Source organism: Blastococcus sp. VKM Ac-2987 (assembly GCF_026967805.1).
In the GTDB taxonomy this organism is placed as follows: Bacteria; Actinomycetota; Actinomycetes; order Mycobacteriales; family Geodermatophilaceae; genus Blastococcus.
Genome location: NZ_JAPVBG010000003.1, coordinates 736,537 through 851,879, shown reverse-complemented (window position 1 = coordinate 851,879; position 115,343 = coordinate 736,537). Strand labels below are relative to the sequence as shown.

The 115,343-nt window shown below is 75.2% G+C and carries 95 protein-coding genes and 1 pseudogene (2 of these 96 only partly in view); 41 read left to right on the top strand and 55 right to left on the bottom strand.

Annotated features, from left to right (window positions below; translation table 11 throughout):
- From O2W17_RS19245 to O2W17_RS19235, 3 genes are all read right to left on the bottom strand, one after another.
- Positions 1-419, bottom strand: partial view of an NAD(P)/FAD-dependent oxidoreductase gene (locus O2W17_RS19245; RefSeq protein WP_269194064.1) — the start only. Its footprint begins 649 nt before the window's first position; only the first 419 of its 1,068 coding nucleotides appear in the window; it begins with the start codon at positions 417-419; the stop codon falls past the left edge of the window.
- Positions 412-2,730: a hypothetical protein gene (locus O2W17_RS19240; RefSeq protein ID WP_269194063.1), complete on the bottom strand. Its 2,319-nt coding sequence runs from the start codon at positions 2,728-2,730 to the stop codon at positions 412-414. Before O2W17_RS19240 ends, O2W17_RS19245 begins: the two co-directional genes overlap by 8 nt.
- A 196-nt stretch (positions 2,731-2,926) precedes the next feature.
- On the bottom strand, positions 2,927-3,835 hold the full coding sequence (locus O2W17_RS19235; protein WP_269194062.1) for an NAD-dependent epimerase/dehydratase family protein: 909 nt from the start codon (positions 3,833-3,835) through the stop codon (positions 2,927-2,929).
- 257 nt (positions 3,836-4,092) lie between these two features.
- Here O2W17_RS19235 and O2W17_RS19230 point away from each other — a divergent pair, with 257 nt between their 5' ends.
- The 4 genes from O2W17_RS19230 to O2W17_RS19215 all read left to right on the top strand — a co-directional run bounded on the left by O2W17_RS19230 (position 4,093) and on the right by O2W17_RS19215 (position 10,765).
- Positions 4,093-5,118 carry a 3-oxoacyl-ACP synthase III gene (locus tag O2W17_RS19230; protein ID WP_269194061.1) on the top strand — a complete coding sequence of 342 codons (1,026 nt, stop codon included), beginning with the start codon at positions 4,093-4,095 and terminating at the stop codon, positions 5,116-5,118.
- Complete coding sequence (locus O2W17_RS19225; protein ID WP_269194060.1) at positions 5,115-7,721, top strand: alpha/beta fold hydrolase; 2,607 nt, start codon at positions 5,115-5,117, stop codon at positions 7,719-7,721. The genes O2W17_RS19230 and O2W17_RS19225 overlap by 4 nt, the downstream gene beginning before the upstream one ends.
- Positions 7,718-8,740 (top strand): NAD-dependent epimerase/dehydratase family protein, encoded by a 1,023-nt coding sequence (locus O2W17_RS19220; RefSeq protein ID WP_269194059.1) that lies wholly within the window; start codon positions 7,718-7,720, stop codon positions 8,738-8,740. Before O2W17_RS19225 ends, O2W17_RS19220 begins: the two co-directional genes overlap by 4 nt.
- Before the next feature lie 282 nt (positions 8,741-9,022).
- A complete protein-coding gene (locus O2W17_RS19215; RefSeq protein ID WP_269194058.1) occupies positions 9,023-10,765 on the top strand; it encodes a PHA/PHB synthase family protein in 1,743 nt (580 codons plus the stop codon).
- 54 nt (positions 10,766-10,819) lie between these two features.
- On the opposite strand, the gene O2W17_RS19210 is transcribed toward O2W17_RS19215, so the two are convergent.
- The 3 genes from O2W17_RS19210 to O2W17_RS19200 all read right to left on the bottom strand — a co-directional run bounded on the left by O2W17_RS19210 (position 10,820) and on the right by O2W17_RS19200 (position 19,184).
- Positions 10,820-12,778 carry a 3-oxoacyl-ACP synthase III family protein gene (locus tag O2W17_RS19210; RefSeq protein WP_269194057.1) on the bottom strand — a complete coding sequence of 653 codons (1,959 nt, stop codon included), beginning with the start codon at positions 12,776-12,778 and terminating at the stop codon, positions 10,820-10,822.
- Positions 12,779-12,801: 23 nt separating this feature from the next.
- Positions 12,802-18,306 carry an ATP-binding protein gene (locus O2W17_RS19205; RefSeq protein WP_269194056.1) on the bottom strand — a complete coding sequence of 1,835 codons (5,505 nt, stop codon included), beginning with the start codon at positions 18,304-18,306 and terminating at the stop codon, positions 12,802-12,804.
- A gap of 62 nt (positions 18,307-18,368) precedes the next feature.
- Complete coding sequence (locus O2W17_RS19200) at positions 18,369-19,184, bottom strand: beta-ketoacyl-ACP reductase (protein WP_269194055.1); 816 nt, start codon at positions 19,182-19,184, stop codon at positions 18,369-18,371.
- Between the two features lie 252 nt (positions 19,185-19,436).
- Between O2W17_RS19200 and glsA the strand changes: the two genes are divergently transcribed.
- On the top strand, positions 19,437-20,384 hold the full coding sequence (gene glsA, locus O2W17_RS19195; protein ID WP_269194054.1) for a glutaminase A: 948 nt from the start codon (positions 19,437-19,439) through the stop codon (positions 20,382-20,384).
- On the opposite strand, the gene O2W17_RS19190 is transcribed toward glsA, so the two are convergent.
- From O2W17_RS19190 to O2W17_RS19165, 7 genes and pseudogenes are all read right to left on the bottom strand, one after another.
- The gene (locus O2W17_RS19190; RefSeq protein ID WP_269194053.1) at positions 20,373-20,618 is read right to left on the bottom strand and encodes a hypothetical protein; all 246 of its coding nucleotides are present in this window, start codon (positions 20,616-20,618) and stop codon (positions 20,373-20,375) included. The two genes, glsA and O2W17_RS19190, sit on opposite strands and share 12 nt — an antisense overlap.
- Positions 20,615-21,148, bottom strand: a complete 534-nt coding sequence (locus O2W17_RS19185) for a hypothetical protein (protein ID WP_269194052.1) — start codon at positions 21,146-21,148, stop codon at positions 20,615-20,617. Before O2W17_RS19185 ends, O2W17_RS19190 begins: the two co-directional genes overlap by 4 nt.
- Positions 21,149-21,415: 267 nt before the next feature.
- Positions 21,416-22,357 carry a sugar phosphate isomerase/epimerase family protein gene (locus tag O2W17_RS19180; protein ID WP_269194051.1) on the bottom strand — a complete coding sequence of 314 codons (942 nt, stop codon included), beginning with the start codon at positions 22,355-22,357 and terminating at the stop codon, positions 21,416-21,418.
- A gap of 367 nt (positions 22,358-22,724) precedes the next feature.
- Positions 22,725-22,817: pseudogene (locus tag O2W17_RS22320) on the bottom strand (putative quinol monooxygenase); the annotation flags it as partial.
- A 162-nt stretch (positions 22,818-22,979) separates the two neighbouring features.
- Positions 22,980-24,005 carry an NAD(P)-dependent alcohol dehydrogenase gene (locus O2W17_RS19175; RefSeq protein ID WP_269194050.1) on the bottom strand — a complete coding sequence of 342 codons (1,026 nt, stop codon included), beginning with the start codon at positions 24,003-24,005 and terminating at the stop codon, positions 22,980-22,982.
- A complete protein-coding gene (locus O2W17_RS19170) occupies positions 24,002-24,760 on the bottom strand; it encodes an iron-sulfur cluster assembly protein (protein WP_269194049.1) in 759 nt (252 codons plus the stop codon). The genes O2W17_RS19175 and O2W17_RS19170 overlap by 4 nt, the downstream gene beginning before the upstream one ends.
- A 10-nt stretch (positions 24,761-24,770) precedes the next feature.
- The gene (locus tag O2W17_RS19165) at positions 24,771-25,814 is read right to left on the bottom strand and encodes an amidohydrolase family protein (RefSeq protein WP_269194048.1); all 1,044 of its coding nucleotides are present in this window, start codon (positions 25,812-25,814) and stop codon (positions 24,771-24,773) included.
- A 208-nt stretch (positions 25,815-26,022) separates the two neighbouring features.
- Between O2W17_RS19165 and O2W17_RS19160 the strand changes: the two genes are divergently transcribed.
- Entirely contained in the window at positions 26,023-27,507 is a 1,485-nt protein-coding gene (locus O2W17_RS19160) for a GAF domain-containing protein (RefSeq protein ID WP_269194047.1), read from the top strand.
- 18 nt (positions 27,508-27,525) lie between these two features.
- Here O2W17_RS19160 and O2W17_RS19155 read toward each other — a convergent pair whose 3' ends face one another.
- Positions 27,526-28,692, bottom strand: a complete 1,167-nt coding sequence (locus tag O2W17_RS19155) for a DUF3500 domain-containing protein (RefSeq protein WP_269194046.1) — start codon at positions 28,690-28,692, stop codon at positions 27,526-27,528.
- Between the two features lie 87 nt (positions 28,693-28,779).
- Positions 28,780-29,397 carry a hypothetical protein gene (locus O2W17_RS19150; protein WP_269194045.1) on the bottom strand — a complete coding sequence of 206 codons (618 nt, stop codon included), beginning with the start codon at positions 29,395-29,397 and terminating at the stop codon, positions 28,780-28,782.
- A gap of 263 nt (positions 29,398-29,660) precedes the next feature.
- On the opposite strand from O2W17_RS19150, the gene O2W17_RS19145 reads away from it, so the two are divergent.
- Positions 29,661-30,509 carry an NAD(P)H-binding protein gene (locus O2W17_RS19145; protein WP_269194044.1) on the top strand — a complete coding sequence of 283 codons (849 nt, stop codon included), beginning with the start codon at positions 29,661-29,663 and terminating at the stop codon, positions 30,507-30,509.
- Positions 30,510-30,581: 72 nt separating this feature from the next.
- On the opposite strand, the gene O2W17_RS19140 is transcribed toward O2W17_RS19145, so the two are convergent.
- Positions 30,582-31,625, bottom strand: a complete 1,044-nt coding sequence (locus O2W17_RS19140; protein WP_269194043.1) for an SMP-30/gluconolactonase/LRE family protein — start codon at positions 31,623-31,625, stop codon at positions 30,582-30,584.
- Positions 31,626-31,826: 201 nt separating this feature from the next.
- On the opposite strand from O2W17_RS19140, the gene O2W17_RS19135 reads away from it, so the two are divergent.
- Both O2W17_RS19135 and O2W17_RS19130 read left to right on the top strand, forming a co-directional pair.
- On the top strand, positions 31,827-33,791 hold the full coding sequence (locus tag O2W17_RS19135) for a cation:proton antiporter (RefSeq protein WP_269194042.1): 1,965 nt from the start codon (positions 31,827-31,829) through the stop codon (positions 33,789-33,791).
- Between the two features lie 153 nt (positions 33,792-33,944).
- Positions 33,945-34,985, top strand: a complete 1,041-nt coding sequence (locus O2W17_RS19130) for a sulfite exporter TauE/SafE family protein (protein ID WP_269194041.1) — start codon at positions 33,945-33,947, stop codon at positions 34,983-34,985.
- Here O2W17_RS19130 and O2W17_RS19125 read toward each other — a convergent pair.
- A complete protein-coding gene (locus tag O2W17_RS19125) occupies positions 34,931-35,143 on the bottom strand; it encodes a hypothetical protein (RefSeq protein WP_269194040.1) in 213 nt (70 codons plus the stop codon). The two genes, O2W17_RS19130 and O2W17_RS19125, sit on opposite strands and share 55 nt — an antisense overlap.
- 174 nt (positions 35,144-35,317) lie before the next feature.
- Complete coding sequence (locus tag O2W17_RS19120) at positions 35,318-36,973, bottom strand: acyl-CoA dehydrogenase family protein (protein ID WP_269194039.1); 1,656 nt, start codon at positions 36,971-36,973, stop codon at positions 35,318-35,320.
- Between the two features lie 145 nt (positions 36,974-37,118).
- Between O2W17_RS19120 and O2W17_RS19115 the strand changes: the two genes are divergently transcribed.
- Positions 37,119-37,841 (top strand): hypothetical protein, encoded by a 723-nt coding sequence (locus O2W17_RS19115; RefSeq protein ID WP_269194038.1) that lies wholly within the window; start codon positions 37,119-37,121, stop codon positions 37,839-37,841.
- Between the two features lie 84 nt (positions 37,842-37,925).
- On the opposite strand, the gene O2W17_RS19110 is transcribed toward O2W17_RS19115, so the two are convergent.
- From O2W17_RS19110 to O2W17_RS19080, 7 genes are all read right to left on the bottom strand, one after another.
- Positions 37,926-39,086 carry a hypothetical protein gene (locus O2W17_RS19110; RefSeq protein WP_269194037.1) on the bottom strand — a complete coding sequence of 387 codons (1,161 nt, stop codon included), beginning with the start codon at positions 39,084-39,086 and terminating at the stop codon, positions 37,926-37,928.
- 85 nt (positions 39,087-39,171) lie between these two features.
- A complete protein-coding gene (locus O2W17_RS19105; RefSeq protein ID WP_269194036.1) occupies positions 39,172-39,381 on the bottom strand; it encodes a hypothetical protein in 210 nt (69 codons plus the stop codon).
- Positions 39,382-39,524: 143 nt separating this feature from the next.
- Positions 39,525-40,916 (bottom strand): hypothetical protein, encoded by a 1,392-nt coding sequence (locus O2W17_RS19100; RefSeq protein WP_269194035.1) that lies wholly within the window; start codon positions 40,914-40,916, stop codon positions 39,525-39,527.
- A gap of 44 nt (positions 40,917-40,960) precedes the next feature.
- Positions 40,961-42,568 (bottom strand): S8 family peptidase, encoded by a 1,608-nt coding sequence (locus O2W17_RS19095; protein WP_269194034.1) that lies wholly within the window; start codon positions 42,566-42,568, stop codon positions 40,961-40,963.
- Positions 42,569-42,659: 91 nt separating this feature from the next.
- Positions 42,660-43,445, bottom strand: coding sequence for an AfsR/SARP family transcriptional regulator (locus O2W17_RS19090; protein WP_269194033.1), 786 nt, complete (start codon positions 43,443-43,445; stop codon positions 42,660-42,662).
- Between the two features lie 237 nt (positions 43,446-43,682).
- Positions 43,683-45,461, bottom strand: coding sequence for a peroxidase family protein (locus O2W17_RS19085; RefSeq protein WP_269194032.1), 1,779 nt, complete (start codon positions 45,459-45,461; stop codon positions 43,683-43,685).
- A gap of 140 nt (positions 45,462-45,601) precedes the next feature.
- Positions 45,602-45,859, bottom strand: a complete 258-nt coding sequence (locus O2W17_RS19080; protein ID WP_269194031.1) for a hypothetical protein — start codon at positions 45,857-45,859, stop codon at positions 45,602-45,604.
- 224 nt (positions 45,860-46,083) lie between these two features.
- On the opposite strand from O2W17_RS19080, the gene O2W17_RS19075 reads away from it, so the two are divergent.
- The 3 genes from O2W17_RS19075 (at position 46,084) to O2W17_RS19065 (ending at position 49,345) form a co-directional block, all read left to right on the top strand.
- Positions 46,084-46,575, top strand: coding sequence for a Gmad2 immunoglobulin-like domain-containing protein (locus O2W17_RS19075; RefSeq protein ID WP_269194030.1), 492 nt, complete (start codon positions 46,084-46,086; stop codon positions 46,573-46,575).
- Between the two features lie 190 nt (positions 46,576-46,765).
- Positions 46,766-48,346, top strand: coding sequence for a hypothetical protein (locus O2W17_RS19070; RefSeq protein WP_269194029.1), 1,581 nt, complete (start codon positions 46,766-46,768; stop codon positions 48,344-48,346).
- A 3-nt stretch (positions 48,347-48,349) separates the two neighbouring features.
- Entirely contained in the window at positions 48,350-49,345 is a 996-nt protein-coding gene (locus tag O2W17_RS19065; protein WP_269194028.1) for a hypothetical protein, read from the top strand.
- Here O2W17_RS19065 and O2W17_RS19060 read toward each other — a convergent pair whose 3' ends face one another.
- Complete coding sequence (locus O2W17_RS19060; RefSeq protein ID WP_269194027.1) at positions 49,346-50,209, bottom strand: AfsR/SARP family transcriptional regulator; 864 nt, start codon at positions 50,207-50,209, stop codon at positions 49,346-49,348. It abuts the gene before it with no gap.
- A 198-nt stretch (positions 50,210-50,407) separates the two neighbouring features.
- Here O2W17_RS19060 and O2W17_RS19055 point away from each other — a divergent pair, with 198 nt between their 5' ends.
- The gene (locus O2W17_RS19055) at positions 50,408-50,980 is read left to right on the top strand and encodes an RNA polymerase sigma factor (protein WP_269194026.1); all 573 of its coding nucleotides are present in this window, start codon (positions 50,408-50,410) and stop codon (positions 50,978-50,980) included.
- Between the two features lie 13 nt (positions 50,981-50,993).
- Here the strand turns inward: O2W17_RS19055 and O2W17_RS19050 are convergent, their stop codons facing one another.
- Entirely contained in the window at positions 50,994-53,666 is a 2,673-nt protein-coding gene (locus O2W17_RS19050; RefSeq protein WP_269194025.1) for a CHAT domain-containing protein, read from the bottom strand.
- 123 nt (positions 53,667-53,789) lie between these two features.
- Here O2W17_RS19050 and O2W17_RS19045 point away from each other — a divergent pair, with 123 nt between their 5' ends.
- Positions 53,790-55,025: a S8 family peptidase gene (locus O2W17_RS19045; RefSeq protein ID WP_269194024.1), complete on the top strand. Its 1,236-nt coding sequence runs from the start codon at positions 53,790-53,792 to the stop codon at positions 55,023-55,025.
- An 18-nt stretch (positions 55,026-55,043) separates the two neighbouring features.
- On the opposite strand, the gene O2W17_RS19040 is transcribed toward O2W17_RS19045, so the two are convergent.
- Positions 55,044-55,496, bottom strand: coding sequence for a hypothetical protein (locus tag O2W17_RS19040; protein WP_269194023.1), 453 nt, complete (start codon positions 55,494-55,496; stop codon positions 55,044-55,046).
- A 114-nt stretch (positions 55,497-55,610) separates the two neighbouring features.
- Complete coding sequence (locus O2W17_RS19035; protein ID WP_269194022.1) at positions 55,611-56,468, bottom strand: esterase/lipase family protein; 858 nt, start codon at positions 56,466-56,468, stop codon at positions 55,611-55,613.
- Positions 56,469-56,694: 226 nt separating this feature from the next.
- Between O2W17_RS19035 and O2W17_RS19030 the strand changes: the two genes are divergently transcribed.
- Positions 56,695-57,240 (top strand): DoxX family protein, encoded by a 546-nt coding sequence (locus O2W17_RS19030; RefSeq protein ID WP_269194021.1) that lies wholly within the window; start codon positions 56,695-56,697, stop codon positions 57,238-57,240.
- 101 nt (positions 57,241-57,341) lie between these two features.
- Here the strand turns inward: O2W17_RS19030 and O2W17_RS19025 are convergent, their stop codons facing one another.
- Entirely contained in the window at positions 57,342-57,647 is a 306-nt protein-coding gene (locus O2W17_RS19025) for a muconolactone Delta-isomerase family protein (RefSeq protein ID WP_269194020.1), read from the bottom strand.
- A gap of 128 nt (positions 57,648-57,775) precedes the next feature.
- Between O2W17_RS19025 and O2W17_RS19020 the strand changes: the two genes are divergently transcribed.
- The 3 genes from O2W17_RS19020 to O2W17_RS19010 all read left to right on the top strand — a co-directional run bounded on the left by O2W17_RS19020 (position 57,776) and on the right by O2W17_RS19010 (position 60,753).
- Positions 57,776-58,231: a hypothetical protein gene (locus tag O2W17_RS19020; RefSeq protein WP_269194019.1), complete on the top strand. Its 456-nt coding sequence runs from the start codon at positions 57,776-57,778 to the stop codon at positions 58,229-58,231.
- Positions 58,232-58,341: 110 nt separating this feature from the next.
- Positions 58,342-59,856: a flavin-containing monooxygenase gene (locus tag O2W17_RS19015; RefSeq protein WP_269194018.1), complete on the top strand. Its 1,515-nt coding sequence runs from the start codon at positions 58,342-58,344 to the stop codon at positions 59,854-59,856.
- 75 nt (positions 59,857-59,931) lie between these two features.
- On the top strand, positions 59,932-60,753 hold the full coding sequence (locus O2W17_RS19010) for an alpha/beta fold hydrolase (protein WP_269194017.1): 822 nt from the start codon (positions 59,932-59,934) through the stop codon (positions 60,751-60,753).
- Between the two features lie 73 nt (positions 60,754-60,826).
- Here the strand turns inward: O2W17_RS19010 and O2W17_RS19005 are convergent, their stop codons facing one another.
- Entirely contained in the window at positions 60,827-61,642 is an 816-nt protein-coding gene (locus O2W17_RS19005) for an SRPBCC family protein (protein ID WP_269194016.1), read from the bottom strand.
- 273 nt (positions 61,643-61,915) lie between these two features.
- On the opposite strand from O2W17_RS19005, the gene O2W17_RS19000 reads away from it, so the two are divergent.
- The gene (locus O2W17_RS19000; RefSeq protein WP_269194015.1) at positions 61,916-63,367 is read left to right on the top strand and encodes an NAD-dependent succinate-semialdehyde dehydrogenase; all 1,452 of its coding nucleotides are present in this window, start codon (positions 61,916-61,918) and stop codon (positions 63,365-63,367) included.
- A 76-nt stretch (positions 63,368-63,443) separates the two neighbouring features.
- Here the strand turns inward: O2W17_RS19000 and O2W17_RS18995 are convergent, their stop codons facing one another.
- From O2W17_RS18995 to O2W17_RS18985, 3 genes are read right to left on the bottom strand one after another with little or no spacing between them, the layout of a single operon-like run.
- The gene (locus O2W17_RS18995; RefSeq protein WP_269194014.1) at positions 63,444-63,821 is read right to left on the bottom strand and encodes a DUF4267 domain-containing protein; all 378 of its coding nucleotides are present in this window, start codon (positions 63,819-63,821) and stop codon (positions 63,444-63,446) included.
- Between the two features lie 6 nt (positions 63,822-63,827).
- Positions 63,828-64,397 carry a hypothetical protein gene (locus O2W17_RS18990; protein ID WP_269194013.1) on the bottom strand — a complete coding sequence of 190 codons (570 nt, stop codon included), beginning with the start codon at positions 64,395-64,397 and terminating at the stop codon, positions 63,828-63,830.
- The gene (locus O2W17_RS18985; protein WP_269194012.1) at positions 64,394-65,020 is read right to left on the bottom strand and encodes a class I SAM-dependent methyltransferase; all 627 of its coding nucleotides are present in this window, start codon (positions 65,018-65,020) and stop codon (positions 64,394-64,396) included. The genes O2W17_RS18990 and O2W17_RS18985 overlap by 4 nt, the downstream gene beginning before the upstream one ends.
- Positions 65,021-65,060: 40 nt before the next feature.
- Here O2W17_RS18985 and O2W17_RS18980 point away from each other — a divergent pair, with 40 nt between their 5' ends.
- On the top strand, positions 65,061-65,906 hold the full coding sequence (locus O2W17_RS18980; protein ID WP_269194011.1) for an SDR family oxidoreductase: 846 nt from the start codon (positions 65,061-65,063) through the stop codon (positions 65,904-65,906).
- Here O2W17_RS18980 and O2W17_RS18975 read toward each other — a convergent pair.
- Positions 65,872-66,846 (bottom strand): beta-carotene 15,15'-dioxygenase, Brp/Blh family, encoded by a 975-nt coding sequence (locus tag O2W17_RS18975; RefSeq protein WP_269194010.1) that lies wholly within the window; start codon positions 66,844-66,846, stop codon positions 65,872-65,874. The genes O2W17_RS18980 and O2W17_RS18975 overlap by 35 nt on opposite strands.
- 39 nt (positions 66,847-66,885) lie before the next feature.
- The gene (locus tag O2W17_RS18970; protein WP_269194009.1) at positions 66,886-67,725 is read right to left on the bottom strand and encodes a bacteriorhodopsin; all 840 of its coding nucleotides are present in this window, start codon (positions 67,723-67,725) and stop codon (positions 66,886-66,888) included.
- A 311-nt stretch (positions 67,726-68,036) separates the two neighbouring features.
- Here O2W17_RS18970 and O2W17_RS18965 point away from each other — a divergent pair, with 311 nt between their 5' ends.
- Positions 68,037-68,753 carry a hypothetical protein gene (locus O2W17_RS18965; RefSeq protein WP_269194008.1) on the top strand — a complete coding sequence of 239 codons (717 nt, stop codon included), beginning with the start codon at positions 68,037-68,039 and terminating at the stop codon, positions 68,751-68,753.
- Positions 68,754-68,790: 37 nt separating this feature from the next.
- Here O2W17_RS18965 and O2W17_RS18960 read toward each other — a convergent pair whose 3' ends face one another.
- The 5 genes from O2W17_RS18960 to O2W17_RS18940 all read right to left on the bottom strand — a co-directional run bounded on the left by O2W17_RS18960 (position 68,791) and on the right by O2W17_RS18940 (position 73,850).
- Positions 68,791-69,768, bottom strand: coding sequence for a patatin-like phospholipase family protein (locus tag O2W17_RS18960; RefSeq protein ID WP_269194007.1), 978 nt, complete (start codon positions 69,766-69,768; stop codon positions 68,791-68,793).
- A 368-nt stretch (positions 69,769-70,136) separates the two neighbouring features.
- Positions 70,137-70,661, bottom strand: coding sequence for a DUF4234 domain-containing protein (locus O2W17_RS18955; protein ID WP_269194006.1), 525 nt, complete (start codon positions 70,659-70,661; stop codon positions 70,137-70,139).
- A gap of 112 nt (positions 70,662-70,773) precedes the next feature.
- On the bottom strand, positions 70,774-71,439 hold the full coding sequence (locus O2W17_RS18950; RefSeq protein WP_269194005.1) for a DUF998 domain-containing protein: 666 nt from the start codon (positions 71,437-71,439) through the stop codon (positions 70,774-70,776).
- 203 nt (positions 71,440-71,642) lie between these two features.
- Positions 71,643-72,656 carry a universal stress protein gene (locus O2W17_RS18945; RefSeq protein WP_269194004.1) on the bottom strand — a complete coding sequence of 338 codons (1,014 nt, stop codon included), beginning with the start codon at positions 72,654-72,656 and terminating at the stop codon, positions 71,643-71,645.
- 651 nt (positions 72,657-73,307) lie between these two features.
- The gene (locus O2W17_RS18940; protein WP_269194003.1) at positions 73,308-73,850 is read right to left on the bottom strand and encodes a potassium channel family protein; all 543 of its coding nucleotides are present in this window, start codon (positions 73,848-73,850) and stop codon (positions 73,308-73,310) included.
- Positions 73,851-74,015: 165 nt separating this feature from the next.
- Here O2W17_RS18940 and O2W17_RS18935 point away from each other — a divergent pair, with 165 nt between their 5' ends.
- The 3 genes from O2W17_RS18935 to O2W17_RS18925 all read left to right on the top strand — a co-directional run bounded on the left by O2W17_RS18935 (position 74,016) and on the right by O2W17_RS18925 (position 77,421).
- Positions 74,016-76,448: a glycoside hydrolase family 65 protein gene (locus O2W17_RS18935; protein ID WP_269194002.1), complete on the top strand. Its 2,433-nt coding sequence runs from the start codon at positions 74,016-74,018 to the stop codon at positions 76,446-76,448.
- Positions 76,449-76,573: 125 nt separating this feature from the next.
- A complete protein-coding gene (locus O2W17_RS18930; RefSeq protein ID WP_269194001.1) occupies positions 76,574-76,951 on the top strand; it encodes a hypothetical protein in 378 nt (125 codons plus the stop codon).
- Between the two features lie 74 nt (positions 76,952-77,025).
- On the top strand, positions 77,026-77,421 hold the full coding sequence (locus tag O2W17_RS18925; RefSeq protein WP_269194000.1) for a DUF5655 domain-containing protein: 396 nt from the start codon (positions 77,026-77,028) through the stop codon (positions 77,419-77,421).
- Between the two features lie 13 nt (positions 77,422-77,434).
- Here the strand turns inward: O2W17_RS18925 and O2W17_RS18920 are convergent, their stop codons facing one another.
- From O2W17_RS18920 to O2W17_RS18900, 5 genes are all read right to left on the bottom strand, one after another.
- A complete protein-coding gene (locus tag O2W17_RS18920) occupies positions 77,435-77,638 on the bottom strand; it encodes a hypothetical protein (protein ID WP_269193999.1) in 204 nt (67 codons plus the stop codon).
- Positions 77,635-78,051 (bottom strand): DUF302 domain-containing protein, encoded by a 417-nt coding sequence (locus O2W17_RS18915; protein ID WP_269193998.1) that lies wholly within the window; start codon positions 78,049-78,051, stop codon positions 77,635-77,637. The genes O2W17_RS18920 and O2W17_RS18915 overlap by 4 nt, the downstream gene beginning before the upstream one ends.
- Positions 78,048-78,275, bottom strand: coding sequence for a hypothetical protein (locus tag O2W17_RS18910; RefSeq protein WP_269193997.1), 228 nt, complete (start codon positions 78,273-78,275; stop codon positions 78,048-78,050). The genes O2W17_RS18915 and O2W17_RS18910 overlap by 4 nt, the downstream gene beginning before the upstream one ends.
- Before the next feature lie 193 nt (positions 78,276-78,468).
- On the bottom strand, positions 78,469-80,007 hold the full coding sequence (locus O2W17_RS18905) for an FAD-dependent monooxygenase (RefSeq protein WP_269193996.1): 1,539 nt from the start codon (positions 80,005-80,007) through the stop codon (positions 78,469-78,471).
- Entirely contained in the window at positions 80,004-80,576 is a 573-nt protein-coding gene (locus tag O2W17_RS18900) for a hypothetical protein (protein ID WP_269193995.1), read from the bottom strand. Before O2W17_RS18900 ends, O2W17_RS18905 begins: the two co-directional genes overlap by 4 nt.
- Positions 80,577-80,828: 252 nt before the next feature.
- Here O2W17_RS18900 and O2W17_RS18895 point away from each other — a divergent pair, with 252 nt between their 5' ends.
- Positions 80,829-81,419 (top strand): Rv1733c family protein, encoded by a 591-nt coding sequence (locus tag O2W17_RS18895; protein ID WP_269193994.1) that lies wholly within the window; start codon positions 80,829-80,831, stop codon positions 81,417-81,419.
- The gene (locus tag O2W17_RS18890; RefSeq protein ID WP_269193993.1) at positions 81,416-81,670 is read left to right on the top strand and encodes a PLDc N-terminal domain-containing protein; all 255 of its coding nucleotides are present in this window, start codon (positions 81,416-81,418) and stop codon (positions 81,668-81,670) included. The genes O2W17_RS18895 and O2W17_RS18890 overlap by 4 nt, the downstream gene beginning before the upstream one ends.
- A gap of 137 nt (positions 81,671-81,807) precedes the next feature.
- Here O2W17_RS18890 and O2W17_RS18885 read toward each other — a convergent pair whose 3' ends face one another.
- On the bottom strand, positions 81,808-83,631 hold the full coding sequence (locus O2W17_RS18885; protein WP_269193992.1) for a flavin-containing monooxygenase: 1,824 nt from the start codon (positions 83,629-83,631) through the stop codon (positions 81,808-81,810).
- A 134-nt stretch (positions 83,632-83,765) separates the two neighbouring features.
- Here O2W17_RS18885 and O2W17_RS18880 point away from each other — a divergent pair, with 134 nt between their 5' ends.
- Positions 83,766-84,980: a GAF domain-containing protein gene (locus tag O2W17_RS18880; RefSeq protein WP_269193991.1), complete on the top strand. Its 1,215-nt coding sequence runs from the start codon at positions 83,766-83,768 to the stop codon at positions 84,978-84,980.
- On the opposite strand, the gene O2W17_RS18875 is transcribed toward O2W17_RS18880, so the two are convergent.
- From O2W17_RS18875 to O2W17_RS18860, 4 genes are all read right to left on the bottom strand, one after another.
- Complete coding sequence (locus O2W17_RS18875; RefSeq protein ID WP_269194403.1) at positions 84,981-86,558, bottom strand: phospholipase D-like domain-containing protein; 1,578 nt, start codon at positions 86,556-86,558, stop codon at positions 84,981-84,983.
- A 149-nt stretch (positions 86,559-86,707) separates the two neighbouring features.
- Positions 86,708-87,544, bottom strand: coding sequence for an ABC transporter permease (locus O2W17_RS18870; protein ID WP_269193990.1), 837 nt, complete (start codon positions 87,542-87,544; stop codon positions 86,708-86,710).
- The gene (locus tag O2W17_RS18865; RefSeq protein WP_269193988.1) at positions 87,541-88,530 is read right to left on the bottom strand and encodes an ATP-binding cassette domain-containing protein; all 990 of its coding nucleotides are present in this window, start codon (positions 88,528-88,530) and stop codon (positions 87,541-87,543) included. The genes O2W17_RS18870 and O2W17_RS18865 overlap by 4 nt, the downstream gene beginning before the upstream one ends.
- A 134-nt stretch (positions 88,531-88,664) precedes the next feature.
- Positions 88,665-88,985, bottom strand: coding sequence for a hypothetical protein (locus tag O2W17_RS18860; RefSeq protein ID WP_269193987.1), 321 nt, complete (start codon positions 88,983-88,985; stop codon positions 88,665-88,667).
- 220 nt (positions 88,986-89,205) lie between these two features.
- Between O2W17_RS18860 and O2W17_RS18855 the strand changes: the two genes are divergently transcribed.
- The 3 genes from O2W17_RS18855 (at position 89,206) to O2W17_RS18845 (ending at position 93,169) form a co-directional block, all read left to right on the top strand.
- A complete protein-coding gene (locus O2W17_RS18855) occupies positions 89,206-90,729 on the top strand; it encodes a long-chain-fatty-acid--CoA ligase (RefSeq protein ID WP_269193986.1) in 1,524 nt (507 codons plus the stop codon).
- An 8-nt stretch (positions 90,730-90,737) separates the two neighbouring features.
- Complete coding sequence (locus tag O2W17_RS18850; protein WP_269193985.1) at positions 90,738-92,147, top strand: WS/DGAT/MGAT family O-acyltransferase; 1,410 nt, start codon at positions 90,738-90,740, stop codon at positions 92,145-92,147.
- Positions 92,148-92,383: 236 nt separating this feature from the next.
- A complete protein-coding gene (locus O2W17_RS18845) occupies positions 92,384-93,169 on the top strand; it encodes a hypothetical protein (protein ID WP_269193984.1) in 786 nt (261 codons plus the stop codon).
- A 120-nt stretch (positions 93,170-93,289) separates the two neighbouring features.
- On the opposite strand, the gene O2W17_RS18840 is transcribed toward O2W17_RS18845, so the two are convergent.
- The 3 genes from O2W17_RS18840 to O2W17_RS18830 form a co-directional block, all read right to left on the bottom strand.
- The gene (locus O2W17_RS18840; protein ID WP_269193983.1) at positions 93,290-95,812 is read right to left on the bottom strand and encodes an HAD-IC family P-type ATPase; all 2,523 of its coding nucleotides are present in this window, start codon (positions 95,810-95,812) and stop codon (positions 93,290-93,292) included.
- Positions 95,809-97,140 (bottom strand): MBL fold metallo-hydrolase, encoded by a 1,332-nt coding sequence (locus tag O2W17_RS18835; RefSeq protein WP_269193982.1) that lies wholly within the window; start codon positions 97,138-97,140, stop codon positions 95,809-95,811. Before O2W17_RS18835 ends, O2W17_RS18840 begins: the two co-directional genes overlap by 4 nt.
- Positions 97,141-97,276: 136 nt before the next feature.
- Positions 97,277-98,953 (bottom strand): hypothetical protein, encoded by a 1,677-nt coding sequence (locus O2W17_RS18830; RefSeq protein WP_269193981.1) that lies wholly within the window; start codon positions 98,951-98,953, stop codon positions 97,277-97,279.
- A gap of 247 nt (positions 98,954-99,200) precedes the next feature.
- On the opposite strand from O2W17_RS18830, the gene O2W17_RS18825 reads away from it, so the two are divergent.
- The 9 genes from O2W17_RS18825 to O2W17_RS18785 all read left to right on the top strand — a co-directional run bounded on the left by O2W17_RS18825 (position 99,201) and on the right by O2W17_RS18785 (position 113,125).
- Complete coding sequence (locus O2W17_RS18825; protein WP_269193980.1) at positions 99,201-99,500, top strand: hypothetical protein; 300 nt, start codon at positions 99,201-99,203, stop codon at positions 99,498-99,500.
- Positions 99,497-101,908, top strand: a complete 2,412-nt coding sequence (locus O2W17_RS18820) for a PEP/pyruvate-binding domain-containing protein (protein WP_269193979.1) — start codon at positions 99,497-99,499, stop codon at positions 101,906-101,908. Before O2W17_RS18825 ends, O2W17_RS18820 begins: the two co-directional genes overlap by 4 nt.
- Positions 101,905-104,754 carry an alkaline phosphatase D family protein gene (locus O2W17_RS18815; protein WP_269193978.1) on the top strand — a complete coding sequence of 950 codons (2,850 nt, stop codon included), beginning with the start codon at positions 101,905-101,907 and terminating at the stop codon, positions 104,752-104,754. Before O2W17_RS18820 ends, O2W17_RS18815 begins: the two co-directional genes overlap by 4 nt.
- Positions 104,755-104,827: 73 nt before the next feature.
- Positions 104,828-107,266, top strand: a complete 2,439-nt coding sequence (locus O2W17_RS18810; RefSeq protein ID WP_269193977.1) for a phosphatase PAP2 family protein — start codon at positions 104,828-104,830, stop codon at positions 107,264-107,266.
- Entirely contained in the window at positions 107,263-108,336 is a 1,074-nt protein-coding gene (locus O2W17_RS18805) for a lysylphosphatidylglycerol synthase transmembrane domain-containing protein (protein WP_269193976.1), read from the top strand. Before O2W17_RS18810 ends, O2W17_RS18805 begins: the two co-directional genes overlap by 4 nt.
- A gap of 2 nt (positions 108,337-108,338) precedes the next feature.
- Entirely contained in the window at positions 108,339-108,965 is a 627-nt protein-coding gene (locus O2W17_RS18800; RefSeq protein WP_269193975.1) for a phosphatase PAP2 family protein, read from the top strand.
- Positions 108,966-109,322: 357 nt separating this feature from the next.
- On the top strand, positions 109,323-109,964 hold the full coding sequence (locus tag O2W17_RS18795; RefSeq protein ID WP_269193974.1) for a polysaccharide deacetylase family protein: 642 nt from the start codon (positions 109,323-109,325) through the stop codon (positions 109,962-109,964).
- 330 nt (positions 109,965-110,294) lie between these two features.
- Positions 110,295-110,540 (top strand): 2TM domain-containing protein, encoded by a 246-nt coding sequence (locus tag O2W17_RS18790; protein ID WP_269193973.1) that lies wholly within the window; start codon positions 110,295-110,297, stop codon positions 110,538-110,540.
- Positions 110,537-113,125, top strand: coding sequence for a cation-translocating P-type ATPase (locus tag O2W17_RS18785; protein ID WP_269193972.1), 2,589 nt, complete (start codon positions 110,537-110,539; stop codon positions 113,123-113,125). The genes O2W17_RS18790 and O2W17_RS18785 overlap by 4 nt, the downstream gene beginning before the upstream one ends.
- A gap of 16 nt (positions 113,126-113,141) precedes the next feature.
- Here the strand turns inward: O2W17_RS18785 and O2W17_RS18780 are convergent, their stop codons facing one another.
- Positions 113,142-114,734 carry a DUF4389 domain-containing protein gene (locus O2W17_RS18780; RefSeq protein ID WP_269193971.1) on the bottom strand — a complete coding sequence of 531 codons (1,593 nt, stop codon included), beginning with the start codon at positions 114,732-114,734 and terminating at the stop codon, positions 113,142-113,144.
- 249 nt (positions 114,735-114,983) lie between these two features.
- Here O2W17_RS18780 and O2W17_RS18775 point away from each other — a divergent pair, with 249 nt between their 5' ends.
- Positions 114,984-115,343, top strand: partial view of a hypothetical protein gene (locus O2W17_RS18775; protein ID WP_269193970.1) — the start only. 513 nt of this gene lie beyond the right edge of the window; 360 of the gene's 873 nt are visible here — the first part of the coding sequence; it begins with the start codon at positions 114,984-114,986; its stop codon lies off the right edge, out of view.

Sequence of the window (115,343 nt, the reverse complement as noted above, 5' to 3'; positions counted from 1 at the left end):
ACCGCGCGGGCGCGCCGTCCGGTGTGCACCTGCACCCCGGCGGCCGACGCCCGTGCGACCAGCAGGGCGTCGAACTCCGCCCGCCGGGCCTGCAGGCCCCGCCACGGCCCGGAGTCGTCGGCGCCGAAGGCCACGAACCGGGGCGTGTCGCCCCAGGCGACCCAGTGCCCCTCGTGCCGCTCGAAGCCGGCTGCCGCGACGGCCTCGGCGACGCCGAGCTCGCGCAGCAGCGGTTCCACGCCCGGGTGCAGGGTCTCCCCCGGGCGGTCCCGCGGGAGGTGTTCGGCCTCGAGCAGGGTGACGCGGAGCCCCCGCTGGACGGCGGTCAGCGCGGCCGCGCAGCCCGCGGGGCCGCCGCCGAGCACGAGCACGTCGGCGTCGTCAGCTCCGTTCCCGGCCGCTCCCGCGCCGTCAGACATGCCGGACGTGCCACGTGGCCCCGGCGCGGACCAGCACCACCGGGGCGCCGCCGACCAGCACCAGCCGACGCTCGGTGACCCGGAAGCGGCGGAGCCGGTGATCCGCCGGCTGCTCCGCGCCGGCCGCCGGCTGGTACATCTCGATGCGCCAGACGTCGGCGCCCAGCTCCTCCCCGGTCGCCTCCTCCGCCGCGCGCAGGTCCGCGTCACCCGCACCGGCCGCGCGGAACGACAGGACGTTCCAGGCCCGCTTGCCGCGGGGGTCACCCGGCGCCACGCCGACCGCCAGGTACGCGCGCGCCATGGCGAGGACGCGCCCCATGTACTCGGCCGTCCCCAGGCGTCCGGTGAGGGCGAGGGTGAACCGCCCCGCGAGCGCGTTGGCCACGTAGTCGACGTGGTCGAAGCTCGCGTACTCGGCCACGTCCGCGCCCCCGACGGGGCGTGGCCCCGGCACCCCGTCCCACGGCAGGTCCCCGGTGCTGCCGATCTCCTCGTCGGTCAGCGGGCTGACGGTCGGGAAGACCTGGGAGAAGCTGCGGCCCGCATCCGGGGCCACCGCCGGCCAGAAGGTGCTCAGCGCGGCGCAGAGCTTGGAGTCCTCCGGGAACGGGCTGCCGAGCCCGTAGGCGGCGAGGTGGGTGACCCCGCCGCTGACGTCGAAGCTGGTGTCCCACCCCGGCGCGAACACCCCCGCGGCACCGTCGGGCAGGGGGTTGTGCCGTTCGCGGTGGGGGTCCCGCAGGGGACGTCGCGCGACGGGCGACCGGCGCGGCAGCGAGACGATCGCGGTGACCGTGTCGTCGGCCTCCCGGAAGCCCGCCGCCGGGACGGCGGGGTCGCCGGCCCGGAAGTCGAGGTTGTTCAGCTTGAGGTTCGGCGCGATCCGCTCGTCGGCCAGGGTGAACGGCGGGGTCTCCCAGAGGGTGGCGCGCAGCGCGCTGGGCACCCGCTGCAGCCACCACTCCATGACGTTCCGCTGCTCGCAGCGGAAGAAGAAGTCGGGCGCGGCGACGAGGGAGTAGGCCGGCACCGTCCGCGGTACCGCCACGCGCAGCTGCGGGCACACCGGCTCGATCCAGCCGTCCGCGGTGAAGTCGACGTAGTGCTGCGCCCGGTAGCCGCCCTCGCGCACCCGGGCCGCGGGGTCGGCCAGGTCGTTGAGGTCGGTGACCGGCTCATCGGGCGCCGTCCGCACGTGCACGTACTCCGGTGCCCGCCGCGGGCCGTCGGCGGTCAGCTCCAGGGTGGGCGAGAAGGTCGTCCGGCTGCGCAGCTCCGCTTCCGGCGGCACCCGGAAGGTCAGGGGCCGCCCCTGGTAGACCGCCTCCGCGACGACCGACGGGTGCGGGACGGGCACCAGCAGGCCGCGGCCGTCGTCGGGACGAGCGGAGAACTCGGCGATGCCGTCGGTGAACCGGAACGGCGGCCGGTCGATGTCGGGAGAGCTCCAGCCGGAGTCCGCACCCCGGCGCCCCATCTCCCGGTGCGCGCGGCGCAGCTTCTCGTTCACGTGGTGGGCGCGGAGGTCGACCCGCAGGTCCATCCCGTGGATGCACTCGGGGCCGTCGAACAACTTGTGCAGCGGCACCCAGAACGTGCGCGCGTCGTCATGGGGGTCGACCGGGTCGTCGGCACCGCGCCGGAAGAGCTCCGGGTGCCGCGCCCGGAAGCTGAAGCGCATCGGCCCGAAGCTCGCCTCGTCGCCCTCGCGCTGCACCGCGATCCAGGCCGAGTACCTCGCCGGGAGCACGCGGAGGGCGTGCGGGTCACCGTCGACGAACGGCGTGAAGCCGCGCCGTGACCCGTCGTACTCCGGGTCGTGGGTGCCCACGCGGGCGATGCCCGTGCGGGCGGCGCACAGCTCTCCGTGCCGGCGGTGCACCGAGTCCACGGCGGACCGGTACTCGGTGGCGAACACGGCGACGGCCAGCAGGTCTCCCCCGGCGCGCCCCGCGAGCTCTGCCAGTGACGGCGGCCGGACCCCGAACACGTAGTTCTCCACCGCCTCGAGCTCGGCCGGGGTCGGGAAGGCCGTCAGGTCGACGCCGCCGACCTGCAGCACGGTGGGCGATGCCAGCGCGTGGTGGAGCAGGCTCCGGTCGGGGTCCCCTGGTTCGATCCCGCGCTCCCCCTCCTGCGCGAAGTCCTCGAACCCGGGGATCGAGCGATCCACCCCGGCCAGTGGTCTGGCCAGCTCGCTCGACAGGTCCGCCGCGGTCAGGTCCAGACCGTGGGCGGCCAACAGCTCCGCCCACCCGTGGGGGGCCAGCCGGGCACAGGCGTCCCGCACCTCGTCGAGCAGCGTCATGGGGGCTCCCTGGGGCGGCGGACGGCGGTCGTCCGGCTCCGGGACGAGGCGGCCGCCCGGTCCCGCCGTCGCACCGCGTCCCGACGGCGGGAGTGTGCTCGGGCCCCTGTCACCGCCGCGTCAACGACCCGTCACACCTGCCCCGCTCCCCGGCTCCACGGGCCGCGCCCGGGAGCAGCAGCGGTGGCGGGGGCCGTCACGGACGGGACGTAAGACCCCGCCGCAGCTCGTCCATGGCCTGCGCGAGGCTCACCCGCGGCGTCCAGCCCCACCGGCGCGCACGGTCGGCGCGCAGCTGCCCGGTCCAGACCGGCTCGTCGGTCCACTCGGGCGCGACGCCCAGCGCGTCGGTCACCGTGCCGAGGTAGTCCCGCCACGTCGCCGGCTCGCCCGCGACGAGAACCGGCGTCGTGCTCCCGGCGACGGGGCCCCGCTCCGGGTCGTCGGCGCTCGCGACGGCGCCCGAGGCGACGTCGGCGATCAGGGCCGCCAGGTCGTCGACGTGCACCCACGCCCAGGTCTGCGCCGGGTTCGCGGTGCGCTCCCCGTCCCGGACCGCTCGCGGGCGCAGCGTGTTCCAGACCGACGTGTCGCCGGCTCCGATGATCGCCGGCGGGCGGACCAGCACGGTCGTCAGCCCGCCGACCTGCGCGAGCGCGACGTCGGTGGCGTTCTTGGTGTCGGGGTAGTCGCCGCTGCCCTCGGGGAGCAGGGCGCCGTCCTCGGCCACGTCCCCGACGCCGGCCGAGCGGTCGTAGACCCCGGCCGTGGAGACGTGCACGAGCCGGGCGACCCCGGCGTCCCGGGCAGCCCGGGCTAGCGCCGGCGTCTGCTCGGCACCCACCCGGTGCTGCACGTCCCGGGGCGAGCCCATCGGGTGCACCGTCGTGACGACCGCGTCGGCGCCCCGGGTCACCTCGCGGGCGAAACCCTCGTCGGCGAACTCGCCGACGTGCTCGGTGACCCCGTCGAGCACGGGCGCGCTGCCGGCGCGGCGGACGACGGCGCGCACCTGAGCCGACCGCTCGACCAGCGCCCGGCACACGGCGGTGCCCACCAGCCCGTTCGCACCGGTCACCACGACGACGGGAGAGGAAGTCACCATGCCGTCCACCCTGCCAGCGACCACCCGGCGGCGCCCGCTGTCGGGACGTCGTCCGCGCCGGGAACGACACTGCCGTGGCGGACGGCGGGCCACGTCCCGGAGGTGCGCCGCCCGGCCGTCCACCCTCCCCGCGGCCGGTCGGTCCGCCTTCGACGGCACAATGGGCCGGTGTACGCGCCGCCCTGGGGGGTAAGCGCGCCGGACGAGGGTGGCGCACGAGGACGGCGGCCGCCCGCCGCACCTCACGAGTGGACCTGATGACCGGCAACGCCACACACCGATTCAGCAACACCGCGATCCTCACCGTGCAGACGGCGGACGCGTCCCAGATCGTCACCTCGGCTGCGCTCGACGAGCAGCTGGGTGACACCTACCAGCGCGTCGGGCTGCGGCCCGGGCTGCTGGAGCGGCTCGCCGGCATCAAGGAACGCCGCTGGTGGGCCGACGGCGTCTCGTTCGCCGACGGCGCCGCCACCGCGGGCGCCAAGGCGATCAGCGAGAGCGGTGTCGACCCCGCGCACATCGGCCTGATGGTGAACACCTCGGTCAGCCGCAAGCACCTCGAGCCGTCCACCGCCGTGGCCGTGCACGACGCCCTCGGGCTGCCGAGCTCCTGCCAGAACTTCGACGTGACGAACGCCTGCCTCGGCTTCATCAACGGCATGGAGCTGGCCGCGGCGATGATCGACGTCGGGATGGTCCGGTACGCCCTCGTCGTCAACGGCGAGGACTCACGACCCGTGCAGGAGCGCACCATCGACCTGCTCAACCGGCCGGACACCGTCGCCAAGGACGTGATGGGGCACTTCGCCACGCTCACCCTGGGCTCCGGGGCCGTGGCGATGGTCCTCGGCCGGGCCGACGAGCACCCCGAGGGCCACCGGCTGGTCGGGTCCGTCAGCCGGGCGGCCACCCGGCACCACGAGCTGTGCACCGGCGACAACGACGGGATGCAGACCGACCTCAAGGGCCTCCTCGACGCCGGCCTCGCCCTGTCCGGTGAGCTCTGGGCGGACGCCGACGCCGAGTTCGACTGGGCGCGGGGCATGGACCGCTACGTCATCCACCAGGTCTCCAAGGTGCACACCGGCGCGCTGTGCGACCGCTTCGGCATCGACCGGGCGCGGGTGCCGACGACCTTCCCGACCCGGGGCAACCTCGGCCCCGCATCGGTGCCGTTCACCCTGGCCGGCGAGGCCGACACCCTCGCCGACGGCGACCGCGTGCTGCTCATGGGGATCGGCTCCGGCCTCAACGCCTGCTGCCTCGAGATCGCCTGGTGACGGCGGGATCGCCGGTCGAGCTGCCGGGGCTGGACCCGTCCTGGTCGCGGTGGATCACCGTCTCCGACGCGGACGGCGAGAAGCACCGCTGGCACGTGCTCGACAACGGTGTCCCCGACCCGGTCGGCACCCTGCTCTGCGTCCACGGCAACCCGACCTGGTCCTACCTGTGGCGCCGCCTCGTCGCCGCCGCCCCGCCGGGGTGGCGCGTCGTCGCCCCGGACCAGCTCGGCATGGGGTGGTCCGACCGCCCGGCCGGACCGCGGACCCTGACCCAGCGGGTGGCCGACCTGGGACGCCTCACCGCCGAGCTGGGCGTCAACGGGCCGGTCGTGACGGTGGCCCACGACTGGGGCGGCATCATCTCCCTCGGCTGGGCCCTCGAGCACCGGCAGGACGTGCGCGGCGTCGTCCTCACGAACACCGCCGTCGCCATGCCCGAGGGCGACCTCGGGCCCGCGCTGATCCGGCTGGCGCACGCGCCCGTCCTGCGCTCCGCCGTCACCCAGGCCAGCTCGGTGTTCGTCCGCGGGGCGACCGCGCTGTCCCGGCCGCCGCTCCCCCGGGAGATCCGCCGGGCGTACGCGCAGCCCTACCGCACGGCCGAGCGGCGCCGGGCCGTGGGCGAGTTCGTCGCCGACATCCCGTTCGCGCCGGGGCACGCCTCCCGCCCGGCGCAGGAGGCGATCGCGGAGGGCATCCGCACGCTGGACGTCCCGGCCCTCCTCCTGTGGGGTCCCCGCGACCCGGTCTTCGGCGAGAAGTACCTGGCCGACCTGCGCGAGCGGCTGCCCCGGGCAGCGGTGCACCGCTACGAGAACGCCTCCCACCTCCTCCCCGAGGACGCTCCGCAGTACGCCGATGCGGTGGCCACGTGGGTGACCGACACGTTCGTGGCGCCGGGCGCCCCGGCGCCGGGCGAGGGTGAGGCCCCGGCCGAGCCTGCCCGGCCGTGGGCGGCCCTGGCCGCTCGCTCCGACGACGACTCCCCGGCCGTCGTGGCGGCGGGCGGGGCCTCGGTCAGCTGGGCGCAGCTGGCGAGCCGGGTCTCCCACCTCGCCGCCGGTCTGGCGGCGGCCGGCGTCCGTCCGGGCGACCGGGTGGCCCTCCTGCTGGAGCCCTCCGCCGACCTGACTGCAGCGGTCTACGCCACCTGGCGCGCCGGAGCCGTCATCGTCGTCGCCGACAAGGGCCTCGGCCTCCGGGGCATGCGGCGCGCGCTGCGCGGCGCGGCGCCGGACCACGTCCTCGGCAGCGCCGCCGGGCTGGCCGCCGCACGGGGAATGGGCCTGCCGGGCACCCGGATCGGAGCCGGGCAGATGACGGCCCGGCTCCGCCGGGCACTGGGCGCCGAGCACGACCTGGCCTCGCTGGAGGCGCTCGGCCGGACGTCGCCCGCGCCGGCGGAGGCCGCGCCGGACGACGACTGCGCGGTCGTCTTCACCTCCGGGGCCACCGGCCCGGCCAAGGGCGTGGTCTACACGTCCCGCCAGGTCGGCGCCCAGCTGGAGCTCGTCCGTGCGGCCTACCGCCTCACGCCGGGCGACTCGCTGGTCGCCGCGTTCGCCCCCTTCTCCATCCTCGGACCGGGTCTCGGGATCGCCTCGGCCGTCCCCGACATCGACGTCACGGCGCCCGGGACGCTCACCGCCGCGAAGCTGGCGGACGCCGCGGCCGCGGTGGACGCCACGGTGGTGTTCGCCGCGCCGGCCGCCCTGCGCCGGGTCGCCGCCACCGCCGCGGACCTGACCGTGGCGCAGCGGTCGGCGCTCGGCCGGATCCGGCTGCTGATGTCCGCCGGGGCGCCCGTGCCGACGTCCCTCCTGCGCGACCTCCGCGGCACCTTCCCGGCGGCCGAGCCGCACACTCCGTACGGCATGACCGAGGCGCTGCCGGTCACCGACGTCTCCCTGGACGACGTCGAGGCCGCCGGGCCGGGGAACGGTGTCTGCGTCGGCCGCCCGGTGCCCGGCGTCGAGGTGCGGATCAGCCCGCTGACCCCCTCGGGCGTCGCCGACGGCCCGCTCACGAGCGCTGCCGGTGTTGCCGGTGAGATCGCCGTGCGCGCGCCGCACGTGAAGGACCGCTACGACGGCCTGTGGGCCACCGAGCGTGCCGCCGGGCGCGACCCGGGCTGGCACCGCACCGGGGACGTCGGCCACCTCGACGGCGAGGGGCGGCTCTGGATCGAGGGCCGCCTCGCGCACGTGCTCACCACCGCGGACGGTCCGGTGACCCCGGTCGGCCCGGAGCAGCGGATCGAGCAGCTCGGCGCCGTCTCCGGCGCCGCGGTGGTCGGGGTCGGCCCGGTGGGCGCCCAGGTCGCCGTGGCCGTCGTCGTGCCCGCCGGTGCCCGGCACCGGCGCCGCCCGCTCCCGGCCCGGCCGGGCGCCGAGCGGCTCGCCGTGGCGCCCGCCGGCCTCGCGGAGCCGGTGCGGGAAGCGGCCGGGATCGACCTCGCCGCCGTGCTCGTGTCCGGCGCGCTGCCGGTCGACATCCGGCACCAGTCGAAGGTGGACCGGGCGGCACTGGCCCGCCGGGCGACCCGGGTGCTCTCCGGCACGCCGGTCCGGTGGGGGGCCCGGCGCGAGAGCACGCCATGAGGGTCCTGGTCACCGGGGCGAGCGGGATGCTGGGGCGGGCCACCGCCCAGCGGCTGCTCACCCGCGGGGACGAGGTGACGGTCCTGCAGCGCCGTCCGTCCGGCCTGCCCTGCGCCGAGGTGCTCGGGGACGTCGCCGAGCCCGCCGTGGTGGCGCGCGCCGCCGCGGGGCAGGACGCCGTCGTCCACCTCGCGGCGAAGGTGGACGTCACCGGCAGGTGGGACGAGTACGCGCGCGCCAACATCCGGGGGACGGAGAACGTCGTCGCCGCCTGCGCCGCCGGGGGCGTCGGGCGGCTCGTGCACGTGTCGTCGCCGTCCGTCTCGCACGCCGGGTCCCCGCTGTTCGGGGCCGGCGCCGGCCCCGCCGACCCGGCGCGGGCCCGCGGCTCCTACTCCCGTTCCAAGGCGGTGGCCGAGCAGGTGGCGCTGGACGCGGACTCGGCCGCCCTGGCGGTGCTCGTCCTGCGCCCGCACCTGGTGTGGGGGCCCGGCGACGAGCAGCTCGTGGCGCGGATCGTGGCGCGGGCCGCCACTGGTCGTCTCCCGCTCATCGGCTCGGGCGCCGCGCTGATCGACACCACCTACGTCGACAACGCCGCAGCCGCCCTCGTGGCCGCGGTCGACGCCTGCGGGCCCGTGCACGGCGAGGCGCTGGTGGTCTCCAACGGTGAGCCCCGCACGGTCGACGAGATCCTGTCGCGGCTGTGCTCGGCGGCCGGCGTGCCCGCGCCACGGGGACGGGTGCCGGCGCACGCGGCCTGGCTCGCGGGCGCCGTGGTGGAGGGCATCTGGTCGGCGACCGGCCGGCGCTCGACCCCCCCGCTGACCCGGTTCCTCACCGAGCAGCTGACGACGGCGCACTGGTTCGACCAGCGGCGGACCCGGACCGCGCTCGGCTGGCGGCCGGAGGTCGGCCTGGACGAGGGGTTCGCCCGCCTGGCCGCCTGGTACGGCGGCGCGGGCCCGGGTGCGGACCTCGCGGTCAGCCGCTGCACACCGGGAGCCGCGTCCGGGTGACGCGGCTCCCACCGGTCGGCGCGGGCCTGTCCGTACCCGGATGACGAGTGGCGGGGGTGGATGCCCTCGCCCACGCCGCCCTCTCCCCGACGAGAACGCCGACCTCGAGGCGGTGCTGGCCGAGGTCGCCGACCGGACACGCCACCTCGCCGAGGAGGGCGAGCCGCGCGGGCGAGGCTCTCGTCGGTGACATCGCCGATGGCCAGGGCGCCAGGAGCCCCTCGGACGGCAGTCGGCCGCTACGGTCACGTCGTGCAGTGATCCGGGTCACAAGGGGGCGTCATGTCGACCACCACCGCAGCGCCGAACCCGACCTCGCCGGATCGCGGGCGCCGGGCTCCTGCGGACCCGGCGCCGACGACCGAGTCCGAAGCCCTCGCCTCCGTCGAGGGCGGCGAGACGGTCGCCCTGCCCACGCCCCGAGGTGTCGTCCGCGGGCTCGTCGCCACGTTCGCCCGCCCCCGGCCGCTGGCGCGGGAGACCGCCCGGCTCGGACGCGACACCGTCCGCATCCTCCGCGGGACCGATGAGTTCGCCCCCTCGCCGAAGGACAAGCGGTTCGCCGACCCCGCCTGGTCGCAGCACCCGGGCTACCGGCGGCTTGCGCAGTCCTACATGGCGCTCTCCGGGTCGCTGCATCGCCTCGTCGACGACTACGAGACCGGTGGCCCCGACTGGCGCGAGGTGGAGCAGGCCCGCTTCGTCCTCAACGCCTTCATCAGCGCCGCGGCCCCCACGAACACGCTGCTCGGCAACCCCGCCGCGCTGAAGCGCGCCTTCGACACCGGCGGGCGCAGCCTCGTCAGAGGCCTCGGCCACATGCTCCACGACATCCGGCACAACGGCGGGATGCCGAGCATGGTCGATCGCAGCGCCTTCACCGTCGGGAAGGACCTCGGGGTCAGCCCCGGGGCCGTGGTCCACCGCGACGAGGTCATCGAGGTCATCCAGTACGCACCGTCGACGGCGGGGGTGCGGCACCGGCCGCTGGTGATCGTGCCGCCACCGATCGGACGCTTCTACTTCCTGGACCTGAGCCCGGGACGCAGCTTCGTCGAGTACGCGGTCGGCCAGGGCTTCCAGGTGTTCATGGTCAGCTGGCGGAACCCGACCAAGGAGGAGGCCGACTGGGACCTGGACACGTACTCCGGCGGCGTCCTGACCGCCGTCGACGTCGCGCGGGAGATCACCGGCTCCCCCGACGTCACCACCCTCGGGTTCTGCGCCGGCGGCCAGGTGATGACGACTGCGCTCAACCACCTCGCCGCCACCGGCGACGACCGCGTGCACGCCGCCGGCTACGCGGTGACCCTGCTCGACTTCTCGAGCCGGGCACCGCTGGGCGCGTTCTCCGCCCCGCGCGTGATCGACCTGGCGCGGCGGAACTCGCGTCGCGGCGGGGTCATCACCGCGCGGCAGATGGGCTCGGCGTTCACCTGGATGCGACCCGACGACCTGATCTTCAACTACCTGGTCAGCGAATGGCTCATGGGTGAGGACCCGCCCGCCTTCGACATCCTCGCGTGGAACGCCGACGGCACCAACCTGCCGGCGCGCCTGCACGAGCAGTTCCTGGACATCTTCGGGAAGAACGCCCTGGTGCGACCCGGAGCGATGCGCGTGCTCGGCACACCGGTCCACCTGAGCCGGATCACCGTGCCCACGTTCGTCACCGGCGCGCTCACCGACCACCTGACGCCGTGGCACGGGTGCTACCGGACGACGCAGCTGCTCTCCGGGCCGACGACGTTCGTGCTCAGTTCGAGCGGCCACATCCAGAGCCTGGTCAACCCACCCGGGAACCCCAGGGCCAGCTACTGGACGGGCGGCGATCCCGGCCCGGACCCGCACGCCTGGCGCGCGGCCGCGACGAAGCACACCGGCAGCTGGTGGGAGCCCTGGGCCGAGTGGATGCTCGACCGTTCCGGCGACGAGATCCCCGCACCCACCACGCTCGGCAGCGCGACCCATCCCGCCCGGGAGCCGGCACCCGGCACGTACGTCGTGGAGCGCCGCTCGGGCTGAGCCCGTCCCTCCCCACCCCGAGGGCTCAGGGGTGGGGAGGGACGGGGCACTTCCTCAGCCGAACGCCGTCTGCATCTCCTCCGACGCCGTGGCGCGCTCGGGGTGCGCGGGCACCTCCGCGTGAGCCTGTCCGGTCCCCCGCTCCCCCGGGCGCTGGACCGCGACCACCGCCGGGTCGACCCGCATCACCGCGTACCCGGCCACGGCGCCCGCGCCGAACCCCGGTGCGAAGACCCGCAGCGGTTCGGTGATCACACCGTCGCGCACCGCGTCGTGGATGGCCAGCGGGATGCTCGCCGACGACGTGTTGCCCACCTTCTCGATGTTGAAGTAGAGCTGGTCGGCGGTCAGCCCGGCACGCTCCGCCAGCTGGATCACCATCGTCTTGTTCGCCTGGTGCGGCACGATCAGGTCGATGGCGTCCAGCAGCGAGCCGTCCCGTCCCTCCGGCGCGGGCAGCTTCCCGAGCTCGTCGATCATCTGGGCCAGGTAGCGGCCGGCCAGCGCCTTCACCTGCGGGCCGAACACCGTGATGTTGTTGTCGAACTCGGGATTGGGCCAGAGGATCGAGTTCACCTCGCTGGCCGGGCCGCTGGCGTAGGTCTTCATGTACTCGATGTCGCCGTCGGCGCCGTCCGCGGCCGGGCCCACGATCAGCGCGGCCGCGCCGTCCCCGAAGATCATCCGCGAGGTGCGGACGTTGCCGATCTTGTCGGAGAACTTCTCGACGCACACCACCAGGACCGGTCGCTCGACCTCCTGGAGCATCCGGACGGCGTCCGCGACGCCGTAGGGCATGCCCGCGCAGGCGGCGATGATGTCGTAGGCGGCATAGACCTGGTGCATCCCGAGCTGCCCGCACAGGTACGTGGCCAGCGACGGGATGAGCCGCGAGCTGGTGCAGGTGCAGACCAGGACGCCGCCGATCTCCTCCGGCTGCCGCCCGGCCTTGTCCAGCGCCGCCTCGGCGGCCTGCAGGGCGAGCTCCTCCAGCGGCAGCGAGCTGTACTCGCGCTGCTCGATGCCGGTCTTGGCGGCGATCTCCTCGGCGCTCATCGGCGACCAGTTGTAGGCCGTGTTGCGGATCAGGTCGTCGTTGCTGCACACCTGGTCGCCGTGGACGGCTGCCAGCGCCTCGATCCGCGGCCGCACCGCGAACCGCCGCCGCACGTCGAGCTCCGGGTACGGCCGCACCGGCGGGCGGGACTCCCGGGGCCCGCCGACGTGCCGGGGCTCGGCTCCGGCCCGCAGGCGGCGCAGGAAGGCCCGCACCTCCTTGTCGCGCGGGTGGAAGGCGACCACGTAGTCGTCGTCCCGGAGGTCGCCGGCCTCGGCCAGCTCCACCTGCGACCGCTCCCAGGGGTACTGGTTGTGCAGCACCATGGCCCAGCGGTGCAGCGCCTCGAGCTCGGGGACGTCCTCGGAGACGTCGAGGATGTCGGTGTAGTCGTACACCGGGTAGTCGGGGTCGTAGCTCGGCAGCCGGAAGGTCAGGTTCCCCGGCTGCTGCAGGAACTCCGCGACGGTGGGCTTGAGGGCCGGCAGCGTCGACGCGTGGTGCCGGCGGTTGGCGAAGACGTCGAACAGGATGTCGAAGATGCGGTCCTCGCAGCCCTCGCTCCACTTCGCCGGCAGCTGCGGGAAGGCCTGCTGGACCCCGGTGACCTTGGCGTCGCCGTCCTCCCACGGCTGCAGGACCGGGAGGAAGACGTCCGGCCGGTTGCGCGGGACGTCGGCCCAGCGGGTCGGCCGCTTGTCGTACATCGTGATGGAGAAGCGGTTGGCCCAGAAGAGGTTCAGCGCGAGGTCTCGCATCAGGTCGTAACGGGTCCCGTAGGCGCCGGTCCGGACCCGCTCGAGGATCTCGGTGCCGCTCGGCGCCTTGGTCTCGAAGTCCCGGCGCACGACGCTGTCGAGCTGCTCCAGCGTCTCCATGGTGGAGAAGTCCAGCTCGGGCATGATGTTCGAGGGGAACACCATGCGGCCGTGCCGGTTCATGACGAAGGCGTTCATCGACGGGCCTCTCTCTCCTGGGATCAACGTCCGGCCGCGCGCTCCATCCCCCGCTCGACGGCGGCGATGAGACGCGGCCTCAGCTCGGCGGCCGGGATGATGTCGTGCACCGATCCGACACGGCGGGCTCGTTCGATGTCGTGGACCGCCTCGAAGCCGGCGCCCACCTCGCCCAGCTTCTCCGAGCGGACGGCGGCCCTCAGGGTGGCGAGCTCGACCCGCAGATGCGCCTGCTCGACGCCCTCGGCCGCGTTCATCGCGGCCTCCAGCTCCCGGACCCGCGGATCGGCAGCCGTCCGCTTGTCGACCTCCCGGGTGAACACCACGGCGGCCGCGGGAGCGCCACCGATCACCGAGGCGTACGAGCCCTCGACCGCCAGCACCTCCATGTTGTCGTTGAGGACGCCGGAGAAGACGACGAAGGCACCGCCGTGGTACCGGGAGACGACGCAGAAGACGATCGGGCCGTCGAAGTTGGTGATGGCGCGGCCGATCTCGGCGCCGTACTCCAGCTGCAGCTTGCGCAGCGACTCCGGTGACCCGTCGAAGCCGGAGAGGTTGGCCAGCACGACCAGCGGCCGGTTGCCGCTGGCCGCGTTGATCGCGCGGGCGGTCTTCCTCGACGAGTGCGGGAACAGGGTCCCCGACGTCCACTGGTCCGGGCCGTCCGCGGGGAAACTGCCGCGTCGCGGCATCGGCCGCGACTCGATGCCCAGGACCGAGACCGGGTGCCCGCCGAGGTGCGCGTCGTACACCACGACGGTGTCGGCGTCGGCCATGCCCGCCCACCGCTCGAGCACCGGGTGGTCCTGGTCGGTGACCGCGCGCATGACCGTGCGGATGTCGAACGGCTTCTTGCGCTCGGCGTTGGTCGCCGCGGAGAAGATGTCGCCCACGGTCGTGAACTCGCTGCCCGGGTGCCGGTGCGGGAAGGAGCGCACGTCCCGGTCGGCGGGGTCGTCGGTGTCGGCAGGACGAGGCCAGCGCTCACCCGGCGCGACGTAGGTGTGCTCGTAGTGCCGCATCAGCAGCTCGCCCGCGGCGGTCAGGTTCGGCGCCCAGTACTGCGCCTGCCCGTTGGGGCCCATGACCCGGTCGTAGCCGCCGATGCCGAAGTTGTCCTCGGCCGACACGCCTCCGGAGTAGTCCAGCGAGTGCTTGCCGGTGAGCACCATCGCGCTGTCGGGGGTCATGACCAGGATGCCCTTGGTGTGCATGAGCATCGTGGCCTCGGCGTTCCAGTACGGCTGGGCCCCGACGTTGATCCCCGCGACGACGACGTTGATCTCGCCGCCGCGCTGCGTGAACTCGATGATCCGGCGCAGGGCCCGGGCGACCCAGTCCATGTTCTCCGTGCCGCTGTCCATCGAGATGCGTGCGCCGGAGGACAGCGCGAACCACTCGACGGGGATGCCGCGCTCCTCGGCCAGGTCCAGCGCGGCGTTCACGCGGGCGCACTCGGGCTCGGCGACGGTGCCCAGCTGCTTGGTCGGGTCGCCGAACAGGGCCACCCGGGTCACACCCTCGGGGTAGCGCGTCGTCGGCGTGCTCACCACGCCGACGACGATGCCGGCGCGGTTCTGCCCGGCCGGCCGCTCCACGGGGACGAGCCGGCCGTCGTCGTCCAGGTCGTGCTCGACGAACGAGCCGCCGGGCCCGGCCAGCTGGGTGCTGAGCTCGTAGGGGTAGACGGCGCCCCGGGCACGGGAGCTGAGCACCTTCTCGGTGTAGTCGTCCAGCGGGCGCATGGGTTCGGTCGGCCGGTCCGTCAGCTGCATCTGGACGCCGGTGCCGGGCCGGTAGGAGAACCGCAGCGCCACCTCGCGGGGCGGCGCGCCCTCCTCCTCCTGCAGGCGGGCCAGCAGCACGATCTGCTCGATGCCGGCCCCCACCGTCAGCGGCGCGGCCGTCCGGGCGAAGGCCGCCACCTCCGCCAACGGCACCTCGATCGACGGCCAGGCGTAGAGGAACACCCGGTTGTGCTCGAGCGGCCGGCGCGACCGTCGGCGGGACTGCGCCCGGCGCAGGCTGTCGAGGCAGGCGGTGAGCTGCCGTTCCACCGTCGGGAACGCGACGATCTCGCCGGCGTCGTCCCGGAGGGGGGTCAGGTCGCGAACTGCGGCCATGGCGATGAACCGCTCGTCGTCCGGGTTCTCCTTCGAAGTGACGTGGAAGACGTAGGTGTCCTCGGCCGAGGGCACGCGCTCCCCGTCGAAGTTCTTCAGCCGCCACAGGTTGAGCCGCTGTCCCGTGAGCGGGTGCAGACCCCGGATGACCCGCTCCTCCGCCAGCCCGTCCCGGTCCGCCCCGTCCTGGGACGGCCGGAAGGTCACGGTCTCCACGTCGCCGTCCGGGGTGGAGACGGTGACCGTCACGCGGCGGACGGTCCGGAACACGGCGGTGCCGGCGATGACCTCCCGCAACTCGGCCGCCATGGCGTCGGCGTCGGCCGGGCGGTCCGGCCAGGAGAGGTAGAGGTCCACGAGGACGTGCGACGGGTCGGGGACGTCCGCGATCCGCTCCGCCACGGACCCGAGGGCCGTCGGCAGACCCGTCGCCTGCACCATCACCGAGATCAGCTGCAGCTGCGTCCCGTTCAGCTCGAAGCCGGCGGAGACGGCGGAGCGTCCGTCGAGCAGGAAGGACCGGACGTCCTGCAGGTCGCGACTGCGGTAGTAGCGGCGGGTCAGGACCTCGAGGACGGGATCGGGCTCGGCGGTGTCCCTCTCGAAGCGCTGCGCCAGGAGGCGGATCAGCGGCTCGGGGCTCGCGACGAGCGCCTCGATGCGCGCCATGTCGTCGCGGTCCTCGTCCCGCGCACCGGCGTCCACCTCGTCCAGCAGCCGTCGTGCCTCGTCGAGGACCTGCTGCCGCGCCTGGAGGACCACGGGCTCCTCGAAGTAGCGGTACCGGACGGCGCGGGCCAGATCGCCCACCGAGGGATAGCGCAGCTGCGTCGCGACCACGAGCCGGTCGAGCACCTCCCCCACCTGTGCCCGCGCCGGGCCGCTCGGCGGTTGCCCGGCCGTCAGCCAGCGGTCCAGCAGCGCCAGGACGGCGGGCAGCTGGTCGGCCGCCCGCTGCTGGGCGAGGAAGATCCGCTCGACCGCCTCCTCGAGCCGGGGGCCGGGCTCGAGGTCCCCGACCCCGTAGTGGAGCAGCGCCCGGGAGAGCCGGCTCCGGAAGCTCTCCGGGAGCGCCTCGCGCTCGACGTCGAGCGAGTGCAGGTAGGCATGGAAGTGCTCCCGCGGGCTGTGGACCTGTGCGTCGGCCTCCTCCTCCTCGCTGGCCGGCCGGTTCCGGGACAGTTCTGAGATGTCGGCGAAGGTGGTGAGGACGGCGAGCTCGCCGTCCAGCAGCTCGGCGTCGTCCACGGGGACTCCGGCACGGGCGCTGCCGTACTCGGCGACCAGCTGCTGGGCGTACCGGGCGCTGACGTCGTACCCGGTGATGAGCGCCTGCAGGGCCGCGAGCAGGGACAGGGCCGTGTCCCGGGGGCTGCGTGCCGGTGCGCCGTTCCCGGGGAACACCACGCGTTCCCCCGTCGCCTCCCCGGCGTCGTCGCCGGCCCGCTCGAGACTGAGCAGTGCTGCGCCCGCATCCACCTGCGAGTTGGCTGCCGTCAGCAGCTCGCGTACGCGGCCGGCGAACGGCGCCCGCACCGCGGTCTCCATCTTCATGCTCTCGAGGACGGCGACCGTCTGGCCCGCCTCGACCGCCTGTCCCGGCTGCACGCGCAGCGCGACGACCACCGAGGGTGCCGGGGCGCGCACCACTCCTCCGGCGTCCCGCGTGACGCGGTGCGAGACGCCGTCGACCTCGACCAGGTGCGAGCCGGGCGCCTCGACGGCCACGACCGAGAACCGCTGGTCGCCGACGGTCACCCGGCTCTCGAGCGCGCCGAGCCGGTCCACGTCCACGTCCACGTACCGGCCGTCCAGCTCGACGCGGTACCGGTCCTGGCTGATCTTCGCGACGGTGACCCGGTAGACCTGACCGCGGTACCCGAGCTCCAGCGTGCGGGCGACCTCGTGCCGGGAACGCGGGCGACCGCCCCGGGCCGAGGCGACGAATGCCGCCCGCTCGCGCTGCTCCTCGGCATCTGAGGCGTCGATCGCCACCTGTGCCAGGGCCACGTGCGCCGACGGCATGGCATCGGCCGCACCGGCGATCCCGGTGCGATCCAGCCAGCCGGTGTCCGCCGTCCCGGCGACGACCTCCGGCCGGTCCAGCAGATCGAGCAGGAACGACTTGGTCGTGGTTCCCCCTCGGAGCACCACGGTGGTCTCCCTGAGCGCGACGCGCAGGCGGGCCAGGGCTTCGGGGCGGTCCCGTCCCCACGCGATCACCTTGGCGATCATCGAGTCGTACTGCGGCGGGATCACGTCGCCGACCCCGATGCCGGTGTCCACCCGCACGCCCGGGCCCGTGGGCAGGCGCATCAACTCCACCCGGCCGGGCGCGGGGGCGAAGCCCTGCTCGGCGTCTTCGGCGTTGAGTCTGACCTCGACGGCGTGGCCGGACTCCGGAGGTGGCTCCGCCCCCAGCCGACCGCCGCCGGCCACGTGCAGCTGCAGCTTCACCAGGTCGAGCCCGGTGGTCTCCTCGGTCACGGGGTGCTCGACCTGCAACCGGGTGTTGACCTCGAGGAAGGTGAACAGCTCCTCGTCGGGCTGGTACAGGAACTCGACCGTGCCGGCACCGACGTAGCCGGCGGCCCGCACCAGGGCGGTCGCCGAGTCGCGCAGCGACCTGTCCTGCTCGGGCGTCAGGGCCGGCGAGCTCGACTCCTCCAGGACCTTCTGGTTGCGCCGTTGCACCGAGCAGTCGCGCACGCCTGGGGCCCACACCGTCCCGTGCTGGTCGGCGATGACCTGGACCTCGACGTGCCGGCCGCCCTCGACGAGGCGTTCCAGGAAGACGACGGGGTCACCGAAGGTGCGCTCCGCCTCCGCCTGCGTACGGCTGAGCGCCTCCCCCAGCTCGGTGGCGGACCGCACGATCCGGATGCCCCGCCCCCCACCACCGCTCCGGGACTTGACGATGAGCGGGTAGCCGATCGCGTCCGCGTGCCGGTGCCCGTCCTCGACGCCGTGCACGGGGCCGCCGCTCCAGGCCGCCACCGGCACGCCGGTCCGCTCCGCGAGCACCTTCGCCTCGATCTTGGCGCCGAGGAGCCGCATCGCCTCCGGCGGCGGCCCGATGAACACCACGCCGAGCTCGGCGCACAGCTCGGCGAATGCCGGATCCTCCGCGACGAAGCCCCAGCCGACCCAGGCGGCATCGGCGCGGGTCGTGCGCAGCGCGCGGGCCAGCTCGGCGTGGTCGAGGTACGCGTTCCCCGAACCGGTCTCGCGGAGCAGGACCGCCTCGTCGGCGGCGCGCACGAACGTCGCCCGGCGCTCGGCCTCGGTGTGGAGTGCGATGACACGGGTGGCGGTCCCGTGCTCCGCGTCGAGCTCGCGGACGGCGCGGATGAGCCGGACCGCCGGCTCACCCCGGTTGATCACGGCGATACGGCTGAACACCGGCGCTCCTCCTCCTCGCGATCGGTCCACGCCGACGGTCGTGTTCTCGCCACCTGCCCCCGCTACATGTCCAGACCGCCGTTGACGCCCCACACCTGGCCGGTGATGTACCCGGAGTCGTCCGCGGCGAGGAAGTGCACGACGCGGGCGACCTCCTCCGGCTCCCCGAGCCGGCCGAGCGGGATCTTCGCCTTGAGGCCGTCGAGCACCTTCTCGGGCACGGCATCGAGCATCTCGGTGGCGGTGTACCCGGGCGTCACGGCGTTGACGGTGATGCCCGGCCCGTCGGTCTTGCCCGAGCGCTTCAGCTGCATCGCCGCCTCGAGCGCCAGCGTCTTGGTCAGGCCCAGCAGTCCCGACTTGGCCGAGGCGTAGTTCGACTGCCCGATGCCGCCCGTCTCCCCGATCACCGAGGAGATCATCACGATCCGCCCGCTGCCCCGTTCGTGCATGTGCCGGAGCGCGGCCTGGGAGAGGTAGAAGGCACCCGACAGGTTGACGTCGATCACCCGGCGCCAGTCGTCGTCGTTCATCTTGAGGACCGTGCGGTCCACGGTGATGCCGGCGTTGTTGACCAGGATGTCGAGCCGGCCGTGCTGCTCGATGACCTCGGCGACGGTCCGGCGGCAGTCGTCGGGATTCGCGATGTCGCCCCGGTGCACGCTCATCTTGCTCTCCGGGTACGCGCCGGCGAAGTCCTGCGCGAACATCTCGGCCCGTTCCTGGTTACCGCTGTATCCGGCCGCGACGTCGGCACCCTGCTTGGCCAGGCTCCGGCAGATGGCCGCGCCGATCCCGCGGGTGCCGCCCGTCACGAAGGCCACCCTGCCGAGCAGCTTCTCCCCGGGCCTCGTCGAACGTTCCTGCGTAGCTGTCATGGCGTCCTCCCTGGGCGCGGCGCGCCTCACCGTGGCCCGCGGGGCTGGAGCAACGGCGGTTTGCCGCCTGGTGCCCCGACGCCGGGCACGCGCGCAGCATCCTGGGCGCGGCCGCCGACGTCAACGGAACCGCACCTGATCCGCGACGCCACCGTCCCGGTTCGCGACGAACGGTGACGCGTCCCCGGGTAGTACGTGTCACACCGGTCGGCGCGGGCGTGTCCGCACCCGGACGACGGGTAGCGGGGGTGGATGCCCTCGCCCACGCCGCCCTCCCCCGACGAGACCGCCGACCTCGAGGCGGTGCTCGCCGAGGTCGCCGACCGGACGCGGCACCTCGCCGAGGAGGGCGAGGTCGAGGAGCAGCCCGAGGAGCTGCCCTCGGCCGAGTCCGCGCGCTTCGGCCTGGCGCTCGCGGAGCTGGACGGGACCGAGCACGTGACCGGCGACGCCGACGTCGGATTCGCGGTCCAGAGCGTGGTGAAGGTCTTCGCGCTGACGGCCGCCCTCCAGCTGGTGGGCGAGGTCGTGTTCGACCGGGTGGGCCGTGAACCCTCCGGGGACCCGTTCAACTCGCTGATCCAGCTCGAGCACGAGAAGGGCGTGCCGCGGAACCCGTTCATCAACGCCGGGGCACTGGTCGTCTGCGACGTCCTGCTCGACGCGGCGGACGACCCGTTCGGTGCCGTCGCCGGCCTCCTCGCCGACCTGACCGGCGAGGAGGCGGCCGTGAACCGGACCGCGCTGGACGCCGAGCGGGAGGGCAGTTCCCTCAACCGCGCCATGGGCCACCTGATGAGCTCGTTCGGGAACGTGCACCACCCGGTCGACGAGGTCGTGGAGCTCTACGTCCGCCTCTGCTCCGTCACGGTGACCACGCGCACCCTCGCCCGCGCCGCCCGCTTCCTCGCCAACGACGGCGTCAACCCCCGGACCGGCGCGGCGGTGCTGTCCGAGCCCCTCGCCCGGCGGGTCAACGCCCTGATGCTGACCTGCGGCACCTACGACGCGGCCGGCCAGTTCGCCTACGACCTCGGGTTCCCGTGCAAGAGCGGGGTCGCGGGAGCGGTCATGGGTGACGTGACCGGGCGCTTCGGCGTCTGCGCGTGGTCGCCGCCGCTGGACGAGAAAGGCAACTCGCGAGCCGGACGGGCCGCGCTGCACCTGCTGTCGGAGCGGCTCGACCTGTCATTGCTGTGACCACCCCCGGTCGTCGGCGTGCCCGCCCGGGCCGTCCACCGCCGATCCGGCGCCGCGCTCGGCGGCGCTGACCCCGGCCACCGCGGCCCAGAGGGCGGTCAGCACCTGCAGGAGTGCCACGGGCCAGCGCTCCTCCCCCGCCGAGAGGCCTGCGTTGACCAGGAACACCGTGGCGGCCGTCCACCAGAACAGCGGCCGGTCGACGGCCGGGACGCGGGCGCGTGGGCTGTTCATGACCCGCTGCACGCGCCGGCGTACGTCCAGTCGTACCGGCCGCCGCAGGTCGCGCCGTAGTCCTCGTACACCGAGCCGAACGGCGAGAGCCAGTACAGGGCGTCGCAGCTGAGCGGGTCGCCGAGGTGGCACTCGTCGACCAGCCGATCCATCAGCGCCGTGCAGGCGTCGACCGACCCGGCGGCGCAGTCGCCGACCAGCGCGTCGATCTCGTCGCCGACGCTCACCCCGCCCAGCTGCCCCGCCACCCGGTCCGGGTCGGCCTGGACGGTGCCCACAGGGGCGGGCGCGGCGTCCTGGCCGAGCCCGCCGGAGGTGTTCCCGGAACCCTGGGCGAGGTAGATGCCCAGTCCGCCGCTCAGCGCGGTGATGACGGCCGCCACCGCGGTCAGGATGCCCGGCAGCGTCGTCAGGAACCCGCCGTGGTGGGCCGCCGGCGCCTCCTCGGCGGGAGCGCCGTAGCCGGGAGCGCCGTAGCCGGGAGCGCTGTAGCCGCGGGCGCCGTAGCCGGGCGGTGCATCGGATGTCATGTCGGTCCTCCGTCGGAGCCGCAGATCCCCGGGCGGCGGCCCGTGCGGCCGTGCCCGACGAGGTCCGATGTCCGGGCCTCGTCGGGAGGAGGCCGGGAGGAGGGCGCTGATACGTCGGCGGCGGGAGCAGCCGGCCCCGGCGTCCCGGTGCCGTCCTCCTGGCTCCGGACGGGGCGCGGCCGCGCAGGAGGGCAGGAGGGCAGCACGCACGAGGAGGCGGCCCCGGGGTCCGGGACCGCCTCCTACGGAGCGGGGTCGTGCTGCGGGTCAGTGCGACGTGCAGGTCAGGTAGGCGAACCCTTCACGCGCCGCCTGGAAGGGGTCGAACGACGGGTCACCGAAGCGCGGGTCGTGCTCGACCACGAAGTAGCGGGTGCTGCCGCCGGCCGCCCGGAAGATCGACGAGAAGTCGATGTCCCCGCGTCCGACGATCTCGATCCGCCGGTCCAGCTCCTCGTTGAGGTCCTTGACGTGGAACAGCCGGATCCGGTTGCCGTACTCCTGGATGACGTCGATCGGGTCGGCGCCCGCGAAGACGGCCCAGTACAGGTCGAGCTGCGACACGACGTGCCGCCGCTCGGTGTGCTGCATCAGGATGTCGAAGGCGGTGCGGTCACCGAAGGTGGTCTCGAACTCCCAGTTGTGGTTGTGGACCATCAGCCACTGCCCGGCCTTCCGGGCCTGCTCCCCGACGGTGTCGAGGTACTCGGCGTAGGCGATCCACTCCGCCTCGGTGGTGAACTGCGGGGTGCCACCGGAGCCGAAGTACTTCACGCCCAGGACCCGGTTCTCCTCGAGGATCTGCCCGATGTCGGCCGGCTCGGCGGGCATGCCGACGTCGACGTGCCGTCCCGAGGCCTTGAGCCGGTACTCGCGCAGCAGCGCCGCGTACTCCTCCGCCGTCATCCCGCTCAGGGTGAACGGCTCGACGTTCCGGTACCCCATCTCGCTGAGCCGGCGGAGTACCTCCTCGTGGCGGGCCTGGGTGGCCTCGTCGGTGCCGAAGCCGATGAACTCGGCGAAGGTCCACAGCTGGATGGAGACCGCCCTCGCCGGTACGGGCCGGTCGACGCAGTCGGAGCTGCCTCGCGCGTCGGCGGAGGGCGGAGCAGCGCTCGCCGTGCCGACGAGCCCGAGGAACAGGAGCGCGGACAGGGCAGCGACCAGGACGGCCCTCGGCGTGTGGCGCAGGTTTCTCGTCACCTTCATGGATCCCTCTCGAACGGAGACACGGCGCCCGTCGTCGATCGCCGATCGCCTCGCCCGTGCCGCCGCTGACGGCGGCCGCACGGGTGCCCGACCGCCGTGGGCGGATCCGCGTCTGTGCTGGCGGGTGTGAGCTGCGCCACGAAGCTAGCAAGACTTGCGCTCGCCTGGAAGCGGAAGTCCGCGACCCCGCGGCAGCTGTCCCACCGTTCCGGGGCGGGGGCTCCCACCCCGGGAACCGTCCTCAGGCGATCCGGCGCAGCCGGTCGATCCGCAGCCCGTCGTCGTCGAGCAGGTCGCCGATCATGCCGGCGAAGCGGGTCAGGTGCGGCATGGCCAGGTGCGCGTCGAGCGCCTCGCCCGACTCCCGGTTCTCGTAGAGGTAGCAGGTCCCGGGCTGCTCGACGGACTCGTGCAGGTCGTAGTTGACGAACCCCTCCTCCTGGCTGGTGGGCTCGACCAGTGCCGTGAGCTCGCGCCGCAGCTCGTCCTCCTTCCCGGCCGGGCGCGCATGTGCGCGATGACGGTCAGCAGGTCGGGGCGGTCGTCGGTCGGGGTGCTCACGCCGTCTCCTTCGTCGGCTCGGCGCACGGGTGGGCGGAGCGGTCGGACGGGGTCGGCCCGGTCACGGCACGAGGATGGCCCGGCCGCGGACCTTCCCGGCGTCGAGGTCGCGGATCGCGTCGACGGCCCGGTCGAGCGGGTACTGCTGGGTGTGCAGGGTGACCTTCCCCGCCTGCGCGAGCACCATCAGCTCGGCCAGGTCGGTGTAGGTGCCGACGATGTTGCCGACGATGTTCTTCTCGCCGGCGACGAACTCCAGCGTCGGGATCCGGAGCTCGCCGCCGTACCCGATGACGTAGAGCGACCCGGCCGGGCCGGTCATGCGCCAGCCGTCCATCTCCGCGCCCTGCTCGGCGACGAAGTCGAAGACGACGTCCGCGCCGCCGCCGGTCAGCTCCTGGACGGCCTGCACCTGGCTTCCGTCGGCGACCACGGTCTCGTCCGCGCCGATCTGCCGGGCCAGCTCCAGGGCGTCGGGGTTGCGGTCGACGACGACGATCCGGGTGCCCGACAGCGCGGCGAGGCACTGGACGCCGATGTGGCCGAGCCCGCCGGCGCCCTGGACGACGGCGGTGGTGCCCGGGTGCAGCAGCGGCAGGGCCTTGCGCACGGCGTGGTAGGCGGTGATGCCGGCGTCGGCCAGCGCGGCGACGTCGGCCGGGTCGGTGGACGGGTCGAGCTTCACGCAGGCGCGGGCGGTGGTGCGCAGGTACTCGGCCATGCCGCCGTCGTCGTTCGACAGGCCGGGGAAGAAGGCGTTCTCGCACTGCATGTCCCGGCCGGCACGGCAGGCCATGCACAGGCCGCAGCTGGGCTGGGGGTGCAGGATCACCGTGTCGCCGACCGCGACGTTCGTGACGCCCTCCCCGACCGCGTGCACCCAGCCGGCGTTCTCGTGCCCGATGACGTAGGGCAGGTCGGGGTTCTGCAGGTCGGCCCACTGTCCCTCGAGGATGTGCAGGTCGGTCCGGCAGACCCCGGCGCCACCGACCCGGACGATGACGTCGAGCGGACCCCGGAGCTGAGGTTCGGGGATGTCGTCGATCGTCGGGTCGGCGTGGTACTCGTGCACGCGGACGGCTCTCACGGGCGGGTTCCTTCCGGGACGGTGAGCGGGATGAGGGGGCGGTCCTCGGGGCGGGGTGCCTGATCGGCCCCCGACCCCGGGTAGCGGGTGCGGAGCAGGCCGCGGCAGAAGTGCGCGTTGCCGTCGACCGAGATGCGGACGGAGCGGGCCCGGCGCAGGACCACGGGCGCCTCCGCGGGGCTGGGGCGGGTGCCGTCGGGGTGCAGGAGCACCGGGGCGCCGTCGTCCACCGGCAGGCCGAGGGCCGCCCGGCGCCGCAGCAGCGCGTCGGTGGTCCGCTCCCCCGCCGGCAGGTCCCCGACGGTGAGCGCGGCGACGTCCACCGCGGGATCGGTGCGCAGCACGGCGGTGACCGCCCGCTCCATCGCCGCGGTGTGGGCCTTGCGGGAGAAGACCGCGCGGAGCTCGTCCAGCGAGTCCTCCGCCTCGTGCCCGAAGGTCCCGCGGTAGCCGGCCCCGGCGGCCAGTCCCCGGTTGATCAGGTCGGAGTCGTGGTGGTCGTCGAGCTGCACCACCACCCGCTCGACACCGGGGACGGCGGCCGCCGCGTCGTGGGCGTCCGACGCCATGAGGTAGGCGAAGTTGGGCGCGCAGAACGACGTCGGCAGCCTCAGGTGCACCTCGACGCGCGCCCCGTCCAGCGTCAGCGAGCGGACGAACCCGAGATCGGTGATCGGTTCGTCCAGCTCGGGATCGACGACGGTGGCCAGCGCCGCGCGGACCGCGGCGGTGAGGTCCGGGAGGACGGCTGTCACGGGTGCCTCCTCAGACCGTCGCGAGGTCGGCGGCGTCGGGCTGGCGCGGGCCGGTGGCCGTCTCGTCGGCGTCGGGCAGCCGCAGGTGCTCGGGCACCGGGATGTCGTAGAGCTTGGCGGCGTTGAGCCCCAGCACCTTCTTCTTCACCTCGGTGGTCAGCGGGGCGTACTCGGCCAGGTCCTCGGGGATCTGGAAGTCGACGAACTTCTCGACCAGCCACTGCGGCGTCCACAACGCGTAGTCGCTGGAGAAGAGGATGCGGTCCTCGCCGATCCAGTACAGGAGCTCGCCCATGATCTGGGCGAAGTAGCGGGGCCGGGTGTGGATGAACGGGATGGCCACGGCCAGGCCCGCGACCACGTTGGGCTCCTGGGTGGCGATCCAGCAGAAGTCCTCGAGGCGCGGCAGGCCGCAGTGCTCGACGACGAAGGTCAGGTCGGTGAAGTCGGTGGCCACGTGGTCGACGTCGGCGACGTCGAAGGCGTCCCGGTCCAGCGGCCGGATGGTCGGGCCCTTGTGGATGTGGATGTTCCCGATGCCGAGCTCGCGGCACAGCTCGAGGTACCGGTAGGCCATCGGGTCGGTGAGCTTCCAGCCGCGTGACTCGCCGTGCCAGTCGGCGGTGTAGAGCTTCACGCCCTTGAGCCCCATGCGCTCGGCGGCCGCCCGCAGCGCGTCCAGGCCGTTCTCGCCGTCGCGCGGGTCCCAGTAGTGGTTGTAGGTGAGCTTGTCGGGGTGCGCCTGCGCGAGCGCGAACGCCTCCTCGGTCTGGCCGAAGCCCCGGTGGTAGAACTCGGCGAGCCGGGCCGGCTGGAAGATGGCGTGGTCGACCATGCCGTCGCCGAACACGTCGCGCATCAGCCGCTCGCCGCCCTGGTAGAGGTACTCCTCGTAGGGCCAGACCTCGGACTCGGGGCTGAGGTTGCGGTGGTAGTCGTAGAAGCAGTCGATGAACTGCCGGCCGTGCACGTTGCGCTGGTTCTCCGGGCGCGCGTCCCACAGCGCGATGTGCGCGTCCACGATGAAGTAGTCGTCGCCGTCCTTGTGGTACATGCCGGCCTCCAGCTCGGGAAGTGACAGCGGTCACGCTGCTCGGGGACCACGCTAGGAACACCGCGGACGACCGGGAAGACGTGACCTGTCTCACTTTGAGACGCCGTCCTGCCCGGCCCGGCGGAACGCGGCGGCGTACCGTGCCGGGGATCCGGCAACGAGCTGCGGCCGCGCCCCGGCGCCCCGCACCCTCCGGGGAGGTGTTCGCGTGGCGGCAGGACCGACCGCTCCCCCGCCCCCGCCTCGCGCGCCCGACCCGCGGCCGGACGGGCGGCTGGCCGCGCCACGGCTGCGTGCCTCGTGGCGGCGCAGCCAGTTGTACGGCGTCCCGCCGGAGCAGGTGCTCCCGTGCTTCACCGGCTCGGTCGACACCGGGTCGCTGCTCTACGAGTGCGGGTCGGAGGTGCTCACCGGGCTGCACGCGACGATCGCCAACGAGCCGGTCAGCCTGATGATCGCCGACCGCGAGGGCCTGGTGCTGACCCGGCTGTGCAGCGACGCGGACATGCGGCGCTCGCTCGACGCGGTGCACCTGGCACCGGGGTTCTACTACTCCGAGCAGCAGGCCGGCACGAACGGCCTCGGCCTGTCCCTCGCCGACCGGGCGCCCTCGCTCGTCCGGGCCGGGGACCACTACTGCGCCGAGCTGCGCGGCTACACCTGCGCGGCCGTCCCGGTCCTGGACCCGGTCACCGGCGAGCTGGCGGGGTCGATCAACCTCACCACCTGGTCGGACTCGTCGTCCGAGCTGCTGCTGGCCCTGGCCCAGGCGGCGGCCGGCGCCACCAGCGGGCTCATGCTGCACCGCGCCACCGGCCGCCCGGCGCGGTCCGCGCCCCGCGGCGAGGTCTTCCGGGTGGTCGCCCCGGCCACCGAGGGGCAGGACGCCTGCGCCTCCACCGGATGGCGCGCGGCCCTCGCCGCGGCGACGGCCGCGGACGCCGCCGGCCGGGTGACCGCGGTCGTCGGGGAGCCCGGCGTCGGCAAGTCGACGCTGGCCGTCCGGGCCCGGCGCCGCGCGGGGCCGCGGCGGCGCGTCCTGCGCGTCCGCTCCCCCGGCGACGAGGGCGCCGCCGCGTGGCTGGACCTGTGGGTGCCGGAGCTGCGCGACCCGGAGGTGCACGTCGTGGTGTCGGGCACGCACCAGCTGCCGGCGTGGGCGGTCGAGGAGCTGGCCGCCGCCCTGACCGCGGCCCGCCGGACCGACGGCCGTCCGCAGCCCTTCGTCCTGACCAGCCCCGAGTACGCCGCCCTCCCCCCGCCGCTGGCCCGGCTGGTCGACACGGTCGTCGAGGTGCCACCGCTGCGCCTGCGTCCCGACGACGTCATGGCGGTGGCGCACGCCGTCGCCGCCGCCGAGCGCCACCGTCCGGTCGAGTTCTCCGCCCGGGCCGCCGGTGCGCTGACCAGCTGCTCGTGGCCGGGCAACACCCGCCAGCTGCACCGGGTGGTGCGCGAGGCCGTCGCCCGGGCCGACGTCGTCGACGTCCACCACCTGGCTCCGGAGGTCCTCGACGGCGGCACCCGGGCACTGAGCCGGCTGGAGCGGCTCGAGCGCGACGAGATCGTCCGCTGCCTCACCGAACCGGGCACCACGGTGACCCGGGCCGCGCAGACCCTCGGCATCGCCCGCGCGACGCTCTACCGCAAGATCACCCACTACGGGCTCACCCTGCCCGCCGCCCCCTACTGAGCGGGATCCGACCGCCGGTCAGCCGTGCGCGGCCGCGCGGTGCCGGGCCAGCACGTCCAGCCCGAAGTCGGCGACCGGGTCGCGCCACACCGAGTGCGCGTGGTTGGCGCCGCGCTGGGTGTTGTCCCACTCGATCAGCAGCCGAGGGCCCTGCACCCGGTAGTAGTGCGGGGCTCCCGGCTCCGTCGAGCCCGCCCAGGCGATGTGCACGGATGCGAGAGCGGCGTCGTCGTCGTACCGGCGGAGCGGGGACACCTCGGCGGGCACCCGGTCCAGGTAGGTGCCCAGCAGCGCGCGCAGCACGCCCCGCTGCCCGGCGTCGAACTCGGCCGCAGCGACGCCCCTCGGCTCGGCGCTGTACGCCACGGCCGAGTGCTCCTCCTCCCCGAACCCGGCTGCCTCGTCGATCGCGTCGCTCATCGCCTGCAGCTTCGTCTGCTCGGCGGCGTCGGGAAAACGCTCGTCGCGCCAGATGCCGGCCAGCGGGATCACCCGGTCCCCCGGGGCGACGGTCGTGCGGTTGGCGGTCACCAGGTCCGACGGCGCCCGGTCCAGCAGCACGGCCCGGGCGGCCAGGTCGCGGGGCAGGGAGCGGACGAGGTCGCGGGCGAGGTCCTCCACGCGGCCCAGCGGCCGGTCCACCGCGCCCCCGAGGAACGGCGACGCGGCGGGATCGGCACCGAGGAAGCACGGGGTGGTCGCGACCACGGCGCCGTCGACGACGAGGTTGTTCAGGGAGACGTGGTGGCCGCCGAACCGCCAGCCCCACGTCGACCGCTCCCCCGGCTCGCCGAAGACCCGGAGGTAGTAGAGACCGGGATCCCGGCCGCGCTCCCGGTCGAAGCGGGTGACGAAGCCCTCCGTCTGGTCGAGGACGTTCTCCAGCCCGATGATCGTCGCGACGGTGACGTAGGCGGGCGTGGACAGACCCGAGGCGACCAGCCGCATGGCGGCCCGCTGCTGCGCCGGCCGCTGGTCGTGGAGGGTCAGGCCGCCGTGGTCGGTGGGCGGGTAGAACCAGCGCCGTCGCTCGGCGTCGGACGATCCGTCGCCGGGCCCCGGGCCGGTGGCCGCCCGTCGCTGCTCGGCGTCCAGCCCGTCGAGCCACAGCGCCGCCGCCTCGGCCATCCGGCGCGCCACCGCACGGGCAGGATCGCCGTCGGTCGGCAGCTCGCTCCCGGGCATGCCGGCATGCTCCTCCAGCTCCGGACGCCGCGCCCCCCGGCGTCGAGGAGGTGCGACTGCCCACCGGGTGCGGCCGTCCGTCCGGTGCTACGGGCGGACCCCCGTGACCGGGCGGCCGGCGAGGGAGGTGACCACTTCGACGGCGGCGTCCCAGTACCGCTCGTAGTGGTACGGATCGGCGTTGCGCTGGGTGCGGTGCGCAGCGATGGTCGGCGGGAGCGACTGCCAGTCGGGCACCTCCTGGAGCGCCCGGAAGAAGTTGGTCGCGCTCGTCGTGGGGTCCATCCGGTCGGCGTAGGAGCCCCAGGCCCCGTTGGCCCGCTGCTGGAACAGCCCGCGCGAGTCCGGACCGACGGCATCCCCCCGGTCGAGGACCCGCAGCGAGGACTCCCCCATCGCGGTCATGACGCCGATCGTCTGGGCGCAGGTGTCCAGGCCCAGCGCCTGACCGGCGTTCACGATCGCGGCCGCATTGGCCAGCTGGTCCCCGCGGTAACCCGCGACCGGGCCGTCCGGCACGGCGCCGGCGTCCACCCGCACCCCCGCCTCGGCCACGGCGCACTCCGCCGACCGCGGCGCCTCCGCGCCGCTCTGGCGCGTCAGCACCACCAGCGCGACCGCCAGGAGGCCGGCGACCAGCAGGACCGGCAGCCACCCGCCGAGCGCCGACGGCGGTCGCCGTCCCCCACCTGGTCCGGACGGCATCGTGCTCCCTCGGTCGTCCCGCTGTGACACCTCCCCAACGAGCGGGGTGCCGACGAGGTCCCCGAGCCCGTCGGAGCCGCGATGCGGCGCGACGAGAATCGGGGTCGCGCGCAGCCAGGCCGGCGACGCCCGGTGACCCACCGACCGTTCGGCGTGGTGGACGGGTTGATCGCTCCACGCGGCCGTGCTGACATGAGCGCGAGGTCCGTCCACCTACCGACCGGGGAGTGCACCGTGCAGCCGCCGAGCACCTGCCAGCTGCCGTGACCCGCGTCCTGGTGACCGGGGTGCGCGGCAAGACGGGCGCCCCGCTCGCGGAGCTGCTCGTCGCCCGACCCGGCGTCGAGGTGCTCGGCGGCAGCAGCAGCCCGGCCAAGGTCGACGTCGACGGCGTCACGCCGACGCACTTCTCGTGGGACCACCCCGCCGGCTGGTCCGCGGCGACCGACGGCGTCGACGCCGTGTACGTCGTCCGACCCGATCGCGCGGACGCGCCGGAGCTGATCGGTGCCCTCCTCGACGCGACGCCGCTCCGGACCCACGTCGTCCTGCTGTCCGAGCGCGACGCCGACCAGGTCGGGCCCGACGGGTGGGCGGTGCGGGCCGAGCGCGCGGTGCGCAGCAGCGGCCGGAGCTGGACGATCCTGCGACCGGGCTGGTTCATGCAGGTCTTCACCGACCCTCGCTTCTACCGCGACCAGCTGGTGGACACCGGCGAGCTGCCCTTCGCCGGCGGTGGCGCGAGCCTGGCCTGGATCGACGCCCGGGACATCGCCGCAGTCGCCGAGCGCGCCCTGCTCGACGAGGGGCACGCCGGTCGGGTCCACGAGCTCACCGGGCCGGAGAGCCTCTCGCTGCCGCGGACGGCGGAGCTGCTCTCCCGTGCCGCGGGGCGCCCGGTGGTCCACCGCGAGGTGACGATCGACGACGCCGTGGCCGGTACCGAGGGCTTCGCACGGGAACTGGACGTCCTCACGTTCGAGCGTGTGCGGGCCGGCGTCTTCGCGGTCGTGACCGACGCGGTCGAGCGCGTGACCGGACGGCCGGCCCGGACGATGGAGGCCTTCCTCGCCGATTCGGGGCCGGCTCTCCGGGCCGGGGCCTGCCGCTAGGTCCCGTGTCCCGGTGGGCGGCCTCGCCCGGCGGCGCTGCTTCGGCGACCGGTGCGGACCCGCGAGCGGGCGTCACGGACCGAACGGCAGGACGACCACCTCCGAGGTGCGGGACGGCGGGTCCTCCTCGAACTGGCTGTCGACCAGGAGCAGCCGCCCGCGGACGACGTCCGCGGTGGTGAGCACCCGGTCGGGGTCGGTGGCGACCTCGGCGATCAGCTCGGCCGACGCAGCATCGCGGTCGAGCTCCAGGTAGGTGAGGACGCGCGGGAAGTTCCGGACGGCGACGAGCGTGCCGCCCTGTACCACCAGCCCGTCGGCCGAGGTGAGGTCGACGTCCCCGGTGTCGACGAGGGTGGGGGTCGCCGTCGCCAGGTCGAAGCGCCACAGCTGGCCGGCGGCGCTGTGGCCGACCACCAGCGACCGGCCGTCGGGTGCCACCTCGATGCCGTTGAGGCCGAAGGTGTCCGGCTCCTGCGGGATGGGCCCGGCCGCGTCGGACCAGAGCGTCGCCGTCCAGTCGCCGTGCTCGCGGGCGATCCGGAAGATCCGCGGGGTGGTCGAGTCGGTGACGTAGGCGGCACCGTCCGGGCCGATCACGACGTCGTTGAGGAAGACCGGGCCGTCCACGGGCACCCGCAGCGCCGCCAGCAGCTCCCGGTCGTCGTCGTAGACCCAGAAGTCGGGGGCGTCGGCAGGCGCGCCGTCCTGCGTGCGGTTGTCGCCCCCCGCGACGTGGACCCGGTCGCCTCGGTCCGTGGCGATGCCGACGGCGGTGCGCCGGCCGTCCTCGAGGGCGTCCTCCTCGTCCAGCCAGACGCGGGTCGCGCGGTGGTCGAGCCGGCCCCGGTGGATCTCCCCGCCGGAGGTCTCCGTGACGTAGAAGGTGCGCCCGTGCTCGACGACGTCGATGCCCTCGAACTGGGAGCCCCCGAGGTCGCCGAACAGCCGGTAGGAGTCCGGCAGACCACGGCCGTCAGGGGGGTGGCCGTCATGCCCGTGGCCGTCCCGGGAGTGGCCGTCGCCGTCGTCCGCGGCGACGGGGGCGGCGAGACCGAGCAGGAGCGGCGGCAGGAGGAGGACCGCCGCGGCGGTGCGGCGGGACGTCGGACGCATGAGGCCTCCGTGCGGAGTCGTGGCTGCTCCCCGTGCGCCCCACACGATGACGCGGACCGTCCGGATCCGCTACCGCCTCGTGCGCGCCACCGGCAGGCGCCGGACGGATGTCGGCGCGGCGCGGGAATGCCGCCACGGCTGTGCGGTGGGACGGTGACCCCGGTGACGTGCCGGACCCGTCCGTGAGATCGAGGAGCGTCGGTGGAGCTGCCGCGCCTGCTGCTGGAGATGTCCGCCCTGCTCACGCTGGCCGTGCTGCTGGGCCTGGTGGCCCGCCGGATCAAGGTGCCGCTGAGCGTCGCCCTCGTGGTGGTCGGCTTCCTCGCCGCCGCGGTGGGTCTGTCGCCGGAGATGGGCCGGCTCGAAGGTGAGGCCTTCGAGGAGGTGGTGGTCTTCCTCTTCCTGCCGGTGCTGGTGTTCGCCGCCGCGCTGGGCATCGACCTGCGCGCCTTTCTCCGCAACCTCGGCGCCATCGTGGCCCTGGCGGTCGTCGCCTTCCTCCTGTCCGCGGTGGTGGTGGGCCTGACCCTGCACTGGGTGCTCGGCACGGCGCTGGCGGCGGCCTTCGTCTTCGGTGCGCTGATCTCGGCCACCGATCCGGTCGCGGTGGTGGCGGTGTTCCGGGAGGTCGGCGTGCCGCGCCGGCTCCTGACGCTGGTAGAGGGGGAGAGCCTGCTCAACGACGGTGTCGCGATCGTGCTCTTCGCGATCCTCGTCGAGGCCGCGACGGGTGGATCGGTGAGCGTCGCCGCCGGCGTCCTCGACTTCGTCGTCGTCTTCGGCGGCGGAGCGGTGATCGGCATCGCCCTGGGCCTGGCCGCTTCCGCGGTGCTGCCCTGGCTCGGCCGGCTGCCGGCCGCCGGGTTGTCCGTAGCGACGGCCTACGGCTCCTTCGTCCTGGCCGACGCCGTCCTCGGGTTCTCCGGGGTGATGGCCACCGCGGCCGCGGGGATGGTGCTGGCCGGCCTCGCGCCGAGCCGGGCCTCCGCGGAGGTGCGGGAGATGTGGGAGCAGCTGTGGGAGGCGCTGGACTACGTCGCCAACGCCCTGCTGTTCCTGATCATCGGCCTGGTCATCGGTCCCGAGCAGCTGCTCGACCACCTCGGTCCGATCGCGCTGGCCGCCGCCGTCGTCCTGCTAGCGCGTGCCCTGGCCGTGGTGCCCCTGGTCTGGCTGCTCGAGCGGGTGGCCCACATCCCCCGGCTGGGCTGGCGCAACGAGGCCGTCCTCGTCTGGGGCGGGCTGCGCGGCGGCGTCGCCCTGGCCCTTGCGCTGGCCCTCCCCGAGGAGCTGGCCGAGCGGGAGCTCCTCGTCGCCCTGACCGGCGGGGTCGTGCTGGCCACGCTGGTGCTCAACGCAACATCCATCCGGTGGCTGGTGTCCCGGCTGGGCCTCGACAGGCCCACCCGGGTCGACCGCTACCTCATGGCGATCGCCCGCGTCTCGGCCATCGAGGCCGCCCGGAAGGAGATGGACGATCTCGGGCTGGACCCTGATCCGCGCACGAGCGCGGACCTGGAGAGCAGCGAGCAGGCGGCGCGCCAGGAGATGGTCGACCTCCACGTGGAGGAAGGGGAGGAGTACCGCATCGTGGTCGGCCGTGGCCTGCACGTCGAGCGCCGCACCTACCAGCAGCTCAGCGACGAGGGGCTCCTCCCTGCGGCGGTGACCCGGACCCTGCTGCACGAGGTGGACGACGAGATCGACGACTTCTCGCTGCACGCCTCGAGCCACCGGCTGGGGGCGGCTCGCCGAGCGCCGTCCGGCCGTCTGGAGCGGGTCAGCCGGCGGCTGGCCGGCCTGCTCCCCGAACCGGCGAGCGACGAACCCGGTGAGCTGGCCTACGCCGAGGCGACCGCGCGCCGGCTGGCGGCCCGGCGGACGGCGGACGCGCTCGAGATCTTCGACGACCTGCCGGCCATCCGGCAGGAGACGGTCGACCAGGCGCGACGCACCTTCGCCGACTGGGAGCAGCGGGCCGTCGCGGAGTTGAGCGAGCTGGACACCCGGTCCGGGGAGGACGCCCGCGCCCTGCGCGTGCGCCAGGTGCACAGCCTCGCCGCGGCGGCCGCCAGCCGGGAGCTCGTCGAACTCGTGGAGACGGGGCTGCTGCCCGAGCAGGTCCTGGGCTCCACCGGGACGGCGCAGGCGGACCATCCCCGCTGACGGCGGACGGACGGGCTCCGTGGCGGATCAAGCAGCCATCCACCTGTTCCTCCCCGCCGGTGAGCCCTAGGGTCGCTTGCCCACGCCGCACGGGGACCGTCCCGGGAGGACGCCTCCCGGGTCGGCGCCCCACCCGACCGCCCGGAGGCCCCGATGGACTGCTGCGATCCAGCGGTCTCGGCCGCCGGGTTGCTCGTGGGAGTCGTGGTGGGCCTGACCGGCATGGGCGGCGGAGCGCTCATGACCCCCGTGCTCATCATGTTCTTCGGGGTTCCTCCGCTGGCCGCGGTGTCCAGCGACGTCGTCGCCAGCCTGTTCATGAAGCCGGTCGGCGGCCTGGTGCACCTGCGGCGCGGCACCGTGCACCTGGGCCTGGTCCGCTGGCTGTGCGTCGGCTCCGTCCCCGGCGCCCTCTGCGGTGTGCTGGTGCTGCGCGCGCTCGGCTCGGGAGAACGGCTCACCGAGATCCTGCTGGTCGTGATGGGCGCCGTCCTGGTCGTGGCGTCGGTCGGCATGGTCGCCAAGGCCTGGCTGCACCTGCTGGACCGCCGGCGCCGGCGGAAGGCGGGCCGGCTGGCCGAGCCGGAGCGGGCGATCGCCACGGTGCCGGTGCGCCCGCTCGCCACCGCGATCGTCGGCGCCGCCGGCGGCCTCGTCGTGGGCCTGACGTCGGTGGGCGCCGGCTCCCTGATGATCGTGGCGCTCCTGCTGCTGTACCCGTCGCTGAAGGCGGGCCAGCTGGTGGGCACCGATCTGGTCCAGGCCGTTCCCCTGGTCGCGTCCGCATCCCTGGGCCACGTCCTGCTCGGGGACTTCGACCTCGGCCTCACCGGGAGCGTCCTGGTGGGCGCGGTCCCGGGCGTCTGGCTGGGCGCGCGGCTGTCCTCCCGGTCACGTGGCGGCCTGGTGCGCAGGGCGCTCGCGGTGGTCCTCTTCGCGTCGGGCCTCAAGCTGCTCGGGGTGCCGACCGGCACGGTGCTCGTCGTCGTCGGTGCGGCAGTGGTCGGGGGGTCGCTCACCTGGGCGTGGTTCCGGACCCGCCTCGGCGAACCACCGCGGAGCTGGCAGCAGCGGCTCCGGCGACCGGCGCGCCCGGTCGTGCGGGGCCGCCGGTCCCCCGGTGAAGCCGGCTCGGCGGATCAGGACCCCGACGCGTCCTCGACGGCGACCAGCCACGCACGGGCCGACTCGTAGTCCCGCGCGACGCCGAGGACCCGGTACCCGCTCCCGGTCCGCTCCAGCAGCAGCCAGGCGTCGTCGAACGCCTCGACGACCGTGTCGTCGCAGCGGTCCGGCAGCCCGTGGGGGTAGCGGGCCGAGCGGATCTCGCGCTGGAAGGGGGGCGGGGTCACGGACATCGGTCCTGCCGGGACGGGAGGGGCGTGCATGGCTCCGCCACCCGGTCGGCGAGCACGAGGTGCCCGCCCGCCGGGGACGGGGGGCGATTGTGACCCCTGGACGTCCTCCGGGTCACCACCCGGCCGCACGGGCGGCCGGATCGGCCGCGCCCGCGACGCGCCGCCCGATCAGCTGAGGCGGGCGTAGTCGATGACTGCCTGGTGGTCGACGCCGCGCAGGGTGCCGTAACCCGGCCCCCAGTCGCTCCCGAGCCGGGAGGAGATGAAGGCTTCGGCGACCACGGTCGGGGCCTCCCGGACCAGGAGGCTCGCCTGGACGGCGAGCGCGAGCTTCGTGACGAGGTAGCGGGCGGTGTCCTCGGGGGCGGTGACGAGCTCCTCGATGTCGGCGACCGCGGCGGCCAGGAGCGGGAACTCGGTGGCGACCGGCCGGATCTCGTCGAGGACGGGCTCGATGGCCTTGGGCTCCCGGGTCAGGACCCGGCCGACGTCCATGACCATCATGTTGGAGGTGCCCTCCCAGATCGCGTTGAGCGGCGCCTCGCGGTAGTAGCGCGGGCAGGGGTGCTCCTCGATGTAGGCGTTCCCGCCGATGGACTGGATGACCTCCTCGGTGACACCGGAGACGCGGCGGCAGTTCCAGAACTTCGCCACGGGGGTGAGCAGGCGGCTGACCAGGGCCTCGGAGACGTCGCCCGGCGCGTCCTCGGCGCGGGCGACGCGGAAGCCGAGGTGCGCGGCGCCGGCCCACTCCAGGGCGAGGTCGGCCAGGACGGCGGCCTGGATGGGCAGCTGGGCGAGCGGGGCGCCGAAGGCGGTCCGGGAGTCGTTGTGGTGCAGCGCCTGGGAGAGCGCGGCGCGCATGAGCCCGGCCGAGCCGACGGCGAAGTCGAGGCGGGTGTACTCGGCCGAGGACAGGATGGTGCGCACGCCCTTCCCCTCCTCGCCGACGAGGTAGGCGACGGCCTCGTGGTACTCGATCTCGGAGGAGGCGTTGGCCCGGTTCCCGAGCTTGTCCTTGAGCCGGTTGATCCTGATGCCGTTCAGCCTGCCGTCGGGCAGCCGTCGCGGGACCAGCAGGCAGGACACCCCGCCCTCGGTCTGCGCGACGGTCAGGTAGGCGTCCGACATCGGCACCGAGGCGAACCACTTGTGGCCGTTGACCAGGTAGGTCTCGCCGGCCCCGCGCCTGCCGACGGGGCGCGCGACGGTCACGTTGGCGCGCAGATCCGACCCGCCGTGCTTCTCGGTCATGAAGTAGCCGATGGTCCCGGCCCGCTTCTGCTCGATCGGGACGTCCGCGGGGTCGTAGGCCTCGGCGGCGATCCTCTCCGCGAACGGCGCGAGCTCCGGCTGGCTGCGCAGCACCGGGATCGAGGCGTAGGCCATGCCGGTGGGGCAGGCTGTCGACCCGTCGATCTGGTTCCACAGGTAGGACAGGACCGCCCGGGCCGAGTGCGCCCCGGGCTCGGCGGTGGTCCACGCGAGGGAGTGGACGCCGGACCCGAACGCCAGCCCCATCAGCTCGTGGTAGCTGGGGTGGAAGTCGACGTCGTGGACCTCGTTGCCGATGCGGTCCAGCGTGCGCAGCTCGGGGGTGAACCGCTGGGCGTCACGTGCGTGCTTGAGGACCCGCGGGTCCCACACCTTGGCGCCGAGCTCGCTCGCCCGCCCGCGGGCCCAGGGTGCGTGCCGGTCGATGACGCCGGCGGCGACCTTGTCCCGGTCGAAGGCGTTGACGTCACCGAGGTCCGGGACGAGGTTGTCCGGAACGGGCCGCTGGCGCGTGAAGTCCCCGGCCGGTGCACCCGCGGTTCCGGTCATCTCCGCATGCTCGTTCGCCCGCGCGCAGCGGTCAAGGGCCGACCCCCGGTCCACGCCGTGCGGTCGGTCGTCGGCCCGGGAACCGCCGGACGGGGTGGGGACGTTCTCCAGGGAGCCGGCACACCGCCCCTGCACGAGGAGCCCCATGACCACCCCGCTGCCGACCGGCCCCGCCGGCGCCCTCGACGTGCGCGCCGACGACGAGCTGTCGTGGCTGCTCGCGCTGGACCCCACGGTGATCGCCGTCCTCGGGGGCGTGCTCGTGGTGCTGATGCTGGTCGCCGCTCTCGCCGGGTGGCTGGTCCTCCGGCGGGTCCGGCGCAGTCCGCTGGTGGCCCGGAGCCGGGAGCTGGCCTCCCGCGGCCGGGAGCTGGGCATGCAGGGCGCCACCGCGGCCGCGGCGCGCCGCCTGCCGCCGGGCCGGCGGCGCACCGCCGCGGAGCTCCAGCTGGAGATCGCCCGCGCCCGTGACCGGCTGCGCCGCCAGGTGGCCGGCGCGCAGGCCGCCGGTGCCCACCTCGGCGACGTCCCGGACGTGCTGCCGTCGCTGGAGGCCCAGGGCGGCCGGCTCGAGCAGCGCCTGCGGCAACGGGCGCTGGTCGCCGACCCCGCCGACCGGGACGACCCGGAACCGGAGGCCCGGGCGTACCTGGACACGCTCGCCGACGTCTGCGACGCCGTGCGGGAGGCGGAGCAGGCGGCCGCGGCGGCCGGCCGCCCGGTCACCGACGTCGCCGACGCGGTCACCGCCCTGCGCGCGCACACCACCGCGTACCAGGAGCTCACCGCTCCGCCGGCGGTGCCCCCGCTGCCCCCGGTCCCCTCCCCCTCGCCGGAGGCCTCGGTCCGGGAGCCGACGCAGCGGTGAACGGGCGGCCGCTGGGTGCGTGCTCGTCCGACACCCGGCGGGGCCTCCGCGGTCCACGGTCGGCGACGCGATCCGGCCCGGGCATCACGGTGCCAGCCTTTGGGCCGTGAACCGGCCGCCGTCGTGCTGGAAGGTGAGGTCGCCCAGGTCCAACGGGGGCGCGGCGCTGCGCGAGTCCGCGACGGCGATGACGCCGACCTGGCTCCCGTCCGGCAGGACGGCCCAGCCGATGCGGGCCGGGGCGCCGTCGACCGGGATCGTCGCCTCGTACACCCCGGCTGGCTCGGTGGCGACGGTGGCCGTGAACGGTGTGTCCACCGAGGCGGTCCGCAGCTCGCCGGAGATGGCGCCGTCCTCGAGGTCGCCCGTCAGGACCGCCCCGCTCGGCGAGCTCAGGTCCAGCCGGCCGTCGACGAACGAGCCCTGCAACCACGCCTCGAACTGCTGCCCGTCGCAGACGTACGCGATCGCCCGGTCCGCGTCGATGACGATCGCCAGGCCGGCACCCCCTTCGCTGGTCCCACCCCCGAAGACGCCTTGCGTGACGTTCCCGGATGGCGAAGGCGTCGGCGCGACGGACGTCTGGGCAGATGGCTGCGCCGGCACGTCCGATGCAGTCGGCGCAGCGCTCGCGCCGTTGCCGGCCGGTTCGACGGCCACGCCTCGGACCAGTCCGACGACGGTGACGGCCAGCAGCACCGCCGCCGTGACCACGACCGCGACCTGCCCTGCCAGGCGGGGCTCACGACCTGCGGACGACGACGTGGTGCCGCCCCGCTCCGGGACGAAAGGGATGCCGGCGAGGATGTTCCGGTACTCCTCGGATGCCTCCTCGACGGCGAGCCGGCCGTACTCCAGCCGCGCCTGCAGCCCGGCGAGCATCGCCCCTGCCGCCTCGGCGGCGCCGACCCGTGCTCGCAGGTCGCTCGTCTTCTCCAGGTGGGCCGACACGGCCGCCGTCATCGACACGACCAGCGCGCCGAAGCACAGCACCTGCCAGACCGTCTCCGACGCGTCGAGCGACAGCCCGCGCCGGACCCTCTCCGCGAAGTCCGGGCCGCCCAGGGCGGGGCCCGCGGTGAGAGCGGCCACGACCGAACTGCTGACGATGCTGACGGTCGACAGCCGCCTGCTCACCGGAGCCTTCGTCCGGACGTAGGCCGCGATGTCGGCTCTCCTGGCCCGGATCGTGTCGAGCAGTCCCGCTCGCAGGTCGGGCGTCTCCGTGGGTGCCAGGGTGATCACCTGCCCTCGGTCCCGTCGAGGGTTCCGAGCCTGCCGGTCCGGCGTCACCGGGGCGTCACGACACGGATGCAGGCGGCGCCCGGGCCTAGGTACCCCGGTGCTCGGCGTCCCGGACGAACTCCGTCAGCCACCGCTCGACCGCGGCGACGACGTCCCGGGGTGAGGCCGCGACCGCCACGGTGCTCTCCCCCGGGGCTCCCGAGCCGCTGATCCCCGACAGCCGGGCGCGGAACGTCCGGTCCTCGCCCTCCAGCCAGACGCGGACGAGCAGGACGGCGCTCGGATCCTCGACCACGGCCACCTCTCGACCCCCCGTCGTCCCGCGGCCCGACGCCACGTCGGGGACCGGGCCGGGTCCGTCGCCCCGGGTCACCGAGGGTTCCCGTGCCGGCGCGTCATCGCACTCCCCTGGACGGATGAAAGCACCGAGAGCGCACGTCACCGCGGTGCCGGGGCGGTCGCGCCCGCGGCGGCGACGACCAGCCACGCGACCTCGGGACGGCGGATGTCGGAGTGCGCGCCCGAGAAGGCGGACTGCCGCCAGTCGTCGATCACCTCCGATCCGTCGACGGCGTAGTAGCAGCCCGCCGAGAAGGGGTACTCCTGCCCGGCGTCGAGGAGGTCCACCGGCTCGAGCGGGTGCACGGCCTGGAAGCCGCCCGCGCCCAGCGCCCCCCACCGGCTGACCGCGGGATCGTCCTGGTTGTCCTGCCGTGCGAGCGCGGACGCCTTCGGGTACCAGCGGCCCACGGCCCAGTCGTGCCTGCTCCAGGTGGCCACCAGGGGACCGTGCACCCGGTCGGCGTACTCCCGCAGCGCTCCCTGCGTGCCGAACGGGTTGCCCTTCGCGGTGGCGAACGCGAAGTGGGAGAAGGCCGCCTGGATCAGCACCAGGGAGGCCACGGGGCTCGCGTCCGCGGACGGGATGCCCGCCAGCGCGAAGGACACCAGGCGCCCGCCGAAGCTGTGCCCGACGAGGTGCACGCGGACGTCGGGCAGCCCGTCCGGCGCGTGCAACCGGACCAGGGCGGCGCCCAGGCCCCGGCGGCCGACGACCCCGGCCCGCGCCTTCATCGTGTAATAGCTGAAGACCCGCAGGCCGTCCTTGGCCCCCTTCCACACCGTCCGGAAGAGGTCGCCCGCCCCCTGGGCCGCGCCGCCCTCCGGCACGCTGCCGAAGGCCCGCGCCAGCTCGACGAACGCCTCGGGGTCGTCGCGGTCGAGGAACCGCTCCTCCCCCGCGTCCTCGGCGGGCGCGTTCCCCGGCGGGAGGAGGTCGGTGAGCAGCCGGTGGAACTCCGCCAGCCGCTCCCGCTGCACGGCCTCGGGCTCCCGGCCGCGGGCTGCGGCCGCCTCACCCTCGTCGATCAGCCTGCCCAGCTCCCCGAGCGCGGCCCGCTGGTCGTCGCGGCGGAAACCGGGTTGCAGGGCCGCGGCCAGCTCGGCGCCCGAGGCATCGAGCACCGCCGCCGGGTCCGGGCCGGCGCCGGAGGTGGCCGCACCGCTGGTCATCGCGTCACCGGCGCGGGCCGCGCCCGGGCCGGTCGCCGGCGCGTCCGGCCACCAGACGGCGGGCCAGTGGACGCCGACGAAGCCGAGCCGTCCGACCCGGGGCGCGTGCCCGACCTGGTCGGCCACCAGCGTCCCGAGGGACGTGTAGAGCGCCGTCGCGTCGTCGGTGCCGGTGTTCCACCCGTGGCTCATGACGACGAGGTCGGTGAGCCCCTCGTCCCGGCCCTCGCGGAGCAGCTCCTCGACCGACCCGGCGACGAGGTCGCCGTCCTCCGAGAAGTGCAGGTCCCAGTACGGAAGCCCGGCCAGCCTCTCCATGTGGTCCTCCCGGTCCCTTCCCCCGGCCGGAGGCCGGGACGGCGTCAGACGCTCGACAGCATCCGCATGAGATCGATCAGGCCCGCGCCCTGCGCGTACCGCTCGCGGCCGAGATCGGTGGCGCACCGCATGAGCAGCTCCTTCACCGCCCGGGGCCGCCCGATGAACTCGGGCCGGGCGGACAGGAAGGCGGCGACGACGCCGGACACGTGGGGCGCCGCCATCGACGTGCCCGACTGCTCGGCGTAGCAGAGGTCGGGATCTGCCGCGGGCTCGTCCGGCGGCGGGAGCCCCGCCGTGGCCCGCACCGATCCCGTGGCGGCCGAGGTGATCCACTCACCGGGCGCGACGACGTCGGGCTTCATCCGGCCATCCAGGGTGGGTCCCTTGCCGGAGGTCCACGTGATGCCGAAGGCGTGCGGGGCCTCGCGGTGCGTCGACCCCACGGCGATGCAGTTCTCGGCGTGCGCCGGCTCGGTGACCGAGCCGAGCGCCCCCACCGGACGGGGCGCCAGCGCGTCGCCGGCGCCTGAGTTGCCGGCCGACACCACGACCACGACCCCGGAGTCGACGAGCTGGTTGACCGCCTGGCACAGCGGCGACTGCCCGGCCGCGTAGTGCCTCGGCTCCCAGGGACACCCCAGGCTCATGTTCACCCCGTGCACCCGCAGCACGTTCGGGTCGACGTTGACCTCCTGCCGCAGGTAGTGCAGCGCGGCGATCAGCGCCGCCGAGGAGGTCACGTACTCCCCCTGCGAGTTCCGCCGCAGCACGCGCAGGCTGATGAGCTCGCACTCCGGCGCCATCCCGGACAGGACGGCGACGCGCCGCCGCTGCACGTAGCCGCCGGCGCTCGGCTCCTCCGAGGAGGCGACGACCGCGCAGCGCCCCGCCGGGGTGCACCCCGAGATGATCCCGGCCACGTGCGTCCCGTGGCCCAGCTCGTCCTCCAGCGGCGCCGGCTCCCCGACCTCGTCGACCCGCTTGAGCACGACCAGGTCGCGGAAGTCGCGGTGCAGGCCCGCGGTGAGCAGCGGCGCGGCCTCCTCGCCGTCTCCGCCCGGGCCCGCCCGTCCGGGGAGCCGCCCCTCCCGGGCCAGCTCCAGGTGGGAGAAGTGACCGTGGCGCTGGTCGATGCCGGAGTCCAGCACCGCCCAGACGACCCCGTGACCCCGTGCGCTGTAGGAGCGCCAGGCGGCGTCGGCCTTGACCGTCGGCGCGGAACGGTCGATCTGCGGCTGCAGCTCGTAGTCCGGCCACACCTTGAAGATGGTCGGAGGCAGCCCCAGCCGCGCGGACGTCTTCCGGTCCCAGTCGACGAGCGCGTGCAGCTGCGGCCGGGTCAGGACGCACTGGTACAGCTTCGGCGTCACCCGGCGGAGCCCCGCGGGGACCCGCGGCTCGGTCACGCTCTGCCGGCTGCCCTCGCTCGCTGCCGGCAGCGGCTCGCGCGCCCACGACTCGTAGTCCTGCTCCCAGAGCACCAGGCAGAAGCGGCTCGCGACCTCGGTGAGCCCGCCCGGGAACATGACGTTGAGCTCGACCACCGCCGGTACGCGCTCCTCCATCAGCTCCGGGTCGTGCTCCCCGGGTGGCAGGTGGAGGTCGCCGATGAGCGGGGAGGTGGTGCGGCGGTCGGGCTCGTAGGACATGTCATCCCCCCGGCAGCAGCGTCGGTGCGCGGGCGACCGCCGGCCGGCGGCCCTCGGCTGGCAACGCTAGGCAGGCGGCGTCACGCGCACGTCACCGCGCGGCCGCACCCACGGCAGCCCGCTCCGGGCACGGCCGCGGGCGCACCGCGGCGTGCCGCTCCGGGCGGAGGCCGACCACGAGCCGGTGCATGTGCTCGCTCGGGCGCACCCCGAGTTCCTCGGCGAGGACGGTCCGGAACTGCTCGTAGGCCCGCAGCGCCTCGGCGGCGTTCCCCTCCGCCAGGTGGACGCGGACGACCGTGCGGTGGGCGCTCTCCCGCAGCGGCTCGGCGCGCACGGCGGCGTAGGCCGCCTGCAGCGCGTCGCCGTACCGCCCGGCGGCGGCGAGCCGCGCGGCGACCTCCTCCAGCGCGTGCATGCGCAGCTGCCGCAGCCGTTCGCGCTCCAGCAGGACCCAGTCGTCGTACCAGCCGGGCAGCAGGTCGCCCAGCAGCCCCGCCTCGGGGACGTCGACGTCCACCGGGCAGCCCGCCGGGTCCCGGACCCGCCGTGCCCAGTCGGCGAGCTCGTGCACGTCCACCCGGACGCCGGGAGCCAGCGAGAGCACGGTGCCGGAGGCGGACAGCAGCCCCGGGGCCACCCGCTGCAGGCGCCACAGGGCCGACCGGAGACTGCCCTGGGCGCACGCCTCGGGCGCGTCGGGCCACAGGTGCCCGGCGATGCTCGCGCGCGGTGGCCGGCCGGAGAGGCAGACGTGGGCCACCAGCCGCTGCACCCCGCGAGGTAGGTCGTCGACCGGCCGCGGCCGGGCGTCGTCCCCCAGCTGGACGGCGAACCCGTCCAGCAGCGATATCCGTGGCGTCGAGGCGGCAGGCACGTCGGCGCACCCCCCTTGGAGCTCCTCGGGCGAAGGGGTGGAGAGGCAGGACCTCGTCGCACGATGCTCCTGGTGCTGCGCGGGTCGTGTCAATGCGTCGACGCTCCGTGAGGCAGGAGCGGTCGGACCGGTTCCCGGTCGACAGCCGCTGCGGTGGAGCTGCCGGCACGGAGCGGGCCCCCTCCGGCGGCGGGCCGCCGGAGGGGGCTCGACCGGGTCACCCGGTGCGCCGGCCGGTCAGGGGTGCATCTTCGCGAACCGCAGGAAGGCGGTGATGCTGTCGACCGGCTGCCCTCCGGCGAGCGTGACGCCCGCGCTCGGGTCCCACGCCGGGGTCCCGTTGAGGAAGGACGTCGGGTCGGCGCGGAGCTGGCCGATGATCGTCTCGGCGACGATCCGGCTGCCCACCGGCCCCAGCCGCTCGCCCTGCCCGAGGACCTCGGCCTCCTTGAGCACGTAGAACCACAGCGGGGTGTCCTCGAGGAAGCCGCCGTCGATCAGCGCGTCGTCCACCGGTGAGGGCGGCACGGGGCGCCCGCCGCCGGCGCCCGGGACGGCGATCAGCTCCTCGCGCCTGAGCGAGGGGATCCCCAGGGACCGCGCGACCGCCTGGCCGGTCGGGATGGCCAGCCGGTACCCGCGCAGCAGATTGCGCACCGCCAGCCGCTTGAGCATCCGCCGGGTGCGGTCGGAGATCTCGCTGGTGCCCTCGTTGGACAGGTCGGCCAGCGGCGAGGCGATGCGGGTGTCGATCTTCCGTGCCACCCGCACCGGCACGTTGTCGGGCGTATCGGCCGGCCGCTCCTCGGCGCCGGTGAGCCGCTCGAACCGGGCGGGCCAGTTGTCCGGCAGCTTCGTGTCGCCGCCGAGACCGCCGTTGCCCGTGAAGAGGAACAGCAGGCCGAAGGGGGAGGACGGCAGCCGGGTCCCCGGCGCGCCGAAGTTCTCGTTCCAGTCGTACGCGCCGCGGATCATGCTGTGCCCGAAGCGGTAGGCGGCGACGGAGAACTCCAGCGGCATGAAGACCTTGCCGGGCGGCGTGGTCTCGTCCAGCGCCAGCCGGGCGGGGATGCTGCCGTCCAACAGCCCGTCCACGACCGCCGGATCCGCGATCCTCTTGAGGAAGTCGTGCACGGTGATCCACTGGTAGTGCCACTGGACCAGCTGCCGCGCCCGGGCGAACGTCCCGTCGCCGGTGACCTCGGAGCCGGGGTGCTCCGCCATCCACGCGAGGACCTCGTTGTGGAACCGCAGGAAGGCCAGGTGCAGCTGGGCCACGATGAGGTTCTCGTCGTTGCGGCCGTCGCCGATCCGCGCCTTGCCGTGCTCGTCGCGCGGGAGGTCCGCACCGGGCACGGCCACGTTGCCGGGCGGCCGCGCCGTCGACAGGTCACCGATCGCCAGCCGGTCCCCGTCGTAGGGCACCTGGCCCTCCTGGCCGGAGGCCTGGGGTCCGTTGCCGTAGACGGAGTCCAGGTTCAACTGGGGTTGCCGCAGGTTGCGCATCTTCCGCACGACCTTCTCCGGCTGCAGCGGCTGCAGCGGCAGGTCGGTGATGCTGATGTCGTCGTCGCGGTCGGTGTTGGCGGTCAGGTCGTGGTCGACGAACTGCCCCCAGTAGGTGTAGATGGCCGGGACGGTGGAGTCCCCGGCCGCCGAGGGCGGCTGCTCGACCATCGCGGCCCCGAGGGCCTTGAGGCACGCGACCACCGCCGCCGAGGACTCGATCGGCAGGTGCGCGCACGGGTAGAGGCCCTGGAGGTCCTCGAACATGTACCCGAACGGCGTGGACCGCTCCTCGACCTCCACCCACCGCATGCCCTCGGCCGACGCGCAGTCGGGGTCGACCGTGGGCACCTCGTCGGCGAGGACGTGCCCGCCGTGGTGCACGTCGGTCAGCACGCGGGGCACCCGGGGCGCCGGCCCCGCCCCGTCTCCCCGGGTCCGGTCCGGGGTCCCGGCGCGCTGTCCGGGGATGCCGTCGCGCACCCGCGGGCGGTTCGGTGTCGTGGTCATGGTTGCCTCGCTGTCCTGTCGGTGGTCGGGATGTCCTCGACGACGGGCGGCCGAGTCGTCGTCGATGCTGCTGAGACGCCGTCACGACCGCGTCACCTCGTCGTCATGGGCGGCGGCGACGCGGCCGCCGGGGGCCGGCGTCAGCGGTGCGCGTTCGGCACGTAGTACGTCAGGCCGGCGGCTCCGCCGAAGGCGACGAGCGCGGACACCGCCGCGGTGAGCCACTGGCCGTCGGTGACGGACCCGAAGCCCGTCTCCGCTCCACCCACCGCGGTGAGCAGCGAGGAGAGGAACGCGAGGACGGCGCTGTAGAGCGCGGCCACCCAGGCCTTCGTCGCCGTCGTCCGGACGGTGCGACCGGGATCCGTGCCCTGCGGTGTCGTGACGGGCGCTGACATGGCCTCTCCTTCTCTCCAGGGGCTTGGCGGAGCCGGGAGCGATGCTCGACGAGCCGGCGTCACGGATCCGTCACCGGACGTCGCGACCCCGGCGACCGAGGAACGGGCGGCTCGCGATCGTCGGGCACCGCCGCCGGTGACGGCCGGGTGACGCCCCGGCCCGAAGCTCTCCGTGTACGAGAACCGCGGGGCCGTCCCCGCGCCGAGAACTGGAGGAGACCGTGGTGCGTCTGATCGAGGTCCGTCAGCCCCGCGAGCACGACCTCGTCGGGAGGAGCTTCACCGTCGCCGGCTTCGCGTCGGGCTTCGAGGCGACGGTGCTGTGGCGCCTGACCGAGACCGACGGCGACGTCCTCGGCCAGGGGCAGATCCACGGCGCCGGGTCGATGGGCGTCGTCCGGGACTTCGGCCACCAGGTCTCCCTGCCCGCGGGGGTGGACGCCCGCGGGGCCCACGTGCTCCTCGAGGTCTTCGGCGACGACGCGTCCGGGGAGAACCCGCCCGGAACGGACCTGAACCAGGTCCGCGTCACCCTCTTCACCGGGTTGAGCGGCTTCCGGCTGCACGAGGTGGTGCGGGGGGACACGCTGTCGGCCATCGCGCGCGACCACGGGCAGGGCACGACGGCCGGCGACGTCTTCGAGGCCAACCGGGACACGGTCATGGACCCCGATCGCATCTTCCCCGGCCAGGTGCTGCGCGTCCCGCTGCTCTGAGCACCGGTGCGTCCGCGGGGACGGGTGCGGGCGAGGACCCCGTCCCCGCGGCGGTGCTCCCCGCCCGGCCGCGGTGACGCGGCGTTGACGGGCCGATGACGCCCGGCGGGGAGCCTGCCTGCAGGCGAAGCCGGGACGGATGCCTCCGGCCCGGCCCGACGGGTTCCGACCGCACCGAGGAGGACAAACCATGGGCTCCCCCGTCATGGACACGACGTGCGCTGCGTTCCGGCGGCTGCCTGCCGACGCCCTGCGGCCGGACGCGGTGCACCGCTTCGTCGTCGGGGAGGACACCCGCCTCCGGGTCCTGGACCGCGACGAGGCCGCCGCGGAGCTCGGGGACCCGTTCGCCACGCTCCTGCTGCTGCGGGGGGTCTTCCCCCGGACCGCGGGCGAGGTCCTCGAGGCGCTGGACCGCGAGTCCCCGGCCGGTGACCCCCTGCGCGACGGGTTCTTCTTCCTGCTGGGCGAGGGCAGCCAGATCGCGCTGACCCCGGAGACGGGGTCGGTGGCCCGCCGGCTGCGGTTCCTGGTGGCCCGGGGCGTCGGCGCGCAGGGCGCCGACGTCCTGCTCAGCGCCTTCTCGCCCGACGAGGGGGACGTCGAGCTCATGGCCTGGGACCGGCGCAGCGGCGGCTTCAACTACTACCAGACCGTGGGCACCAGCTCGGCCTGGGTCTTCGCCGGCAACTCGCGCCACGCGCTGCGCGACCCGACCCAGGGCAAGGGGCCCTTCGAGAGCCACCTGAGCGGCACCTTCGTGATGAAGGAGCTGCGCTTCCCGTGGTTGCACTGGCACTCCAAGGCCGCGCCGATCCTGCCCTCGGTGCTCTCGCAGGACCCCGCGCTCGTCGGGCACCCGTGGGTCACCGGGGACAACCCGCAGGGGGCCGACGTCTGCGAGATCGAGGTCGCCAAGCCGGGCATCGAGCGCTGGGCCCGGCACCGGTTCGACCGGATGCTGGCCGACGGCGGCCGGATCGACGACCCGGCGCGGATCCTGCGCCAGGTGCTCGGGACGCCCAGCGTCAACATCGTGTCCAGCCAGACCGAGAGCCGGGACACCGCTCCCGGACGGCCGGTCGACCTGCCCCAGACCTTCTTCGTCGACTCCGAGGGGCTCACCGAGGTGCTGGGGCTGCTGCCGCCGCCGCCGTTCTCGGTGGACGGGGAGCTCTACCTGACCGCCCTCGCCACCGCCGGGGCCCGGGTCACCGACGGCGCCGGGTTCGTGCAGCCGGGGGACACGCACTTCGCGTTCGCCGTGCCCGAGCGGGCGTTCGAGGACCAGGTCGTGCTCCGGCAGGCGGTGCGCGTCGGCCTGCTGACCCGCCGGCTGGCCGCCTGCCTCCTCATGACCGACTTCCCCAATCCCGTGTTCTCCGACCGCCGGGCCGCGCTGCTGGCGCACGTCCCGCCCACCGCCACCGTCGCCGACGGCGCCGGGGACTTCTCCGAGCGGATGGCGGGGAGCATCACGGCCGCGGCCCCGAACACGCCCGAGGGCAGCCCGGAACGGGAGTTCGCCGCCCGCTGGGCCCGGGGCGAGGACCTCTCGCCCCTCGACGACGAGCTGCGCGCCTACTACACCGCGGTGGGTGCGCGGCTGCGCACCCAGGACGGCGTGGACGCCTACGTCCGGCTCGCGGAGTCCCGCCGCGCGCGCGTGCGCACGATGCCGATCTCCGAGACGCCGCTGCTGTTCGTCACGACCGACGTCCCGCGGGCGCCGCGGGAGATGAGAGCCGACGCGACCGTCACGGAGGTGTGACCAGTGCCCGTCCTGATCCGATTCGACACGCCCGCCCGGCTGCCCGAGCCCGAGGCCGACCGCGACGCCTGGAGCAAGCGGATGGGTGCGGTGGTCGCCCGGCTGGCCGACGAGTTCGACCAGTTCTTCGACCCGACCGCCACCGACCCGGGCCCGGACGCGCTGACGCCGGCGATCACCTGGACCGCCTTCCCGGCCCTGCTGCTGCAGGGTGCCACCTCCCAGGAGCAGCGCTGGGCGACCGCCGACGCGTCGCGGTCGCGCCAGGACGAGTACTGCGAGTGGGGCGTGGAGCGCGACGGCGACGGCGTGGTCACCCGGGTCACCTTCACGTGCGAGACGCCGGAGTACTTCGAGCACCTGGCCGAGCGCGACCCGGACCGGCTGCTCGCGCTGTACGCCGAGCTCGTCGGCCCGCAGGTACGCCTCGAGGACCTGGTCGTCGGCGGCGTCTACCGGCGGGACAACGTGCACAACCGGTCGACCGAGGGGCGGCCGGCCCACCTGATCCAGCGCAACAACAACCTGACCGCCGCGCTGCGCCTGGCCGCCGAGGCCACGGTGCTCCGTCGCAGCGCCGACGGCCGACCGGTGACCTCCCCCCAGGAGCTCACCCGGTGCGGTGGCCTGGGCGAGCCCCTCCGGAACAGCGACCCGCAGATCGCCAGCGCGGTCAACGACGCCGCGGCCCAGGGCGCCGAGATCTCCCTCGCCGACCCTCTGGGCCTCTACATCCACCGGTTCCTCGTGGGCGGGATGGAGACCCCGGACGGGGCGGACCCGGCGTCGTTCTGGACGGTGGAGCGGGGCACCCCCGGTCACGTCCTCCGCGCGAGCTACGCCGTCCCGGCCGAGCGCGGGTACCGGGTCGGGGACGTCAGGGCCGACGGCCGGCCGATCCGCTTCGGGGCGCAGCTGGCCGACCGGGTCAGCGTCCGGCTCACCGCGCTCGTCCGCCCGGCGGACCACCGGCCGGTCCGGCTGCCCTGCGTGGGCTGATCACCGCACCGCCGCCGACCGGCCGGGGGCCGGCACGGACCGGAGCGGGTGCGGAGCCGGGCCGCGCCCCGCGTCGTCCAGGGCGTGCAGGGCCCGCCGGCGCCGGGCGATGCCCGGCACGAGCCGGGTCATCTGCTCGGAGGGCGGCACGCCCAGCTCGTCGTCCAGCAGCTGCCGGAAACGTTCGTACGCGCGGTGCGCCTCCACCACGTTGCCCTCGGCCAGGTGGACCCGGACCACCGTGCGGTGCGCGCTCTCCCGCAGCGGCTCGGCCTGCACCGCCAGGAGGGCGGCCTGCAGCGCCTCGCCGAAGCGACCGGCGCCGGCCAGCCGGGCCGCCGCCGCCTCCAGCGCGTGCAGCCGGAGCTGGCGCAGCCGTTCCCGCTCGAGGAGGACCCAGTCGTCGTACCACCCGGGCAGGAGCTCCCCGTGCAGGTCGCGGTCGGGCACGCTCACCGCCGCGCCGGGGACCCGCGGGTCCACCACGCGACGCGCCCAGTCGCTCAGCTCCCGGACGTCGACGCGGACCCCCGGGACCAGGGACAGCGCGCCCCCGACCCCCTCGATCAACCCCGGGGCGGCCTTGCGCGACCGCCACAGCGCCGACCGCAGGCTGGCGTGGGCCTGCTCCTCGGGCACCTCGGGCCACAGGTCGCCGGCGACCGCGGTCCGCGCCGGCCGCCCGGCGAGGCACAGGTAGACCACGAGCCGCTGCACCGAGTGCGGGAGCTCGTCGCCCCGCGCCTCCGACCCAGGGCGCCCCCACCGCAACGCGAAGCCGTCGAGCAACGTGATCCGCCCGGCCCCGGGGGCCGGCGCGTCCGTCCGCCGGTGCGGGCACCGGGCTTCGTCCAGGATGTCCATCGTGCGATCCCTCCGTCGGGACGACGTCTGTCATCCACCGGAGCGCGGCCGGGCGACGGTGATACGCCGGCAGGCGTCGGCTCGGCGTCCGGGCCGTCGGTGCGACCGCCGGCCGGCCCTATATCGAGGCGCTCCGCCCGGCGCGCGGCACTACGCTGACCCGGGTCGCGCACCTACCGGTGGCGAGGGGGTGACCGCTTGCACGGCGACGACGACGGTCCGGTCGGGGAGCTGGTCGCGGGAGCCGCGGCCGGCGACGTCGAGTGCTGGAACCGCCTCGTCCAGCGGTACACGCCCCTGCTGCTGTCGGTGGTCCGCCGGTTCCGGCTCGACGGCAGCGACGCCGACGACGTCGTGCAGACCGTCTGGCTGAGGCTGGTCGAGCAGCTCGGCCGCATCAGGGAGGCGCAGGCGCTGCCCGGCTGGATCGCCACCACGGCCCGGCACGAGTGCCTGCACGTGCTGGACGGACGGCGTCGCGTCGCGCCCACGGACCTCGCCGACCAGGCCTGGCCGGACGGCGGCGGGGACCCGCCGGTGGACACCGACCTGCTGGCCGCGGAGCGGCACGAGGCGCTGCTCGCGGCCATGGCGGCGCTGCCGGAGCGGCAGCGGGCGTTGCTGCTGCTCCTGCTGCACGACCCGCCGCTCCCCTACGAGGAGATCAGCCGGCGGCTCGGCATCCCGGTGGGGAGCATCGGCCCGACCCGCGCCCGTGCGTTGGACCGCGTCCGGTCCGACCCGACGGTGCAGGCGCTGCTCCGGGCGTGAGGCGGTCGGGCCCTCAGCCGGCGCCGAGGCAGACGAACGCGGCCGCCGCCGCCCACTCGGCCGGATCCGCGGGGCCGAACCGTGCCTGCGCCGCGGCGAGCGCCTCGGCCGGTGGACGCCCGGCCCGCAGCCCGTCGTGGCAGGCCAGCATCAGGGGGACCGTCGCCGCATCGGGGACCGGCACGACCGGTGCCACCAGGGTGGCCGTGCCCCCGCCGATGAGCGCCGCGCCGAACCCGAGCACCTCCTCGCCGGCGACCACCTGCGACCGCCCCGCGTCGCAGGCCGCCAGGACGACGAGGTGCGGCATCCGCTCCAGCCGTTCCAGCTCGTACACCGTCCACGGCCCGTCGGCGAGCACCAGCGCGGAGAACAGCGGGTTGTCCGACCGCATGCTGCCGTGCGCCGCGAGGTGGACGAGGCCGGCGCCGTCCATGCACCGGGCCACGGCGTCCGCGGTCGCCGCCCCGCCCGACACCAGCTCCGAACCGGGGTGGACCCGGGCGACCGCTGCGGCCTCGCTGACCGCCCCGGGCAGCCCCGGTCCGGCGACGACGACGACCCGCGCACCGGGGCCCGGCGGCGGACCGGTGCGGGCCCGCTGCCAGAGCGTCGCCGACGGGGTGACCGCCACCGGCCGACCCCGGCAGGAGGGCAGGACCGACCACGGGACCGACTGCAGCGACGCCGAGGGCGCGAGCACCAGCGGGCGGTCTCCCACCGCGCTGCGGAGCGGGCGCAGGAGCAGGTCGTCGAGGACCGCGGCCGCCCGCTGGAGGACGGCGGCGGCCGCCGCCGTCCGGGAGCCCGCGGCCGCCCGCGGGGTCGCCAGGCGGTGCAGCGCCAGCGGCACGTGCTGCAGCCCCCGGCGGACGTCGTCCACCGGCCCGAGCGCGTGCAGCCGGGTGCGCCCCCCGGACACCGTCACCGCGTGCAGCTCCCCCGCCAGTTCGACGTACTCGACCAGCGCCGCCTCCCCCACGCAGGCGACGAGCTCGTCCACGGACCGCCGTCCGCGCTCGGCCCGCTCCCCTCCGCCGAGCGTCCGGCAGCGGTCGCGGACGCGGCGTTCGAGGGCGACCTGGCGGGACACCAGCGCCTCCACGGACCTCCCGTCGCCGCGGACCTCCTCGATCTCCGCCATCGTCGTCCGCAGATCGGCCAGGGCACGGGCGAGGACCGGGTCGTCGGGCGGCCGGGCGGGCCGGACCAGCAGGGCGCTGGCCCGGCTGCGCTCGGCCCACCACAGCACCCGCCGGGGGTTCCGGTCCTCCAGGGCCATGCGCACCCCCCAGTGGGCGATGGCGCCCCGCTGCACGCTGACGTGGGCCCGGAGCTCGGTGGCCCCCAGCGTCGCCTGGTGGTCCTCGACGATCCGCAGCCCGGCGCGCAGCGCCGACAGCGCGGCCGGCCGGCGACCGTCCGCGCGGCGCAGGAGCGCCTCGGCGAGCCAGGCGCGCGCCCGGGCGTCGGAGGGACCCGCCCGCCGGGCCCGGCTGGCCCGGGACAGGTGCCGGCGGGCGGTCGTGGACCGGCCCCGCTCGAGCGCCATCCGGCCGGCCGTCACCCGCGCCTCGAGCGCCGGGACCGGCCAGCCGGCCGCATCCAGCCGGTCCGCCGCGGCCGCCACCTGGGCTGGGTTCCCCGCCCCGGGTGACGCCGCCACCACGGCCTGGATGCGCGCGAAGCGCGCGAGGGCCAGGGAGCCGGTCCGGCCGAGCCGGCGGAAGCGACGGGCGGCGGCCTCCGCGCTGTGCCGGGCAGCCGTGGTGTCCCCCTGCAGCAGGGCCACCGTCGACAGCAGCAACTCGGCCTCCGGGACGTGCACGTCCCGCTTCTGCTGCCGGTACCCGGCCACCGCCGACTCCGCGGCTGCCCGGGCCTCGCCGAGCAGCCGCACCGAGAGCAGCACCTCTGCGCGGTCGACCAGCAGGGAGGGCTCGACGATCCGCAGCCGGTCGTAGTGCTCCTGGGCTGCGTCGAAGCACCGCAGCGCGCCGGGCACGTCGCCGCGGAGCGCCCGGACGCAGCCGAGGTTCTGCTCGGCGTAGGCCGCCGGCAGGTCGAGGTGGTGCTCCTCGCAGAGCCTGCGGGCGGCGAGCAGGTCCGCCTCGGCGGCGGTGAGGGCCCGGCGGGCGGCGTGGATCAGGCTGCGGTTGGACAGCGCCCGGACGGCCCACTCCGCGTCCCCGCACCGCCGGAGCAGGGGCAGCGTCCGCCGGAGCTCCTCCAGCGCGCCGTCGTACCGCCCCAGCTCCTGCAGGATGGCGGCGCGCTGCACCCGTGCGCGGGCGGCGGCCCGTCCCTGCAGGTCGCCGATCGCCGCGTCGATGGCGTGCACCGCCGCGCCGGGCCGGCCGCGCATCACCAGCGCCGACGCCAGGCTCATCCGCGCCTCGCCCACGTGGCGCCGGCAGCCCGCCCGCCGCCCGGCGGCCTCCGCGGCACGCAGGTGGGCGACGGCCCCGTCGAGGTCGCCGAGGTTCATGTCGGCGACGCCGACCGCCCGCTCGCCGGTGCTCACCACGCACCACGCACCGGCCCGGCGGGCCCGGCGCAGCACCGACCGGCCCAGCGTGCGGGCCTCGGCCGGCTGGATCCCGGCCAGTTGCAACGCCCGCTCGGCTGCGCCGTCCAGGTCCGCGACGGCCGGGTCGCGGACCGGGACGTCACGTACGGAAGTCACACCAGGACGGTGGGCTGCAGATCGGCGCGCGTCAACGGTCCGGCGCGCCACAGGGGTGACCCGCGGTGGTGCGCGCCCCGACACTTCCGGCACCTACCGGAACGCCCCGTCTGGAGACATGCCATGGCCGACGACCCGGGACCGGACACGGCCTTCCAGCCCGCCGACATCATCGTCGCGCTCGAGCACGCCGACACGGTCGCCGGGCGCCTGCACCATCTCGGCGTCCCGATGGAGGAACGCCAGGACGACGCCGACCTGGGGCTGGCGCGGCTGCCGCTGCCCGCGGATGCGGTCGGGCGCGCCGCCACGGCCGTGGTGGAGGCCGGGCACGCGGAGGAGGAGGCCGCGAAGCGGACCTTCGGTGCCGACCTGGACCGCCTGCTCTGGGGGCTGCGGCAGCTCTTCGCGGCCGAGTACGCCGGCTGGACCCCCACGCTCGGGAAGAACCGGCTGGTCGGGAACGTGGTCGGCGGCGGGCGGATCTCCCACGGCGGCGGCAACGACCCGCGACCGGCCGAGGCACCGGCCGAGGCCCGGTTCAGCCAGGACCGGCTGGGGCCGGCCCCCCGCATCGGGGTCCTCGACACGGGGGTGGACCCCCAGGTGGCGCTCGCCGGCGGCTGGGTCGGCGGCGCGCGGGACGTGCTGCCCGTCCGCTCCCGCCACGCGGCGGTGGCCGGCCACGGCACCTTCGTGACCGGCCTGGTCCGGCACGCGGCGCCGGGCTGCCTCGTCCACGTGCGGCAGGTCCTCTCCGACGAGACGGGCGACGCCGACGCGTGGACGGTGGCCCAGCAGATCGTCGCGCTGGGGCGGACCGGTCTGGACGTCCTCAACCTGTCGATCGTCTGCTTCACCGACGACGGCCGACCGCCGCTGGTGCTCGCCACCGCGGTCGACCGGCTGGACCCGGACGTCGTCGTGGTGGCCGCTGCCGGCAACCACGGTGCCGTCGGCGAGGTCGGCTCCCGGATCAGGCGCGCGCCCGCGTGGCCGGCGGCGCTGGACGACGTGGTCGCCGTGGGCGCGGCCGACGACACCGGGGTGGCCGCTCCGATCACCCCCACCAGAGCTCCGTGGATCGACGTCCTCGCACCTGGCATGGACGTGCGCAGCACCTATCTCACCGGGAGGGTGCAGCTGGACCTCTCCGGTGCCCCGGCGACGGAGCGCACGTTCGACGGGTACGCCCGGTGGAACGGCAGCTCGTTCGCCGCCGCGCTGGTGGGCGGGGCCATCGCCGCCCGGACGGTGCCGGGCCGGGTACCGGCGCGCCAGGCGTGGCAGCAGCTGAGGCACACGGCGGTCGCCTCCGAGGACGGCGGACCACCGTTCCTGGACCTGGCCGGTCCCTGACCGCGCCGGGCCCTCCCGCTACAGGCGGAACCACTCCGTGACCACGGCCGCGGACGGCGTCTCGCAGCGCACCCGGACGAGCTCACCGGCGGGGTGGTCGAGGACGAAGCAGCCGAGCTCATCGGCCTCGGCGCGACCGAGCTCGCCCCCGCGCCCGATGAGGGCGACCCGCGCCGGGGTGGGCGGGACGAGCTGCCCGACCAGGCCGCTCCCCGTGCGCTCGAGCTCGACGGACAGCTCTGGTGCGGCGAACTCGAGGACGCGTGGCGCCGTCGAGGTCCCTCGGACCAGGGCCGACTCCGCCGCGGCGGCCTCCTCCGAGAGCACGGCGAGCTCCGCATCGACGGTGCGCCACGCGAACGCGGCCTCGGCGCCCGCCGTCATGCCCGGCGTCGGTGCCCCGGCCTGCCGCACCGCCGCCCGCAGCTCTGCCAGCAGCCGTTCGTCGTCGTCCCACGGTGCTGTCGTCATCGGGATCGGTCTCCTCCGCCGGGCCGGCTGTCGTCCGCATCGTCCTCCGCCTGGTGCCGCGGTGGCCAGGCGGTGCCCCGTCCGCACCCGGCCGCGGCTCCGGACGGGCGGGGGTCAGGCTGCACGAGCGTCGACCGCCTGCCCGCCGCGCCGTCGCCGGTCGGTCGCCGCGGCGGTCGCGCGGTCCCTGTCCCGGTCCCGGTCCCGCAGGAGGCCGACCACCGAGTCGAGGAAGGCGGGCGCCCGGAGCACGCCGAGATGCCCCGCTCCGGGGACCAGGACGTCGCGGGCGCCGGGTACGTCGCCGGCCAGCCGGGCCGATCCCGCCGGCACCACCAGATCGCGGTCGGCGTAGTAGGCGACCCAGCGCAGGTCGCTGCTCCACGTCTGGCGGCACAGCTCCGCCAGGAGAGCGGAGCCCGGGCGCAGCGACGCGGCCACGGTGCCCGGACCCAGCAGGGCCACCCGCGTCCCGCGGTGCGGCGCGGCCACGGTCACCGCCGTCGACAGGCGGGGCGCCAACCCGTGGCGCGCCACCGCGCACCGGAGGACGACGCCCCCGAGGCTGTGCCCGACGACGTCGACCCGCTCGGTCCCCGCCTCTTCCGCGGCTGCCGCGCACCGGGCCGCCAGCGCCCGGGCGATCTCCGGGACCGACCTCGTCAGGACGTCGTACGTGTAGTTGTGGACGTGCCGGAAACCCTCGCGGGCCAGCCTGCGCTCCAGCGGCAGCCAGCCGGCCCGGCCGCCGCCGTAGCCGTGCACGAGCACCACGGGGGTGCGCGGCGCGTCGCTCCCGGCCCGCGGCGCCCGGGCGGTCAGCGGCCGGCGCAGGGCACGGTGGCCCAGCTCGGTGCAGGCCAGCGGGGCCGTCAGCGCCGTCGTCGCGAGCTCCCCCAGCTCGCGGGCGACGGAACCGGGCAGGTCGAGCACGGGGTGCCGGGGCCGCGCCGGCAGCGCTGTCGGGATCACCGGTCCTCCTCGGCGCCCTGGACGGTGGACGCACCAGGAGGAGCACCCGGCGGAGGCTGCTGATACCTGCTGCGGTCGGCCGCCTCGTCCGGGCGCGGGTACCGGCCGGTCCGGATCCGGCGCCCCTCGGGGAGACATCCCGGCGGAAGCCGTATCAGGTGTCGACCCGGCTCCTCTGCTCTCACACGACGCCGCTCCGGCGCCGACCCACACGAGGAGGACGGTCATGCCACCCACCCAGAACCTGTCGGCTCTCCAGGACCGGCCGTGGTCACCGATGCCGCCGGACGAGCAGCCGGCCGGTCTGCGGTCCCGCGTCGACAGCCTCCTGATGGGCCTCACCACCGCGTGCGAGCGCTACGGCCACATCGCACTCCGCCTGTCCCTGGCGCTGGTCTTCGTGTGGTTCGGCGCGCTGAAGCTCACCGGTGACACGCCCGTCGAAGGGCTCATCGCCGCGACGCTGCCGTTCGTGAGCCCGGACGTCGCCGTCCCGGTCCTCGGCCTGGTGGAGATCGCCATCGGCCTGGCCGTGGCCGCCGGGATCGCGCCCCGCGTCGTGCTGCTCGTCCTGGCCGGGCACCTGACCGGGACGTTCCTGTCCTTCGTCACCGCCACCGGGCTCATGGTCACCGACGGCAACCCGTTGCTGCTCACCGCCGACGGCGAGTTCGTCCTGAAGAACCTGGTCCTGATCAGCGCGGCCCTCGTGCTCGTCGGCAGGGAGCTCCGCGGACCGCGGCCCGCCGCGCGGGACGCAGCCGTCGCCTGACCGACCGGCTCCGCTCCGGCGGAGCGACGAGATCGACCACGACCACCGGTCCGGGCCAGCGGCCCGGGCCGGTGGTCGGCTGTCCGGCCCTGCGCCGGGGATCAGGACTGCCAGCGCGCGCGGACGTCGGCGGCGAACGCGGTGTACTCCCGGACGGGGAGTACCTCCTCCAAGGTCAGGTGGTGGCTCATCGGCAGGGCACCCATCACGATCTGGTCGAGCTGGTCGTGCGAGTCGACCTCCACGATGCCGATGACCCGGCGCTGCCCGGCGACCTTGTAGAGGCTCTTGATGACCCCCGCCTCCATGGCGGCGACCGCCGCCTGCGTCTCCCGTTCCCACTCGTCCCAGAACTCGTCGCGGTCCAGCCGGGTGTGCTCGACGCGGAAGCTGAGGTGGAACAGCATCGGGGCGCTCCTGAGGTCCAGGCGGCGCCCGGACCGGCGCCGCTGCTGCCGGGATGGCCGACAGCGTGCCCGCGGCCCGTCCGCGGGACAAGGCGTCGGGCGACGGCGGAGGACGGCAGGATGGCGGCATGCCCACCGGACCGACGCCGCCCCGGACGTTCCCCGCTCTGGTCACCGGGGTGGCGACCACCCTGCACTACGCGTTGCCCGACCTCGTCCCCTCGCGGACGGCTCGCGGCTGGACCAAGGCGGGGATCACCGCTGTCGCGCTCGCCGCCGCGTTCCCGGACCTCCGGGCGACGTGGGCCACCACCCGCGAGCAGCTGCAGGTCGACGGCGAGCCCGTCTTCTCGACGGCGTTCAGCTCGCTGCCCGTCGTCAGGCAGGCCGTCGTCCTCGGGATCGGTGCTGCCGTGCTCGCCGGCTCGGCCGGCGGCGTGCTCGCCGGGGAACGGTGGGCATTCCGCCGCGGTGAGGCGCGGGCGGCCGCCGGCAAGCGGCTGCCGCACACCGGGCCGGCACTGGTCTACGGGGCGCTGGCCGGGGTCCTGTGGCTCCTGCCTCCACCCGAGGACCCGCACTGACCGACGACGTCCCGGCCCGCGCGGACCGCCACGCCGCAATTGCTCCGCCCGCGTCGACACCTCGGTACTGTTCGTGGTCCACGTCACATCCGCACCGTGGAGGTCGGACCATGACCGCGACCGAGCAGCGCACCGCGCCGGAGCACGGCAGCGCCCCGTCCCGCGCCGAGCACGTCGACGTCCTCGTCGTCGGAGCCGGCGTCTCCGGCATCGGCGCCGCCCACCACCTGCAGGAACGCTTTCCCGACAAGTCCTTCGTGCTGCTGGACGCGCAGGACAACCACGGCGGCACGTGGTGGACGCACCGGTACCCGGGCGTGCGGTCCGACAGCGACCTGTTCACCTACGGCTACCGCTTCAAGCCCTGGCGCGGCCCCTCCATCGCGGCGGGCGAGGAGATCCTGAACTACCTGGACGAGGTCATCGCCGAGGACGACCTGGCCCCGCACATCCGCTACCTGCACAAGGTGACCGCGGCGAGCTGGTCGAGCGAGGACCGGCGCTGGACGGTGGAGGTCACCCGGCTCGACACCGGGGAGGAACTGCGGTTCACCACCGGCTTCCTGTGGATGTGCCAGGGCTACTACAACCACACCAAGCCCTACCAGCCGACCTGGGAGGGCATGGACCGGTTCGAGGGCCTGGTCGTGCACCCGCAGCAGTGGCCCGACGACCTGGACCTCACCGGGAAGCGGGTCGTCGTCATCGGTTCCGGCTCCACCGCCGCGACGCTGATCCCCGCCATCGCCTCGCAGGCCGCGCACGTGACCATGCTGCAGCGCTCGCCGTCCTACTTCCTCGCCCCGCCGCTCACCCACGAGCTGGCGGTGACGCTGCGGCAGCTGGACATCCCGGAGGACTGGACCCACGAGATCCTCCGCCGCGCCTACTCCGCCGAGTTCAACGAGCTGGCCAGGCTGGCGCACGAGGCGCCGGACGAGCTGCACACCTTCCTCATGGAGTCCATGAAGCCGCTGCTCCCCGAGGGCTTCGACATCGACAGGCACTTCACCCCGCGCTACCGCCCGTGGCAGCAGCGCATCGCGATCGTCCCGGAGGGCGATCTGTTCGCCGCGCTCCGCGAAGGGAAGGCGTCGATCGTCACGGACACCATCGAGACCTTCACCGAGAAGGGGATCCGGGTCAGCTCCGGGGAGGAGCTCGAGGCGGACGTCGTCGTGAGCGCCACGGGCTTCGACCTGTCGGTCCTCGGGGACGTCGCCTTCGCGGTGGACGGCGAAGCGGTGGACTTCACCGAACGCGTCACGTGGCGCGGCCTGATGATCAGCGGTGTCCCGAACATGGCCTACGTCTTCGGCTACTTCCGGCACAGCTGGACGCTGCGCGTGGATCTCGTCTGCGACCTCGTGATCCGGATGATGGAGACGATGCAGCTCAAGGACGCGACCATGGTCACCCCGACGCTGCGCGAGGAGGACGCCGGCATGCAGCTGCGCCCGTGGTCGGACCCGGAGAACTTCAACGCCGGGTACGTCCTGCGCTCGCAGCACGTGCTGTTCAAGCAGGGCGATCGCGAGCCGTGGGTGCACATGCTGGAGCACGCGGCGGAGGCGGAGATCCTGCCGAAGGCCGATCTCGACGACGGGTCGCTCGTCTACCGGTGACGCCGTCCCGCAGCACCTCTGCTCGCCCGCCGGGTGCCGTGCCCGGCGGGTTCCACCGCTCAGTGAGGAGCCACCATGCCGCAGACGGCCGTCCGGACCGGAGTGACGCTCAACTACGAGATCAGCGGCGAGGGCGACCCGCTGCTGCTCGTCATGGGGACGTCGGGATCGCTGCTGCTCTGGGGCGAGCTGATCCCCCGGCTGGCCGAGCACTACCGGGTGATCGCCTTCGACAACCGCGGGCTGGGCGGGAGCGAGCGCGGGACGGGCGAGATCTCCGTGGCCTCCATGGCCGAGGACGCCTCGGCGCTGCTCGAGGCGCTCGAGATCCCACGGGCGCACCTCATGGGCTGGTCGCTCGGCTCCGCCGTGGTCCAGGAGATGGCGCTGGCGCACCCGGAGCAGGTCGCCACCGCGGTCATGTACGCGACCTGGGGGCGGTGCGACGGCTTCCAGCGCTCCGTGCTCTCGGCGCTGCGGCTCCCCTACGCCACCCGGGACATGGAGGCGGCGCTGGCGTGTGCCGGCATCGCCTTCTCCCCGCAGCTGCTCGACCACCCGGAGTTCGAGAAGATGCTCGAGCCGATGCTGCCGGCGTTCCCGCAGAACGAGGAGCAGATGCAGGTCACGGTCGAGCAGTGGGACGCCGACCTCCTGCACGACACCCTCGACCGGCTCGGCGGCATCACCGCCCCGACCCTGGTGATCGTGGGCGAGCAGGACCTGCTGACCCCGCCCTGGCAGGCGAAGAAGGTCGCCGACGCCGTCCCGGGCGCACGCTTCGAGCTGCTGACCGGCCCGGGGTCGAGCCACGGCGTGCACATCGAGCGACCCGAGGACGTGGTGCGCCTGGTCACCGGCTTCCTGAGCGAGCACACGCTGCTGCAGTCGAGCTGACCACCGGGCCGTCCCCACGTCGCCCGAGCGGCCGGTCGGTGGAGGACGCGTGCGTCCTCCACCGACCGCGCGATCAGCGGCTGCCGCCGCCGATCATGGGGTCGTCGCCCCGGTCGACCGTGCCCTTCTCGACGCCCTCCGTGGACGAGCCCGCGGTGTGACGACCGGGGTCGGACTCCTCGACCACGACGTCGTCCCGGACCTCGACCACGGGGGGCTGCGGGACCACGGCGACCCCCTCGGGCCGGCTTCCCGGCTGCGCCGTCTCCTGCTGGTCACCCTTCGACCCGGCCATCGCAGCGCCGGCGGCCGCGGCGGCAGCTCCGGCGACGGCGACGCCGGCGGCGGCCTTCACCTTGCCCGAGACGCCCGCCTTGCCGCTGTCCCCCCGCGAGGTGAAGGCGGCGTTCGCACCGGGCGTGCCGACGTCCTCCCCCGGGTTGACCGTCCCTCGCCAGCCACCCGTGGCGTAGCCCTCGCTCTCGACCAGGCTCTTGAACCGCTTCAGGTCCGCCTCCACCTGGCGCTCCACGAGGCCGAGCTTGTCGCCGACCTTCTCCACGAGCCCTTCCGGCTCGAACTCCAGCGACAGGTGCACGAGGGTGGACCCGGTGCCCACCGGCTGGAAGCGCACGGCCCCGGCGTTCGTCGCACCGTCCTTGGCCGCCCAGGCGATCTTCTGGTCCGGGATCTGCTCGAGGATGGTGGCTTCCCACTCCCGCCGGACGCCCGCGATCTCGGCCGTCCAGTGCAGGCTCTGGTCGCTGTGCTGGTGCACTTCCTGGACCCCGCCCATGAAGTGCGGGAAGTCCTCGAACTGGGTCCACTGGTTGTAGGCGGTGGTCACCGGTACGTCGACCTGGATCGACTTCTCAGCCTTCGTCGTCATCGCTCAGTCCTCTCGCTCGTCAGCTGCGTGGTACCGAACCTCCCCGCTACCCCCGCAGCCGTCCGCCGACGCCCTCGCGCCGGAATCGGACGAGATCCGTCGGCTGCCGCCGGGATCCCCGGGGCCGGGGCGGGTCACCTGGCCCCGGATGCCACCATCGTCCCGCGGGACGGCGGCTCCCGGCCGGTCCACCGGACCGGTCAGGCCGTGCTCCACCCGCTGCACCCGAGTTCGCCGGACGCCCCACCCGATCAGCCAGTGAGGGAACACGCCATGACCCGAGACGACGGCAGCACGATCTACATCGACGGCGAGTGGCGCCCGGCCGACGGGGGCGCCACCTTCGCCGTCACGGACCCGGCGACGGGTCAGGTCCTCGGGCAGGCGGCGGACGGTGGGCGGGTGGACACCGACGCGGCGATCGCCGCCGCGGACCGCGCGCTGCCGGCCTGGTCCGGCGCCACGGCCTACCAGCGCGCGGCCGTGCTGGCGAAGGCGGACACCCTCATGCGGGAGCGTCGCGCGGAGCTCGCCGCGCTGATGACCCGGGAGCAGGGCAAGCCGCTCAAGGCCGCGATGAACGAGGTCGCGTACGCCGCCGACTTCCTGGCGTGGTTCGCCGAGGAGGCCAAGCGCATCGGCGGCGTCACGATCCCGTCGGCGCGGGCCGACCAGCGGTTCCTGACCATGCGCCAGCCGGTCGGCGTGGTCGCGGCCATCACCCCGTGGAACTACCCCATCTCCATGCTCACCCGGAAGCTCGCGCCCGCCCTCGCGGCCGGGTGCACCTCGGTGCTCAAGCCCGCGGACCAGACCCCGCTCTGCGCGGTGGCGACGGTGCAGCTGCTCGCCGACGCCGGCGTCCCGGCCGGGGTGGTCAACCTGGTCACGACCACGCGCCCGGCGGAGGTCGGCGACGCGCTGCTGGAGTCACCGGTGGTCCGGAAACTGACCTTCACCGGCTCCACCGCGGTCGGCAAGATGCTGGCCGCGAAGGCCGGCGGCACGCTGAAGCGGGTGTCGGTGGAGCTGGGCGGGCACGCACCCTTCCTGGTCTTCCCCGACGCCGACCCGGTGCGCGCGGCCAAGGGCGCGGCGCTGGTGAAATTCCTCAACACCGGTCAGGCGTGCATCAGCCCCAACCGGATCTACGTCCACCGTTCGCTGTACGACACCTTCGTCACGACGCTCGAGCAGCGGATCGCGGCGCTCCGCGTCGGCAGGGGCGACCAGGACGGGGTCACCATCGGTCCGCTCATCGACGAGCGCGCCGTGGCCAAGATGGAGGCCCAGGTCCTCGACGCCCGTACCCGCGGCGCCCGGATCGTGGCCGGCGGCGAGCGGGTCTCCGTCGACGGGCTGGGCGGCACGACCTTCTTCGCGCCGACGCTGCTGGCCGACGTGACGCCGGACATGCTCATCTCCCGCGAGGAGACCTTCGGCCCGATCGCCGCCGTCACCCCGTTCGACGACGAGGACGAGGTCGTCACGCGGGCGAACGACACGGAGTACGGCCTCGCCGCGTACGTCTACACCAACGACCTGTCCACGGCGATCCGCGTGACCGAGAAGCTGCGGTTCGGGATGGTCGGGATCAACGACATCAACCCCACGTCCGCCGCGGCTCCCTTCGGCGGGATCAAGGCCAGCGGCCTGGGCCGCGAGGGCGGGTACGAGGGCATCGACGAGTACCTGGACACCAAGCTCGTCGGCATCTCCGTCTGACGCCGCGCGTCCGGGACGGTCCGTCCCGGACGCGCCGGGAGCGGGACGGGACGACGTCGGCGGCGGGGCGCCCGCGTCAGCGGCGGTGCCAGCGGACGGCGCCGGCCGCCGCGGTGCCGAGCACCGCCAGGGACAGCGCGGCGCTGCGCGGCGCGACGTCCCCGCCCCGGCGCGCCACCAGCACGGCCGCCGCGTCCAGCCCGGTGAGCAGCAGCGTCACCTCGGTGGCGCGGCGCGCCTGCGACGCGGGCGTGATCAGCAGCGCCGCACCCAGCGTGATGTTGCGCGCCGCCATCAGCCGGACCAGCAGCGGGAGCGCGACGTCGGAGTGCGTCGCGGTGTCGCGGACCCCGAGGACCCGGGACAGCCACCGCGGGACGAACAGCGCCGCCGTCCCCAGCCAGATCGACAGCGTCCCGATGCTCTTCCGGGTGATGTCCCACTCCTCGTCCATGACGGCCTACTGCCCGGTCGCGCGGACGGCCAACCGGTGTCCGCCGGCCAGGACCAGGACCAGCGCCAGGAAGGGCAGGGTGACGGCGCTGGCCACCACGTCGCTGACGGCGGCAACGGCGAAGCCGCCCACCGGCGGGTCGTCGAGCGGCCCCAGCACGCTGTCCAGACCGATCGCGGCGACCGACGCCGGCACGGTAAGGAGCGCGGACACCGCACCACCCAGGGCCACACCGGCGGCCACGGTGCCCGGAGCCGTGCGGACGGCGGCCCAGGCCAGGCCGGTCCCCCGGCGCAGCGCACCGGCGACGCGCAACGGACCCCCCTCCGGCATCGCGGCGACCGCCCCGGTGACCCAGAGCTGGGCCACCAGGGCGGTCAGGAACCCGACGACGTCGACCAGGACGGCGGTCCACACCCGCGGGTCGTCCCACACGAGCAGCTGCCGGACGACGTCGGGGACGGTGTTGACCAGCGTCGCCGCGACCGCCGCCAGGTAGGCCGGCCGCCAGTGCCGGCGCAGCAGCACCAGCGCCGTGCGCACCGTGGGCAGCGGCCGCGCCGGTGCCCGGGTCACGGCCGGGTCGCGACGAGCGCCGTCCAGCACCCGGCGAGCCGGGTCTCCTGCGCGACGACGTCCAGCCCCGCGGCCCCGCAGGCGGCGGCCAGCCCGGACGGCGTGGGCCGGTCGGCGTCGGCGGGGTGGAAGGCGACCGCCCGCAACGGGCGGCTGTCGACGAAGCGCTCCGTCATCTCGCAGGAGAAGAACCGGCCGCCCGGTCGCAGCACCCGCGCCGCCTCGCGGACCGCGTCCCGCCAGGCCTCGGCGTGGTGCAGCACGTGGTAGGCGAAGACGGCGTCGTAGGACCCGTCGGCCGCGGCGAGGGCGGTGGCGTCGCCCTCGCGCACGTCGACCCGGTCGCCGAGGTCGGCGACCGCCGTCCGGCACGCCGCCACGCTGGCGGGGTACCGGTCGATGCCCTCGGCACGGGCGGCGCCGAAGACGTCGACGGCGAGCCGCAGCCCGGTGCCCCGCCGCCCGGAGCCCAGTTCCAGGACGGTGCCGCCCGGCACCTCCCCGCCGAGGCGCCGCAGGATGGGCGCCTCTCCCCTGCGCTGCACGAACGCCCGGGGACGCGAGTCCACCCACAGGCGGGTGCCGTCGAGGTAGGTGGGTGGGACGGAGGTCTTGTCACGCACCTCGCGGTTGTGCCCTCCGCGGCCGGGGCACAACCGCGCGATGACAAGCCTGCGGGATCGCGTCGTCCTCGTCACCGGCGGGAGCACGGGCATCGGCCGCGCCGTCGTCCACCGGCTGGCTGCCGACGGCGCCCGCGTCGTGGCCTGTGCCCGCGACCAGGGGCGGCTGTCCGAGGCGCTGGCCGGCATCGACGGCGCGACCGGCGTGCCGGCGGACGTCTCCTCCCCGACCGACCGGGTGGCGCTGGTCGACCGGGTGGTCGCCGAGCACGGGCGCCTGGACGCGGTCGTCCTCAACGCGGCGATCGGCTACGCCGGGCTCGTGGAGGAGACGCCGCAGGACGCCGTCGAGGCGATGATCGCCACCAACCTGACCGGCGTCGTCGACCTCGCGCGCCTCGCCCTGCCGCACCTGCTGGCGGCCGCGGCCGAGCGGGGACGCGCCGACATCCTCGTCACCGCCTCCTCCGCCGCGCTGGCGCAGGTACCGCCGCTGACCGTCTACTCGGCGACCAAGGCCGGCGCGCACGGCTTCGTCAAGGGGCTGCGGCGGGAGGTCACGTCCCGCGGCGTCCGGGTGCACTCGATCACCCCGGGGCCGGTGTCGACCGAGTGGCTGGTCCGTGGCCGGGGTGCGGCCCCGGTCTCCGACGAGGACGCCGAGGGGCGGCTCTCCCCCGGCATCCGGCCCGAGCGGGTGGCCGACCAGGTGGCGCGCAGCCTCGGCTCGTACTGGTCCCGCACGGTGGCGGTGCCCCGGTGGATGGGGCTGGCGCGGCTCGGCGAGGTCCCGCCCGTCGACCGCCTCCTCGACATGACCCTGTCGCGGCAGGCGCACCGCATCCAGCGGATCACCGACCGGATGGTGGCCCGGCGGGGCGGATGACGGCCCGCGGCGCGGCCGGCCCGCCCGCGCGCCGGTCCTGCAGCGCGACCACGGCCATGTGCGGCACGGTGAGTCCCAGGAGGACGGCGAGCGCGCCGGCCGTCCAGTCGGGTCGCTGCGCGGCGAGGACCAGGAGCGCGATGCCGGCGAGAGCCACGCCCGTCGGCGCCCAGGCCGCGGCCGCGTAGCGGAGCAGCGGGGCAGCCAGCCGGCCGGCCGCCAGGTCCGCGCCGTTGCGGGGGTCGAGCGCGAGCAGCCGGCCGATGTGGCGGACGGCGTGCCAGCCACCGAAGTAGGCGCCGAAGGCGGCAGCCGGCGGTACCAGGACGAAGAGCGCGGCCAGCAGGCCGGCCTCGGCCGCCCACCCGGTCCGGCCGGAGGTCAGCGCGCCGAGCACGAGGACGAGCAACGCCCCGCCGACGACTGCGACCAGCGCCTGCCGGACGCCGGGGGTCAGCAGCACCGGCAGCTCCGGGGAGAGTGCCGCCAGCACCCGGTCGGACTCCTCCGGCCACCGGGCGAGCGGCACCGCGACGGGCAGCCCGCCCAGGCCGACCACCGCCGGGAGGTCCCGCGCGCCGGGCCGCCGTGGCCGCCCCGACCGCTCGGCGTCGAACGCGACCTCGCCCAGGCCGAAGTGCACCGCGGAGACGGCGAGCAGCAGGAGCAGGCTGACCGCCGGCGCCGCCATGAGAGCACCCAGCGCCAGGAGGGCGGTGGCGGTGTACCCGGCCAGCACCCCCGGGCGGAGCACCGTCCCCGGCCGCCCGGCGGTCCAGTCCGGGACCAGGTGGTCGACCGCGCCGTGCGGCAGGCCGACCAGCACCCCGGCGGCCAGGATGCCCAGCGCCCACGCCGACACCTGCGCGGGCAGCAGCACGGCCGTTCCGGCGACCGCGCCGACGACCCCGACCGACAGCCGGGTCGTCAGCGCGGTCACCCGCGGTGCTGCGTGTGCCGTCACGACGCCTGCGCGAGGTCAGGTGGTCCGGCCGGGCGGAGCCACCTCGGTGATGCCACCGCGGGGCATGGTGACGTCGGCCGCGACCGCCTCGTCGTGGCCCTCGTGCTTGCTCACCTTGCGGGCGATGACGGCCAGCAGGATGCCGTAGACGACCTTGGAGGTGATGTCGGCGACGGTGTAGGTGATCTGCCGGGCGACCACGCCGTCGGCGGAGTCCCACAGCGCCGGCATGAGGTAGGCGCCGGGGTAGAGCATCCAGGAGACGAGCAGCAGCCACCACACCGCCTTGACCAGCGGGCGGACCTCCTCGGGCAGACGCCCGACGTTGCCGTAGACGGTGCGCCGCACCAGCCAGAGGATGACCAGGAAGAAGACGGTGCTGATCGAGCCCCAGACCCAGAACGGGGCGCTGCGCTCGACCTCGTAGAACTGGCCGGCGTAGCCGGTGTAGATCATCGCCAGCCCGGCGACGGTGAAGGTGATCCAGCCGCGGCGGAACGCGGCGCCGGTGATCCCCAGGACGATGAGCAGCTGGGTGAGCAGCACCGGCACGTCGATCGTCCAGTTCATGTACCGGTAGCCGTTGGAGAACAACGCGCCCGTCGAGCTGAACGCCTCGCCGTCCCAGGTGAAGGCACCGTCCCAGCGCAACGAGATGACCAGCAGCTCCAGGAACGCCGACAGCATCACGACCGCCGACAGCGTCGAGGACAGCTGGTAGCGCGGCAGGGAGTTCTTGCTGGTCAGGATGAAGTAGACCAGGCCGGCCGCCATGGCGGCATAGCCGAGGGTGAAGACGTGCGACACGATCGTGTACTGGAAGAAGTCGTAGGTGAAGGTGTTCTCGACGTTCACATCGCCTCCGCTCAGGTGCTGGACGTGTGCCTTTCGCCCAGCGGCGGCGCGGCGGATGCAGCCGAGCGGGACCGGGCACACATCCGCGGCGGGTGGGAGCGGGGAAGAGGGCAGCCGGCGCCGTGCATCTCCCGCGCCCGGATGGCCGGTCACGGGTCCGGTGAGGACGCCGATCGGATCGGCACCTGCCCGGCGACGCCCCCGCGCAGGACGCGGCCTGCTCCACGAGGAGGCGGAGCAGGGACCTGCGGCCCGGCGAGCGGGTCGCTGTGCCCTGTCCGGCGGGCAGCCGCAACGATTCGCTGGCAGGCATGACCAGGATCCAGGATCAGCCCTCGCCGGTCCCCACCTCCCCGCGCCTGCTCATCGACGAGGTGATGCCGTGGTTCGACGCCAACGTCGTGCAGCACATCGTCGTCAACGCAGACGCCGGCGAGACCTACCGGGCCGTGCTGGACGCCGACCTCATGGACAACCGGATGACCCACCTGATGGTCACCGTGCGGGACCTGCCGAACCGCCTGCGCGCGGGAGCGCATCCCACCGAGGAACCGCCGGACGACACCGAGCCGGGCCGCCCCGCGTTCCGCATGCGAGATGCGGCCCGCGGGAACTCGGGGTGGGTGGTGCTCCGTGACGAGCCTGGAGTCGAACTGCTCGCGGGCCTGGTCGGCCAGTTCTGGCACCGGGACTACGGCATCGTGCCGGTCTCTCCGGAGGAGTTCGTGTCGTTCGACCGCCCCGGCTACGCCAAGACGCTGGCCGGTCTGGCGCTGCACCCGCACGGCGAGGGCCGGACCCTGCTGACCTACGAGAGCCGCAGCGTCTGCACCGATGCTCCCGCCCGTCGCCGGTTCGCCACCTACTGGCTCGTCCTGCGCCCGTTCGTCCGCCTGATGCTGCGTGGCGCGCTGGTGTCGATGAAGCGGCACGCCGAGCACGGCGCCACCGCCCGGCCGACGACGAGCTTCGCCCCGCTGCGGACGGTGGGATCCACTCCGCAGGAGCCCACCCCGACCGACGGCTGACCGGAGCCGGCCCGGCTTCCCTGCCGCCGGCACCAGCTCACGAGGCGACGGGGCGGCTACGGTCCCGGGCACCCGCTCCACCCGAGCCGGTGGACAGCACCGCTGCCGTGGTGCGGCAGGCCGTCGCGAACACCGCTGAGCGACGGGTGGCGTCCATGACGTCGGGCCCGATGACGGCGAGGTCCTCCGCCGTCGGGGCGAACACCCGGACCCGGCTGCCGGCGTCGGTCAGCCGGCCGACCTCCTTCTCGAGACGCCGGGTGGCGTAGCCCCGCAGCGTGCCCTCGAGCCGTGCCCGCGCGCCGCGGCGTGGGTCGTGACCGGCGAGCGCCATGGGCGCGAGCACCACCACCTCGTCGAGGCGGTCGCGGACCAGCACGTCGGCATTGGTGACCGACACCCCGCCGCCGTCGACGTAGCGCCGCCCCCCGACCGGCACCGGGGGGAAGTAGCCGGGGGCCGCGCAGGAGGCCATGACCGCGTCCGGTAGGGGCGTCGAGGGGGTTCCCGGCCGTCCGAAGACGACGCGTCGGCCCGAGTCGAAGTCCATGGCCACCACCCACGTGCGCGGATGCTCCGGCCAGCTCCCGCCGGCCTGGAACTCCGCCACCAGCTCCCCGACCGGCGCAAGGCTGCCGCGCCCGCGCGGGGCGAGGGCGGCCGCGGCCGTCATGAGCGTGTACCGGCCGGGGCATCCCAGACTCCGGGCGGCCAGGGCCAGGTTGCCGGGCAGCGGGATCGGGAACGGCAGGTCACCGACCACCCGGTGCACGTGGTCGTCGACATCGAGGAAGTTGACCGGCTCGGTGCCCTCGACCTCGAGTCTGCCGCCGGAGAGCCGCTGCACCATCTGCTGCAGCGGCACGCCGCAGCCGACCAGTGCGGCGAGCACCGACCCCGCGGAGGTCCCCACCACGACGTCGACCCCGGCGGGATCGAATCCCTCGACCTCGTGGAGGGCCAGGAGCGCACCGAGCGCCCAGGCGCCGCCGAGGGCCGCGCCGGCCCCTATCACCAGGCCGCGTCGCCCGGGGGATTCGGCCGGCCGGGCAGCCGTAGCTCCGGAGTGCTCCCCGAGAGGTCGGACCACGTCGCCCACCTCCTCCTGTCGTGCCCGCACCACCAGGGTGACCTACGCCCGACGGGAGATCCGGAGGACAACGGCCGCCGCTGCGGGCCGAGGGTCCCTGGCCGGACCGGGCCGGTCGGCCGCGGGCGACCGGCGCGGCTCCCGGGGCCGTGGCTCGGGCGGAGAAGTCGGCGGCGGCGGCGACGTCGGAGGTGGGCGGGTCGAGCCAGGCCGGTGCGCCGACCAGGGTGGCGTCAGGTGACATCACGGGCCGCTGCCGCCGTCAGGGGCGTCCGGACCCCGGTCGGACCGCCTCACACGAGAGTCGTCTCGGTGACACCCAGGCCCCTCCAGTACTCGTTGAGCGCGTTGTTGGTCCTGATGAACCAGATGAACGGGCCGACCAGGATGAACAGGCCGGGGAAGAACCACAGCCCGGTCAGCGCGCTCACCGGGCTCTGCTGCCCACGCCGGTCGTAGAGCTGGCCCACCTCGTTGCTCAGCAGGAACGGCGAGACGACGCCGAAGACGATGCTGATGACGAGGGCGAGCACGCCGCCGAGGCCCTGCCCGCTGTGCCGGCGCATCTCGTCGTGGACCTGGTAGTAGTACACGAACGCCCAGATGCCCAGGGTGACGAACACCAGCAGGATGGTCGTGCCCGTCGGTCGCATGCGGCCGGGCTGACCAGTCGGCTGCGGGAACAGGGCGTAGTCCGGCAGGCCCGGCATCTGCGCGTAGGGGGTCTGCTGCGGGGCGCCGCCCGGCCGGTCGGACGCGAGGTCGGGATCCACCTGACCGTGCTGCCGCGGAGGGGGCGGGGTCTGCGGTGTCGTCATGTCGTTCTCCTCTTCCGGAAGTCCCGACGGACCGGACCACGGCCGCTCCGCCCGGGACGCTGGCCGGTGGCCGGGCGGCCACCGGCGACGTGCCAGTGCGTGCCGGGCCCGATCACCCCGTCGAGGTGTCGTCGGGGCGTGCCGTGGCCAGCCCGGCACCGAGCACGACGATCCACAGGACGACGGGGTAGACGACCCAGCGCTCCACGCCGCCCTCGCCGAGCCGGTCGAAGACCGCCAGGTCGCCGAGGAACGTGTAGCCGAGCAGGAAGGCGAGGGCGACGCCCCCGAGGACCGCGTGCACCGGGCGCAGCACCCGGGCCGACAGCCGGGCGGTGACGATCGCCGCGACGCCGCCGCACAGGAAGGTCGCGATCGAGACCAGCTGGTGAACGGCCATCACGGTGTTCCCGGGGAAGACCCCGACGCCGACCATCCCCACGCCCAGGCCGAGCACGGGAACGGTCGCGAGGACGCCCGCGCGCGATCGGTGCAGCATGACCGCGGCGATCGCGATGAGCGCTCCGGAGGCGATCATCGTGGTGTTGAAGATCGCGGCCGAGGGTTGGCGCACGACGTCCCCGGGGCGCATGGCCGCCAGATCGCTCACGGTGTTCCGGTGGACGTCGTAGGCCGCCGGGTACAGGGCCTCGGCGGTCATGATGCCGAGCACGACCGCCGACCCGGCGACGAGCAGGAGCAGGCCTGCCGCGCGGCGGTCGCTGAACCGCACCGGCACACCGACGGCCGGCCCGGGATGATTGCGGGTGGCGGTCATGGCACCGGCTCCTCGAACAGTGGTGGGCTCTGTGCCCGGATCCACCGTGACCCCCCCGGTCCGACCGGGCGCAGGGTCGGACGTCCCGCGTCCTGGGGTCCGTCCGCCCACGGCGGTCAGGACCGCCGGGTGGGGGGGCACGAGCCCGGCCCGGCCCCCGGCGGCGGCTCCCGAGCCGATCACGTGGCCGGGGGAGGTCCCGGTCACGGCGCCGCCGTGACGGCCTCCGACGACGCCGCCCGACCGACCGCGATCTCCTCGTCCCGGCGCCCGTGCACGACCAGGACGGGGCAGCGCACCGTCGACAGGCACCGGAGGGCGACCGATCCCAGCAGCAGTCCCCACACGCCACCCCTCCCCCGGCTACCCAGCACGAGCAGCACCGCTCGCGCCGCCCGGGCGGCCAGGACGTCGGCGGGCGCGCCCTCGACGGTCAGGATGCGGACGGCCGGCCGGCCCGTGCCCTCGGGCAGCGAGCCGAGCACGTCGTCGACCATCCGTGCGGCCCCTCGTGCGACGTCGGCGCGGATGCCCTCGAATGCTGATGCGGAGGCCTGGTCCAGGTCGGTCCAGCGACCGTCGCTCCCGAAGGCGGCGACCACCTCGACCTCGGCCCCGAGCCGGTCGGCCTCCGCGACCGCGGCCCGGAGCGCGGTTCGGGAGCACGCGGACCCGTCGATCCCGACGACCACGACGGATGGCGAGGCGGGCGCGGGGGGTTCGGGGTGCACGACGAGCACCGGACAGGCGGCGCCGGTCACGCAGTGCAGTGCGACCGACCCGAGCAGGGCGTCGCGCGCGGCCCGCCGTCCATGACTCCCCACGACCAGCAGCCCGGCGTGCCGGGAGCGCTCGATCAGCACTGCTCCGGCCGGCCCCTCGGAGACGTACAGCCGGGTCGTGACCCCGTCCACGCCGGGGAGCCGCGACACCGCGGGGCTGTGCCGGACCTCGTCGAGGAACGCCCGTGCCCGGCTCTCGGTCACGTCGTGCAGGGCCTCGGGGTGGGAGAGCATCGGCGCGCCCCCGAACCACGGCAACGGGAGCGGATAGGTCGCCACGACCTCGACCACCGTCCCGCGCCGGGCAGCCTGGGCGAGGGCCTGCACGAGGGCCTCACGGCTGCCCGGCGAACCGTCGACGCCTACGACCACGCGCCCGGTCACGCCGACGGGTGCGGGACGGTCGGCAGCGGGCTGGCAGCTCGGGACGTCCATGGGTCCTCCTCGGCTCCGCCCCGCCGGCGCAGGGCCTCCCGACCGACCTTTCCTCCTCCCCCGGACGCGGGGATCGGGCGAACGGCTCGGCGATGAGGGACCTTGGCCTCCCGCTGCGGCGTCAGGCTCCCGCCCCCTCGCCGGCGAGCCGTTCACCTCGGCTACGACCCGGAGGCACGCCACGACCGCGATGTCGTCGTCCCCGCAGGGTCGGACATCCCGGCCACGCCGCCGCGCACCGCGCGCCGTGTCCCGTCACCGTCGTCGGCTGACCCGATGGGGGTTCCTGCACCGGTGGCCGGGTCCCCTCCGTCGGAGGCGCCCGTGGCGCTGCGACCGAGAGCCACGATCGCGACCAGCTCCAGGAGCAGCACCGACACGATGACGAGAAGCCAGTCCACCGGCACCCCCTGCCGTCGCCCTGGAGCACTGGGAGAAGTGGGCTCCCGTCGCCTCCACGGCCAGTGTCGGCCGTCGCCCCGGTCGTGTCCGGGGTCCTTCGACCTCCGTGCCGGCTCCTGGTGCCCTTCGGCGCCGTCCCGTCCGCCCCGTCCCGCTCCCTGCTGCCGGCGGCCTTCGCCCTCTCGGTGATGGCCGACCCCGGGTCGTCGGTGGCTACGCCGTCGAGGCCGCAGCCGGTGCACCAGCCGGTCAGTCCGGCGCCGGTCCCGGCGTGCCACCCGGTTCGCCCGCCACCAGCGCGCGCCAGAGCACCTGGGCCGCCGACGCCAGCACCGCGACGTCGAAGACCATCTGCAGCGAGACCAGGGCGCGGGCCAGCTGCCCGGCCGCGTGGACGTCACCGAAGCCGACCGTGGCCAGCGTCGCCAGCGCGAAGTACAGCGCGTCCGTCCGGGTCTCCAACCCGACGAACTGCCCCGGCGCGGCCCGGGCCACGGTGAAGTCCGCGAGCGCGAAGACGACGATCCCGAGGAGCAGGGCGAGGTACAGCCGACGGCCCCTGAGGCCGGCTGCGCCGGCCCGGACGCCCCGCATCACCTCACGGCCCACGAACCAGGCGGCCGGCGCCAGCAGGAGGACCGTCAGGCCGGCGCGGAGGAGCATGACGCCGTCCGCGGTCGGCTGGGCCACCGGGACCAGGTAGTAGGCCGCCAGGACCAGGCCGGTGACCGCGAGCAGGCGCACGCGGTGGGTCCGCGGCGGCGACCCGCCTCCGGCTCGCGAATCGGTCACGACGGCTCCTCCCGTCCGACGGCGGAGCGGTCGGCAGGGACCGGGTCAGTCCATCCCGCGCGGGGGCTGCCCACCACGTCCCCATGGCCGCGACGCAGGGGCCGAAGGTCCGTTCCCGGCGCCGCCGCGGCCGGCCACGATGGACGGGAAAGACGGGAGTGCTCGATGCCGGAGGCGCCGACCGGAGGGTGGCTGCTGCGCTACGAGGGCCTCGATCCCGCACGGGAGGCCCTCCGCGAGGTCCTCTGCGCCCTGGGCAACGGTCGGTTCGCCACCCGCGCCTCGGCGCCGGAGTCCCGCGCCGACGACGTGCACTACCCCGGCACCTACGCGGCCGGGGTCTACAACCGGCTCGTCGACGTGGTGGCCGGCCGCGAGGTCGAGAACGAGAGCCTGGTCAACCTCCCCGACTGGCAGTCCCTGACCTTCCGCGTCGACGACGGGAACTGGCTGGAGCCGTCCGCTGCCACCGTCACCGACCACGTCCAGGAACTGGACCTCCGACGCGGGGTGCTGACCCGGCGCTTCCTCGTGGTGGACACCGCCGGGCGGCGCACCCGGGTCGCCCAGCGGCGCCTGGTGTCCATGGCCGACCCCTACCTCGCCGGGCTGGACACCAGCCTGCGGCCGGAGAACTGGTCCGGTCGCCTGTCCGTCCGTTCGGCGCTGGACGGCCGGGTCACCAATCAGGGGGTCGCCCGCTACCGGGGGCTCGGCGGCACCCACCTGCAGCTCGACGACGCCGCCCAGGCCGACGACGGGCCGCTCGTGCTCGGGGCCTGCACCACCGAGTCGCTCATCCGGATCGGCGTGGCCGCCCGGCACCGCGTCCTGGTCGACGGCGAGGACCACGAGGCCGGGCGGACGGCGGCGTCGGTGCCCGGCCGGCCCACCTGCGATCTCACCGTCGAGGTGGCGCAGGGGCGGACGGTGACGGTCGAGAAGGTCGTCGCGCTGTGCACCTCACGCGACCGGGCGATCGGCGAGCCCGTCGCCGAAGCGCGCGACCGGGCGCTGCGGGCGCCGCCCTTCGCAGCCCTGATGGCCGGCCACGAGCTCGCCTGGGACCACCTGTGGAGCCGCTGCGACGTGGCGATCGAGGGCCCCGACCACACCGCCCTGGTGCTGCGGCTGCACGTGTTCCACCTCCTGCAGACCCTTTCCCGGCACAGCATCGAGCTCGACGTCGGCGTCCCCGCCCGAGGACTGCACGGCGAGGCCTACCGCGGCCACGTGTTCTGGGACGAGGTGTTCGTCCTGCCCTTCCTGAACCTGCGACTGCCCGAGATCTCCCGGGCGATGCTGCTCCACCGGTGGCGCCGCCTCCCCCAGGCACGGGAGAACGCCCGGACGGCGGGGCACCGGGGCGCGCTGTACCCCTGGCAGAGCGGCGCCACCGGGCGGGAGGAGACGCAGACCCTGCACCTGAACCCGCGGTCGGGGCACTGGCTGCCGGATTCCTCCGCGCTCCAGCGGCACGTCGGACTCGCCGTCGCCTACAACACCTGGCGGTACTACGAGGCCACCGGGGACCTGGACTTCCTCGCCCGCTACGGCGCCGAGATGATCCTGGAGATCGCCACGCTCTGGGCGGACCTCGCCGACTACGACCCGGTCGAGGACCGCTTCGGCATCCGCGGCGTCATGGGCCCCGACGAGTACCACGACCGCCTGCCGTGGCGGAGCGAGCCGGGACTCGACGACAACGCCTACAGCAACGTCCTGGCGGCCTGGGTGCTCGGCCGGGCGCTGGACTGCCTCGACGTGCTGCCGCCGCGGGGGCGCGGCGAGCTGCTGGACGGCCTCGGCCTGGATCGGACGGACCTCGAGCGCTGGGACCACGTCAGCCGCCGGCTGCGGCTGTGCTGGCACGACGACGGGATCCTCAGCCAGTTCTGCGGCTACGAGCGGCTCGAGGAGTTCGACTGGGCCGGCTACGCACACCGCTACGGCGACATCAGCCGGCTCGACCGGATCCTGGAGGCCGAGGGCGACACCACCAACCGCTACAAGCTCTCCAAGCAGGCCGACGTGCTGATGCTCTTCCACCTGCTCACGGCCGATGAGTACTACGCCGTCCTGGACCGGCTCGGCTATCCGCACGACCGGGAGTCCATCCCGCGCACGGTCGGCTACTACCTGGACCGCACCAGCCACGGCTCGACGCTGTCGAAGATGGTTCACTCCTGGGTCCTGGCCCGCACCGACCGCCGTAAGGCCTGGAGCTACTTCCTCGCCGCGCTGGACAGCGACATCGCCGACGTCCAGGGCGGCACCACCGGGGAGGGCATCCACCTCGGGGCGATGGCCGGGACCGTCGACCTGCTGACCCGTGGCTTCACCGGCCTGGAGACCCGCGGCGACGTCCTCGGCCTCGACCCCGCCCTCCCCGACGCGCTGACCGGGCTCCGGTTCCGGATGCGCTACCGGCGGCACACCGAGATCGAGCTGGCCGTCAGCCACACCTCGCTGACGGTCGGCGCGTCGTCCCGGCAGGCCGCCGTCCTGCCCGTCCGCATCCGGGACGAGGACCACCGGATCGACCCCCGCGCGACGCTGGAGGTACGACTCCCCCACCGCCGGGGCGGCCGGCACTGAGGGCGACGGACCTCGGCCTCCGGCACGACGGGACGTCCGACCGCGTCCGGCGGCGCCGCCGCGGCCCAGGCTAGGTGCACCGCCGAGCGACCGCCGCCGGCGGACACCGGAAGGGGTGCGTCACCATGAAGTTCACCGCCAGGAACGCCGTCGCGACGCTGCTCGTCGCGGCGATCGTCGTCCCGTACGTCGGATACCTGATCTGGGACCAGATGCCCTTCATCCAGGACCCGCGCGGGATGGCCGCCACCGGCCTGGTGCTCGGGATCGCCGCGGCCGTGGTCGCGGGCCGGGACGTGGTCGACCCGGGCCCCCTGCACCGGCTGGCGCAGGCCTGCGGCGTGGTCGCGCTCGGCTTCGGGATCGCGGCCCTGTGGGCCGAGACCAGCGAGGCGCTGCTCGCGGCATTCGTCGTCGCCATCGTGCTCACCTGGGCGACGGCCGAGGTGGCGGCCGCGCGCCAGGAGGGGAGCACCGCACGGCCACTGGCACGCCAGCGCTGAGCACCCGCGCAGGTGCCCGTCCGCGTCCGCCTCGTCGAGGACCCCACCGGTGCTCGTGGACCGGGTCACCCGGGGTGACCGCCGAAGGGGACGCGTCCGGCGCAGCGGCGGAGGAGTTCTTCGCCGGTTCACCGCTCGGACTCGCCGTCCTCGCCCGCGTCCGGGAGGTGGTGGTCACCCTGGGCGGCGCGCAGGAACGCGTGTCGCGCAGCCAGGTCGCCTTCCGGCGGCGCCGCGGTTTCGCATACCTGTGGCTGCCCGGCCGGTATGTGCGGTCCCCGTCGGCCGAGGTCGTCCTCTCGCTGGTCCTCGGCCGGGAGGACCCCTCGCCGCGCTTCCTCGAGGTGGTCCACCCGGCTCCGGCGCACTGGATGCACCACCTGGGGCTGGCCGACACCGCTGAGGTCGACGACGAGGTCGTGGGCTGGCTGGCGGAGGCCGCGGCGCGCGCCGGACCACCGGAGCCCTGACGCGCGATCGCGGTCAGGTCGTGCCCCCGCCGCCGAGCCCGTGGAAGAAGCCGGGGGGGATGTCCGGCGGGCCGGTCTGCCTGCCGCACCGCCGGCAGACGAGCCGGTCGGGGCCCTCGTAGCGCTCGTCCGGCGGGTGCCGCCGCACCCAGGAGTGCAGACCGAGCCGGCAGCGCAGGCCACGCCGGGTCGTCGCCCCGCCGGCGGCCGACGTCACGGCCCGTCGTCCTGGACCTGCGCGGGCAGGCCCTCGACCGCCGCACGGAGCCGGGACCGCGCCTCCTCGGCGACCGCGGCCAGGTCAGCGTTCCCGGTCGTCTCGACCAGCACCCCGGGGTCGATCGCCGACACCCGGGCACGTCCGCCGTCGAGGGCACGGACGACGACGTTGCAGGGCAGCAGCAGGCCGAGGTCGGGCTCCACGGTCAGGCCGCGGTGGGCCAGCGGCGGGTTGCAGGCGCCGAGGATCGCCTGGGGTGGCACCTCGACGTCCAGCTTCGCCCGCATGGTGGCCGCGACGTCGATCTCCGTGAGGATCCCGAACCCCTGCGCGGCCAGCGCCTCACGGGTGCGCGCCACCGCCTCCGCGAACGGCAGGTGCAGCGTGGTCGCGATGCCGTAGCCCCTCATCGCGACCCTCCTGGAGGTGGCAGGGTCGCCGAGCGGACGACGAGCTCGTCGACCTCCAGCCTGGCGATCCGCACCCGCCCGAGGTCCGCCCGGCCGACCGCCAGCCGGCCCACGGCCAGGGCGCCCACGGCCAGGGCGCCGACGGCGAACGATCCCAGGGCGAGGGCGCCGGCGGCCAGCGCGCGCAGGGCCACCGGGCCCCCGGCCACGGGCCCGACCCGCACCGGCCTCCGCTGCACGGTTCCTGCCCGTGCACCCTTCCTACGAGCACTCATGCCCACCCCCACGCCGCCGTCGACCTGCCGGCCCGCTGCCGGACGTCGCTGCCCGGGACGGTGCCCGTCTCGGCCTGGAGCAGGCAGGGCCGGAAGGCCCGCCCACCGGGGACCCCCGGACCACGCGGGGGTGACCTCCGGCTCACCGAGCCGGAACGGCGCCGATCGACCGCAGCCACCGGACGAGCTCGCCGTCGACCGCGCCACTGGTGAAGCCGGCGTGCCCGTCAGGCCGGACGGCGACGACCCCCCGTCCGGGGCTGCTGGTGAGCCGGTGCAGGTGCAGCAGCGGGCCGGGCCCGATGGCCGGGTCGGGCGCGTTCCGGTCCAGCAGCAGGTGCACCCCCGGCCGGGCGAGCAGTTCGTGCAGCCGCACCGCTCGACCGCCGCAGGCGACCGTCCCGTCCCGCACCCGGTCGCCCGGGCGGAGCCGTCCGGCATGCGGGGTGCTGCCGCGACCGCCCACCGCTCCCCCGCGGTACCCCTGGTCGAGCTGGGCGAGCAGGCGGAACCCGCGGCCCACCAGCCGACGGTGCTGCAGCAGCGCGGGCGCCAGCGGTGCCGCCAGCGGCGCGACGACGCCCCGCAGGGTCGAGGCGAGCGGGCCGGTGGCCGACTCGCCCCAGAACAGCAGCCGGGTCATCGACAACAGCTGGGCGGCCACCGGTCGGCGTTCGGCCGAGTAGGAGTCGAGCAGCCTCTCCGGTCCGCTGCTCGCGCCGACCAGCGCCAGCCGCCAGCCGAGGCCGGCGGCGTCCTGCACGCCGGTGTTCATCCCCTGCCCGCCGGCCGGCGACCAGGCGTGCGCGGCGTCCCCGGCCAGGAACAGCCGGCCGGCCCGGAAGCGGTCGGCCAGCCGGTGCTGGAGGGCGATCCGCTCCGACCACGGGGCGGCGGTGAGCCGGACGGGCAGGCCGGCGGCGTCGAGCAGCCCCTGCAGTTCGTCGTCCGGGACCGGCGGGCCGGGCCCCCCGGGGCGCAGCCGGTCGGCGACGACGCGGGTGGCCAGCAACCGCCACGGGGCGCACTCGCCCAGGGCGAAGAGGAACACCAGACCGTGCCGCCCGGCCACCACGTGCGCGACACCGCGTTCCAGCGCCCCCTCCAGGTCCACGTCGGCCAGCACCACCTCCGGCCGCGCCGCGCCGCCCGGCCACCCGATGCCGGCCAGCGAACGCACCGTGCTGTCGACGCCGTCGCACCCGGCCACCGCCGCGGTGTGCACCACCTCCACCGCACCGGCGGAGCGCAGGGTGGCGGCGACGTCCGCCGGCTCCTCGACGGCCGCCACCAGCTCGGTGCCCCGCTCCACGGTGACGCCGCGGGACGCGAGCGCCTCGCCGAGCACGGCTTCGACGTGCGCCTGGCGGACGAAGGTCAGGTGCGGGAAGGCGGTGTCCGGCAGGTCCAGCTCCCCCAGCTCCACGGCCACCTCGTGCCGGCCCAGGTGCAGGCGGGCGCGGGGGGCGGTGTCGGCACCGGCCAGCAGGTCACCGGTGACGCCCAGGGGGCGGAGGACCTCGAGGGTCCGGGCATGCGCGATCAGCGCCCTCGACGGCCGCAGCGCGGCCGGCCGCCGGTCCACCACCCGGACGCGTGCCCCGTGCGCCACCGCCTGCAGCGCGAGGGTCAGGCCGGTCGGACCGGCGCCGACGACGAGGACGTCGAGCGGCGCACTCACGCCACACCGACCAGCCGCCACCAGTCGGCGCCCTCGGCCGGTAGGCCGGTCCCGAGCAGGGCGGGGTCGGCCAGCACGTCGTCCCGGCGGAGCCCCGGGGTGACGTGGAAGGAGATGGAGCCCCGCACGCTGACCAGTGCCAGCACCCGCCACAGGGAGCGCGCGTACGCCTCCGCCCGCGCCGGCCCGTCCCACTCGTACACGCCGCGGTAGACGCCGCGCTCGTCGGCGGCCACCCACAGCTTGGACACCAGACCCGGGAAGCCGGCGAACAACGGCGTGTTCAGCAGGCTCTCCGCACGGAAGAAGGCGTGCCCCCAGCGCCCCCGGACCCCGCGGAGGCGGAACCCCACCACCAGCAGGCAGGGCGCCACCGGCGCCGCCCCGGTCACCCGGGTCTCCCGGTAGACGGTGCCCGCCGTCCCGTCGGCGAAGGTCAGCCGCCGGCCGACGTGGACCCGCGGCAGGTGGAGCCGGCGCTGCCCCAGCAGCACGCAGCAGCGCAGCACGGAGCGGGCGACGCCGGTCCACGCCTGGAGAACGGGGAGCGGGGTCTTCTGCTGGTCCACGGGATCTCCCTTCCGAGACGGCTCGGGGACACGGTGTCGCCCGGGTGCCCCGGCGGCCGGTGCCGAGCGGCACTTCCCGGCAGGGACCTCCGGCACCGGCTCGTCCGCGAGACCGGTCCGGCCGGGGATCCACTCGGGCAGGGACCAGCGCTGCCGGGGTGACCTTCGCCGCCGGGGACGGTGACCTCGGCCCCTCCGTCCCGCCCGGTCCCGGGAGCAGGCTGCCGGGAGGAGCGGCACCGGGAGGACGCCATGCCCGAGCAGATCGACCCCGCCCGCCGGGCGCTGAGCCGCGCCACCCTGGGCTCCGGGCCGCTGAAGCGCGGATCGGACCGCGTGGAGCTGGCGTCCCGCCTGCTGTGCGCCCTCGTCGTCGTGCTCGCCTTCCCGGTGGCCCTGCTCGTGGGCACCGTGGTCGGGATGGACACCGCCGCCCAGGCCCGTGCGCAGGCGGCCAGCCGGACGGAGGTGACCGCCGTCCTCCTCGTCGACGCCCCGGACGCGGGACGTGGGGAGATCGCGACCCTCTCCGTGGCCACCCCGGCGACCTGGCGGGCTCCGGACGGCACCCGCCGGGAAGGCACGGTGCGCGCGCTCCGGACCGCGGCGGCCGGAGACCCGGTGGACATCTGGGTGGACCCGTCAGGAACGTCGGTGGATCGTCCTCTGGGGACCTCCGACGTCGTGCTCGCCGCCCTGTTCACCGGGTTCACCACGCTGCTGGTGATGGTGGGCGCGGCCGTCGGTGGGCACCTGGTGGTGTGCCGGCTGCTGTGGCGTCACCGCTCCCGGCGGTGGGAGCAGGAGTGGCGGGCCGTGGAGCCGCTGTGGGCCGGCCGGTGAGCACGCGCGGTCCCTGGCGCCGCCGGTGGCAGGAACTCACCCCCCGGCAGCGGACGCTCGTCCTGGTCCTGGGCTCGGCGCAGCTCTCCCTGGCCGCGACGGCCTGGGCCGATCTCGCCACCCGGCCGGTCGACGAGGTGAACGGCAGCAAGGTCCGGTGGGCGGCCGTCATCGCGATCAACTGGATCGGCCCGCTCGCCTGGTTCCGATGGGGCCGGCTCTCCGGGCCCACCCACGGCGGCCGGCTGTAGCCGAGCCCGGGGACCTCTCCGCCGGCAGGGACGGCGGCACGCTCGACCGCGCCCGGCTGGAGAGCTCCTCGTCTCCCTCGCCTGACCGGGGGCAGGCGCGCACCTCCTGCCCCCGGCGTCGGCGCCGGCCCGTCCGGTCAGCTCAGGTGGTGCACCTCCTGGAGGCGGTGGACTGGGGTCGGGATCTGCTCGTACCGGGCCTTGAGCTGCAGCGCGAGGTAGAGCGAGTAGTGCCGCGACTGGTGCAGGTTGCCGCCGTGGAACCAGAGCGCCTCCTGCTGGGTGGGCTTCCACATGTTGCGCTGCTCGCCCTCCCACGGCCCCGGGTCCTTGGAGGTGTCCGAGCCGAGGCCCCACACCTTCCCGACCCGGTCGGCCACCTCCTGGCTGATCAGGTCGGCGGCCCACCCGTTCATCGACCCGTAGCCGGTGGCGTAGACGACGAGGTCCGCCGGCAGCTCGGTGCCGTCGTCCAGCACGACGGCGTCCTCGGTGAGCCGGACGACCTGGCCGTGCGCCAGCTTGACCCGGCCGTCGGCGACGAGCTCCGCGGCGCCGACATCGATGTAGTAACCCGAGCCGCGGCGCAGGTACTTCATGAACAGCCCCGAGCCGTCCTCGCCCCAGTCCAGCCAGAAACCGGCCTTCTCCAGCCGGTCGTAGAAGTCGGCGTCCTTCTGCTTCATCTGCTCGTACAGCGGGATCTGGAACTCGTGCAGGATCCGGTACGGCAGCGAGGCGAAGATCAGGTCTGCCTTCTCCGTGGTCACCCCGGCGGCCACCGCCTGCTCCGAGTAGAGCGCGCCCAGCCCGATCTCCATGAGGCTGTCGCTCTTCACGATGTGCGTCGAGGACCGCTGCACCATGGTGACGTCGGCGTCGTGCTCCCAGAGCGCGCCGCAGATGTCGAAGGCGGAGTTGTTGCTGCCGATGACGACGACCTTCTTGCCGGCGTAGGCGTCCGGGCCGGGGTGCGCCGAGGAGTGCTGCTGGTCGCCGCGGAAGACGTCCTGCCCGGGGATCACGGGGATGTTCGGCTTCCCGGACATCCCGGTCGCCAGGACGACGTGCTTCGGCCGCAGGGTGAGCGGCTTGCCCTCGCGCTCGACCTCGACGGTCCACTCGCCCCTCTCCTCGTCGAACGTCGCCGACGTCGCGGTGGTGCTCCCCCAGTAGGGCACCTCCATGACCCTGACGTAGCTCTCGAGCCAGTCGCCGATCTTGTCCTTGGGCGAGAACACCGGCCAGGTGTCGGGGAACTTCAGGTAGGGCAGGTGGTCGTACCAGACCGGGTCGTGCAGGCAGAGGGACTTGTAGCGCCCGCGCCACTGGTCCCCCGGCCGCGGGTGCTTGTCGACGACGAGCGCCGGCACCCCGAGCTGACGCAGCCGCGCGCCGAGCGCGATGCCGCCCTGCCCACCGCCGATGACCAGGACGTAGGGCTGGACGCCGATCCCGAGGTCGGCCTCCTCCTGCTCGCGGCGCTCCAGCCAGGTGCGGCGCTCCTTGTTCGCCCCGTGCTCGGCGCCCATCGGCCGGGCCGGGCCGCGCGGCTCCTCGTGCCCCTTCAGCTCGTGCACCGTGGTGAGGAACGTCCACGCCTTCGGTGCGCCGTCCTCCTCGACCAGCCGCACGAGCCCCCGCCCCCGGCCGACAGCGGTCTCGAAGGTGAACCACGCGGTGGTGACGCCGTCGGCCTCCTCGGGCGGCTCCTCCACCGCGAAGGACGACGGGTCGGTGCGTTCGAGCGTCGCGGTCAGCAGGTCGGTCACCCCGGCCGGGTTCTCGACCGTCGTGATGTTCCAGGTGAAGGCGATCAGGTCGCGCCAGAAGCTGGTGCCGGCGAACATGCCGGCCGCTCGCGCGACATCACGGTCGCGCAGCGCCTCCTCGAAGTCGGCGAGCCAGCGCTCGGCCCGCTGCGCCGGGGCCTGCGTCGTCGTGTCCAGGGTCTGCGTCATGCCGTCTTCCTCCTGCGGACGCCGATCTGCGTGGTGTGATGGGCAGCACACCGCCCTCGGCCCGGCGGCGGAAGCGTTGCAGCGTGTTGCATGCCGCCGGCCGGGGTGAGGTACGCCCGAGGTGGAGGTGCGACGTGACCGGCTACTCCGCGATCGCCCCCGGCACCGACCTGTCGCAGCACGCCCGGGTGCTGGTGCGCGTGCACGACGCGGTGATCGGCGGTGGCCGGCCACCCGTGCGTCCGCGCGCCGTCGTCGCCCGCTCGTGGTCGCGCGTCCTCGGCCTCGGGCTGGACCCGTCGCGCACCAACGCCCGCGAGCCGCTGGTCCCCGCCGAGGTCGAGCGGCGGCGCCGTGGCTCACCGCTGCTGCCGGTGATCGGCGAGCTCCGGCAGGTCCTCGGCAGTGCTGCCGACGCCTCGGCGTTCCTCCTGGTCGTCACCGACGCCGACGGCGTCATCCTCTGGCGCGAGGGATCGGCCCGGGTGCGGCTGCGCGCGGACGCCCTAGGGTTCACCGAGGGCGCCCGGTGGACCGAGGGGACGGTGGGCACCAACGCCATCGGGACGGCGCTGGCCGAGGCCGCGCCGGTGCAGCTGTTCTCGGCCGAGCACTTCGAGCAGGCGCAGCACCCCTGGTACTGCACGGCGGCCCCGATCCACCACCCGGTCAGCGGGGAACTGCTGGGCATCGTCGACGTCAGCGGGCCCGCCCTGACCCTGCACCCGGTCATCGGCGCGCTCGTGGAGACCGCTGTCCGGCTGGCGGAGGCGCAGCTGTGGCGGCACCACGAGCAGCGGCTGGAGCGGTTGCGCCAGTCCGCCAGCAGCGTGCTGGCCACCGTCCCCGGCCCGCTGCTGCTGGTCGACGACCACGGCTGGGTCGCCCACCAGTCGGGCATCGCCGCCCGGGACCGGGTGGCGGTGCCCCGCGGAGGCACGCTGATCGCCGTCCCGGGCCTCGGGCTCTGCGCGCCGGAACGGGTCGGCGAGGGCTGGCTGGTCCGGCCGCGGGAGGCCGGTGCCGAGATCGCCGCCGAGCTGGACCTCACCGGCCCACCCGTGCTCCGGCTCCGGTCCTGCAGCGAGCCGTGGGTGACCCCGCTGACCCGTCGGCACGCCGACCTCCTGGTGCTGCTGCAGCGCGCCGGCCGCACCGGGCTCGGCGCCGCCCGGCTGAGCACCGCGCTGTTCGGTGACGACCAGCACTGCGTCACCGTCCGGGCGGAGATCTCCCGGCTCCGGAAGGTCGTCGGCGGCCTGGTGACCACCAACCCCTACCGGCTGGCTCCCGGCGTCACGCTGACGGTGACCCGCCCCGCGGCCGACAGGTCGCAGGCGATCCGGTGATCAGGGACGCACGAGGGCCCGTGGCCGCCGCCGGCGGGCGAAGAACCGCTCCACCCGGCGCCACCGGTTCGGCGTCTTCTCCGGGTCCATCACCTCGGACTCGGCGAGCGCCCGGTCGGCCGGGCCGAGCTCGGGCGGCTCGAAGGGCACCAGCGAGCGGCCGGTGGGCCGGCGCAGCCGCTCGATGCCCTGGACCAGCGAACCGGTGTCGGCGATCGCGGCGACGACGTCCTCCGGCGTGCACCCGAGGTGCTCGGCGAGCAGCCGGTCCCGGAAGCCGACGATGGTCTCCGCGAGCCGGTCGGCCCCGGGCCGGCCCTCCACCATCTCGATCGCCAGGTCGCACTCGGTGTCCAGGCCCATCGAGCGGTTGTTCACGTTGCTCGATCCGATGCGCAGCAGGCGGTCGTCGACCACGGTCACCTTGGCGTGCACGTAGATGTGCTCGCGCTGCTCCGTCACGGGCGTGTAGAGCCGGAACCGGTCGTGCACGTCGGCCTCGCGGAGCGACTCCAGCACGAGTGCCCGGGCCGTGCCCATCGCCTTCTCCGACAGCCACCCGTCGGCGGTCCACGGGTTGACCACGACCACGTCGGGGCCGTCGGGCTCGCGCAGCCGCTCGGTGATCGCGTCGGCGATCCGCCGGCTGGCGAAGTACTGGCTCTCCACGTAGATCGCCCGGCGAGCTCCGGCGATGACCGCCAGCCACAGCAGCTCGATCTCGTGCACGAGGTCCAGGCCGCCGTGCTCGGGCCGGGTGCGGGAGATCGCGACGTCGACGTCGGTGAGCAGCGGCTCGACGTCCTCGGGCCAGCAGTCCCGCTCCAGGGTGAGCGGCTCGAGCCGCTCGCCGGTGCCGCTCTCCCACCGCTCGAGAGCCAGCTCGGCGACCGCTCGGGCGGCGGGCCCCGCCATGATGCTGGTCGCGTCGTGCCACGGACCGGTCAGCCGGCCCTCGGCCCGGCCGGAGCCCGGACGACGCCGGTGCGGGTTGCCGTCGGCGTGCTCGGAGGTGTCCCAGCGGTCGGCGGTGATGTCGATGCCACCGGCGAAGGCGAGGCAGTCGTCGATGACCACGATCTTCTGGTGGTGCGCGCCGCCGACCGGGTGGTGGGTGTCGACGGCGAAGGTCAGCCGGTCGGGGGTCTGCCGGTCGAGGAGCACGATGGGCTTCAGGCCCCGGCCGAGCGCCCGCAGCATGCCGAGGTCCCACTGCAGGACGCCGATGTGCAGCTGCGGGTTCGCCGTGACCGCCTGGTCCAGCACGGCGCCGAGCCGGTCGTCCTCGGGCCGGCCACCGTCGAGCGGGTCGAGCTGGATCCGCGGGTCGAAGTCCCAGCCGATGAACAGCACCCGCCGCTCGGCGCTCAGCACGGCACGCTTCACCGTGGCGAAGTAGTCGGCCGCGTCGACGAAGATCGCGAAGCGGGTGGCCCGCTCGATCCGCCAGCACGTCTCGCCGGGGATGAGCAGCGGCGCGCCCTGCTCGGGGCGGCCGCCGTCGCCGGTGCGCCCGGAGGAGGGCAGCCCGATACCTGGATCGGTATCGGGCTCCGTCGTGGTCTCGGCGCCGTCCATCACACCGGCAGTGTGCCCGCCACCGCGGACGGAGCCAACGACCGGGCCGCTCCGCGACACGACCGGGCGTACCGGGACGGCGGTGCCCGACCGCGGCACGCCGCAGTCCCCGCCGGTGGCGCCGCACCGCCTGGCGCCACCGGCCTCGCTCAGCGGCTGCGGTACAGCCGCGTGGTCAGCGGGAGGAACACCGCGGCCAGCGCGGCCGCGACCGCCAGGGAGACGAGGATCGCCGCACCGTCGGGCGCGCCGGCCATGAGCGACCGGGAGGCGGTCGCCAGGACGGATATGGGGTTGACGTCGACGAACGCCTGCAGGGGGCCCGGCAGCGTGGCCGGGTCGACGAAGACGTTCGACAGGAACGTCAGCGGGAAGATGGCCATGAAGCCGGCGTTCATCACCGCGTTCGGCGACCGCATCAGCAGCCCGAGGACCGAGAAGACCCAGGACAGGCCGAACGAGAAGGCGACGACGAGCGCCAGGGCCGCCACCGCCCCGGTGACGCCGCCGTCGGGCCGGAAGCCCAGGGCGACGCCGACGACGATGAGCACCGTCCCGGCGATCACGTAGCGGACGCTGTCGCCGAGCAGCGACCCCACCAGCGGCGCCGGGCGCCAGATGGGCAGGGAGCGGAAGCGGTCGACGACGCCCTTCGTCAGGTCGGTGTTCAGCGCGACCCCGGAGTAGACGGTCGTGAACAGCACCGACATGACCAGCAGGCCCGGGAGGGTGTAGTCCAGGTAGGCGCTGGTGGATCCGGCGATCGCGCCACCGAACAGGTACGTGAACATGAGCAGGAACATCACCGGCGTGACGGTGACGTCGAGCAGCTGCTCGGGCACGTGCTTCACCTTGAGCATGCCCCGCCAGCCGAAGGCCAGCGCCGTCGCCAGCGGCCCCGGCCGGGTGGGGCGCGGTGTGGACGAGATGGCCCGCCGCACCGCCGCGGTGTCGGCGGAGCCGGGCGCGCGGGTCGTCGTGGTCATGACCGGTGCTCCTGCAGGGTGTCGGCGGGCGGGGGCGTCTCCTCGGCGGCGTGGCCGGTGAGGGCGAGGAAGACCTCGTCGAGGCTGGGTTGCTGCAGCGAGAAGTGCGCGAGCGGCACCCCCGCGCGGGAGAGCTCGGCGACGGCGACCGCAGCCCGTCCGGCATCCGCCCCGGTGACCGACAGCGCCGTCGGTTCCGGCTCCAGGACGACCGGGCCCACCGTGCGTTCCAGCAACTCGGCGGCGGTGGCGCGCCGGCCGGCGTCGGCCAGCCGGAGGTGCAGGGACCCGGTGCCGACCGACGCCTTGAGGTCCCGCGGCGTCCCTTCGGCGATGACCCGGCCCCGGTCGATGACGGCGATGCCGTCGGCGAGCTGGTCGGCCTCCTCGAGGTACTGGGTGCAGAGCAGGATGGTCGTCCCCTCGGCGACCAGCGCCCGCGCGATCTCCCAGACCTGGTTGCGCGAGCGCGGGTCCAGGCCGGTCGTCGGCTCGTCGAGGAACATCAGCCGGGGGGTGACGACGATGCTCGCCGCGATGTCCAGCCGGCGGCGCATGCCCCCCGAGTAGTGCTTGACCAGCCGGCCGGCGGCCTCGGCGATGTCGAACGCGTCGAGCAGCTCGTCCGCGCGGTCCCTCGCCGCGGCGCGGGAGTACCCGAGGAGGCGGCCGAGCAGCACGAGGTTCTCCCGGCCGGTCAGCTCCTCGTCGACCGAGGCCAGCTGACCGGTGAGGCTCACCAGCTCGCGGACCGTGTCGGCCTCCGACACGACGTCGTGCCCCAGGACGCGGGCGCTGCCCTCGTCCGGCGGGATCAGCGTGGCCAGCATGCGGATGGTGGTGGTCTTCCCGGCGCCGTTGGGGCCGAGCACCCCGTAGATGGTGCCGGCCGGGACGGCGAGGTCCACCCCGGCCACGGCCCGCGTCTGCCCGAAGGACTTCCCGAGCCCGGTCGCGTCGATCGCGAGTGGGTGCTGAGCGGTCATCGGCTTCCTCACGTCAGGGGCGGCACGAGCGTCTCTGCCGGGTCTGACCGAATGTGGGCCGAGGAGTCATCGCACGCCAGCGATTTTCCCTGCGGGACCGCGCTCCGCCGGGCGACGGGGGCTGCCGGCCGGTGCTATCGCCGGCCGAGCAGGCGACGCAGCAGCCCCAGCCGGCGCGGGGGCGTTGCCTCGGGCTCGGGCTCGGGCACGGCGGGCTGCACCGGCACGGGGCGCGCGCGGCCGGGGGCCGGGCGGGGTGCGGCGGCGTGGGAGAGCCGCTCGTGCGCGAGGTAGTGCTGCACGACGTCGGGCGCACCCCGGTGGCCACGGGCGGACACGTCGTGCCGCGCCTCCCACTCGGCCATCCGCTTCTCGGCCTCGGTCATCTGCAGCGGATCGGTGTCCCGCCGCGTGCGACCTCCCGGTGCCTGCGCCGATCGGTCCTCGGTGCTCATCACGCCTCCTCGGGTCTGCCGGTGCTGACCAGCTTTCCCACCTCGATCCCGCGGCGGCAGGGCGCAAGGTCCCCGTCTCGCGGGACCCGCGTCCTCGTGCGTCCCCGGCACCGCGCCCGACCGGGGCCGGAAGTCCCCGGTCCGGCGGCCTTCCGCCCGCTTGGCGTGGTCCACCGCGTCCCGGACAGTCGATGCCACCGTCTCGGCGAGGAGCACCCCGATGACCTTGAACCTGGCCCTCATCCTGCGCGAGGCGGCCCGCACCTCTCCCGGCAAGCCCGCTCTGCTCGTCGATGGCGGGCGGGTCACCTACGGGGATCTCGACGCCGCCTCCGACCGCTTCGCTGCCGGGCTGCAGGCGCGCGGGCTCGGCCCGGGGGACGCCGTGGCCCTCCAGCTGCCCAACGTCCCGCAGTTCGTCATCGCCTACTTCGGCATCCTCAAGGCCGGCTGCGTGGTGGTGCCGGTCAACGTGCTGTTCCGGGCCGGCGAGATCGGCTGGGTCCTGGGCGACTCCGGCGCCCGCATGCTCGTCACCTGGAACGGTTCGGCCGAGGAGGCGGCCAAGGGCGCCGCGGATGCCGGCGTCCAGGACATGGTCGTCCTGGACGTGCCGGGCATGCCGCCCGCCACGGTGGGCCGCCCGTTCGAGCAGCTGCTGGCCACCCCCGTGGCGGGCCGGCCGCCCCTGCACCAGTCCGATCCCGGCGACACCGCGGTCGTCGTCTACACGGCGGGGACGACCGGCCGCCCGAAGGGCGCCGAGCTCACCCACTTCCAGCTGTACGCGAACGCCGACACCCCGGGCCGGGTGTTCGGCATCCGTGACGACGACGTCGTGCTCGTCGCGCTGCCGCTGTTCCACGTCTTCGGCCTGTCCAGCATCCTGAACGTCTGCGTCCGCTTCCGAGCCACCATGTCGTTGATGGCGCGGTTCGACGCCGCGACGGCGCTCGAGGTGATGCAGCGCGACCGGGTGACGGTGTTCGAGGGCGTGCCCACGATGTACATCGCGCTGCTCCTCCACCCGGGACGCTCCCGGTACGACCTGTCGGCCCTGCGGGTGGGCATCTCCGGGGGCGCACCGCTGCCGGCCGAGGTCATCGACGAGTTCGAGAGCGAGTTCGGTGTGGTGCTCCTCGAGGGGTACGGGCTGTCGGAGACGGCCTCGACGACCACCTTCAACGTCAGCGCCGAGGAGCGGCGGGTGTACAGCGTCGGCAAGCCGATCTACGGGGTCGACGTGGAGATCTGGGACGCCCACAACCGGGCGCTGCCGCCGGGACGGGAGCACATCGGCGAGATCGTGGTCCGGGGCGTGAACGTCATGAAGGGCTACCGCGGGCACCCCGAGGCGACCGCGCAGGCGATGGCCGGCGGCTGGTTCCACACCGGCGACCTCGGTTACGTCGACGAGGACGGCTTCTTCTTCGTCGTCGACCGGACCAGGGACCTGATCATCCGCGGCGGCTACAACGTCTACCCGCGCGAGGTGGAGGACGTGCTCTACCTGCACCCGGCCGTCGCCGAGGCGGCGGTCGTCGGCGTCCCTGACGAGCGGCTCGGTCAGGAGGTGAAGGCCTTCGTGAGCCTGCGCCCCGGTCGACGGGCCACCGCGGAGGAGCTCATCGACCACGTGCGCGAACGGGTCGCTCCCTACAAGTACCCCCGGTCCGTCGAGTTCCGCGACCGGCTGCCGGTGAACGCGACCGGGAAGATCCTCAAGCGGGCGCTGACCGCCTGATGGACCGGATGAGCCCGCTCGACGCCGCGTTCCTCCAGGCCGAGGACGAGGAACCGGGTGTCTCCCTGGCGATCGCCTCGATCGCGGTGTTCGAGGGACCGCCGCCGGCGTCAGCCGACTTCGAGGCCATGATCGCCGGCCGGTTGCCGCTCGTCCCCCGCTACCGGCAGAAGGCCCGCGAGGTGCCGCTGGACCTCGGGCCGCCCGTCTGGGTCGACGACCGCGACTTCGACCTGGGCTACCACCTGCGCCGCACCGCGCTCCCCTCCCCCGGCGGGGACGAGGAGCTGGCCACCCTGATGGGCCGGATCATGTCGACCCGCCTGGACCGCGACCGGCCCCTGTGGGAGTACTGGCTGGTGGAGGGGCTCGCCGAGGACCGGTGGGCGCTGATCTCCAAGGTCCACCACTGCATGGTCGACGGCGTCTCCGGGACCGACCTCTACCGGGTCGTCCTGGACGAGACGCCCGAACCGGGTGCCGCCGTCGCCGACGACTGGCACCCCGGAGCCGCTCCGTCCCCGCTCCGGCTCGCCGCCGCGGCGGCCCTCGACGCAGCCCGGCTGCCGCTGCGGCAGGCCCGGGCGGTCACCGGTGCGCTCCGCCGGCCGACGACGCTCCTCCGGCAGACCGTGGCCGCGGCGCAGGGGGTGACCGCGCTCGCGGGCGCCCTGCGGCCGGCCGCCGCGTCGTCGCTGTCGGGCCGGCTGTCGGCGCACCGGCGCTTCGCCTTCGCCCGGACCTCCGCGGCCGACGTCGGCGCGGTGCGCCACGCCCTCGGCGGCACGTTCAACGACGTCGTCCTGGCGGCCGTCACCGCAGGCTTCCGGCACCTGCTGCTGTCCCGCGGCGAGCTGCCCACCGAGCACACCGTCCGGACGCTGGTCCCGGTGTCCGTGCGTGCGCCGGGCACGGAGAGCATCCGCGACAACCAGGTGTCGATGCTCCTCCCCGAGCTCCCCGTGCACCTCGCCGACCCGGTGGAGCGGCTGGTGGCCGTCCGGCAGCACCTGGACCGGGCGAAGGCCGAGCACGAGGCGGATGCCGGCGCCGTGCTGGTGCAGCTGGCGCGGCAGGAGCCGTTCCTCGCCGCCGCACTCCCCGTGCGGTGGGCCGCCCGCCTGCCGCAGCGCTCGGTGGTGACGGTCACGACCAACGTGCCAGGGCCCCGCACGCCGCTGTACGCCCTGGGCCGGCGGCTGCTCGAGATCATCCCGTACGTGCCGATCGGCTCCACGATGCGGACCGGAGTGGCGATCTTCAGCTACTGCGGCCAGGTGACCTTCGGGGTCACCGGCGACCGCGACGCCGCCGCCGACGTCTGGGCCCTCGCGCAGGGCATCGAGGCGGGGCTGGGCGAGCTCCGCGCCGCGGCGGGGGCGGCCGTGGGAACGCACCGGCGGGACGGTGCCCGATAGCCGGGGCGCCGGGCGCCGGCCCGCCCGGGGCGGTGGACGCCCCGGCACGGGCGAGGGGTACGGCGACGGATGCCCGGCGGATCGGGTCCTGGGACCGTGCCGGTCCGGGACCGAGGACCCGGGTCCGGGAGCCCCCACCCGTCGATGCTGTGAGCACCGGCCGTGAGGAGGACGTGGTGGGACCAGTCGCGATGCAGGCACCCCGGGTGCACCCGGATCCGACCGGACGTGCTTCGGTGCCGGCCCTGGACGAGCGGATGCAGGCGCTGGAGGAGGCGGCGACCCGCGCGACGCTGGCCGCCGCCTTCACCGACGTCCCGGACTGCGCCCTCGTGCTGCACCGTGACCGCCTGGAGCTGCGGGTGGTGCCGGCACACCGGTCCGCCCACCACCGGTCCCCGTGGCGCCGCACGCTGCAGGGGGTGGGAGCCGTGCTCCTCGGCGTCCGGGTCGCGCTCGCCGCGCGGGGATGGGCCGTGGACGTCGACCGGCTCCCGTGCGCCGACGACCCGGGTCTGCTGGCGGTCGCGCGTCCCGTGGGCGGCGGCCCCGAGCCGGGGCTCGCCCCGCTCGCACCGATCGCGACGGCCGGTCCGGTCGGCCGCCGGCTCCCGGCGGACGGGGCGCTCCCCCCGGCCCTGGTGGACCGGCTGCGCGGTGCGGCGGCCGCCGAGGACGCGCTGCTCGTGCCCGTCGCGGCACGCCCGCCGACCATGGGGCCCGAGTCAGCCGCGCGCGACCGCGGTGCCGCCGGTCCGGCGGCGGGCGCGTCGCCCGGGCCGGTCCGTGCCGTGTCCGCGGACACGTTCCTCCTCCTCGCCACAGGTGCCGACGACGAGCTCGCCTGGATCCGGTCCGGCGAAGCGGTGGAACGGGTCCTCCTGGAGCTCGCGCGTGCGGGGTGGGCCGGCACCCTGCTCCCCGACGCGCTGGACGCCCCGCTGATCCGCGCCCGCGCCCGCGCCTCCCTGTGCGGGGACCACCACCCCCAGGCCCTGATCCGGGCGGGGTCGTCGCCGTGAACCAGGTCCGGGAGGACCCCGCCCCGACGCGCGCGATCGGCCGCCGGTCCGGCTGGCTGCGGGGATCCGGTGCACGGGCTCCCTCCCGCGTCCACGTGACCGCGGCCAGCTGACGCGCGGCTACCTGACCGCGGAACCGGTCGGCGCGGTTCGGGACGTCGTCCGCTCCGGCGGACCCGCCGACAACCCGCCTCGTCGGGCGGCGAGCTCGACGAGGACCGCCGCAGGCACGCTGATCGCTCCTGCGACCACCGCGCCCTGCACCGACAGGTCGAGCAGGACCACCCCCTCGCCGAGCGGCGGGACCGCCACGACGAGACCAGCGATCGCGGCCATGGCCGCGACGAGCCAGGCCTTCGCCGCCGTGAGCGGCCGGGCCAGGACGACCAGCGTCCACAGGGCGACCGCTGCGACGACCAGGGTCGCCGTGGTCCGGGCCGCCGCCACACCGCCCCCGGCATCGAGCCAGCGGGTGGTCGCGTACCCCGCGTACGCCGCAGCACCGGTGACCACTCCCGTGGGCACCGAGAAGCGCAGCACCCGCTGGACGAAGCCCCGGACGTAGCGCCGCCGGTTGGGCAGCAGGGCGAGGAAGAAGCCGGGGATGCCGATCGTCACCGTCGAGATCAGGGTGAGCTGGACCGGCGCGAGCGGATAGGCGGCCAGGGTGACGACGGTGATCAGCGCCATCACCAGCGAGTAGACGTTCTTGACCAGGAAGAGGTTGGCCGCGCGCTCGATGTTGGCGATCACCCGCCGACCCTCGGCCACCGCGTCGGGCAGGTGCGCGAACCGCCCGTCGAGCAGCACCAGCTGGGCGACGGCGCGGGTGGCCGGCGAGCCGTTGCCCATGGCCACGCCGATGTCGGCGTCCTTGAGCGCGAGCGCATCGTTCACGCCGTCCCCCGTCATCGCGACCACGTGCCCGCGCCGCTGCAGCGCCTGCACCATGGCCCGTTTCTGGTGCGGGGTCACCCGGCCGAAGACGCTCGCCGTCTCCAGCAGCGCGCCCAGCTCGTCGGGGTCCTCGGGCAGCATCCGGGCGTCCACCGCGTCGACCGCCCCCACCACGCCGGGCACGCCCACGGCCGCCGCCACGGCACCGACGGTGCGGGGGTTGTCCCCCGAGATCACCTTGAGGGCGACGCCCTGGTCGGTGAAGTAGCCCAGCACCTCGGCGGCGTCCGCCCGGATGTGCTCGGCCATCACCACGAGGGCCACCGGCGCGAGGCCGCGCGGCAGTGCGGCGTCCTCCCCGGTGACGACGGGCGCGGCGGGCGAGCAGGACAGGAGCAGCACCCGGCGCCCCTCGGCGGCGAGCTCGTCGGCGCGGTCCCGGGCGCCGGCGGACGGGCCCGTTCCGGGGGCCGGCAGCACCATCTCCGGAGCACCGAGCACCCAGGTCCTCCCGGCCGCCGTGCGGGCGGCCGACCACTTGCGCGCCGACGAGAAGGGCACCACCTGCACCGCGGCCGGGCCGGCAGCCGGGAACCGCTCGGCCAGGGCCGCCGCCGTCGCGTTCGCGGTGTCGGCGGCCACCAGGGTGCCGAGGCCGGCGCGCACCTCGTCGTCGCCGGGACCGTGCCCCTCCTCCCCCAGCCGCTCCAGCCGGTCGAACCGGACGTCGCCGTGGGTGAGCGTGCCGGTCTTGTCGAGGCAGACGACGTCCACCCGGGCCAGGCCCTCCACGGCCGGCAGCTCCTGCACCAGCGTCTGCCGGCGGGCGAGGGTCACGGTGGCGACCATGAACGCGAGGGTCGTCAGCAGCACCAGCCCCTCGGGGATCATCCCGACCAGGGCGGCCACCGTGCCGGTGACCGCATCCCGCCAGCCGACGTTGTCCTCGCTGCGGAACTGGCTCCACAGCACGGCGGGCGCGACGACGAGCAGGACGACCGCGATCCAGCGCAGCAGCCGGTTCGTGCCGGCCACCAGCTCGGAGTAGGTGGTGGTGAACCGCCGCGCCTCCGTGGCCAGGCGGGCGGCGTACGCGTCGTCGCCCACGGCCGTGGCCTGGACGCCGCCCCGGCCGGCCACCACGATCGCCCCGGACCACACCGCGTCCCCGGGCGCCTTGGCCACCGGCTCGGACTCACCGGTCAGCAGCGACTCGTCGACCGCCAGGCCGGTGGCGGAGCGGACCACGCCGTCGGCCGGCACCTGGTCCCCGGCGCGGAGCTCCAGCAGGTCGTCGAGGACGACGTCGGCCACCGCCACCTCCGTGGTCGCACCGTCCCGCACGACCCGGACCGTCGGGGCGTTCAGCACCGCCAGCCGGTCCAGCGTCCGCTTCGCGCGCACCTCCTGGACGATCCCGATCGCGGCGTTGGCGACCACCACCCCGCCGAAGAGGGCGTTCTGCCACCGTCCGGTGAGCGCGGCGACCACCCAGAGCGCGGTGAGCAGTCCGTTGAAGAAGGTGACGACGTTGGACCGCACGATCTCGGCCACGGTGCGGCTGGTGCGGACGGTGGACGCGTTGCTGAGGCCGGCGGCCACCCGCTCGGCGACCTCCGACGCCGACAAGCCCGACGACGGCGTCCCGGGCGGCCCGGCCGCCGGTGCGGGGACGCCCTCGTCGCCGGGTGCCGGGCGCCACGGGGCCGGAACGCGCCGGCCGGCTCCGGGCCGGGCACCGGTCACGAGGACGCGGGTGGCGCCGGCAGCACGCGGAAGACGGGGTGGCGGTCGGCCACCGCCGCCAGCTGGTCGGGGGTCGGGTCGCCGTCGACGCCGAAGTAGGCGCGTGCCTCCCGGAGGATCGCCCGCGAACCCGGCGCGCGCCCCGGCCGGTGGAGATAGGCGTGCAGCACCGGCGGTCGCTCCTCCACCGGCACCTCGACCAGGGTGGCGGCGCAGCGGTGCCGCCGCCCGAGGACCACCCGGCCGCCGGCCGCCCGCACGTTGCGCACCCACTCGGACTCGCCGGCCAGCGCCACCAGGTAGCACTGCCCCTCGAGATCGGTCCGCACCAGGTTGGTGCGCCGGATGCGGCCCGTCCGACGGCCCGGGACCTCGAGCGTGACGACGAAGCCGGGGCTCAGGCCCAGGGCCGTGAGGACGAAGCCGAGCCACTGGAACCGGGTGTACGTCCGCGGCGGCGGGCGGTACCGGCCCTCCCCGGCGTAGGTGACCGGACGGAGGAAGCCCCCGGACGCCGGGCCGCGCACCCGGGTGCGGGCGGCCAGCTCCCGGAGCGGCTCGTCGGTGTCGAGGCCGCGGACCGGCCCGTGCCCGGTCGCCAGCACCGACGGACGCAGCGCCGCGACGGCCTCGATCGACCGGCGCGCCGCCGCCCGGTCCCACGTCGTGAACCACCACGGACCGCCCAGCCGTGGCCGTCCGCCGAGCCACCCCCGCGGCGAGTTCAGGTCCACGGTGAGCAGGGCGTCGCCGGTGATCACGAGCCCGTCGGACCGTCGGCGGAAGGCGACGTGCCCCGGGGTGTGCCCGGGGGTGGCCACGACGTCCCACCCCGGCAGCCCGGGCGGATCCGCCGCGGGGTCCAGCGACCGGACGACGTCGGTGATGTTCCCCGCGTCCTCGGCACGACGGCGGACCGCGGCCGGGAGCAGGCGCATGAACGGGACCACGACCCACCGGTCCAGGGGCATCGCGAACTCCGGTCGGTACACCCCGGCCGCCATCGGCTGCTCCGCCGGGTGGACGAGGACGGGGACCCCCCAGGAGCGGGCGAGCTCGCCGGCGGCACCCGAGTGGTCGGGGTGCAGGTGGGTGAGCAGGACGGCCTCCGGGCGGGTCCCCGCCCCGAACAGCTGCTCCGCGGCCCCGCGGATCGCACCGGCGCTGCCGGGCCAGCCGGCATCGACGAGCGCCCACGACGACCGGGTGCCCACGAGGTAGACGTTCGAGGCGAGCGGGCCGGGGCCGAGCGTCAGCCGGTGCACGTCCGGGGCGACCAGGACCGGCGCGGTCCGGTGGACCGTGGCCTCGACGACGTCGGCGTCCATGTCGCTCCTCTGCGGGCATCGTTCGGCTCCGGGACCATCCGACCAGCCGGCCCCGGTCGTCCGTGGTGTCCGAGGGCCCGGTCGCGCCGGGCCGTTGGTCCCCGGTCGGAACGACGCGTCCGGCGGGCGGCAGGGCTCAGAGCAGGCCGCCGGCCCGGAGGTTGAGGGCGGCGACGGCGACCCCGACCGTCACGCCGCCCACCGTGGCCAGCGCCAGGAGCAGCCGCCGGAGGCTCCACCGCTGGATGCGGATGCGCGGGTGCGGCGGGAGCAGCCCGCGGAACTCCGCCACCAGGTCTCGACCGGATCCGTCGATCCGGCGGCGCAGCTGCCGGGGCACGGTGACCGATCCGGTGGCGGCGAAGGCCTCGGCCAGCTCGTCGCGGTCGAAGAACGCCTCCGCCCGTTCGAGCACCCGCTCCGGTCCCACGGCCAGCGCCAGGATCAGCAGCATGTTCGCCAGGTCCACGGCCTGCCGCCAGCGGGAGGGGCGCAGCTCGCCGAAGGAGACGTCGACCAGGACGGCACGACAGCCCTGCGCGAGGACGTTGGACGGCTTGACGTCCCGGTGCGCGGCGCCGGCCGCCCAGAGCCGCCGGATCTGGGCCAGCGCGTCGTCCACCAGGTCGTCCCCCACCGGCGCCTCGAGGATCTCGACGGCTCCGGGGACCAGCTCGGTGACCAGCAGGTACTCCCGTCCCGGCGCGACCTCGACCACGCCGACCGGCTCCGGCACGCGGACGCCGGCATCGCGCAGCAGCCGCAGCATGTAGTCCTCGTGCTCGACCAGCCGGCGGACGGAGGAGAAGGGCGCCTCGTCCTCCAGCCGCCCGTAGCGGAGCACGCGGGCGAGCTTGTACCAGCGGTCCGAACGCAGGTGGGTGCTGGAGTAGAGCTTCCCGAACAGCAGCTCCTCGGGTGGACCGGCCACGCGCAGCCGGCACGGGGTGGAGCCCGCCGAGCCGTCCAGCCGGTAGGGGTCCAGGGCCGTCAGCGTCAACCCGAGCTGCTCCTGGACCGCCCGGAAGACGGCCTCGCGGCGCTCCCCGTCGAGCCGCAGGTGGGCCTTGACCTCCCGGCGGAAGGTCACCGGGAAGGCGCGCTCGGGCGCCAGCAGGTGGAACGCGACGGCGGCCACGCCGCAGCCCAGCAGCGCGCTGAGCAGCTCGCTCGACGTCACGTCGTGCCCCATCGCCACCCGGCCGGCGGCCACCACGGCCAGGACGAGGACGAGCGCGGCCCACCCCCACCGTCGTGGCCGCCCCGACGGCGTGAGCACGAAGAGGGTCGCCGTCGCGACGGTGGCGAGGACCAGCAGTGGCCAGGCCGGCAGCTCCACCGCCTCCGGCGAGCCGGTGACCTCGTCGCGGACGGCCCGGGCCAGGCTCGCGTGGCCCAGGGCCAGCTGCGCCACGGCCGCGACGACCGACACGGTGCCCATGTACACCATCAGGTGCCGCCACCGGGTGGTCCAGGCCAGGACCGCCAGGACCGGGATCCACAGCACCCGGTACCCCAGCGCCGGCCCCACGCCGTCCATGTCGCGGGCCCATCCCGGAGGCCGACCGTTCTCCCCGGTGAGCAGGTCGCGCACCGCCTGGTCGAGGTCGTCCACCAGTCCGGGGTGCGCGCTGCGCAGCAGCAGCCCGCCGACGGCCACGACCACCGCCAGCGACCACCCCCAGACCGGCCGCGGGATCCTGCCGTGGCCGGCGGGCTCCAGTCCCGAGGGCCGGCGCCTCCGGTCCTCGTCCGGCCAGCGCGGCCGGCGCACCTCCAGGTCGCCGATGCGGCTGCGGTGTCCGGTCTCCACCTGCCGTCCTCCCCGCCCGTCCGCACGGTCGCGTCCCGGCGGTGCTCCCGGCATCGTCACCCGCTGCCCGGTCGGGGACCCGGGCCCGCGGTCCCGCACGGCAGGGTCGAACGTCCCGTCGATCCGCGGTCGTCGCCGGCGCCTCAGCGGCCCAAGGTCCCTGCGGCTGGGGTCGGTGGACCCGGGGCCACGTTCCCGGGCGCGCCTAGCGTCGGTCCCGCCCCGTCCACCGTCCATGGGAGTCCTCGTGCCCCGCCTGCTGCCGCTCCTGCTGCTCGCCCTGGCCGGGGTGCTCGTCGGTCTCGTCGACGCGTCCCGGGACGGCGCGGACGACCTGGTGGTGCTGCTCGCCGCCGTCGTCGTCGTCCTGTCGGTGGCCCTCTGGGAGGTCCTGCGCTCCCGGGCCCGCATCTCGCTGCGCCCCGACCTCGCGGCCTGGCTGCGCCGGCAGGGGGCGGCGACCGGCGAACCCGCCGACCGGCTGGCCGACCGGTGCGTGGCCGCCTACCGGGCCGGCCTGACGAGAACCGAGGACCCGGTCCGGTGACCGCTCCGGCCAGCGCCCGCGCCCAGGTCACCGCGCCCGGGGTGATCGTGCTCCGCCGGGGTGACCCGTCCGTGCCCGAGGAGCTCGGGGGCAAGGCCGCCTCGCTGGACCGCCTGGTCCAGGCGGGCTTCCCGGTCCCGCCGACAGCGGTGGTCACCGCGGCGACCTACCGCGCCGTCGCCGCCCAGCCCGGCCTGGCCGGGCTGCTCGCCCGGTTGCGCGCCGGGGAGACCGTCCCCGCGGCCGAGGTCGATGCCGCCTTCCTCGCGGTCCCCGTCCCGCCGGCCCTCCACGAGCAGCTCGTCGCCACGGCTCGGGCCGTCGGTGGCGGCGCGCCGCTGGCCGTGCGGTCCTCCGCGACGGTGGAGGACATGGCCGGCGCCTCGTTCGCCGGCCAGTACCGCTCCTCGCTCGACGTGGCACCGGACGACGTCCTCCACGCGGTGCGCCTGACCTGGGCCTCGCTGTGGCACCCGGCGCCGTGCGCCTACCGGCGGGCGTGGGGCATCAGCAGCGACGACGTCGCCATGCCGGCGGTGCTCATGCGCATGGTCCCGGCGCGCTCGGCAGGTGTCGTCTTCACGGTCGATCCCGGCGGCTCCCCGGACCGGGTGCGGGTCGAGGCCGTGCCCGAGCTCGGCGAGGCGCTCGTGTCGGGCGCCCGCACCCCGGACGTGTGGCTGCTCCCGCGGCAGGCGCTCGACGCCCCCGGGGCACCCCGCCAGGTGCAGGAGGCGGCGCAGCTGGCACTCCAGGTCGAGACGGCGGCCGGCGGCCGGCCGCAGGACGTCGAGTGGGCGTGGGACGGCGACCGCACCTGGGTGGTGCAGGCCCGGCCCATCACCACCGGCCCCGGCCGTACCGACGACGGCGCTGACACCCCGGTCGACGACGCCGAGCTGACCACCGCCGGGATCGGCGAGACGCTGCCCGGCGTCCTCCCTCCCCTGGTGTGGGACGTCGCCTCCTTCCTGGTCGAGGAGGCGCTGCGCAGCGTGCTCGGCCGCTCGTGGGCGCTGCCCGCCGACCGCTGCGGCCCGCACGAGCTGGTGCGCCGCGTCCGCGGTCGGGCCGCCCTGGACCTCGACCTGCTGAAGACCGCCGCCCGCGGCGTCCCGGGCGGCTCGGAGGCGGAGCTGGAGCGCCAGTACTTCGGCTCGGCGGCTCCCGATGCCGACGAGGGGACACCCGCTCCCCGGTGGCGGACCGCGCGGGTCCAGCTCCGGGCCGCCTCGGCCCGGCGGCGCGCGACGGCGGAGGCGGCGGTCGTCCTCGCCGCCACCGACCTGCTCCTCGCCGACCCGCCGGAGCTGCCGGCGATGCCGACCGCCGACCTGCTGGCCTACCGGCGGCGGATGGTCGACCTGGGCACGCGCGCCATGACGGTGGAGCTCGCCGTGGCCTCGGCCGCGGTGGGTGCCTACGCGGAGCTGGAGGCGACCCTCGCGGGGCACCTCGGCGAGCAGGAGGCGGCCGCCGTGGCGCAGGGGGTGACCTCCGGCGCCGGCGCGCGGCGCACGCGGTCGGCCGGTACCTCCCGCTCGGTGTTCGCCGGTCCGACGTGGGCCGAGAGCGGGCAGGAGTCCCTCCCCGACCACCGCTCCCGGCGGCCCGAGCGGGAGGCGGCACGTCACGAGCTGGAGCAGCGGCTGACCGGGCAGCGGGCGTGGCGACGGGTGCGGATCCTCACCGGGCAGGTCGTCGACGTGCGGCTGCACGTGCTCCGCCGGCTCGTGACCGACGCGAGCGACGGGCTGGCCCGCCGCGAGAACGTCAAGGCCGCGGTCCTGGCCCTGGGCGGCGAGGTGCGGCGCGTGCACCTGGAGCTCGGCCGACGGCTGGCCGCGACCGGTGCACTGCCCGACGCGGAGGCGGTCGACCTGCTGCGCGAGCGCGAACTGGCGCCTGCGCTGGCCGGTGTCCCGCCCGCACCGGCCGAGCTCGCCCGCCGGCGCCGCTGGCTGCGGCAGCGCACGGAGGAGCCACCGCTCCCCGTCCGGTTCACCGGCGTGCCGGACACCGCCCCCGTGGCGGTGCCCGTGGGTGACCGCCTCGACGGCTGGGCCGCCGCACCGGGCCGGCACACCGGGCGGGCGCGTGTCCTGCGGGAGCCGGACCCGGACCTCCTCGAGGTCGGGGAGGTGCTCGTGGCCGCCGCGACGGACGCCGGGTGGTCCCCCCTGTTCCTCCGCGCCGGCGCCATCGTCGTCGAGCGCGGCGGCCCCCTGTCCCACGCGGCCATCGTGGCCCGGGAGCTGGGGGTGCCGGCCGTCCTCAACGTCACCGGCGCGAGCTCCGTGCTGGACGGCCGGACGGTGACCGTCGACGGCGATGCGGGCACCGTGCTGCTGCACGCCGGGGAGGCCCGCGAGCAGCGGTCGTCCCGGGCGGCGGAGGAGCCGTCGTGAGGCGCCGGGTGCGCGAGGACTGGTGGGCGCAGGCCGACATCGACCGCGCGCAGATCTTCGTGCCGGCCATCATGGGGGCCGGGATCCTGGTCTCGGCCTTCACGCTGGTCCGGGACGCCCTGCACGGCCGCGACCGGGCGGGCCGGAGCCGGCGGACGGCGCTGCACGCCCTGGCGACCGCCCGGTCCGTCCGGAGCGGGGAACCGCCGGACACCGCCCTCACGGCCGGTGTGCGGCTGCGCGTCCACTACCTCCTCCTGGCGCTCGCAGCCGGGGGGCTGGCCGGCTACGGGGCGCGCGGCGCGACGAAGAACTACACCCAGGCGGAGGGCCTGTTCGGCGCCGGTGTGTCCTGGATGTACGCCCTCCTCCTGCTGGCTGCCGCGGCGCTCGCCGCGGTCGCCGCCGTCGCGCTGGTGGTCTTCCTGCGTTGGCCGGAGGTCCCGGGTCCGGTACGGCCGCTGCTGGCCGGCACCCCGCTCGGCCGGCGCCCACCGCCACCGGGCGCCCCCTCCGGCCTCGGGGTGCTCCTGCTCGGCTGGGCCGCGGTGCTCACCGGTGCGGCGGCGGCCCAGTTCGTCTTCACCGTCGCCGGCGCGCCGCAACTGCTGGAGGGCGTCGACGAGGCCGTGCCCGAGCTACCCGGGTGGACGGGCCTGCCGCTGGAGCTGGTCGGCGCGATACCGGTCGCCGTCGCGCTCGCCGTGCTCGTGGGCCTGCTGACCCGCCGCTGCCCGCCTTTCGCCCTCGGCCAGCTCACCGTGGTCGGTGCGGCCCTGGTGGTGCACCTGTGGTTCACCGACGCGGTCGAGCGCGCGCACCCGCCCGACGGCCCCCTCGCCGGCATGCTGGACTCGCTGCCCAGCGGGCCCGCCCTCCAGGCGACGCTGCTGGCCGGGTTCGTGCCCCTGGCGGTGTACGTCCGCAGCCGGCGGCGCCGCCCGGCCCTGGCCGTCCTCGCCGGGACGGTCGTCCTGCTGGCCGGCTACGCCGTCCTGCTGGTGCGCGACCGGCTCTACTGGCCGTCGGACGTGGGCGCCGGAGTCCTCGTCGGCACGGCGCTGGTCCTGACGACGTGGTGGGCGCTGGAGCGACGACGGTTCCACCGCGACTGCTCCGGCTGTCCCTGGCAGCCGGCGGGCGCCACGCCGTCCCCCGGCCTGCTGACGCTGGGCCCCACCCGGGAACGGGCCGTCCGCCGGCTGGCCCGGGGGTGGCTCGCCGCCGCCCTCCTGCTGTTCGTCGTCCTCGCGCTGGTCGAGGGGCTGCCGACCAGCCCCGAGGGCGACACCATGGGCCCCACCACGTCCCGCGCGGTCCAGCTCGGGCTGCTCGGCCTGGCGGCCGTCGGGCTGCTGGTCGCACTCCGGTTCGAGGCGGTGGGCGCCCTGCTCGCAGCGCTCGCCGGCACGTCGCTGGGCATCTTCGCCGCCCTCACCTACCAGCCCTGGGTGAGCGTGCTCATCGGTGCCGCCTTCCTGGTGCCCGCCGTCGGCTTCTGGCTGGTGTGGCAGCACCGCAGCTCCATGCGCGCCGTCACCACGCTGGCGCTGGTCACGGCGCTGGTGCTCGGTGGCACCTACGGCGCGTCGGCCGCCGTCTTCGACCGGCTGTTCGGACCGGCGCACCCGGTCTCACCCGCGCTCGCCGTCGAGGTCGACCAGGTGCTGTGGGCCTGGTCGGGGGGCGTCACCGGACGGTCGGCCCGGGTGGTGGCCGGCCTGGACGGCCCCGCGTCCGCGGCCCGGCTGGTGGTGGCCCCGGCCGCGGGCGGCGAGCCGGTGCGCTCCGAGCCCGCCGTCCCCACCGAGCGCGACGTGGTGCGGCTCCCGGTCGACGGGCTGGTGCCCGGCACGGAGTACCACTGGGTCGTCGAGGTGGACGGCAGGCCGGACGAGGGCCGCGGACGCGGCAGCTTCCGGACCGCACCCGAGGGCCCGGCGTCCTTCACGCTCGCCGTGTCCGGCTGCGCGCGCACCGGCTCCAGCGGCGCGGTGTTCGACGCCATCCGCGACGTCGACCCGCTGCTCTACCTGCAGACCGGCGACCTGCACTACGCCGACGTCACCCGGAACGACGTCGGCGCCTTCGGCGACCGCTACGAGACCGTGCTCACCGCCCCGGCGCAGGCGGCGCTGTACCGCGAGGTCCCGGTGGCCTACGTGTGGGGCGACCACGACTTCGGCGGGGACGGGTCCGACGGCTCATCCCCCGTGGCACCGGCCGCGCGCCAGGCCTACCGGGAGTACGTCCCGCACCACGCGCTGCCCGCCGACGGTGCCGTGCACCAGGCCTTCACCGTGGGCCGGGTGCGGATCGTGCTGACCGACACCCGGTCGGCGCGCACCGCGACGTCGATGCTCGGCGCCGAGCAGAAGGCGTGGCTGGCGGACGAGCTGGTGCGCGCAGCCCGCACGCACGCGGCCGTGCTGTGGGTCAACCCGGATCCGTGGGTGGCTCCGGACCAGCCCGGCCGCGACGACTGGGGCGGGTACGCCGAGGAGCGGCGCGAGCTCGCCGACGTCATCGCCGGAGCGGGGATCGACAACCTCGTCATGCTCTCCGGTGACGCCCACATGGTCGCCGTCGACGACGGCAGCCACACCGACTACAGCACCGCGGGCGGAGCCGGCTTCCCGCTCCTGCACGCCGCGGCCCTGGACCGCCCCGGCTCGGTCAAGGGTGGTCCCTACAGCGAGGGCGCCTACCCGGGCGCCGGGCAGTTCGGCACCGTCACCGTGGACGACGACGGCGGGAGCGCCGTCACCGTCACCCTCGCCGGCTGGACGTGGACCGGGGAACGGCTCGTCTCCCACCGGGTGACGATGGCCGCGCCCGCGACCTGACGGGACGGGAGGCACCCGGGTCGGGGTCGGAAGACCCTGCTGACCGGGGACACCCCCGCGGTGCACTCCTACGGTGACGACGCAGCTGCAGGTGGGGCACCGGGACGCCGGTCCGACCGGCCCCGAACCGGCCCCCACCCCCCGCTCCCCGGTGCACCGGTATGCCGTGGACCTCGTCCGGGTGGTGCTCGGCGCCGCCGTGCTGGGGCTGGGTTTCCTGGTGGCGCAGCGCGGCGAGCTGCCGACCTTCGAACGCGACCTCTTCCAGCTGGTCAACGACCTGCCACCGGCCGTCTTCCCGGTCGTGTGGGTCGTCATGCAGCTCGGCAACGTGGTCGCCGTCCCCGTGGTCGCCGCCGCCGCGCTGGCCGCGCGGCAGGTGCGCATGGCGCGGGACCTGCTGGTCTCCGGCCTGCTGGCCTACGTCACCGCGGACCTGGTCAAGGGCGTCGTCCGGCGGGAGCGGCCCGGCGGCTTCGCCGTCGAGGTGAACTTCCCCGAAGGGCCGGTGACCGGTCTCGGCTTCATCTCCGGGCACTCCGCGGTCGCCGCGGCCCTGGCCACCGCCGCCGTGCCCTACCTGTCCCGGCGCACCCGGCGGGCGGTGTGGGTACTGGCCTGGACCGTCGCGCTCGCCCGCATCTACGTCGGCGCGCACCTCCCCCTGGACGTCGTCGGGGGCGCGGCCGTCGGCTGGGCGATCGGCTCGCTGGTGCACTGGGTGTTCGGCGTCCCGCGCCGTGACGTGGACGCCTCCCGGCTGCGCCGCCTGCTGTCCCGCCTGGGCCTGCCCGTGCACGAGCTCCGCCCCGCCGCGGTGGCCGCCCGCAGCTCGCACCCGTTCGAGGCCACGACGCCGGAGGGCCGCCGGCTGTACGTGAAGTACCTGGAGTCGGACCGCGCCGAGCGCGACTGGCTGTACCGCCTGTACCGCCTGCTCGCCGTCCGCGACGTGAAGGACGCCGACGCCGTCGCACCGCTCGGCCAGCAGGCCGAGCACGAGGCGGTCGCCGCCATGACCGCCCGCGAACGCGGGGTGCGGACCCCGCGGGTCCTCCTGGCCCGGGGCGGGGACCGGGGCGCGGTGGTCGTGCAGGAGTTCGTGCCCGCGCTACCGCTCGACGAGCTGCCACCCGCGGCCGTCACCGCAGACCTGCTGGCCGGCGTCTGGGAGCAGGTCGGCCTGCTGCGCAACGCACGGGTGGCCCACAACGACCTCGTCGCGGCCAGCGTGCTGGTGGACCAGGACGGCCGGCCCTGGATCGTCGACTTCGGCAACGCACTGACCGGCGCCTCGGACGACTCCCTCGCCGGTGACGTCGCCGAGCTCATGGCCTCCCTCGCGCTGATGGCCGAACCCCGCGTCGTCGTCGACGCGGCCGTGGCCCGGCTGGGAGCGGAGCACGTCGCGGCGGCCCTGCCGGCGCTCGCCCCCCTCAGCCTCTCGGCGGACACCCGCCGACGGCTGCGCGCCCGGCCCGACCTGCTCGACCTGCTGCGCAGCGAGGTGCGGGCGCAGCTGGGTCTGCCCGATCCGCACCGTCCGGAGTTCCCGCCACCGGGGCGGCCGGCGAGGGCCGCCGTCGTCCTGGGGTCGATCGGCGCGCTGGTGGGCGTGCCGCTGCTCGCCGGGGCCGCCCCGCTGGCGGAGGCGGTCGAGCGCGGTGGCTGGCGGTGGCTCGGCGCGGCGCTCGCCCTCGCCGTCCTGGCCCGCGCCGCCATGGCCGCCGGCGCGCTGCTGACCGTGGACCGCCGGATCGCTCTCGGCCGCACGTACGGCGCCGGGATGGTGGCCGACGCCGCGACCCTGCTGCACGGTGGCGACGGCTGGCGGCGCGCGGCCGCCCGCTTCCTGGAGCGTGCCGGCGTCCTGCCCGACGCCGCGGTCGCGGCCCTGGCCCGGTTCACCGCCGGAGCCGCGGTGGCCGCCGTCGTCGTCGCCGGGACGACGCTGGTGCTGGCGCTCGTCGAGGGACGGCTGACCGGCTGGCGCACTCCCGAGGCCCTCGTCCCCGCCGTCCTCGTGGGCCTGGGTTCCTGGGCGCTCGTGCTGACGGGCCAGTGGCTCGCCCTGCGCCGTTCCCGCGGCAGGGGGGCGCCGTCCCTGGTCCGGGAGGACGTCGGCCGGGCCCTCCGCGAGCTGCTCGCCCCCCGCCGGCAGCGCACCGAGGGGCCGGTGTGGCGACGCGGCGCCCAGGTGGCGTGGACGGTGACCGGTGTGTTCCTCGAGGCGGCGGTGCTGGCCGCGGCGCTGCACAGCGTGGGCGGCCAGGTGGCGCTACTGGCCACGGCCACGGTCTACGGCGCGCTGCACCTGCTGTGGTCGCTGGTGCCCGTCACGGCCGCCCCCGGGGCCGCCGACGTGGCGCTCCTGCTGGCGCTGACGGCGCTCGGTGCACCGCTGGCGAGCGCCTGCGCCGGCGTGCTGCTCTTCCGGCTGCTCACGTTCTGGCTCCCCGCGGCGGCCGGTGCGGCCCTCACCGCACAATTCGACCACCGCCTCGGCCCGTGAACGTGGTGCAGCTCGACCGTCCTCGCTCCGACCGGGCTCGGGTGGTGCTGACCAGCCGGGGGGCACGCACCCTGCTCACGGTGGCCGTCGTGGTGGCCGTCTTCGCCGGTGTCCTGCCCCGCATCGCCGACTACGGCGAGGCCTGGGCGCTCGTGCGGTCCCTCACCTGGGGGGAGAGCGCTGCCATCGCCGTGCTGGCGGTGGTCAACGTGCTCTCGTACGCGCCGCTGTGGGTGGCCGCCGTGCCGGGGCTGCGGCTGTGGCGGGCCGTGCTGGCCGACCAGGCGTCCACAGCCATCGCCAACACGGTGCCGGTGGGGTTCGCCTTCGGGGTGGGCACGACCGCCGCCATGTACCACTCCTTCGGGATCGCGCCCGCCGCCATCGCCCGGGCGGTCACCCTGACCGGCGTCTGGAACAACCTGGTGAAGCTCGCGATGCCGGCCGTGGCCCTCGGCGGGCTCGTGCTGGTCCACGACACGACGCCGGCCCTCACGGCGGCCGCGGCACTCGGCAGCGGTCTGCTCGTGCTCGCCATCACGGCGCTGGTCCTCGCCCTCACCTCGCGCCGCGCAGCCGCGGCACTGGCCGGCGCCGCCCAGCGGATCGCCGGTCGGGCGCTGCGCCGGTGGGGCCGCCGGGCACCCACCGGCTGGGTGGTGCAGACGGAGGGCTTCCGGCAGGCGTCCCTCGATCTGGTGCGCCACCGGTGGCCGCAGCTGACGGCCGCCGCGCTGGTCAGCCACACGGCGCTGTTCGTGCTCCTGCTCGGCTGCCTGCGCGCGGTCGACGGGCAGGGCGCCGACGCGTCGTGGCTCGCCGTGCTGGCCGTGTTCTCCGTGACCCGGCTGGTGACGATGGTGCCGATCACGCCCGGAGCGCTGGGGGTGGCGGAGCTCAGCTACGTCGCAGGCCTCGTCGCCATCGGCGTGGACGGCGCCGCTGCGGCCGGCACCGTGCTCGTGTTCCGCCTGCTCACCTGGTTCCTCCCCATCCCGCTGGGGGCGCTGGCGTGGGTGCTGTGGCGCCGGGGTGCGGGACGCGTGCTCCCCGGCGCGGCGCGGGGCTGAGCGTGCGCGTCCGGCGCCGGTGGGGCGATGCCGCGACGGCCGCATGCGCCGCCGCGCTCACCGCCCTGTGCGCGTGGGCGGTGGCCCCCGGGGCCGTCGGGGCGTTCGAACGACGCGTGTTCCACCTGGTCAACGGAGGATCCGACGTCTGGGAGTGGCCGCTGTGGTACTTCCAGCTGCTCGGGGTGCTCGGCATGCCGCTGCTGGTCGCGGCCGGTGCGCTGCTGCGGGGGCACCGGCGACTGGCCGTCGCCCTCGTGCTGCTGGTGCCGCTGAAACTGCTGGTGGAACGGGCCGTGCTCAAGGAGCTGGTCCACCGGGAGCGCCCCGGGACGACGATCCCCGGTGCCGTGCTGCGTGACGTGCCGTCGGCCGGTGACTCGTTCCCGTCGGGGCACGCCGTCATCGCGTTCGGCATCGTCGTGCTCCTCCTCCCCTACCTGTCGCGGAGGTGGCAGGTGACGGTGGTGGTCCTGGCGGTGCTCAACTCGTCGGCCCGCGTCTACCTCGGCGGGCACGCGCCGCTGGACGTGGTGGGCGGGGCCGCGGCCGGTGCGGCCGTCGCGGCCGTGCTGAACCTGGCGTTCGGGGTCCCGGCCCGGCGCCGGTCCCGGCAACCGGTGCCCTAGGTCCCGGTGCCGGGTGCCGTCCGCCGCTCCCTCCCGGGCGCTCCGCGCGCTGAGCTGGACCGGGACGGGAGGTGGGCCGTGGTCGTGGGGAACCGGAACAGGTGGCTCGGCGCCGCCGTCGGCGCCGTCGCGCTGGTCGGCCTGGTGGTGGCCGTCGTCCTCGGGCTCGGAGGCGGTTCCGGCGGCCGTGGGGACGGCGACGCGTCGGGGTCCGGGCCGGCGACCTCGTCCACGCTCCCGTCGTCAGCGGGCCCGCCGTCCCCGGTACCGGAGACACCGGTCCCCGTTGCACCGACAGCGCCGCGGCCCGGCCCGCCCACCACCGTCTCCCCGCCGTCCACCGTCCCGGTACCGGCGGTGCCGGCGACCCTGCGCGGCCAGGACGTCACCACGATCCCCACCGACCGGCCCGTGGTGGCGCTGACCTTCGACGCCGGAGCCGACAGCGCGGGGCTCTCCTCGATCCTCGGCACGCTGGCCGCCGAGCGGGTCCCCGCGACCTTCTTCCTGACCGGCCGCTGGGCGGCCGGCGAGCCGGCTGCCGTCGCGGCCATCCGTGCCGCCGGTCACCGCGTCGGCAACCACTCGACCAGCCACCCGCACCTCCCCCAGCTCTCCGACGGGGCGATCAGGGACGAGGTCCTGGGCGCGGAGCGCACCCTGCGTGCAGCCGGTGCCGATCCGCGGCCGCTGTTCCGCTTCCCGTTCGGGGACCGGGACGCCCGCACCATCGCCGCCGTCAACGACCTGGGTTACGTGGCCGTGCGGTGGACCGTCGACACCCTCGGCTGGCAGGGCACCAGCGGTGGCCGCAGCGTGCAGTCCGTCGTGGACCGGGTCGACGGGGCCCTGCGGCCCGGCGCGATCGTCCTCATGCACGTCGGGGGCCATCCCGACGACCGCAGCACCCTGGACGCCGATGCCCTACCGGACGTGATCGAGCGGATCCGCGCGGCCGGGTACGGGTTCGTCACCCTCGACGCACTCCGTCCGCAGTGAGCTCGTCGAGCCGGCCCTGCAGGCCCGCGTAGGAGAGCGCGAGGAAGGACACCGTCAGGTCCCCCGACTCGCGCACCGCCACGGGGACGACCCCGGTGACCGGTGCGCCGGCGATGGACGTGGCCGACCACAGCCCGCCGGTCCCGCCGCAGCCGACGGACGACCAGGTCGGCCACCGCGGAGCGGGTGAGTGCCGAAGGTCGGCGACGGTGCGGGCCTCTCGGCCCCCAGGTAGGGACTTCCGGACCCGGTGCGGGCCACACCGGGCCACCGAGGCTGAGGGGCGGCCGGGGACCCGGCCCCCGCCGCATCCCGCGATCCGGAGCACCCATGCCCGCCCAGGGGTCCGTCCCTGCCCCCGACGTCCTGCGCCGACGTCGCCGGTTCGCCGAGCACCTGCTCGCCTACGCCCTGGTCAACACCGTGCTCGTGGTGGCCTGGCTGGTCGGTGCCCTCGCCACGGGGGCCTGGTTCCCGTGGCCGCTGGTCCCGCTGGCGGTCTGGGGCACGGCGCTCCGGGTGCACCGGCGCGCCGCGTACGCCCGCCGCGACGAGGCCGTCCGGGACCGGGGGTGACCGGGGACGTCACGGCCGGGGCGGGCACGTCCCTGGCCGGCCTCACGGAGGCCGAGGCGGCCCGGCGCCGGCCCGAGGGTGGCAACCGCCTGCCGGTGGAGGGGCCGCCTTCACCGGTGAGGCTGCTCGCCGCCCAGCTGGTGCACTTCTTCGCGCTCCTGCTCTGGGCGGCGGCGGCTCTGGCCTTCATCGGCGGGATGCCGCAGCTGGGCGTCGCCATCGGGGTGGTCGTCGTCCTGAACGGTGTCTTCGCCTTCGTGCAGGAGTACCGCGCCGACCGCGCCGCGGAGGCCCTGCGCGATCTGGTGCCGCACCGGGTGACCGTCGTCCGGGACGGCCGCCGGCAGCAGGTGGACGCCGTCGACCTCGTCGTCGACGACCTCGTCCTCCAGGAGGCCGGTGACCGGGTGGCCGCCGATCTGCGAGTGCTCGACTCGCACGGGCTGCGCGTGGACGAGGCACTCCTGACCGGCGAGAGCGAGCCCGTGGGCAAGGGCCCCGGCGACCCGCTGTCCGCCGGGTGCTTCGTCGTGGAAGGTGAGGCCTCGGCCGTCGTCACCGCGATCGCCGGCGACACCAGGCTGGCGTCGATCGCGACGCTGACCCGCACGGTCGAGCGCGCCAGGACGCCGCTGGCCCGGGAACTCCACCGGGTCGTGCGCACGGTGACGGTGCTGGCGGTGGGCATCGGCACGGTCTGCTTCGCGGCCGGGTCCCTGCTCGGCCTGCCCGCGGGCGAGGGCTTCCTGTTCGCGGTCGGGGTCACCGTGGCGCTGGTCCCCGAGGGGCTGCTGCCCACGGTCACCCTCTCCCTGGCCCGCAGCGCCCAGCTGCTCGCCGGCCGGCACGCCCTGGTCCGCCGGCTGGAGTCGGTGGAGACGCTCGGATCGACGACCTTCATCTGCACCGACAAGACCGGCACGCTCACCCAGAACCGCATGGCGGTGGTCCGCGTCTGGACACCCGCCGGCGAGGTCGCCGTGGAGGGCACCGGCTACGAGCCGACGGCGCAGGTGCACGGCACCGCGGACGCCGTCCGGGCCACGCGTGAGCTGGCCCGGACCGCGGTCGTCTGCTCCACCGGCCGGGCGCAGCGGGAGGAGGAGGGTGACTGGATCGCGATCGGCGACCCGATGGAGGCCGCCCTCGACGCGCTGGCCCGCCGGGTGGACCTCCCCGGCACGGTCGCCGGCACTCCCCCGGGCGCCCGGCGCTTCCCCTTCGACCCGCGACGTCGGCGGATGTCGGTCTGGGAGGACGGGGTGCTCTCGCTCAAGGGCGCACCGGACAGCGTGCTGGCCCGGTGCACCGACCCCGCCGGAGCCGCCGAGGAGGCGGCCCGCCTGGCCGCCGACGGGCTGCGGGTGCTCGCCGTCGCCCGACGCAGCGGGCCCCTGCCCGAGGACGCCGACGCCGACGCCGCCGAGCGGGACCTCGAGCTGCTCGGCCTGGTCGGGCTGGAGGACCCGCCCCGGCCCGGCGTCGACGAGGCGCTGGCCCGCTGCCGCGAGGCCGGCATCGCGGTCGCGATGATCACCGGCGACTCCGGGGCGACGGCCGAGGCGATCGCGCGGCAGACCGGCCTGTGGCGGCCGACCGGCCGCCTCCTCGAGGGCCGGGAGCTCCCGGCCGACGAGGCGGCGCTCGGTGAGCTGCTCGACGCCGACGGCACCGTGGTCTGCCGGGTCGCACCCGAGGACAAGCTGCGGATCGCCCGCGCGCTGCAGGCCCGGGGGCACGTCGTCGCCATGACCGGGGACGGCGTCAACGACGGACCGGCGCTGCGGGCCGCGGACATCGGCGTGGCCATGGGTGTCGGCGGGACCGACGTGGCGCGCCAGGCGGCCGACCTCGTGCTGCTCGACGACCACTTCGCCACGATCGTCGACGCCGTCCGCCAGGGCCGGGCGACGTTCGCCAACATCCGCCGCTTCCTGACCTACCACCTGACCGACAACGTGGCCGAGCTGACGCCCTTCGTCGTCTTCACGGTCACCGGCGGCTCGGTGCCGCTCGCGCTCGGCGTGCTCCAGGTGCTCAGCCTGGACATCGCCACCGACCTGCTCCCCGCCCTGGCCCTGGGCGCCGAACCGGCGTCACCCCGGGTGCTGGAGGGCCCGCCGCCCCGCCGCCGGCTGGTCGACCGGAGCCTGCTGCGCCGGGCGCTGCTCGTGCTGGGGCCGGTGGAGGCGACCATCGCCATGGCGGCCTTCCTCGCGGTGCTCGTGCCGTCCGGGTGGAGCTACGGGGCCGACGTGGCCCCGGGCACCCTGGCCGCCGCCTCCGGAGCCGCGTTCGCGGCCGTCGTCTTCGGCCAGTTCGCCAATGCCTTCGCCTGCCGGAGCACCAGCCGCCCGGCCTGGCGGGTGGCCTGGCGGACCAACCGGCTGCTGGTCTGGGCGGTCGCCGTCGAGTTGTTCGTGCTCGTGGCGATGCTGGCCGTCCCGCCGATCGCCGACCTGCTCGGGCAGCGGGTCCCGCCGCCGGCCGGCCTCGCCGTCGCCGCGGCCGCGATCCCCGTGGTGCTGCTCGCCGACGCCGCGGCGAAGCGACTCGCCGCCCGGCGCCGGCGCCCGTCGGGGTGACTGCCGGCCGGCGAGGTCAGCCGCGTGGTGCCGCGCCGCCGCTGAGCACGGGCGCCGTGCCACCGGGAGCCGGCGGTGCGGGTGCGGGCGGAACCGCTCCGGTGCCGGCGTCGGGGGGCGTCAGCCGGGCGCGGTGCACGGCGAGGACCACCAGCAGCGCACCGGCCGCGAACAGCACGCCGCCGGCCACGAGGAGTCCGGCGGCCAGTCCGGTCAGACCCGGGACGGTGGCGCCGGCCCGGACGTCCGCGTCGATCCCGGCCGCGCCGTCGGCCCGCATGAGCACCACCGTCCAGTCCCCGTCCGTGGGTCGCCAGTCCAGCACCTGCGTACCGGGACCCGAGGTGGAGGCGACCCAGACGTCCGCCGCGCCGGGCGGGGTGCCGGGGGCGACACCGGGCCGCTCCTGGAGCCGGCCCTCGTCCATCCCGCCACCGCCGCCCTGCCACCCCTCGTCGCGCGGACCGATCCCGTCCATCCGGGAGTGCCGCACGCCCGCCAGGTAGCCGGCGACGTCGGAGGACCGGCCCACGCCGAGGAACAGCTGGTCGCCGGCGTCGGCCGGGGTGGCGATGACCCGGGCGGTCCCGAGGAAGTCGTCGAGCACCCACTGCCCGCCGTCCACGTCGAGCTCGATGTCGTCGCTGGCCACGGCGTACCCGTCGACGTCGACGGCGACGTCGCCGCTGAGCAGCACGCCGTCCTCGCGCTGGGTCTGGTCGGCCCACAGCAGGCCGCCCCCGCCGAAGAGCAACCCCGTGGAGAGCGTGAGCAGCAGCGCCCCGGCGACCACGGAGACGATCCGGCCGCCGGTCCAGTGGCTGCGGGACGTCCCCGCCGGCGCCGTCCCGGTGGTGGTGGCCCCCTGCGGCTCTCCGGCGGACGTCCCGGTCGACGGGCCGGTGGCCACCGGTGGGGGAACCGGCGCATGCCCCGGATCGGTGCCGCCCATGTCCAGGCGGAACGGCGGATAGCGGTCGGTCATCAGGGCGGCGTAGGCGGCCACCCGCAGAGCCCACCGGTCCATGCCGACCACGAACTCGTGCACCGGCGCCGGGTACCGGCCGGTGAACAGCAGCACGACGCCCGCGACCAGGACGAGCAGGGCCACCAGGCCGCCGGCGGCCCATCCGTCGTCCCAGGCACCCCCGGCCGTGCCCGCCGTGCCGAACCAGACGCCGCCGCCGACGAAGAGCGCAAGCACGACGTAGTGCGGCAGCGCGAGCAGCCAGCTCTTGACGAGCACCAGCCCGCGGGAGAGCCGCTCGGGACGGGGCACGTCCAGGCGGGCGGGGTAGTCCGGGTCGTCGGCCAGGCTGAACGGCGGGTACCGGTCGGTGCCGAGGGCCGCGTAGCCGTAGTAGTGCACCCGCCAGGACCAGCGCAGCACCCCGACGTTGAAGTCGAAGACCGCACGTGGGTACCGGCCGGTGACCAGGATCGCGACGAAGGCCCCCACCGTCAGGACGACGAAGGCGACCCACAGGAACGCCAGGACGACGTAGTGCGGGAGCAGCAGCAGCCACTTGACCAGCCACAGCCAGCGCGAGAGGGGCGGGTCCAGGATCCCGTCCACCCGGACCGGATAGGGCTCGCGGTGCTCGGTCATCGGGGCCTCCTCCGTCCGCCGCAAGCCGTGGTGCGCGGCGATCCACCGAGCGTGGACCCCAACCCTCAGCGGCGGGACGGGCGAACGTCCGTCCCGCGACGGACCGAAGGCCCGCCCGGGCAGGCCGGAGGCGCGGCCGGTGGTCCCGGCACGACGGGACGTTCGTCGGGACCGGTGGGGTCCGCCGTCCCCGGGGCCGCAGGAGCCGCGCGGCCGATGATGGGAGGGATCGCCGTCGGAGGAGTTCGCGTGGCCGCTGACCCTGCTCTGGACCCGCGGACGGTCGCCCGCGCGCTGGAGGACGCGGTCGGGTCGGTGCTCCGTGCGCCGTCCGTGCCCGACGCCCCACCGTGGCGGCTCGCGCTGCGTGCCGGGGTGCTCGAGGTGTGCGCCGACCATTCCCGCCGGCCGGCGACGCCGGACCGCCACGGGCGGGGCCTCGCCCAGAGCGCCGGTTCCGCGCTGCTCGGCGTGCGGGTGTCACTGGCCGCCACCGGCCTCGCCGTCGAGGTGCACCGGCTGCCCCGCCCCGGCGACCCCGACCTGCTGGCCACGGTGACGCCCGTGCGCGGCCTCCCCGACGCGGAGCTCGCCGCCCTCGCACCGGCC

Excerpts from the sequence above, each read along its gene's own strand:
- O2W17_RS19240 (WP_269194063.1), bottom strand. The coding sequence starts at position 2,730 with ATGACGCTGCTCGACGAGGTGCGGGACGCCTGTGCCCGGCTGGCCCCC.
- O2W17_RS19235 (WP_269194062.1), bottom strand. The coding sequence starts at position 3,835 with ATGGTGACTTCCTCTCCCGTCGTCGTGGTGACCGGTGCGAACGGGCTG.
- O2W17_RS19230 (WP_269194061.1), top strand. The coding sequence starts at position 4,093 with ATGACCGGCAACGCCACACACCGATTCAGCAACACCGCGATCCTCACC.
- O2W17_RS19220 (WP_269194059.1), top strand. The coding sequence starts at position 7,718 with ATGAGGGTCCTGGTCACCGGGGCGAGCGGGATGCTGGGGCGGGCCACC.
- O2W17_RS19215 (WP_269194058.1), top strand. The coding sequence starts at position 9,023 with ATGTCGACCACCACCGCAGCGCCGAACCCGACCTCGCCGGATCGCGGG.
- O2W17_RS19210 (WP_269194057.1), bottom strand. The coding sequence starts at position 12,778 with ATGAACGCCTTCGTCATGAACCGGCACGGCCGCATGGTGTTCCCCTCG.
- O2W17_RS19200 (WP_269194055.1), bottom strand. The coding sequence starts at position 19,184 with ATGACAGCTACGCAGGAACGTTCGACGAGGCCCGGGGAGAAGCTGCTC.
- glsA (WP_269194054.1), top strand. The coding sequence starts at position 19,437 with ATGCCCTCGCCCACGCCGCCCTCCCCCGACGAGACCGCCGACCTCGAG.
- O2W17_RS19190 (WP_269194053.1), bottom strand. The coding sequence starts at position 20,618 with ATGAACAGCCCACGCGCCCGCGTCCCGGCCGTCGACCGGCCGCTGTTC.
- O2W17_RS19185 (WP_269194052.1), bottom strand. The coding sequence starts at position 21,148 with ATGACATCCGATGCACCGCCCGGCTACGGCGCCCGCGGCTACAGCGCT.
- O2W17_RS19180 (WP_269194051.1), bottom strand. The coding sequence starts at position 22,357 with ATGAAGGTGACGAGAAACCTGCGCCACACGCCGAGGGCCGTCCTGGTC.
- O2W17_RS19165 (WP_269194048.1), bottom strand. The coding sequence starts at position 25,814 with ATGTACCACAAGGACGGCGACGACTACTTCATCGTGGACGCGCACATC.
- O2W17_RS19155 (WP_269194046.1), bottom strand. The coding sequence starts at position 28,692 with ATGCCCGGGAGCGAGCTGCCGACCGACGGCGATCCTGCCCGTGCGGTG.
- O2W17_RS19150 (WP_269194045.1), bottom strand. The coding sequence starts at position 29,397 with ATGCCGTCCGGACCAGGTGGGGGACGGCGACCGCCGTCGGCGCTCGGC.
- O2W17_RS19140 (WP_269194043.1), bottom strand. The coding sequence starts at position 31,625 with ATGCGTCCGACGTCCCGCCGCACCGCCGCGGCGGTCCTCCTCCTGCCG.
- O2W17_RS19130 (WP_269194041.1), top strand. The coding sequence starts at position 33,945 with ATGGACTGCTGCGATCCAGCGGTCTCGGCCGCCGGGTTGCTCGTGGGA.
- O2W17_RS19120 (WP_269194039.1), bottom strand. The coding sequence starts at position 36,973 with ATGACCGGAACCGCGGGTGCACCGGCCGGGGACTTCACGCGCCAGCGG.
- O2W17_RS19115 (WP_269194038.1), top strand. The coding sequence starts at position 37,119 with ATGACCACCCCGCTGCCGACCGGCCCCGCCGGCGCCCTCGACGTGCGC.
- O2W17_RS19100 (WP_269194035.1), bottom strand. The coding sequence starts at position 40,916 with ATGGAGAGGCTGGCCGGGCTTCCGTACTGGGACCTGCACTTCTCGGAG.
- O2W17_RS19095 (WP_269194034.1), bottom strand. The coding sequence starts at position 42,568 with ATGTCCTACGAGCCCGACCGCCGCACCACCTCCCCGCTCATCGGCGAC.
- O2W17_RS19085 (WP_269194032.1), bottom strand. The coding sequence starts at position 45,461 with ATGACCACGACACCGAACCGCCCGCGGGTGCGCGACGGCATCCCCGGA.
- O2W17_RS19080 (WP_269194031.1), bottom strand. The coding sequence starts at position 45,859 with ATGTCAGCGCCCGTCACGACACCGCAGGGCACGGATCCCGGTCGCACC.
- O2W17_RS19070 (WP_269194029.1), top strand. The coding sequence starts at position 46,766 with ATGGGCTCCCCCGTCATGGACACGACGTGCGCTGCGTTCCGGCGGCTG.
- O2W17_RS19060 (WP_269194027.1), bottom strand. The coding sequence starts at position 50,209 with ATGGACATCCTGGACGAAGCCCGGTGCCCGCACCGGCGGACGGACGCG.
- O2W17_RS19045 (WP_269194024.1), top strand. The coding sequence starts at position 53,790 with ATGGCCGACGACCCGGGACCGGACACGGCCTTCCAGCCCGCCGACATC.
- O2W17_RS19040 (WP_269194023.1), bottom strand. The coding sequence starts at position 55,496 with ATGACGACAGCACCGTGGGACGACGACGAACGGCTGCTGGCAGAGCTG.
- O2W17_RS19030 (WP_269194021.1), top strand. The coding sequence starts at position 56,695 with ATGCCACCCACCCAGAACCTGTCGGCTCTCCAGGACCGGCCGTGGTCA.
- O2W17_RS19025 (WP_269194020.1), bottom strand. The coding sequence starts at position 57,647 with ATGCTGTTCCACCTCAGCTTCCGCGTCGAGCACACCCGGCTGGACCGC.
- O2W17_RS19020 (WP_269194019.1), top strand. The coding sequence starts at position 57,776 with ATGCCCACCGGACCGACGCCGCCCCGGACGTTCCCCGCTCTGGTCACC.
- O2W17_RS19015 (WP_269194018.1), top strand. The coding sequence starts at position 58,342 with ATGACCGCGACCGAGCAGCGCACCGCGCCGGAGCACGGCAGCGCCCCG.
- O2W17_RS19010 (WP_269194017.1), top strand. The coding sequence starts at position 59,932 with ATGCCGCAGACGGCCGTCCGGACCGGAGTGACGCTCAACTACGAGATC.
- O2W17_RS19005 (WP_269194016.1), bottom strand. The coding sequence starts at position 61,642 with ATGACGACGAAGGCTGAGAAGTCGATCCAGGTCGACGTACCGGTGACC.
- O2W17_RS19000 (WP_269194015.1), top strand. The coding sequence starts at position 61,916 with ATGACCCGAGACGACGGCAGCACGATCTACATCGACGGCGAGTGGCGC.
- O2W17_RS18995 (WP_269194014.1), bottom strand. The coding sequence starts at position 63,821 with ATGGACGAGGAGTGGGACATCACCCGGAAGAGCATCGGGACGCTGTCG.
- O2W17_RS18980 (WP_269194011.1), top strand. The coding sequence starts at position 65,061 with ATGACAAGCCTGCGGGATCGCGTCGTCCTCGTCACCGGCGGGAGCACG.
- O2W17_RS18965 (WP_269194008.1), top strand. The coding sequence starts at position 68,037 with ATGACCAGGATCCAGGATCAGCCCTCGCCGGTCCCCACCTCCCCGCGC.
- O2W17_RS18955 (WP_269194006.1), bottom strand. The coding sequence starts at position 70,661 with ATGACGACACCGCAGACCCCGCCCCCTCCGCGGCAGCACGGTCAGGTG.
- O2W17_RS18950 (WP_269194005.1), bottom strand. The coding sequence starts at position 71,439 with ATGACCGCCACCCGCAATCATCCCGGGCCGGCCGTCGGTGTGCCGGTG.
- O2W17_RS18945 (WP_269194004.1), bottom strand. The coding sequence starts at position 72,656 with ATGGACGTCCCGAGCTGCCAGCCCGCTGCCGACCGTCCCGCACCCGTC.
- O2W17_RS18935 (WP_269194002.1), top strand. The coding sequence starts at position 74,016 with ATGCCGGAGGCGCCGACCGGAGGGTGGCTGCTGCGCTACGAGGGCCTC.
- O2W17_RS18930 (WP_269194001.1), top strand. The coding sequence starts at position 76,574 with ATGAAGTTCACCGCCAGGAACGCCGTCGCGACGCTGCTCGTCGCGGCG.
- O2W17_RS18915 (WP_269193998.1), bottom strand. The coding sequence starts at position 78,051 with ATGAGGGGCTACGGCATCGCGACCACGCTGCACCTGCCGTTCGCGGAG.
- O2W17_RS18895 (WP_269193994.1), top strand. The coding sequence starts at position 80,829 with ATGCCCGAGCAGATCGACCCCGCCCGCCGGGCGCTGAGCCGCGCCACC.
- O2W17_RS18885 (WP_269193992.1), bottom strand. The coding sequence starts at position 83,631 with ATGACGCAGACCCTGGACACGACGACGCAGGCCCCGGCGCAGCGGGCC.
- O2W17_RS18875 (WP_269194403.1), bottom strand. The coding sequence starts at position 86,558 with ATGGACGGCGCCGAGACCACGACGGAGCCCGATACCGATCCAGGTATC.
- O2W17_RS18870 (WP_269193990.1), bottom strand. The coding sequence starts at position 87,544 with ATGACCACGACGACCCGCGCGCCCGGCTCCGCCGACACCGCGGCGGTG.
- O2W17_RS18865 (WP_269193988.1), bottom strand. The coding sequence starts at position 88,530 with ATGACCGCTCAGCACCCACTCGCGATCGACGCGACCGGGCTCGGGAAG.
- O2W17_RS18860 (WP_269193987.1), bottom strand. The coding sequence starts at position 88,985 with ATGAGCACCGAGGACCGATCGGCGCAGGCACCGGGAGGTCGCACGCGG.
- O2W17_RS18855 (WP_269193986.1), top strand. The coding sequence starts at position 89,206 with ATGACCTTGAACCTGGCCCTCATCCTGCGCGAGGCGGCCCGCACCTCT.
- O2W17_RS18850 (WP_269193985.1), top strand. The coding sequence starts at position 90,738 with ATGAGCCCGCTCGACGCCGCGTTCCTCCAGGCCGAGGACGAGGAACCG.
- O2W17_RS18835 (WP_269193982.1), bottom strand. The coding sequence starts at position 97,140 with ATGGACGCCGACGTCGTCGAGGCCACGGTCCACCGGACCGCGCCGGTC.
- O2W17_RS18790 (WP_269193973.1), top strand. The coding sequence starts at position 110,295 with ATGCCCGCCCAGGGGTCCGTCCCTGCCCCCGACGTCCTGCGCCGACGT.
- O2W17_RS18780 (WP_269193971.1), bottom strand. The coding sequence starts at position 114,734 with ATGACCGAGCACCGCGAGCCCTATCCGGTCCGGGTGGACGGGATCCTG.